96 protein-coding genes, 1 pseudogene and 1 riboswitch (1 of these 98 running past the window's edge) are annotated in these 115,343 nt (G+C 58.7%); of the genes and pseudogenes, 54 read left to right on the top strand and 43 right to left on the bottom strand.

Annotated elements, in window-relative coordinates:
* The 8 genes from F8N44_RS25380 to gspG form a co-directional block, all read right to left on the bottom strand.
* Positions 1-946 carry the 5' portion of a substrate-binding domain-containing protein gene (locus F8N44_RS25380; RefSeq protein ID WP_150652223.1) on the bottom strand. The gene continues 167 nt to the left of window position 1, outside the view, so the window shows 946 of its 1,113 coding nt (coding positions 1-946); the start codon lies at positions 944-946; its stop codon lies beyond the left edge, outside the window.
* Positions 947-1,444: 498 nt separating this feature from the next.
* The gene (gspF, locus tag F8N44_RS25375; protein WP_150652222.1) at positions 1,445-2,653 is read right to left on the bottom strand and encodes a type II secretion system inner membrane protein GspF; all 1,209 of its coding nucleotides are present in this window, start codon (positions 2,651-2,653) and stop codon (positions 1,445-1,447) included.
* A complete protein-coding gene (gene gspE / locus F8N44_RS25370; protein WP_150652221.1) occupies positions 2,653-4,059 on the bottom strand; it encodes a type II secretion system ATPase GspE in 1,407 nt (468 codons plus the stop codon). Before gspE ends, gspF begins: the two co-directional genes overlap by 1 nt.
* Before the next feature lie 151 nt (positions 4,060-4,210).
* Positions 4,211-6,580 (bottom strand): type II secretion system secretin GspD, encoded by a 2,370-nt coding sequence (gspD, locus tag F8N44_RS25365; RefSeq protein ID WP_150652220.1) that lies wholly within the window; start codon positions 6,578-6,580, stop codon positions 4,211-4,213.
* Positions 6,577-7,122, bottom strand: a complete 546-nt coding sequence (gspM, locus tag F8N44_RS25360) for a type II secretion system protein GspM (RefSeq protein ID WP_150652219.1) — start codon at positions 7,120-7,122, stop codon at positions 6,577-6,579. Before gspM ends, gspD begins: the two co-directional genes overlap by 4 nt.
* Positions 7,115-8,293, bottom strand: a complete 1,179-nt coding sequence (gene gspL, locus F8N44_RS25355) for a type II secretion system protein GspL (RefSeq protein ID WP_150652218.1) — start codon at positions 8,291-8,293, stop codon at positions 7,115-7,117. The genes gspM and gspL overlap by 8 nt, the downstream gene beginning before the upstream one ends.
* Positions 8,290-9,249: a type II secretion system minor pseudopilin GspK gene (gene gspK, locus F8N44_RS25350; protein ID WP_150652217.1), complete on the bottom strand. Its 960-nt coding sequence runs from the start codon at positions 9,247-9,249 to the stop codon at positions 8,290-8,292. The genes gspL and gspK overlap by 4 nt, the downstream gene beginning before the upstream one ends.
* A gap of 8 nt (positions 9,250-9,257) precedes the next feature.
* Positions 9,258-9,716, bottom strand: a complete 459-nt coding sequence (gspG, locus tag F8N44_RS25345; RefSeq protein ID WP_038368790.1) for a type II secretion system major pseudopilin GspG — start codon at positions 9,714-9,716, stop codon at positions 9,258-9,260.
* A 147-nt stretch (positions 9,717-9,863) separates the two neighbouring features.
* Here gspG and gspI point away from each other — a divergent pair, with 147 nt between their 5' ends.
* The 3 genes from gspI (at position 9,864) to F8N44_RS25330 (ending at position 11,861) form a co-directional block, all read left to right on the top strand.
* A complete protein-coding gene (gspI, locus tag F8N44_RS25340) occupies positions 9,864-10,250 on the top strand; it encodes a type II secretion system minor pseudopilin GspI (RefSeq protein WP_150652216.1) in 387 nt (128 codons plus the stop codon).
* A gap of 577 nt (positions 10,251-10,827) precedes the next feature.
* A complete protein-coding gene (locus tag F8N44_RS25335; RefSeq protein WP_150652215.1) occupies positions 10,828-11,301 on the top strand; it encodes a hypothetical protein in 474 nt (157 codons plus the stop codon).
* A gap of 170 nt (positions 11,302-11,471) precedes the next feature.
* Positions 11,472-11,861, top strand: a complete 390-nt coding sequence (locus F8N44_RS25330) for a hypothetical protein (RefSeq protein ID WP_150652214.1) — start codon at positions 11,472-11,474, stop codon at positions 11,859-11,861.
* Positions 11,862-12,018: 157 nt separating this feature from the next.
* Here F8N44_RS25330 and F8N44_RS25325 read toward each other — a convergent pair whose 3' ends face one another.
* Complete coding sequence (locus F8N44_RS25325; protein ID WP_150652213.1) at positions 12,019-12,378, bottom strand: DUF6124 family protein; 360 nt, start codon at positions 12,376-12,378, stop codon at positions 12,019-12,021.
* 682 nt (positions 12,379-13,060) lie between these two features.
* Between F8N44_RS25325 and F8N44_RS25315 the strand changes: the two genes are divergently transcribed.
* Genes F8N44_RS25315 through F8N44_RS25305 form a run of 3 tightly spaced genes read left to right on the top strand, consistent with a single transcriptional unit; the run spans position 13,061 to position 14,553 of the window.
* A complete protein-coding gene (locus F8N44_RS25315) occupies positions 13,061-13,558 on the top strand; it encodes a PAAR domain-containing protein (RefSeq protein ID WP_095125648.1) in 498 nt (165 codons plus the stop codon).
* A gap of 3 nt (positions 13,559-13,561) precedes the next feature.
* Positions 13,562-14,167, top strand: a complete 606-nt coding sequence (locus F8N44_RS25310) for a hypothetical protein (RefSeq protein ID WP_218233172.1) — start codon at positions 13,562-13,564, stop codon at positions 14,165-14,167.
* Positions 14,164-14,553, top strand: coding sequence for a hypothetical protein (locus tag F8N44_RS25305; RefSeq protein ID WP_150652211.1), 390 nt, complete (start codon positions 14,164-14,166; stop codon positions 14,551-14,553). The genes F8N44_RS25310 and F8N44_RS25305 overlap by 4 nt, the downstream gene beginning before the upstream one ends.
* Before the next feature lie 157 nt (positions 14,554-14,710).
* Here the strand turns inward: F8N44_RS25305 and F8N44_RS25300 are convergent, their stop codons facing one another.
* Positions 14,711-15,070, bottom strand: a complete 360-nt coding sequence (locus tag F8N44_RS25300) for a DUF6124 family protein (protein WP_150652210.1) — start codon at positions 15,068-15,070, stop codon at positions 14,711-14,713.
* A 610-nt stretch (positions 15,071-15,680) separates the two neighbouring features.
* Between F8N44_RS25300 and F8N44_RS25295 the strand changes: the two genes are divergently transcribed.
* Together F8N44_RS25295 and F8N44_RS25290 are read left to right on the top strand one after the other, a co-directional pair.
* Positions 15,681-16,376, top strand: a complete 696-nt coding sequence (locus F8N44_RS25295; protein ID WP_150652209.1) for a hypothetical protein — start codon at positions 15,681-15,683, stop codon at positions 16,374-16,376.
* A 126-nt stretch (positions 16,377-16,502) separates the two neighbouring features.
* Complete coding sequence (locus tag F8N44_RS25290; RefSeq protein ID WP_150652208.1) at positions 16,503-16,916, top strand: glycyl-tRNA synthetase subunit alpha; 414 nt, start codon at positions 16,503-16,505, stop codon at positions 16,914-16,916.
* 122 nt (positions 16,917-17,038) lie between these two features.
* Here the strand turns inward: F8N44_RS25290 and F8N44_RS25285 are convergent, their stop codons facing one another.
* Entirely contained in the window at positions 17,039-18,838 is a 1,800-nt protein-coding gene (locus tag F8N44_RS25285) for a hypothetical protein (RefSeq protein WP_150652207.1), read from the bottom strand.
* Between the two features lie 350 nt (positions 18,839-19,188).
* Positions 19,189-19,621 (bottom strand): annotated as a pseudogene (locus F8N44_RS25280) (type II secretion system protein N).
* A gap of 120 nt (positions 19,622-19,741) precedes the next feature.
* Between F8N44_RS25280 and gspH the strand changes: the two are divergent.
* Both gspH and F8N44_RS25270 read left to right on the top strand, forming a co-directional pair.
* Positions 19,742-20,188, top strand: coding sequence for a type II secretion system minor pseudopilin GspH (gene gspH / locus F8N44_RS25275; RefSeq protein WP_064392940.1), 447 nt, complete (start codon positions 19,742-19,744; stop codon positions 20,186-20,188).
* Entirely contained in the window at positions 20,185-20,793 is a 609-nt protein-coding gene (locus F8N44_RS25270) for a prepilin-type N-terminal cleavage/methylation domain-containing protein (protein WP_150652205.1), read from the top strand. The genes gspH and F8N44_RS25270 overlap by 4 nt, the downstream gene beginning before the upstream one ends.
* Before the next feature lie 563 nt (positions 20,794-21,356).
* Here F8N44_RS25270 and F8N44_RS25265 read toward each other — a convergent pair.
* From F8N44_RS25265 to F8N44_RS25255, 3 genes are read right to left on the bottom strand one after another with little or no spacing between them, the layout of a single operon-like run.
* Positions 21,357-22,295: a FecR family protein gene (locus F8N44_RS25265; RefSeq protein WP_150652204.1), complete on the bottom strand. Its 939-nt coding sequence runs from the start codon at positions 22,293-22,295 to the stop codon at positions 21,357-21,359.
* A gap of 31 nt (positions 22,296-22,326) precedes the next feature.
* Positions 22,327-22,878: an RNA polymerase sigma factor gene (locus tag F8N44_RS25260; protein ID WP_007913935.1), complete on the bottom strand. Its 552-nt coding sequence runs from the start codon at positions 22,876-22,878 to the stop codon at positions 22,327-22,329.
* Positions 22,875-23,540, bottom strand: coding sequence for a secretin and TonB N-terminal domain-containing protein (locus tag F8N44_RS25255; protein ID WP_095122850.1), 666 nt, complete (start codon positions 23,538-23,540; stop codon positions 22,875-22,877). The genes F8N44_RS25260 and F8N44_RS25255 overlap by 4 nt, the downstream gene beginning before the upstream one ends.
* A 207-nt stretch (positions 23,541-23,747) precedes the next feature.
* Between F8N44_RS25255 and F8N44_RS25250 the strand changes: the two genes are divergently transcribed.
* Positions 23,748-24,062 (top strand): hypothetical protein, encoded by a 315-nt coding sequence (locus tag F8N44_RS25250; protein WP_150652203.1) that lies wholly within the window; start codon positions 23,748-23,750, stop codon positions 24,060-24,062.
* Positions 24,063-24,162: 100 nt separating this feature from the next.
* On the opposite strand, the gene F8N44_RS25245 is transcribed toward F8N44_RS25250, so the two are convergent.
* Entirely contained in the window at positions 24,163-24,603 is a 441-nt protein-coding gene (locus F8N44_RS25245) for a carboxymuconolactone decarboxylase family protein (protein WP_150652202.1), read from the bottom strand.
* A 310-nt stretch (positions 24,604-24,913) separates the two neighbouring features.
* Here F8N44_RS25245 and F8N44_RS25240 point away from each other — a divergent pair, with 310 nt between their 5' ends.
* The 5 genes from F8N44_RS25240 (at position 24,914) to F8N44_RS25220 (ending at position 29,955) form a co-directional block, all read left to right on the top strand.
* A complete protein-coding gene (locus F8N44_RS25240) occupies positions 24,914-26,347 on the top strand; it encodes a PLP-dependent aminotransferase family protein (protein ID WP_150652201.1) in 1,434 nt (477 codons plus the stop codon).
* Positions 26,348-26,470: 123 nt separating this feature from the next.
* Positions 26,471-26,764: a putative quinol monooxygenase gene (locus tag F8N44_RS25235; RefSeq protein ID WP_016984406.1), complete on the top strand. Its 294-nt coding sequence runs from the start codon at positions 26,471-26,473 to the stop codon at positions 26,762-26,764.
* Positions 26,765-26,954: 190 nt separating this feature from the next.
* Positions 26,955-27,359 carry a cupin domain-containing protein gene (locus F8N44_RS25230; RefSeq protein WP_150652200.1) on the top strand — a complete coding sequence of 135 codons (405 nt, stop codon included), beginning with the start codon at positions 26,955-26,957 and terminating at the stop codon, positions 27,357-27,359.
* A gap of 217 nt (positions 27,360-27,576) precedes the next feature.
* Positions 27,577-28,290: an ATPase gene (locus tag F8N44_RS25225; RefSeq protein WP_150652199.1), complete on the top strand. Its 714-nt coding sequence runs from the start codon at positions 27,577-27,579 to the stop codon at positions 28,288-28,290.
* A gap of 366 nt (positions 28,291-28,656) precedes the next feature.
* On the top strand, positions 28,657-29,955 hold the full coding sequence (locus tag F8N44_RS25220) for a hypothetical protein (RefSeq protein ID WP_150652198.1): 1,299 nt from the start codon (positions 28,657-28,659) through the stop codon (positions 29,953-29,955).
* A gap of 61 nt (positions 29,956-30,016) precedes the next feature.
* Here the strand turns inward: F8N44_RS25220 and F8N44_RS25215 are convergent, their stop codons facing one another.
* Positions 30,017-34,912: an NAD-glutamate dehydrogenase gene (locus F8N44_RS25215; protein WP_150652197.1), complete on the bottom strand. Its 4,896-nt coding sequence runs from the start codon at positions 34,910-34,912 to the stop codon at positions 30,017-30,019.
* Positions 34,913-35,416: 504 nt separating this feature from the next.
* Here F8N44_RS25215 and F8N44_RS25210 point away from each other — a divergent pair.
* The 7 genes from F8N44_RS25210 to F8N44_RS25180 all read left to right on the top strand — a co-directional run bounded on the left by F8N44_RS25210 (position 35,417) and on the right by F8N44_RS25180 (position 42,888).
* Entirely contained in the window at positions 35,417-35,770 is a 354-nt protein-coding gene (locus tag F8N44_RS25210; protein WP_150652196.1) for a hypothetical protein, read from the top strand.
* A gap of 272 nt (positions 35,771-36,042) precedes the next feature.
* Positions 36,043-37,002 (top strand): AAA family ATPase, encoded by a 960-nt coding sequence (locus F8N44_RS25205; RefSeq protein WP_007913915.1) that lies wholly within the window; start codon positions 36,043-36,045, stop codon positions 37,000-37,002.
* Positions 37,003-37,007: 5 nt separating this feature from the next.
* On the top strand, positions 37,008-37,952 hold the full coding sequence (locus tag F8N44_RS25200; RefSeq protein WP_150652195.1) for a DUF58 domain-containing protein: 945 nt from the start codon (positions 37,008-37,010) through the stop codon (positions 37,950-37,952).
* Positions 37,949-38,446, top strand: coding sequence for a DUF4381 domain-containing protein (locus tag F8N44_RS25195; protein ID WP_150652194.1), 498 nt, complete (start codon positions 37,949-37,951; stop codon positions 38,444-38,446). Before F8N44_RS25200 ends, F8N44_RS25195 begins: the two co-directional genes overlap by 4 nt.
* Complete coding sequence (locus tag F8N44_RS25190; protein WP_150652193.1) at positions 38,439-39,518, top strand: vWA domain-containing protein; 1,080 nt, start codon at positions 38,439-38,441, stop codon at positions 39,516-39,518. Before F8N44_RS25195 ends, F8N44_RS25190 begins: the two co-directional genes overlap by 8 nt.
* The gene (locus tag F8N44_RS25185; RefSeq protein ID WP_150652192.1) at positions 39,515-41,254 is read left to right on the top strand and encodes a vWA domain-containing protein; all 1,740 of its coding nucleotides are present in this window, start codon (positions 39,515-39,517) and stop codon (positions 41,252-41,254) included. Before F8N44_RS25190 ends, F8N44_RS25185 begins: the two co-directional genes overlap by 4 nt.
* Entirely contained in the window at positions 41,251-42,888 is a 1,638-nt protein-coding gene (locus F8N44_RS25180) for a BatD family protein (protein WP_150652191.1), read from the top strand. Before F8N44_RS25185 ends, F8N44_RS25180 begins: the two co-directional genes overlap by 4 nt.
* A 215-nt stretch (positions 42,889-43,103) precedes the next feature.
* Here F8N44_RS25180 and F8N44_RS25175 read toward each other — a convergent pair whose 3' ends face one another.
* The 4 genes from F8N44_RS25175 to F8N44_RS25155 all read right to left on the bottom strand — a co-directional run bounded on the left by F8N44_RS25175 (position 43,104) and on the right by F8N44_RS25155 (position 57,967).
* Positions 43,104-43,406, bottom strand: coding sequence for a hypothetical protein (locus F8N44_RS25175; RefSeq protein ID WP_150652190.1), 303 nt, complete (start codon positions 43,404-43,406; stop codon positions 43,104-43,106).
* A 35-nt stretch (positions 43,407-43,441) separates the two neighbouring features.
* Positions 43,442-43,882 carry a hypothetical protein gene (locus F8N44_RS25170; protein ID WP_150652189.1) on the bottom strand — a complete coding sequence of 147 codons (441 nt, stop codon included), beginning with the start codon at positions 43,880-43,882 and terminating at the stop codon, positions 43,442-43,444.
* A 72-nt stretch (positions 43,883-43,954) separates the two neighbouring features.
* Complete coding sequence (locus tag F8N44_RS25165) at positions 43,955-44,428, bottom strand: hypothetical protein (protein ID WP_150652188.1); 474 nt, start codon at positions 44,426-44,428, stop codon at positions 43,955-43,957.
* A gap of 600 nt (positions 44,429-45,028) precedes the next feature.
* Positions 45,029-57,967, bottom strand: a complete 12,939-nt coding sequence (locus tag F8N44_RS25155; protein WP_150652187.1) for a hemagglutinin repeat-containing protein — start codon at positions 57,965-57,967, stop codon at positions 45,029-45,031.
* Positions 57,968-58,371: 404 nt separating this feature from the next.
* Here F8N44_RS25155 and F8N44_RS25150 point away from each other — a divergent pair, with 404 nt between their 5' ends.
* From F8N44_RS25150 to F8N44_RS25140, 3 genes are read left to right on the top strand one after another with little or no spacing between them, the layout of a single operon-like run.
* A complete protein-coding gene (locus F8N44_RS25150; protein WP_150652186.1) occupies positions 58,372-59,616 on the top strand; it encodes an exonuclease SbcCD subunit D C-terminal domain-containing protein in 1,245 nt (414 codons plus the stop codon).
* The gene (locus tag F8N44_RS25145) at positions 59,613-63,254 is read left to right on the top strand and encodes an AAA family ATPase (protein WP_150652185.1); all 3,642 of its coding nucleotides are present in this window, start codon (positions 59,613-59,615) and stop codon (positions 63,252-63,254) included. The genes F8N44_RS25150 and F8N44_RS25145 overlap by 4 nt, the downstream gene beginning before the upstream one ends.
* Positions 63,251-63,835 carry a glutathione S-transferase gene (locus F8N44_RS25140; protein ID WP_150652184.1) on the top strand — a complete coding sequence of 195 codons (585 nt, stop codon included), beginning with the start codon at positions 63,251-63,253 and terminating at the stop codon, positions 63,833-63,835. Before F8N44_RS25145 ends, F8N44_RS25140 begins: the two co-directional genes overlap by 4 nt.
* Before the next feature lie 88 nt (positions 63,836-63,923).
* Here the strand turns inward: F8N44_RS25140 and F8N44_RS25135 are convergent, their stop codons facing one another.
* The 8 genes from F8N44_RS25135 to F8N44_RS25100 all read right to left on the bottom strand — a co-directional run bounded on the left by F8N44_RS25135 (position 63,924) and on the right by F8N44_RS25100 (position 70,703).
* Positions 63,924-64,181, bottom strand: a complete 258-nt coding sequence (locus F8N44_RS25135) for a hypothetical protein (protein WP_150652183.1) — start codon at positions 64,179-64,181, stop codon at positions 63,924-63,926.
* Entirely contained in the window at positions 64,178-64,390 is a 213-nt protein-coding gene (locus F8N44_RS25130) for a hypothetical protein (RefSeq protein ID WP_150652182.1), read from the bottom strand. The genes F8N44_RS25135 and F8N44_RS25130 overlap by 4 nt, the downstream gene beginning before the upstream one ends.
* Before the next feature lie 264 nt (positions 64,391-64,654).
* On the bottom strand, positions 64,655-64,834 hold the full coding sequence (locus F8N44_RS25125; RefSeq protein WP_007917967.1) for a hypothetical protein: 180 nt from the start codon (positions 64,832-64,834) through the stop codon (positions 64,655-64,657).
* A gap of 156 nt (positions 64,835-64,990) precedes the next feature.
* The gene (locus F8N44_RS25120) at positions 64,991-66,166 is read right to left on the bottom strand and encodes a lactonase family protein (RefSeq protein ID WP_150652181.1); all 1,176 of its coding nucleotides are present in this window, start codon (positions 66,164-66,166) and stop codon (positions 64,991-64,993) included.
* Entirely contained in the window at positions 66,163-66,465 is a 303-nt protein-coding gene (locus tag F8N44_RS25115; protein ID WP_095050106.1) for a DUF5629 family protein, read from the bottom strand. Before F8N44_RS25115 ends, F8N44_RS25120 begins: the two co-directional genes overlap by 4 nt.
* Before the next feature lie 178 nt (positions 66,466-66,643).
* Positions 66,644-68,224, bottom strand: coding sequence for an aldehyde dehydrogenase (NADP(+)) (locus F8N44_RS25110; RefSeq protein WP_150652180.1), 1,581 nt, complete (start codon positions 68,222-68,224; stop codon positions 66,644-66,646).
* A 9-nt stretch (positions 68,225-68,233) separates the two neighbouring features.
* On the bottom strand, positions 68,234-69,226 hold the full coding sequence (araD1, locus tag F8N44_RS25105; RefSeq protein ID WP_150652179.1) for an AraD1 family protein: 993 nt from the start codon (positions 69,224-69,226) through the stop codon (positions 68,234-68,236).
* Between the two features lie 154 nt (positions 69,227-69,380).
* Complete coding sequence (locus tag F8N44_RS25100) at positions 69,381-70,703, bottom strand: MFS transporter (protein WP_150652178.1); 1,323 nt, start codon at positions 70,701-70,703, stop codon at positions 69,381-69,383.
* Positions 70,704-70,896: 193 nt separating this feature from the next.
* Between F8N44_RS25100 and F8N44_RS25095 the strand changes: the two genes are divergently transcribed.
* Both F8N44_RS25095 and F8N44_RS25090 read left to right on the top strand, forming a co-directional pair.
* Positions 70,897-72,633: an IlvD/Edd family dehydratase gene (locus F8N44_RS25095; protein WP_007917984.1), complete on the top strand. Its 1,737-nt coding sequence runs from the start codon at positions 70,897-70,899 to the stop codon at positions 72,631-72,633.
* 186 nt (positions 72,634-72,819) lie between these two features.
* Positions 72,820-73,539 carry a FadR/GntR family transcriptional regulator gene (locus tag F8N44_RS25090; RefSeq protein WP_134173689.1) on the top strand — a complete coding sequence of 240 codons (720 nt, stop codon included), beginning with the start codon at positions 72,820-72,822 and terminating at the stop codon, positions 73,537-73,539.
* Between the two features lie 392 nt (positions 73,540-73,931).
* Here the strand turns inward: F8N44_RS25090 and F8N44_RS25085 are convergent, their stop codons facing one another.
* Together F8N44_RS25085 and F8N44_RS25080 are read right to left on the bottom strand one after the other, a co-directional pair.
* Positions 73,932-76,316 (bottom strand): efflux RND transporter permease subunit, encoded by a 2,385-nt coding sequence (locus F8N44_RS25085; protein ID WP_150652177.1) that lies wholly within the window; start codon positions 76,314-76,316, stop codon positions 73,932-73,934.
* Positions 76,313-77,356: a WD40/YVTN/BNR-like repeat-containing protein gene (locus tag F8N44_RS25080; protein WP_150652176.1), complete on the bottom strand. Its 1,044-nt coding sequence runs from the start codon at positions 77,354-77,356 to the stop codon at positions 76,313-76,315. The genes F8N44_RS25085 and F8N44_RS25080 overlap by 4 nt, the downstream gene beginning before the upstream one ends.
* A gap of 450 nt (positions 77,357-77,806) precedes the next feature.
* Between F8N44_RS25080 and F8N44_RS25070 the strand changes: the two genes are divergently transcribed.
* From F8N44_RS25070 to F8N44_RS25040, 7 genes are all read left to right on the top strand, one after another.
* Positions 77,807-78,397: an amino acid synthesis family protein gene (locus F8N44_RS25070; RefSeq protein ID WP_007917992.1), complete on the top strand. Its 591-nt coding sequence runs from the start codon at positions 77,807-77,809 to the stop codon at positions 78,395-78,397.
* Between the two features lie 31 nt (positions 78,398-78,428).
* A complete protein-coding gene (locus F8N44_RS25065; protein ID WP_095122917.1) occupies positions 78,429-79,262 on the top strand; it encodes an alpha/beta fold hydrolase in 834 nt (277 codons plus the stop codon).
* Positions 79,259-80,740: an aldehyde dehydrogenase gene (locus F8N44_RS25060; RefSeq protein ID WP_150652175.1), complete on the top strand. Its 1,482-nt coding sequence runs from the start codon at positions 79,259-79,261 to the stop codon at positions 80,738-80,740. The genes F8N44_RS25065 and F8N44_RS25060 overlap by 4 nt, the downstream gene beginning before the upstream one ends.
* A 12-nt stretch (positions 80,741-80,752) precedes the next feature.
* On the top strand, positions 80,753-81,238 hold the full coding sequence (locus tag F8N44_RS25055) for a flavin reductase family protein (RefSeq protein ID WP_150652174.1): 486 nt from the start codon (positions 80,753-80,755) through the stop codon (positions 81,236-81,238).
* A 136-nt stretch (positions 81,239-81,374) separates the two neighbouring features.
* Positions 81,375-81,779, top strand: coding sequence for a carboxymuconolactone decarboxylase family protein (locus F8N44_RS25050; protein WP_008088075.1), 405 nt, complete (start codon positions 81,375-81,377; stop codon positions 81,777-81,779).
* A gap of 42 nt (positions 81,780-81,821) precedes the next feature.
* Positions 81,822-82,574, top strand: coding sequence for a GntR family transcriptional regulator (locus F8N44_RS25045; protein WP_122607262.1), 753 nt, complete (start codon positions 81,822-81,824; stop codon positions 82,572-82,574).
* Position 82,575: 1 nt separating this feature from the next.
* Positions 82,576-83,139 carry an NUDIX hydrolase gene (locus F8N44_RS25040; RefSeq protein WP_095111462.1) on the top strand — a complete coding sequence of 188 codons (564 nt, stop codon included), beginning with the start codon at positions 82,576-82,578 and terminating at the stop codon, positions 83,137-83,139.
* 125 nt (positions 83,140-83,264) lie between these two features.
* On the opposite strand, the gene F8N44_RS25035 is transcribed toward F8N44_RS25040, so the two are convergent.
* Entirely contained in the window at positions 83,265-83,561 is a 297-nt protein-coding gene (locus tag F8N44_RS25035) for a DUF1330 domain-containing protein (RefSeq protein WP_150652173.1), read from the bottom strand.
* A 68-nt stretch (positions 83,562-83,629) separates the two neighbouring features.
* Between F8N44_RS25035 and ribBA the strand changes: the two genes are divergently transcribed.
* The 5 genes from ribBA (at position 83,630) to F8N44_RS25010 (ending at position 89,127) form a co-directional block, all read left to right on the top strand.
* Positions 83,630-84,739: a bifunctional 3,4-dihydroxy-2-butanone-4-phosphate synthase/GTP cyclohydrolase II gene (ribBA, locus tag F8N44_RS25030; protein WP_123449002.1), complete on the top strand. Its 1,110-nt coding sequence runs from the start codon at positions 83,630-83,632 to the stop codon at positions 84,737-84,739.
* A gap of 431 nt (positions 84,740-85,170) precedes the next feature.
* On the top strand, positions 85,171-86,196 hold the full coding sequence (locus tag F8N44_RS25025; protein WP_007918009.1) for an ABC transporter substrate-binding protein: 1,026 nt from the start codon (positions 85,171-85,173) through the stop codon (positions 86,194-86,196).
* A complete protein-coding gene (locus F8N44_RS25020; protein WP_191630949.1) occupies positions 86,193-87,140 on the top strand; it encodes an ABC transporter permease in 948 nt (315 codons plus the stop codon). Before F8N44_RS25025 ends, F8N44_RS25020 begins: the two co-directional genes overlap by 4 nt.
* A gap of 6 nt (positions 87,141-87,146) precedes the next feature.
* Positions 87,147-87,956, top strand: coding sequence for an ABC transporter permease (locus F8N44_RS25015; RefSeq protein ID WP_007918021.1), 810 nt, complete (start codon positions 87,147-87,149; stop codon positions 87,954-87,956).
* Between the two features lie 16 nt (positions 87,957-87,972).
* Positions 87,973-89,127 carry an ABC transporter ATP-binding protein gene (locus F8N44_RS25010; protein WP_134173701.1) on the top strand — a complete coding sequence of 385 codons (1,155 nt, stop codon included), beginning with the start codon at positions 87,973-87,975 and terminating at the stop codon, positions 89,125-89,127.
* A 202-nt stretch (positions 89,128-89,329) separates the two neighbouring features.
* Here F8N44_RS25010 and map read toward each other — a convergent pair whose 3' ends face one another.
* Both map and F8N44_RS25000 read right to left on the bottom strand, forming a co-directional pair.
* Positions 89,330-90,121, bottom strand: a complete 792-nt coding sequence (gene map, locus F8N44_RS25005) for a type I methionyl aminopeptidase (protein WP_150652171.1) — start codon at positions 90,119-90,121, stop codon at positions 89,330-89,332.
* Positions 90,118-90,345 (bottom strand): ParD-like family protein, encoded by a 228-nt coding sequence (locus F8N44_RS25000; RefSeq protein WP_007918027.1) that lies wholly within the window; start codon positions 90,343-90,345, stop codon positions 90,118-90,120. Before F8N44_RS25000 ends, map begins: the two co-directional genes overlap by 4 nt.
* A 408-nt stretch (positions 90,346-90,753) precedes the next feature.
* Between F8N44_RS25000 and F8N44_RS24995 the strand changes: the two genes are divergently transcribed.
* The 4 genes from F8N44_RS24995 (at position 90,754) to F8N44_RS24980 (ending at position 94,856) form a co-directional block, all read left to right on the top strand.
* Complete coding sequence (locus tag F8N44_RS24995) at positions 90,754-91,689, top strand: Ppx/GppA family phosphatase (RefSeq protein ID WP_150652170.1); 936 nt, start codon at positions 90,754-90,756, stop codon at positions 91,687-91,689.
* Positions 91,690-91,731: 42 nt separating this feature from the next.
* Positions 91,732-91,925, top strand: a riboswitch (cobalamin riboswitch).
* 143 nt (positions 91,926-92,068) lie between these two features.
* Positions 92,069-93,082: an ABC transporter substrate-binding protein gene (locus tag F8N44_RS24990; RefSeq protein ID WP_150652169.1), complete on the top strand. Its 1,014-nt coding sequence runs from the start codon at positions 92,069-92,071 to the stop codon at positions 93,080-93,082.
* An 8-nt stretch (positions 93,083-93,090) separates the two neighbouring features.
* A complete protein-coding gene (locus F8N44_RS24985; RefSeq protein ID WP_191630948.1) occupies positions 93,091-94,095 on the top strand; it encodes a FecCD family ABC transporter permease in 1,005 nt (334 codons plus the stop codon).
* The gene (locus F8N44_RS24980) at positions 94,092-94,856 is read left to right on the top strand and encodes an ABC transporter ATP-binding protein (RefSeq protein ID WP_150652167.1); all 765 of its coding nucleotides are present in this window, start codon (positions 94,092-94,094) and stop codon (positions 94,854-94,856) included. The genes F8N44_RS24985 and F8N44_RS24980 overlap by 4 nt, the downstream gene beginning before the upstream one ends.
* Here the strand turns inward: F8N44_RS24980 and F8N44_RS24975 are convergent.
* Both F8N44_RS24975 and metE read right to left on the bottom strand, forming a co-directional pair.
* Positions 94,840-95,346 (bottom strand): GNAT family N-acetyltransferase, encoded by a 507-nt coding sequence (locus F8N44_RS24975; protein ID WP_191630947.1) that lies wholly within the window; start codon positions 95,344-95,346, stop codon positions 94,840-94,842. The genes F8N44_RS24980 and F8N44_RS24975 overlap by 17 nt on opposite strands.
* A gap of 214 nt (positions 95,347-95,560) precedes the next feature.
* On the bottom strand, positions 95,561-97,849 hold the full coding sequence (gene metE / locus F8N44_RS24970) for a 5-methyltetrahydropteroyltriglutamate--homocysteine S-methyltransferase (protein ID WP_150652228.1): 2,289 nt from the start codon (positions 97,847-97,849) through the stop codon (positions 95,561-95,563).
* A 423-nt stretch (positions 97,850-98,272) separates the two neighbouring features.
* Between metE and F8N44_RS24965 the strand changes: the two genes are divergently transcribed.
* The 5 genes from F8N44_RS24965 (at position 98,273) to yecR (ending at position 102,752) form a co-directional block, all read left to right on the top strand.
* On the top strand, positions 98,273-99,649 hold the full coding sequence (locus tag F8N44_RS24965) for a pyridoxal-phosphate dependent enzyme (protein ID WP_150652165.1): 1,377 nt from the start codon (positions 98,273-98,275) through the stop codon (positions 99,647-99,649).
* Complete coding sequence (locus F8N44_RS24960; protein WP_150652164.1) at positions 99,646-100,818, top strand: cystathionine gamma-synthase; 1,173 nt, start codon at positions 99,646-99,648, stop codon at positions 100,816-100,818. The genes F8N44_RS24965 and F8N44_RS24960 overlap by 4 nt, the downstream gene beginning before the upstream one ends.
* Positions 100,819-101,371: 553 nt before the next feature.
* On the top strand, positions 101,372-101,902 hold the full coding sequence (locus tag F8N44_RS24955) for a phage infection protein (protein ID WP_150652163.1): 531 nt from the start codon (positions 101,372-101,374) through the stop codon (positions 101,900-101,902).
* Positions 101,903-102,095: 193 nt separating this feature from the next.
* Positions 102,096-102,410 carry a hypothetical protein gene (locus tag F8N44_RS24950; RefSeq protein WP_150652162.1) on the top strand — a complete coding sequence of 105 codons (315 nt, stop codon included), beginning with the start codon at positions 102,096-102,098 and terminating at the stop codon, positions 102,408-102,410.
* A gap of 33 nt (positions 102,411-102,443) precedes the next feature.
* On the top strand, positions 102,444-102,752 hold the full coding sequence (gene yecR, locus F8N44_RS24945; protein ID WP_007918065.1) for a YecR family lipoprotein: 309 nt from the start codon (positions 102,444-102,446) through the stop codon (positions 102,750-102,752).
* A 116-nt stretch (positions 102,753-102,868) separates the two neighbouring features.
* On the opposite strand, the gene F8N44_RS24940 is transcribed toward yecR, so the two are convergent.
* On the bottom strand, positions 102,869-104,497 hold the full coding sequence (locus tag F8N44_RS24940; RefSeq protein WP_150652161.1) for a hybrid sensor histidine kinase/response regulator: 1,629 nt from the start codon (positions 104,495-104,497) through the stop codon (positions 102,869-102,871).
* Positions 104,498-104,612: 115 nt separating this feature from the next.
* On the opposite strand from F8N44_RS24940, the gene F8N44_RS24935 reads away from it, so the two are divergent.
* Positions 104,613-105,215 carry a response regulator transcription factor gene (locus F8N44_RS24935; RefSeq protein WP_150652160.1) on the top strand — a complete coding sequence of 201 codons (603 nt, stop codon included), beginning with the start codon at positions 104,613-104,615 and terminating at the stop codon, positions 105,213-105,215.
* A gap of 92 nt (positions 105,216-105,307) precedes the next feature.
* Here F8N44_RS24935 and F8N44_RS24930 read toward each other — a convergent pair whose 3' ends face one another.
* Positions 105,308-106,306, bottom strand: a complete 999-nt coding sequence (locus F8N44_RS24930; RefSeq protein WP_150652159.1) for a bile acid:sodium symporter family protein — start codon at positions 106,304-106,306, stop codon at positions 105,308-105,310.
* An 84-nt stretch (positions 106,307-106,390) separates the two neighbouring features.
* On the opposite strand from F8N44_RS24930, the gene F8N44_RS24925 reads away from it, so the two are divergent.
* Positions 106,391-107,179, top strand: a complete 789-nt coding sequence (locus F8N44_RS24925) for an AraC family transcriptional regulator (protein ID WP_150652158.1) — start codon at positions 106,391-106,393, stop codon at positions 107,177-107,179.
* Here the strand turns inward: F8N44_RS24925 and F8N44_RS24920 are convergent, their stop codons facing one another.
* Complete coding sequence (locus F8N44_RS24920; protein WP_150652157.1) at positions 107,180-108,124, bottom strand: Dyp-type peroxidase; 945 nt, start codon at positions 108,122-108,124, stop codon at positions 107,180-107,182.
* 164 nt (positions 108,125-108,288) lie between these two features.
* Here F8N44_RS24920 and F8N44_RS24915 point away from each other — a divergent pair, with 164 nt between their 5' ends.
* Entirely contained in the window at positions 108,289-109,263 is a 975-nt protein-coding gene (locus F8N44_RS24915) for a TerC family protein (protein WP_150652156.1), read from the top strand.
* 126 nt (positions 109,264-109,389) lie between these two features.
* On the opposite strand, the gene F8N44_RS24905 is transcribed toward F8N44_RS24915, so the two are convergent.
* Both F8N44_RS24905 and F8N44_RS24900 read right to left on the bottom strand, forming a co-directional pair.
* Positions 109,390-110,490 carry a polyamine ABC transporter substrate-binding protein gene (locus F8N44_RS24905; protein WP_150652155.1) on the bottom strand — a complete coding sequence of 367 codons (1,101 nt, stop codon included), beginning with the start codon at positions 110,488-110,490 and terminating at the stop codon, positions 109,390-109,392.
* A 249-nt stretch (positions 110,491-110,739) separates the two neighbouring features.
* Positions 110,740-112,146, bottom strand: coding sequence for a purine-cytosine permease family protein (locus F8N44_RS24900; protein WP_150652154.1), 1,407 nt, complete (start codon positions 112,144-112,146; stop codon positions 110,740-110,742).
* 324 nt (positions 112,147-112,470) lie between these two features.
* Here F8N44_RS24900 and F8N44_RS24895 point away from each other — a divergent pair, with 324 nt between their 5' ends.
* Both F8N44_RS24895 and F8N44_RS24890 read left to right on the top strand, forming a co-directional pair.
* Positions 112,471-112,956, top strand: coding sequence for a flavin reductase family protein (locus tag F8N44_RS24895; protein ID WP_150652153.1), 486 nt, complete (start codon positions 112,471-112,473; stop codon positions 112,954-112,956).
* 159 nt (positions 112,957-113,115) lie between these two features.
* On the top strand, positions 113,116-114,159 hold the full coding sequence (locus tag F8N44_RS24890) for an LLM class flavin-dependent oxidoreductase (RefSeq protein ID WP_150652152.1): 1,044 nt from the start codon (positions 113,116-113,118) through the stop codon (positions 114,157-114,159).
* Positions 114,160-114,248: 89 nt separating this feature from the next.
* Here the strand turns inward: F8N44_RS24890 and F8N44_RS24885 are convergent, their stop codons facing one another.
* Entirely contained in the window at positions 114,249-114,644 is a 396-nt protein-coding gene (locus tag F8N44_RS24885) for a DUF6911 family protein (protein ID WP_150652151.1), read from the bottom strand.
* Position 114,645: 1 nt separating this feature from the next.
* A partial coding sequence (locus F8N44_RS24880; protein WP_224794815.1) for a hypothetical protein occupies positions 114,646-115,343 on the bottom strand: 698 nt, incomplete at its 5' end.

Raw genomic sequence — 115,343 nt, 5'->3', positions numbered from 1 at the left:
GAGTGGTCAGGAAAGCTTTGACATCGGCGGCCACGGCTGCGTCCTTGTAGCACTGGCCGAAGATGAAGTTGGTGTAGGCGGCCAGTTTGTAACCCGAAGCCGGGTTAGCCACCACTGGCGACCAGTTGGCAGGGTTGGCAGCCTGGGCAGGAGTCGAAGGAGCCGACACCGACGACAGTGCCAGAGTTACGTTCAGCGAAGTTGGCTGTACGCCGTTGACGCGAGCAACAACAGCGTTGCTGGTAGCGTCAACACCATCCGGACCGACATAACCGATCGAGCCGTCAACCGCGTTCACGGTAGTGGCGACGTCGGAAGTGTTGGCGACGCCAACCCAGTTCGACGGCAGTGCCGAACCGGCTGGCAGACGAGCGTTGGTGAAGGTGGTGCTGGTGGCGAACTGGGTCGGGCAGACCGAGTTCAAGTGACGGCTGAGGATTTCCGAAGTGCCGCTGGAAACGTTGCGATAAACCACGCGGATCGGGGTGGTATCAGCAGTGCCGAGCAGAGCGCCCCAAGTGGTTTTAGCGCCGGAGAAGGCATCGCACAGCTGAGCGCTGGTCAGGTTCAGAGCGGTCTGACCGGCCTTTTTGTACGGAATGGCAACCGAAGTGGCTACCGAAGGCAGCTGGATCAACGGACCGAACGAAGCACCGTAAGTGGTGGTGTAGGTGTTGAGTTCCGCAGCGCTGAGGATCGAGTCGCTACCCGCGAAGTGCACAGTGCCGGTGGTGCTGAAGCCGGCCGGGTTGTTGGTCAGGAAAGCGGTTTTGCCACCGCCGCTACCGATGGCGGCGTAGGAGAAGTTGGCTGGCAGGATGCTGTCGGCAGAACCTTTGTACAGAGCGGCAGGCAGAGTTGCACCACCACCGGTAACAGCCATGGCTTGAGCGGAAGCCAGAGCGGCGACGGTCAGGGAAGCTGCGATCAGAGTGCGCTTGAACATGAAGAATCTCCTTTTCAACTAGGTTTGGGAACACAGGTTTTCGGGTGACTTGCATGACACTGGGAGGACTCACCGGGGCCCTCGCTAGCGTTGGCCTTGGTTAAGTCGCACTGAGAAATTCGCAGTTTCCGGTGACAGATAAAGGAAAAAACCTCGGGAGGTGCGCGGTGTTTCTGAAGGGATTTTCTCGGGTGTTTGCGGGGGCTGGCGAAGGGTCTGGATCAGGGGTTTGGCGGAATCGGGCTGGAGGCGTTGGCGGGTGGTTGCAGATGACAGAAAGGAGAACCCGAGGATGGGGGAAACATGGCTCGGGTGATGGAGAATCTTTTGCAAAAACTTTGAATTATCTATTGGCCTGACTGGCCTCTTCGCGAGCAGGCTCGCTCCCACAGGGACTAAGTTTGTTAATGCAATTGACTTCACAACACAGAACACTGTGGGAGCGAGCCTGCTCGCGAATGGGCCAGTCCAGCCACCACCAAGACATCAGACACACCACTACTGGACTAGCTGATTGATCTCAATGATCGGCAACAACACCGCCATCACAATCACCAGCACCACCCCGCCCATCACCACAATCATCAGCGGCTCCAGCAGCGCGGTCATGCCCATTGCCCGCCGCTCGATATCACGCGACAAGGTCTGCGCCGCACGCTCAAGCATCGGTGGCAACGACCCGGTTTTTTCGCCACTGGCGATCAAATGAATCAGCACCGGTGGAAACACGTTCTCCACCCGCAACGCTGCCGCCAGGTTCACGCCCTCGCGCACCTTGGCCGTGGCCTCAGTGACGCTCAAACTCAAGCGATCATTGGACAAGGTCTGCCGCGCCGCCTCCAGTGCGCGCAACAACGGCACCCCGGCGCCGCCGAGAATTGCCAACGTCGAGGCGAAACGCGCGGTGTTCAGACCGAGGATGAAGCGCCCGAACAGCGGCAATTTCAGCACCCGATGATGCCAACTCAAGCGTGCCGCCGGATTGCGCAGATACAGGCGCCAACTCCAGAACGCGCCTGCGATGATCGCCGCACACAACCAGCCCCACTCCCTTATGAAATCACTGGCGTTGAGCATCGCCAAGGTCAACCCCGGCAAATCCTGCCGCGCCTGAGAAAACGCGCTGACCACCTGCGGCACCACATAACTGAGCAGGAAAATCACGATACCGATCGACACCAGACCAACCACACCCGGATAAATAAACGCGGTGAGGATCTTGCCGCGCAGGTTGTTGCGTTCTTCGATGTAATCCGCCAGCCGTTCCATCACCTGCGCCAGATCACCAGACTCTTCCCCCGCCGCAATCAACGCGCGATAGATCTCGGGAAAATCCCGTGGCCGCGCCGCCAGCGATTCCGCCAGACGCATGCCACTGCGCACATCGGCACGCACCGCGCTGAGGGTGTGCGCGACGTGCTTTTTCTCGGCCTGTTCGACTGTGGCACTCAGCGCCGCCTCCAACGGCAGGCTGGCGCCGAGCAGACTCGCCAGTTGCCGTGTGGCCCAGGCCAGATCGTTGTCCGAGAGTTTGGCGCTGAACAACCCGCCGCCGTGCTGGGCAACGTTGCTTTCCTTATGCACTGACAACGCGGTCAAACCGCGCCCGCGTAACGTTGTGAACGCGGCAGCCTGGCTGTCCGCCTCAAGGTGCCCGGACTCGATCTTGCCGGTCGCGTCGGCGGCTTCAAAACGATAGCGATTCATCAGGCGTCCCGTGTCACGCGTAAGATTTCTTCTGGCGCGGTGGCGCCGCTGCGGATCCAGCGTTCACCGTCCTCACGCAGGCTGAACATCCCGGCTTTGGCAGCGGATGCGCGCAAGGCCTGCTCCCCTGCCCCTTGGTGAATCAGGGTGCGGATGTCGTCGTCGATGCAGAACAATTCGTGGATGCCGGTGCGGCCGCTGTAACCGGTTTGATTGCACGCCGGGCAGCCGACCGGGCGCCAGGTGCCCGGTGCCGTTGGGTCTTCCTGTTTGCACTGATTGCACAGGCGTCGCACCAAGCGTTGCGCGAGCACGCCGAGCATCGACGAGGCCAGCAGGAATGGCTCAACGCCCATGTCGATCAAGCGGTTGACCGCCGACACCGCGTCGTTGGTGTGCAAAGTCGCCAGCACCAGGTGACCGGTCAGCGAGGCTTGCACGGCGATTTGCGCGGTCTCCAGATCGCGGATTTCGCCGATCATGATGATGTCAGGGTCTTGCCGCAAAATCGCACGCAGCGCCAAGGCAAAGGTCATGTCGATCTTGGCGTTGACCTGAATCTGACTGATCCCCGGCAGGTCATATTCCACCGGGTCTTCCACGGTGAGGATATTGCTGGTACTCGCGTCGAGCCGGGCCAGTGCGGCGTAGAGGCTGGTGGTTTTGCCGCTGCCGGTTGGCCCGGTGACCAAAACGATGCCGTGGGGCTGGCGAATCAGGTGATCGAGTTTGGCCAACACCTGCGCGTCCATGCCGAGGGTTTCCAGATGCAGACGCCCGGCCTGTTTATCGAGCAGACGCATCACCACCCTTTCACCATGCCCGGTCGGCACTGTGGAAACACGAATGTCGATCGGCCGCCCGGCCACCCGTAAAGCGATGCGACCGTCCTGCGGCAGGCGTTTTTCGGCGATGTCGAGCTGCGCCATGATCTTGATCCGCGACACCAGCGCGCCATGTAAAGCCTTGCGCGGCGAGACCACATCGCGCAGGGTGCCGTCGACCCGGTAACGCACCACGGAATGGGTTTCGAACGGTTCGATGTGAATGTCGCTGGCCTCATCGCGTGCCGCTTGGGTGAGCAAGGCGTTGATCATGCGGATGACCGGCGCGCCGTCCTGGGTGTCGAGCAGGTCGGTGATTTCCGGCATGTCCTGCATCAGTCGGTCGAGATCGACTTCGTTTTCTGCTGCACCGACCACCGCCGCCGCGCTGCCGGTGTCGGCGTACGCGCTGGCGAGCAAGCCATCGAGTTCGTCATCGCGCACCCGCTGAATCGTGGTCGCGCCGAACTGCCGCCGCGCTTCACTGATCGACCAGCCCGGCGTCGACGGACACACCGTCAACACGCCATCGCACAACAGAATGCGCTGCGCCTTGGCCCAGGCGTAAGGCAGCGAACTCATCTCATGCCCTCCCCAATCCCTGTAGGAGCTGCCGAAGGCTGCGATCTTTTGATCTTTGGTCGTTTGGGTCCGTCGAAGAGCAGGATCAAAAGATCGCAGCCTTCGGCAGCTCCTACAGGTCGGTTTTCCAGATCAAGAGGCGATGGCGGAGTCATTGGATCGGCACCGCTTTGATAGTGGCGCGCGGACCCGATGCCGGTAAAACCGCCGGCACACCCTGCGCCGCCGTCGGCAACTGTGGCGCCTGCATGTCCGGCATCGCCCAGCTGCGTTCCGGCTGCAAACCGCCCTGCGCACGGCGCATGAAATCGTAGCGATTGAGGGTGATGCTGCGCCCCGCTTCGCTGTCACGGATGATGTAAGGGCGCAGGAACACCATCAGGTTGGTCTTGGTAATCGCCCGGCGTTCGTTGCGAAACAGCGCGCCGATTCCCGGCAGACTGCCCAGCCAAGGCACCGCGTCATTGCTCTGGCTGTAACCGTCCTGCAGCAACCCGCCCAGCACCATGATCTGCCCGTCATCCAGCAGAATGCTGGTGTCGATCGCACGTTTGTTGGTGACGATCCCCGCAGAATTGGCACTGGCCGAAGCCCGCTCATCAATGCTGCTGACTTCCTGATAGATATCGAGCTTGACCGTGCCGCCCTCGGAAATCTGCGGGCGCACGTTGAGCTTCAAGCCCACCTCTTCACGGGTCACGGTCTGGAACGGGTTATTGCTGGTGCCGCCACCGCCAGTGACGTAACTGCCGCTGACAAACGGAATGGTCTGGCCAACAAAAATACTCGCCGCCTCGTTGTCGAGGGTCAGCAGGTTCGGCGTCGACAACACGTTGGTGCCGCCCTTGCTCTTCAACGCGCGGGCCAGCACCTTCAGGTCAAGAATCTTGCCGATCCCGGGAATATCCACGGTGCCGTTGACGTAGCCCAGGTTCAAACCTTGCGGCAGCACGTCGATGCTGGTCTTGCCGTTGGTGTTGAGCCCCGAACCACCCAGATTCGCGCCACCGATCACGCCGTTGCCACCGAGATTACCGGTCTGCCACTGCACGCCGAACTCACTGGCATCGTCCTCGCCGACTTCGACGATCAGGCTTTCGATCACCACTTGCGCGCGGCGCTGGTCAAGCAGATCGATCACCTCGCGCAGGTTGCGGTACAACGGCTCCGGCGCGGAAATCAGCAAGGTGTTGGTGGTGGCGTCAGCCTGAATGGTCACGCCACCGGCGCTGAAGGCGACGTTCTGTTCGCTGCTTTGCGCACCGCCACTGCCAGTTGCGCTGCCACTGCTGCCCTGAGCGTAACTGCCGCCCGTGCTGCCGCTGCTATTAGTGGTTGTTGTGCCGCTGCTTTGCGTGCCGCTCTGACCGTTCTGCCCAGCACTACCGCCGGTACTTGCGCCCATCGCACTAAGCACCGAACGAGCGCTGTCACTGGTGCCGCTATCACTCTCGCCCGTGAGCAAACCACGCAGTGCCTGCGCCAGTTTCGCCGCTTGCGCGTTACGCAGATAAACCACATGCAGATTGCTCGGATTGCTCTGCGCGTTATCCAGTTTGTAGATCAGATTGCGCGCCAGCTCCGTACGCTCCGGACTGCCGGCGCGAATGATGATGGTATTGGAACGCGGATCACCAATCACGGCGATTTTCTGCGTCGGATCATTGCCCGGCGCATCGAGCAAATCCGCCACCATCGGCGCGATGTCAGCGGCGATGCCGTTCTGGATCTGCACCACATCGGTGTCGATCGCGCTCGGCGAATCAATGCTCGCGATCAACTGCGCAACGCGGGTCAGGTTCTCAGAGTAATCAGTGATGACGATGGTGTTGTTGCCGGGGTAGGCGTTGATCGGATTGTTCGGCGAAACGATCGGCCGCAGCACCGGAATCAGGTTCACCGCGTTTTCGTATTGCAGGCGAAACGTGCGCGTGAGCATGCCGTTACCGGCCGGTTTGTCGGCGCTGTAGATCGGCCCACCCAGCAACTTCGCATCCGCCTCCGGCACCACCTGCGCCACACCGCCTACATCAACCACGCTGAAACCCTGCATGCGCAACGCCGCCAGCAACATGTCGTAAGCCTGCCGCGCTGGCACCTGACCTTCCGACACCAGCGTCAACGTGCCCTTGACCCGAGGGTCGACCAGAAACTGCTGCCCTGTCGAACGCGCTAACGCCCGCACCACCGCTTGAATATCCGCATCGACAAAATTCAGCGTCACCGGTTGATCGCCCAACGGATTGCTCGGCAAGGCAATGCCCGACGCCGCCGCCCCACTGCGCGCACTCTTGCTGATGTTGTGCAATTGCTTCGGCACAGGTCGCGCCTGCGCCTGCGCACGTTCGCGGTCGAGCACCGCGTCGCCGCTGCGCTGGGTATTGGCCAACGGCCGGCCCAGTTCACTGTCGACCAGCAACGGCGGCTGGTTTTGCGGTGTAGTGGTGTTGCTGCACGCGCTCAACGCCATCAGCAGCATCGGCAACGCCAGACGTGCCGGTTTGGATCCTGACCCCTTCATGAAGCTTCCTTAGCGCCCAGCGCCTGATCCATGCGAACGGTGCCTGACAAAGTGCCGGCGGTGACTTCGGTCGAGGGGTTGTCTGCGCGTTGCAAACGGGCCTCGACCACTTGCAGAGAAAGTTGTGCCGGGTTGCTCAACAGCCAGTCGAGCACGGCGTCGGCCGGCGCGGCGTCGAAGGTCAATTGCCAGGCGCCCTGTGCCTCCTGTAATTGGTAATGCCCCGCCATGCCGCTAGCCTGCAGGGTTTGCTCCAGCGACTGCGCCACGCTTTGCCCGTCCGGGCGCACGCTGACTTCGCGCAACAGCACTTCCAGCGCTTCAGTCTGGGCGCGCAGCTTTGGCGTTTCGGTTTGCCAATAGGTGATTTTCTTCAGCGGTGGCTGGATCAGCGCGACCCACAGCAGCAGGCCGACCAGCGCGATGGCCATGCCGCCGACCATGCGTTTTTCGCGCAGCGCCAACGGCTGCCAACGGGCCTGCACCTGAGCGTTAAAGCGTTGCCACTTGGCGCGGTACAACGCGAGCGAGGCCTTATTCATCTTCTTCTGCTCCGCCGCTGTCATCGCTGTCGCTTTGGGTGGCTTCACTGGACGGACGCAAGGTCCAGCCTTCGTCGTCTGCGGTCACGCTGATACCGGCCTGGGCCAAGGTGCTTTGCCACTCCTGATCATTGCCGCCGCGACGGGCTTCAGTCAGCAAACTCAGTTGCAAGACACCGTCGACAAACGCCAAACGCTCGACACTGCCGGCCATCGACGGCATGCCGCTGCCGGCCTGCAACACCAGACGATTGAAAGTCTGCGCCGGATCATCCGCCGCGCCCTTCTGCCGCGCCGCCAATTGCTGACGCGCCTGTTGTAACGGGTTGAGAATCACCGGCAACTCAGGGAAAGCCTGCTTTACCCGCAGGTTCATCTGGGTTTTCAACTGCTGGCCCTGCCCGGCCTCGCGAGCGGCATACAGGTTCAATCCGATCACCCACACCGCCACGGCCAACGCTGATAAAGCGATCGCCCTGCCCCAGCCGCGATGCTCGGTTTGATGCTGTTGGACCGCGCCATGCAGTCCCCAACCCGGTAGCGGCCCGGTCCAGCGCTGCGCATCAATCATCGGCAACTCAGCGCCCGGCGGCGGTTGCTCACCGATCCAGTGCAAAGTGACGCCCGGTTCCCACACAACACCGTCGAGGCCGTCATCGAACAACGGCTGCACCCGCGCCGCTTGCACACTGTCGCGCAACAACAAATGCCCGTCCTGCACGCACGCCACGGTACCGGGCAACACTGGCAAACTGTAAGGCGCCGGATAGAGTCCGCGCAGGTTCAACCCAGCGCTTTTGAGCAACTGGCCAAAACGCAATAAGTGCTGCCGAGGCGCCCAGGCGATCTGCACTTGCCCAGCCTCATCCCGAGCACTGTGCGCGATGTGCATCTCACTGCTATCGCCAAGCATCAACGCCTGCGCCGCACACTGCACCGCCGCGACAATCTTGTTCGCGGGCAGCGGCGGCAAATCGAGACTCGCCAACAGGCTGTCGGCCGGGTGCAGAAAACACGCCAGCGGCGGCAGTTTCGGCAACTGACTCAACTGGCCCAGACTGTGGCGTTCTTCGCGCGTGACTTGGCCCTGTCGATCCAGCCAGGCGCAGTGCAATTGACTGTGCAGATCCAGTTCCGCCAAGGGCGGCAACGCCACCTTCAACTGGCTCATACGCCCACCCGCGACCAGATCACCTGCGGCAAGCGGTCCTGGCTGCGATGCAGCAACGCCTCAAGACTGACCCGCCGCTGATCGCGCCGCGCCTCACCGCGCAGACGAAACCAGTCACTGGTGATGCCGACCTTGACGCTGGTCAGCTCCAGTTGCGGCATGCGCAAACGGTTAACGAAATCACCCCGGTTGATAAACCAGCGCCCGGCATCGCGCTCGGCGATCAACGCATTGGCGCGCTCCAGCGACAGCCCGGGCACATACGCAGCCAAGACCGGCGCGGTGGCCGTGTTGCCATTGAGCCAAGTGGTCGCGGGGATCACCGTCAGGTACGGCGCCAGTTTGCTCATCACCGCCTCATTCACGCCGTCCAGGCTGCGCAAATCATCAAGGCTGCGCAGCATTGGCATTGTCGGGTTCTGCGGTTTGTGTGAAGCGTTGGGCGAGGTGGCGCGACCACTGTCAAAACCACTTTTCGGCGCCTCGGCCATCTGCAGATTCAGCAGTCGCGGGTACGAAGCTATCACCCGCTGACTGATACGCTGACTCAACCCGGCACTGACCCCGATCAACTCACACAAGCGCTGAAACGCCGCCACCTGCGCCTCATCAACCCGCTCGTTGGCCACCAGATTGCGCAGGTTGAACTTGCCCTGCTCATCCTCCAGTCGTCCTTCAAAACCTTGCGCGGAGAGACGCTGCGCCCACGGCTGATCAAGCCGGGTCAACGGATCGCGCTGACGTGCATCCCACAACAACTGACGGCTGATCTCCAACCCACCCAGCACCAGCCAACGCCCCTGCACACGCTGCTGATCCGCCTCCAGCGCACGGGTCGACACGCTCTGGCGCGTCAACATGCCCGCCGCAATCACCGCCACCACGGCCGCAATCAACAACGCGCTGATAATCGCCATGCCCTGTTGCTTCGCCCCCTCAGGCGAGCGGCTGTTCATGGCCGGCCTTACAACTGCCAGGAACCGATATCGGCATTCACGCCGTCGCCGTCAGGCTGACCATCGGCACCGAGGGAAAAGATGTCGATCTCGCCATTGGCGCCGGGGTTGAGGTACTGATAAGGACGCCCCCACGGATCGTTCGGCAAACGCTCCAGGTACGAGCGCCAATTGCTGTTCTTTGCATCCGCCGGCCGCTCAACCAGGACTTTCAAACCCTGATTCATCGACGGATAAGTACCGTGATCAAGGCGATACAACTTCAACGCCTGCATCAACCCACCAATATCCTGCTTCGCCGCCGTCGCCCGCGCCTGATCCGGCCGGTCGAGCACCTTGGGCACCACCATCGCCGCCAAAATCCCCAGAATGACCACGACCACCATGATCTCGATCAGGGTAAAACCCTGCTGCCCACGCGGCGTGCGCATCGGTTGCTGAAGCGATTTGAAAGGTGCGATATCCATCTCGACATTCCCTGGCTTGATTCGATTCGACGCGCAGTGTTGCAAGAAGATATGTCAGTGATGTTGAAAATCCTCGGGTGTTTTCGTCGTCAAGCGGTCAAGGACGCGGGTTAGCGTCGAGGGCTGGGTTTTGGTTTTGGGCGGTTTATGCGTGCGCGTTCGCGGGAAGCGGGTTTCACGTTGATTGAGGTGCTGGTGGCGCTGGCGATTATTGCCGTGGCGATGTCGGCGGCTGTGCGGGTGGCGGGGTTGATGACGCAGAGCAGCGGGGTTTTACGGGATCGGTCGGTGGCGATGATTGCGGCGCAGAGTCGGATGGCGGAGTTGCGGCTGGAAGGCAGGTTGCCGATGGGTATGAAAGCGCAGGAATGTGATCAGGGGCGGCTATTGCTGCGCTGCGAACAGGTGATCAGCGCAGCCGAAAACGGCCGCTTACTCAAGATTGGCATCCAGGTATTTGACCGCAACCAGGATGCGCCGCCGTTGGCCAGGCTTGAGACTTTAATGTCCCGAACCGAAAGCCCCTCACCCTAGCCCTCTCCCAAGGGAGAGGGAACCGATTCGGGAATATTCGAGAGCTACACCGACTTGAAAGCCATTCATTGAATCCAAAATGGCCAAGCTCACAAAGCAAATCGAAGGTCTTTCACCAAAGCCATAATCACCAAGGTCTTCCAGGTCGACGTACCCCGCAAGACATCTCGGTCGGCCCCCTCTCCCTCCGGGAGAGGGCTGGGGTGAGGGCCGCTTCTACTCGCGAAGTCCCAGAATCACCAAAACCATAATCGCCAAGCTCTTTAAGTTTAAACGTTGGTGTTTATCGAGACAGAACTCCGTCAGCCTTCCCAGGTAGATCCGTCCACTTATCCCCGCTTACCCCTAGCGAAATGCCCAACCTCCGCCGCTCGCCGAAAACCGCGCGCCTCTGTCTGGCCCTCTACCCTTCTGACGTCCAGCGACTGAGTTACCGGAAGTGGTCAGGATGACTATGCTGTTGACTTACATAGCTGAAAAAATAGTCAGGCAATGCCGATACCGAGGTTGATGCATAGAACGCAAAAAACCGATCTGACACGAAATCGACCTGGTAACTAAAGCAACGGAGTGCGAGATGAAAGTCATCGCTTTTTTAGCCGTTTATCTCGCAGGTGGGGTTGCTCTGTTTCCTTTCCTCGACCTCATGCGTCCCGTAGGTGTGTTTCTCGACCATTTCTATTCACAAATTTTCCTGAGCTCCGGCGCTGATGTAGCAGAACGCCTAAGCCTGAGCTTTATCTACGCAAGTCTGTTTCATCTGGTGTGGTCGGCTTTATTTTCTGAATCTGCAAAAAGCTGGGTACCCACGATCAACTTCAGAGACCTTTGCTATCTCGCCTTACGATGTCTGAGTTTTTTTGGCGTCAGCTTGATAAGTCTCGGGCTGGTTGGAATAACCAGCCAAAAAATGCCCCGTACGGACTTTCATCAATATTTCACTTTTTTGGTGATCTGCATGCTTCTGGGTCTTTGGGCGTGGTCGCTCAAGGATTTTCTGGTGGCAGCCTTTCATTGCACCGGAAGAAGAATCACAGGAACGACTAAATAAAAGCAGGCAATAACCCAGGTCACTTTCACTAGGCTCGGCGCTAGGCCGAAAGCAGCAACAAGGGAGGCAGCACGTCCCGAAGGGCTGGCACCAAGAATCACCATCCTCCGCAACCTCATACCGAGGATCCGGAGTTTTTGTCGAGCTAAAATCGGCTATAGGAACTGTAATTGAAGGCCTCGACCCTCGTATTTTTCGCACTTTATTACACGGGTATCAGCGCAGCGTTTGCCGATGACTCACAGGCGCCAAACGACAATCGCGGGCCAGCAGGCATCGTCGTCGGTGAGCGTTTGGCTGCGGCCAAATCCAAGCTAGTCAAACAAGGCTGGAAGCCGACGCAGATGCATACCAACGACGGCTATGAATACAGTGGCGTGGAGAAGGAGCTGGCTACACGCAAGTTCTTCGAACTGGATAGCTGCTCTTTCGATAGCTCGCGCTGCATCTTGTACTACACGAAGAAAGGAACTTGCCTACGCGTCGATATCATTGGAGAGCAATTCAATGACATGACGGTGACGCGATGGACCCGCGAATGTCCTGAAGCGCCTCAATAACCACACGAAAACGGCACGGTAATAATCAACTGCTCCCACAGGTGTCAGCGTCGTACACAACATCTGCCATCAGCATAAAACCCTGTGGGAGCGAGCCTGCTCGCGAAGGCGCCAGAATGAACATCCGATCAATCACCAGGTGATCCCGGCACCCGCATCACTCCGGCAATTGCAAATTATCCAACGCCCGATTCACCGCCAGCTCCCCGAGCATGATCAACTGCGCAATCCCCGCCAACGCATGGCGCTGCGATGCCGGCAACAGGCTGGAGACGTTCTGGGCGATGGTTTTGGCCGAAGCAAGTGTTGCACTGGCATCGACCAGCAGTTCTTCGGTTTTGTTGTCCGCCGTCACGGCGTACATCCCACGGTTTTTACGTGGGGGCGGCGTGGAACCGGGTGGACAGAGGTAATGGTCGAGCGCGCGGTCGGCGGCTTCGTGGAGTTTTTTGGAATCGATGGATTCGTAGGGGGAAACCGAGACGGTTTCGGGCGGGTTGGGTGTTGGTTTGATCATGGTGAAGCTCCAAATTTATACCTGGTGGAACCACCAACACCTGTCGCTAAACAAGTAAGGGTGGCAGCTGTACGCGGGTTAGCGAACCGAGAGGTATAAGACCCGGCAGACCCGAAGGTCTCCCACGCACAGCCACCATATCGTCGTCGCAAACGTCTGCGACAAACTGGAGCGTCGTTGTAATTATACCTGGTCAGGTCGCTAAACCCGGTCGCTGGGTTGCCAGCGACACGTAGACGATAAAGACCAGGTACAAATCGCACAAGCCGGCGGATTCTGGCGTAGCTGTAGGCAAAGGCGCAAGGGTGTGTAGCCTGAGAGAGTGTCTGGAGATGTCTTTTTAAACGTTGGTGTTTATCGAGCCTCATCGCATCCCGATTTCTAAAATCGATCCTGTCACGTGTTGCCAGAGATCACCCGAGCTTGCCCCCCGCGTTGCGACCGCACCCAACAGTCAACCAATAATTTGTAAGTAAATATTGAGCGCGCCGCCTGCCTCGGGCATGCTGCGCGCAGCACATTTACATGGACAGTAAAACTTTATGCGCCCCTCCCAGGACATGCCCATTCTTCTCGCGTACACGCTGGTCACCCCCGCATTATTTTGGCAGCCGATATCCCCCGCCCCCATATCGACTCCATTCCGGTCAAGGAAAACTGAAACTTTGAAAAGGAACATTTCATGAGTGGCAAACCTGCTGCGCGAGTGACAGATCCCACCAATTGCCCGCTCCCCGGGCATGGCACAAACCCTATTGTCAGCGGCTCGCCCAATGTGAATTTCGACGGCCTTGCCGCCGCTCGAATGACCGACAAGTCCGCCTGCGGTAGCCCAATCACGGGCGCCGTCAGCGCTACGGTTTTCATCAATGGGCTGAACGCTGCGACCAAAGACAGTACCGGTGGCCACGGCAACGTGGTTATCGGCGGATCCGGCACGGTCATCATTGGCGACACCGTCGTATCAGCGCCTTTCAGCGGTCTGCTGCCGATGCCGGTGCACTTCAGTGACAAGTTCAGACTGGTTGACCAGGAGTCGGGCAAACCGTTAGCCAATTTTGAATACGCCATTCAACGCGCCGACGGCAGCATGGAACACGGCGTAAGTGATCCAATGGGCTACACGCACGTAGTGAGTTCGCACCTACCTGAAACCATCAAGCTGTTTCTTGAGGATTAAGGCATGGCTGAAGTGATTAGCAAGAGTGGCAGGAAGATGTCTCCCGTCGCCACGCGAGAAGTGACGGCCGTCAAAGACACCACCCCAAAAACTGTAGCGCTGGACGCTAAAAAACAGATAAGACGGGCGGAGAATGAGGAGTATTTGAAGGATCCGAACGTGAAGGCCTTTTTGGCTGCCATTGCCAAAGCCGAAGGAGGTGACTACCACGCGAAATATGGATATGGCTGGGCAAAGGGCTTCCAGACCGGAAAATGGACGTTCACTGATGAGTCGACCCATCCGGGCGCCGGCTTCGGCGGATCTACAACGGCATCGGGCTTGTATCAAATAACCATTGCCACTTGGCGCGAGTATGGCGGAAAGATGGGGCTGACCGACTTTACGCCTCATACGCAAGACCTTATCGCGGTCGACATGCTGCGCACCCTGGGTGTGATCGACAAGATCAAGGCCGGCGACATTCCAGGCGCGATGCCGAAAGCAGCAACAAGGTGGGCGGCACTTCCCGAAGGGCCCGGCAAAAAGAATCACTATCCCCCGCAACATTACGTCGAGTATCCAGAATTTTTGTCGAGCTACAAATCGGCTGGAGGAACAACCAAATGAAGGCTTCAACCCTCGTACTTGTCGCACTTTATTGCACGGGTATCAGCGCAGCATTTGCCGATGGCTCACAGGCGCCGAACGACAAGCGCGGGCCAGCAGGCATAGTCGTCGGAGAGCGTTTGGCTGCGGCCAAGTCCAAGCTCGTCACACAAGGATGGAAGCCAACGCGGATGCACACCACCGACGGTTATGAATACAGCGGCGTGGAGAAGGAGCTGGCTGCACACAAGTTCTTCGAACTGGATACCTGCTCGTTTGATAGCTCGCGCTGCATCTTGTACTACGCGAAGAAAGGAACTTGCCTACGCGTCGATACCATTGGCGAGCAATTCAATGACATGACGGTGACGCGATGGACCCACGAATGTCCTGAAGCGCCTCAATAACCACACGAAGACGGCACGGTAATCATCAACTGCTCCCACAGGCTCCAGCGTCGTACACAACATCTGCAATCAGCATAAAACCCTGTGGGAGCGAGCCTGCTCGCGAAGGCGCCAGAATGAACACCTGATCAGTCACCAGATGATCCCGACACCCGCATCACTCCGGCAATTGCAAATTATCCAACGCCCGATTCACAGCCAACTCCCCGAGCATGATCAACTGCGAAATCCCCAACAACGCCCGACGCTGCGACGCCGGCAACAAACTGGCAACGTTCTGCGCAATGGTTTGAGCCGAAGCGAGTGTTTCACTGGCATCGATCAGCAGTTCTTCGTTTTTATTGTCCGCAGTCACGGCGTACATCCCACGGTTTTTACGTGGGGGCGGCGTGGAGCCGGGTGGACAGAGGTAATGGTCGAGCGCGCGGTCGGCGGCTTCGTGGAGTTTTTTTGAGTCGATGGATTCGTAGGGGGAAACCGAGTCGGTTTCGGGCGGGTTGGGTGTTGGTTTGATCATGAGTGAATCTCCAAATCATAGAAAAGGAGCCATCATCTTTCGCTACCAAACGAAGGGGTGGTGGCCATACGAAGGTTGGTAGACCGGTGACTTGGAGAACCGGCGCGCCCGAAGACGCCCTGCGCATGGCCACCATAAATACACAGCCCCAAAAAGGCTGTATCGGGTGACGCTATGCGCCAAGTCTAAGCCGGGCTACCAAACCCGATCGCTGATTCGTCAGCGACCGGACCACAATAGAATCCGACCCAAAAGCGCACAAGCCGGCGGATTCTGGCGTAGCTGTAGGCAAAGGCGCAAGGATGTGTAGCCTAGGAGAGTGTCGGGAGATGTCTTTTTAAACGTTGCTGTATATCGAGGGCTCATTCCGTCCTTTACTACTACCTATTTCTGTAGTTCCCTTTACCCGCTGACCATCGTGGGGTACAGGCGCAGTACCAGATTTCGAAGCTCAAAGTAGACCTTGTCGCTGATCTTCTACTTATGTCACGTTTCGAGTACCCTGCACATTGGCTCAGGGTGCTACACGTGAAAAACTGGTGCCAACAACTACAAAAGTTAAAAATAATAATTAATTTTTAACCTATTTTAATTTAATCAGGGTGAGGCCGTGATTTATCTAAAAGCTTTAGCAGTGTGTTCAGTACTTGGATCAATTGCTTGGGTCATTGTGGAGCCTGGATTTGAGCCAAGCCTTGCCGTTGCTGGGTCTATATCGACACTAGCTGGGCTATTTGTGATGAATAGAAATAAGCAGCAGAATTCGAGACAGAAACAGGATTTCTCAGTCAACTCGTCCGTTAACAACGCAGGAGGCAATATTAACTCGGCTTCCCAGTCAACCAGTGGGCCAAACAGCCCAAATTTCTCTAACATTCAAGGAGATGTTAGTGTAACTATAAATACTGGAAAGACAAAACTTGATATTCCGAGCTTCGACTTCTCTCTTCAGCCTTCTCCAGGTTGGAGAGGAGACCCAATGCTAGGTGAAAAATTCAACGATACAATGGCTGGCCAATTAAATAACACAGTCTATTTATCGATAACTCTACCTAAAGAAATGACGGAAGACGTAGGACGAGATAACGATGAATACGGCAGATTCATATTTACCGTAAGAAATAACGAGGACGATTTTAACTCTGGGGGCGCAGAATACCTAGTGCATCTATCGAAATCTGAAAAAACACCTCTTGAATTTAAAGGTGACGTAGCTCTGCTCTCAGGATACTTTAAAATTTACGACATCAATGGTCCCAGACAAGGCTACATGTCCGTAAATTTACGCTCAGTAAATATCGACTAGCATTCCAAGGGGACTTATATATTCCCAGAAAACAACTCAGCCTCCATTATCCGATAGAAAAGTCTCGGTATAAAAATCTCCAAACACGTCACATCACCTCCCCAAACTTAAGATCCGAGTAAAAAAATGACGACAAATTACTGGCTTGTAGGTGCTACATGGGGAGGATCAAAAGACGTCCTACCTAAATTTTTACAACGGGGATACTGGTATTGCTGGGATGCAAATAAATTCGAGAATGAGGAAACCGGAGTAGGAAACTCCATAAAAAATCAACAAGAACGATTTACGCAGGTAAAGACAGGTGATCGTATTGCAGTCAAACGCTTACTAGGGAAAGGATCATCAGAAATGGCAATCCTTGCAATAGGAAAAGTTAAAGACGTAGATATTTCCGAATGGAGAATCTATGTTGACTGGATTATTTCAGACATTAAAGATCGCAACGTTCCGCTAAGAGGTTGTGCGGCCTCAATTCATGGCCCTTTCTCAAAATCTGGAAAGGATGAAGAATGGATTCAAAAAATATTCTGCCTCTAAAAAGGACAACAAATTAAAAAATGTGCGAATTAATTTACAGCCGTTCACTTCTCGGCGAATAAATTGACTCCAACGCAAAAAGGGATGGATTTGCTTCCAGAGAGCAAATCCGCTCCAACCTTCTAATTTTCTTTTAATTTGCGTAATTCATTTTCTAAAGCATCGATTTGAGCGTGCAACTTTTCATTCTCTTTCATTAGGAAGCTTTTCGACGGACTCTCAGGGTTATGATAAGAAGGAATATCATACAACAGTTCCAACTCATCCTTATAAGGCATCAAAGGCTGATAAAGTTGATAAAAAGCACGTCCTACTGCCCCTCGAAACAGTTCAAGTATTGGCTTTTTTGCACCAACAGAAAGAATATGATCAGTAGCAATACCTGGATAGGGATCGATGTATATTATTTTAGTGACACCCAGTTGATATGCTTTTTTTGCACAAAGTTCACAGGGGCTAGCGGTAGTAAACAAAACACCCCCAATAAGTTTTTGCCCACCAAATTTTGCAATTTGCAAAAAAGCATTTTCTTCTGCATGAAGTGATCTCGTGTGAACTTGGTTCTTTTCACCCTCAATTTCATTTTGTAGCGCTTTGAAGCAAAACGGGATATTCCGTTTTTGAGTGGCGCCAGTTTTTATCAAATTAAAATATTTATCACTTAAAGCCTTGCGGAACACATTATCGTTTTTTTCATACTCACTATAATCGGCACCATTAATTCCGCTCAATAAGTCCTCAGCACTTCTTAACAAGCATGGAGTTTGTCCTTGGGGAGTACTGTTCCAGCCGACACTTTTTACACTGTAACCAGTATCTGTTACTACAGCCCCAACCTGTCGCGAAATACAGCCGGAGCTTTGCTTGACCGTATAAGCTATTTGCATACAGTTTTCAACTGACGTCGGCATCACTAACCCAGGATGCATCATAAGCGCTAGGTACCATGCTAGCTGACTCACCAAGTCATTTTGATTGAACTCGCTAGCTTTGGAGTTGTGAATATGAATATCAGCAATCTCGATACAAGCCTGAATATTTTGCGCGATAAATTTATTGGCCCCGGAAACTTTTCCAGGATACTCCTTATTATCGAGATCCGAAATCTCTTTCATTGAAAGCTTTCTATATTCATGCAAACTACTCAATCTTTTTGAATTAGGCGTATTTACGGATATCAGGTAGAAGTTTGCATATCTCCGCTTTAAAAAGAATGCCTCATACGGATTTCTAATCGCATCTATAACAACCCTGCACGGAATTCCTTTTGCTATTGTAGATTTTCGAACAAGCTTAATTAGAAAATTTAAATGCTTCGGAAAATTAAATATCTTGCCGGCGTCAAAGATATTACTATTTGCAAGGCCTGAGGATCTAATATTGTCACCAGAGTTTTGGTAAAGCTTGGTAAAACCAGCCCCACCTAAGCTTTCCCTCAAACTCTCAGCAACACGCGGCAAGGTTGAAAAATAAAGCTCTATCCATGACTCTAACTCGCTAGGATCAACCTTCCCATTAAACGAATGAAGCCGGAGAATTTCCTCTCGCACCTTATTCGAGTCATCATAAATCGCTGCTGCGGACTCTTGCCTAATGCCTGCACCCGAGATCCCTACTAAATACGATACAAACGGCTCTCTTTCTAGAAGCAATAGGTGATATGTAATTAATGATCGCACCTCAATCTTATAAAAAGAAGTCCATTCATTGCCCTTTAAGTACTTATGAATTATTTTATGTTTTTTTAACTCATTCTCCGTGAGCCCCTCATAGCCGTCCGCAGGAAATTCGAAACTTGTGCCGCCCAACTTGCTAGCGGCGGTAGAGCATCCTGAACCAGTACGCCCTGTCAGGCCAATTATCAGAAAGTTATTTGCCTCACTGTAAACCCCACTTATTGCTTCACCAGTCTTTATGGACATTCCCTCTCCCCTTAGCCCTGTAATCTACGAACGGAAAAATGAAAATACGTCTATCCCATTACAAATGTAGTCTGCTTTTTGGCGCACATTAAAGTTTTGCACTACGGGCTCCTCCAAACCTTCAAGGATGTTCTACTAAGAAAATGGCTGCTAAAACGTATGTAGGACTGCCTTCAAGGTCCCCTCAATGAGTAGATTGCTTTTCTGTGCGATAGCGGTATGTCGTGACATGATTGCTCTTTGCCGAAAGCAATCAAATGCTTTGCTTGTTCACCTTACTCTCTCGCCGAGCCGCTTGAACCGGCAGGCCAGAAGGGGCAACTACAAAATGGCTGATTCGATCTTTCAATTCAGGGCCTCACCAACCTCGGCAACACCACCCCCCTCCCCCAACCTCTCCACCCCTAACCGCACCGTCTCCCCACCCTGCTCAATCACCACCCCATCCCCCTCCACCGCCACCAACCTCACCCCAGGCCCAACCCTCTCCCCCTGCAAAAAACTCCTCGGCGGCCCATCGTTCAGGCTGAGTATCGCCACCGCCCCCCGACTCCCCGCCATCACCCCGCTCACCTTGATATCCATCGGCGCCGTTTGATTGGAAAACCACTGCAACGCCGGGCTATCACTGCGCGCCGCCAGCAACTGCGGGGCCGCTGCCGGGGTGTGTGATTCGGCGGAGGTCAGCAGCAGCGACGACCACGTCGCCACGCCGACCAGCGCCGCGAGCAGTGCGAGGGCCTGGACCATTTGGGGTGGGGTAAAGCGTGCGGTGAAGGTCATGGGTTGAATCTCCTTTTTATCCCTGCTGCCAGCCTACGCGGCAATTCTCTCCGTTTTATTTCACACGCCTTACATGTTGGCCGTGCACGATGGCGCAGGACGCAAAGGAGCGCGCGCGCGATGAACAGGCAAGAGGGTTTTACGCTGATCGAGTTGATGGTGGTGCTGGTGATCATCGGCATCGCCAGTGCGGCGATCAGCTTGAGTATCAAGCCCGATCCGTTGCAGTTGCTGCGCAAGGATGCCGAGCGTGTGGCGCAGTTGCTGCAGGTGGCGCAGGCGGAGGCGCGCGCGGATGGGCGGCCGATTGTGTGGGTGAGTGATGCCAAGGGGTTTCGGTTTAGTCGGCGCAGTGACAGTGGCAAGGGGTTTGATCATTTCGCGCAGGATCCGCAGTTGCGGCCGCGTGCCTGGCAGAGTCCGAAGATGGAGGTGCGGGTGGAGCCGAAACAGAGGGTCGTGCTGAACGCTGAGTGGATCAATCCGCCGCTGCAGTTGACGTTGTCGGATGGGTTGAATCGCTTGAGTGTGCTGCGTGATGGCAGCGGAAGGATCAGCCTGCAATGAAGCGCCAGCAAGGATTTACGTTGATTGAGGTGATGGTCGCGATTTTGCTGATGGCGGTGGTGAGTTTGATTGCCTGGCGGGGGCTGGACAGTGTGACGCGGGCGGACAGTCATTTGCAGGCGAGCAGTGAGCAGAGTGACGGTTTATTGCGAGCGCTGAATCAGTTGCAGCGGGATGTGGAGATGCGGGCGGGGATTGAGTTGACCGAGCCGAAGAAGGTTGGGGTGGATGATGAGCCGCCGACCGCCCCGCCCGCTTTGACTGTGCGCAGTAGCGACAGTAAGGGGTTTCGGCTGGACATTATTCGCACGGCGGCGGATCAGCCGGGGGCGTTGCAGCGGGTGCGGTGGTGGGTCAAGGGCGACACTTTGTATCGGGCGGTGGCTGAGGCGCGGAGTCGGTATCCGTTGCCGGCGCCTGGGAATGGGGTCGCTGTTTTGAGTGAGGTCAGTGATGTGCAGGTGCGGGTTTGGGAGGTGGATAAGGGGTGGCGGCAGTTGAGCGGGAATCGGCGGGAGGATCCGTTGGGGTTGGAGATTCGGTTGAGTCGGGGGACGGCGCAGGGGGTGGAGAAGTATCGGCAGGTGATTGGGCCGTTGGAGTGAAGCCGATCCCTGAATATCGGATATCCCTGTAGGAGCTGCCGAAGGCTGCGATCTTTTGACTTTGATTTTGCAGATCAAAAGATCGCAGCCTTCGGCAGCTCCTACATTGGGATTGGGATTGGGGGTGGGCAGTTGGGGATTGGTTGGCTGTTAGGCCGTCTTCGCGAGCAGGCTCGCTCCCACCGTTTTAATGTGCGTACAACCCAAGCGGCAAAGCCGCCCCACTCAACAGGATGAGCGTTAGCTCGGCTGCTGCTTTTGATCTTGATCTTGATCCACGGGCGACGTCGGAAGGCTGAGTGGAGGGATTCATCCGGGGGTGGGAGCGCAGCGACCGTTTGGCGCAGCCAAATGCATCGAGAGGAAGTGCAGCGAAGCAAACCGTAGGCGATGCGCCCGGATGGATCCCGGAGCGAAGGAACCCCGAGCTTTAGCGAGCGGGCCGCACGCAGGAGCAAGCCTTTTTGGTTACTTTTTCGGCGTCTGGAAAAAGTGACCCGCCGTAAGGGCGGAACCCTAAGCAGCCGTTACCGCAGCAACGGATATGTACCCAATCAAACCCACTAACTCAAAACAACGACGCCACCCGGCAGCTCAGTGCATTTAACGCCATAAGCATCCCGAATCAGCAATGCAACACCAGCAAGTTGATCAAGGCTAAAGCGCGCCTGCACCCGCCGCTGCCCAAGCTCACGATTAAGCAGCAACAACATCCCCGGCCGATACCGATTGATCTCATCAATCATCTGGCTCAACGTCGCGCCGTTAAACACCAACACTTGCTGACGCCAATTCATCACTGCCGCCGTGTCGACACTCTGCACACTGCCAACCTGCCGCGCGTCGTAAGTCACCTGCTGCCCCGGTTCAAGCCGCAGACTACGACCTTCAACATCCACTTCAACCGCGCCATCAAGGCAAGTCACACAGACTTGCTGATCAGTATTACGCAGGTTGAAACGCCCCTGACTAGCACGCAACCACCCTCCCCCAGCCTGCACCGCCAGCGGCAACCGCGCCGTCTGCACCTCAACTTCACCACTGACCAGCTCAAAACCCTGCACGCCCTCAGACACCGCACGCTGATTGATCCGAGTCTGAGTATTCAGCTCCAGGCTCACACCCTGCGCCGGTTCAAAACGACGCTGCTGGCCGACTTCAGTGATGTAGTCGGCACCCAATCCTTCGAAGCCACCAGGAATCGCCCCGCGCACCAGCAAAAACGCCGCCGACGCAGCAATCGCCCCGCCGAGAAAAGCACGTCGACCAAACCCGCGCGGTGCCTGCATTTGCTCCACGGCCGGTTGCAGTTGCTGCCACAACCGCTTGGCCTCTTCGAACGCGCGGGCATGCTCGGCGCTCTGCGCGCACCATTCGCGCAAGGCGCGGGCATCGGCCACGGTGGCGCGGCCGGAGGTCAGCAGGACCAGCCAGTCGCGGGCTTCGCTGTGCAGATGGTCGGCCGCCGATGGCTCGGCAGGTGTCAGTCGAAAGATGTTCAAACGCGCAGATTCTCAACGAATTGATCGGGCACTATTCAGAAGACGGTTTTCCGGCCCCGCGACCGAACCGCTGAAACACTTTTCTTTCCAGTTTCGCGGCGCAGAAGCCCAACGCGGCTTTGATTTCCTTCTCGACCATGCGCGTGGAAATGCCGAAGCGCTGAGAAATCTCCAGGTGCGGTGCCTCTTCCAGACGCGCCGCGATGAAGATCTTCCGGCGCCGTGCCGGCAGCTCGTACAACGCACTGAGCAGCGACTGGATTTCCTTTTGCCCGCCCACTACCCGCGCCGGGTCGAGGGCTTCGTCACCGATTTGCAGCAGCTCTTCGACTTCCTCGCCAGTGAGCAGGCGCGCATCGGCCTGGCGGCGGTCGGCGGCGATGTTCAGGGCCATGCGATAGAGGTAGGCATTGGGCCGCAGGACGTTCGGCGGCGTCTCCATGCGGTCGACCCGCAGGTAGGTTTCGTGCAGCACGTCGTTGGCCAGATCTTCCGAACCGAGACGCCTGCGCAGGCGCACCCGAAAGTCCTCGTAGGACGTCAGGAACAGTTGGACCATCGAACCTTGTCCGGTGTCTTTCATCCCCCGGAAACTCCTTCCCATTTGGTGCATTCCATGCGTTTCCCTGACGACTCCGGTAACAACAGCAACGTGACCGGCTGACGCAAGGCGCTGGGCGTCGGCCGGTCGATTTTGAGGTTGCGAAAACTTTCCACCAACGCGTTGTCGCGCCGTACATCACCGGTCGAAGTGACCAACCGGTTGTGCTGCACCAAGCCGTCGCGGCCGACCCAGACCTGCAACACCGCGCGATAACTGCCTGGCCGGGTCAGCGGCGAGCGGCACAGGTTGCGCTCGATCGCTGCTTGCACCGCCGTGGCGTAACTGCGGTTGACCGCGACGCTTTCCGGCGTCTGTTTTTGCGGCGGCGCCGGCACGTCTTCGACCTGCGCCACTTGCAAGGTAAACGCATCGTCGCGGGCATAACGCGCCATCAAACCACTGCCGCCGAGCAATCGACGCAAGGCATCGGCGGCGGTGTATTCACCGTCCACCGCCAACGAACGTCGACCGCGACTCAACTGACTGTCGACCAGCACCGCAACGCCGGTGGCGTGGCTGTACTGATCCAGCGCGTGTGCCAGATCCTGTGCCGGAATGTGCAGCGTCATGCGCAAGTCCGCCGGCACCGCGTCGGCCATGGCGTGGCCCGCCGCACAGCCAAGCAGCCACCCCAGACACATCCGGCGCACAAGCCTCGTTGAACGCTGAAAACCGTCCGTGGAATTGCCTCGCTGCACGGCTGACGAATCCTTGGAAATCGTCATCCTGAGGGCTGTTTATGAATCTGGTGTGACGGGCGGTGCAAAAAAACCATCACGGGAATTGCGCACGGCTTGCACTAGACTCACGCCATAGCGCGGCCCCTTTGGGCCGGCCAGGAGGCGAGCATGAAAACACTGTGGCGATTGAGCCTTGGCGGGCTGTTGTTGATGGCGCTGTCGAGCGCTTATGCCGAGGAACCGTTGGGCTGTGTCGAGGTGACGGTCGGCGGTTACAAGGCGCCGAATTACGACTGTTTGAGCCAGCAGATGGGCAACAACCCGGAAGGTGCAACGGCGGCGCAGAAGAATCAGGAGGCGCTGAATGTGCCGGTGAATAAGCGGCCGCCGAATCAGGTTGGGCTGGCGACGCCGGCGGCGACCAGTACGCGGATGGGCAATACCTTTGGCACCTCGGTGAAACCGCAACGACCGGCGAATTAAGGCAACGTCACAATCAAAAGATCGCAGCCTTCGGCAGCTCCTACATGGGATTTCGATCGTTTCCCTGTAGGAGCTGCCGAAGGCTGCGATCTTTTGATCTTCAATCGCTAGGCGTTTGGCGGAAGCTGACGGCGAGGCGATTCCAGCTGTTGATGGTGGTCACGGCCATGGTCAGATCGACCAGTTCGCCTTCGCTGAATTGCTCGCGCGCCTGCTCATAAACGTCATCAGGCACGCGGCTGTCCGCCAACAACGTCACCGCCTCCGCCCACGCCAGCGCCGCACGCTCGCGCGGGTTGAAGAAGTTGCTGTCGCGCCACACCGCAATCGCATACAAACGCCGATCACTCTCCCCGGCCCGTCGCGCGTCCACCGAATGCATGTCGGTGCAGAATGCGCAGCCATTAAGCTGCGAGGCGCGGATCCTGATCAGTTGCAGCAGCGGCTGCTCGATACTGAGGTTGGCGGTCAGCGCCTCCATGGCAATCATCGCTTTCATCGCCTTGGGCGAAGCGTTGTAGTAATCCAGGCGCGGGGACATGGCGGTTCTCGGTGGACGGAATGATGAGTTCACCGTAAACGTCGACAGCCATGCATGACAGCCCCAATTGCACGGAAAACCGCTACACCACTGAATCCTGCCCTGCGCAGATCCCCTGTGGGAGCGAGCCTGCTCGCGAAGGCGTCAGGTCAGTCAGCCCATTTTTGAATGACACACCGCATTCGCGAGCAGGCTCGCTCCCACAGGGGTTAGGGGCCAATTTCGGGTTTTTCGGGTAGGCAACTATTGCCCATCCCGCAACAGCGGTAATCTGGCGGGCACGCCTAATAGCCTCGGGAGCCTCGTCGGTATGGAACTTCACGTCGTGATCAACGGCCGCAAGGATCTTGCCGGTCAGTTGTATCAGCAGTTGCGCGGGGCCATCGAGTCCGGGCGCTTGGCCGCTGGCACGCAACTGCCGCCCAGCCGCCTGCTGGCCGAGCAACTGGGCATCTCGCGCAAGACCATTTCCGATACCTACGCGCAACTGACCTACGAAAACTTCCTCACCGGGGTGATCGGCAAAGGCACCTACGTCAACGCGCGCCCGGCGCAGGTCCAGCGCAAGCAAAGGCACAGCGAACTGGCCAGCGCCGAAGTGATCGAGAGCTGGCGCAATCTGCCGGTGTTCCTGCGCCACCCGACGCTGGAAGGCTCGCTGCGCTACGACTTCATCGGCGGCGCCACCAGCAAGGGCCAGTTTCCACAGGATGACTGGCGCCGCTGCGTCGCCCATGCGATGCGTCAGATGAGCCAGTCCAAGGGATTCTACAGTGTCGCCGAAGGCCTGCCGGCGCTGCGCAATGCGATTGCCCGGCACATCGCGTTTTCCCGGGGCATCAACTGTCAGGACGAAGACATCGTCGTGTGCAACGGCGCGCAACAGGCGCTGGACCTCATCACCCGTGTGCTGATCAGCCCCGGCAGTCTGGTGGCGATGGAAGATCCCGGTTATCCGCCGGCACGTCTGCTGTTCGGCACCCATGGCGCCGAGGTGGTCGGGATTCCGGTGGATGCCGAGGGCATTCAGGTCGAGCACATTCCCGATGGCACGCGCCTCATCTATGTCACTCCGTCGCACCAGTTCCCGCTGGGCATGCCGATGAGTCAGGCGCGCCGTGAAGCCTTGTTGGTTCGCGCTCATGAGTTGGGCGCGATCATCATCGAGGACGACTATGACAGCGAGTTTCGCTACGAAGGCCGGCCGACCGATTCGCTGTTCAGCCTCGACCAGCGCGGCATCGTCGCTTACGTCGGCACCTTCTCGAAGACCCTGCTGCCGGAGTTGCGACTGGGTTATGCGATTCTGCCGCCGGCGATTCTCGAAGCGGTGATCCGTGCCAAGCAACTGACCGATCTGCACGCCTCGACCCTGCCGCAATGGGCGTTGGCCAAGTTCATCGCCGAGGGCTGCCTGCTCAAGCATATCCGCCGTTGTCACGCGATCTACGCCCAACGCCGCGAACGGATTCTCGAGCGCATGGCAACCGATCTGGCGCCATGGCTGGAGGCGGTGCCGGCCAGCGCCGGGTTTCATATGGCGGTGTTCTGCAAGGTGCCGATCGACTTGCCGTTGGTGATCGAACTGGCGAAAAAGGTCGAAGTCGGGCTGTACTCGATCAACGGTTTCTATCATCAGCAACCGGCGAAGAACGGCCTGTATTTCGGCTTCGGCGCCATCGAAACGCTGGACATCGATATCGCTCTGGATCGCCTGCGTGACATCCTCGAACAGCTGTCATGAGCCTTTGGTATAACGCATTTACTGCCGATTGGTTATTGGTGATTCACGACGGCAGGCCTATCCTGCACAGGCGTTATCCCTCAATGAGCAGGATTCGTCCGGCCTGATTCAGGAGTGTGAGCAATGTCCAACGAAGTGATCAATACGGTCCAGGTGCAGGCTGCGGCCGGCCGCTCGGATGAGCTGGGCAGGCAACTGCAGAAGATCGTCGAAACCCTGCGCGAAACGCCGGGCTGCGATTCCTACTTGGTCGACCGCTGCCCCGAGGACAGCCACCGCTGGACGGTCAGTGCCCGCTGGCAGTCGGAAGCGGCAATGCAGGCGCATTTCAACCGGCCCGAGGCGCAGGGGTTTATTGACTTGATCGATAGTCGGTTGGCCAATAGCGTCGATTTCAATAGCTTTCCTATTGTTTAAAAGCAAGATCAAAAGATCGCAGCCTTCGGCAGCTCCTACACCGACCCCTGTAGGAGCTGCCGAAGGCTGCGATCTTTTGATTTTTGGGGCATCTGAATTGGTCACCTGATCTTCCCGAATATTGGCCGTTTGAATGCCCCACCCTGCGGACTACTGTGATTGCACCCCCGATCATCACAGGTAACCCGCCATGAAAGCCCTGCCCTTCTTCGCCGCCGCCCTCGCCCTGAGCCTTTGCACCTCTGCCGCCTTCGCCCACGATCCATCTGAAAAAGTCACCGTCCTCCAAGACCAGATGCTGAAAAACGCCCCCGGCAAAAAAGCCATGATGATTGAGGTCGACTACAAACCCGGCCAGTCCTCCATCGCCCATAAACACGACGGCACCGCCATGGCTTATGTGCTGGAAGGTGAAGTGATTTCCCAGGTCAAAGGTGAACAGCCGATCACCTACAAAAAGGGTCAGTTCTGGTACGAGCCCGCCGGCTCCGAACATCTCGTCTCGAAAAACGCCAGCAAAACCAAGCCTGCCAAGTTGTTGGTATTCATGGTGCTGGCCCCGGATGAACAAGTGTTGATCCCGCTGAAAAACTGATGGCTGTTTAACCAGCCATAAATAAACGGGCGCAAATCGACGATTGGCGCCTTTTTATTTCCCGGCGCAATTAGCGGTTACGGGTTAAAGCCAATAAAACTATTGCTCAGCTTTTATTACAGCAAATTGTCAGCTTGGCGGGTTTAGTCTGAATTAGCTGTCGTCGCCGACGGCATTGCAAACTTTCCGACTGATGTTGTTTCACGGGAGAAACACCATGAAACTTGCGTTCACCAGCGTACTGGCGATATCGGTTTTAGCTCTGTCAGCCTGTTCGGTACCCACCGCGCCTCAGGCCGTTTCCTCACTGGACACCCTGCTCCCCCATCCCACCGGCCGCAGCAACGCCACCCAGGTAAAAAGCGGTCCCGGCGTGTCCTTGGGCGTGATCTACAGCCCAAGCACCCAGACCAACCGCGAATACCTGCGCGACTATCAAGCCAACGCCGGCACCGGTTTCGGCCAGAGTTTGCTGGTGCAGCCGATCCACGACGCCTACGTCGCCAGCTCGAAACCGGACATGGCGGTGGAATGGGTCAACGCCTCGCTGCAACGCCAGTTCGGCTCGGTGACGGTGTATCCGGACATGCAAAGCCTGCGAGCAGCTAAACCGGATGTGGTGGCGATCGTCGACACCCACAGCCAGTTGATTACTTCACGCAGTTCCGACATCAAGGCCGATGTCAGTGCCGACTTTTATGATGCACGGTTGAACTATATCGGTACGGCGAAAGGTTCGGATGTCCGGGAATTGACGCCGGTGTGGGCGGACTTCAAGCGTTCGGAGGAGATAGTTGCGGATATTAATCAGCAGCAGGATGTGCAAGTTAGGGCGCTGCAGAAGTTTGACCAGTCGCTCAACAATTTAGTCGCCAGACCTGCAGATAAAGTGTCGATTCTTGATAGCAAACAGTCATCTAAGTTGTATTGATGACAAGGAACCCTTCGCGAGCAAGCTCGCTCCCACAGGGGAAATGCATTTCAAATGTGGGAGCGAGCTTGCTCGCGAAGGGACCAGACCAGACAACACAAAACCCTCAGACATAAAAAAGCCCCGGCATCTCACGACACCGGGGCTTTCTCGTTCAACCACTGCCCAAGCCGAGTAAAACTCGGCATTGGAAGCAAAGGCGAGATGCCACGCCCTCGAACTTCACACATATGCTCATCTGTCTACTGTCAACCCTGACAGTAGACCGTCTCGCCAAATAGGCTTCCAATAATCTGACTGTATTGATCTCTCGATCCCAGGTCGGTTATCGGCGTATGCAGAAACCACAGGTTTGAGGAGCAGGCAATGTCTAACATTATCAACAGCGCCAACGTGGAAGCTCTCGACCCAACTTTCGGATCTGATGAATCAGGCGTGAGTTGGTTAAAATATCCGGATGGCACCAATGGATTTGTGTGGGGCATCACCGTCGCGCCGGACAACAAACTGTTGATCGCAGGCAGAGCTGGAAAACGTTTCTCAATCGTGCGCCTGAAGACTGATGGTCGACAAGATCCCGATTTCGGTGATCAAGGAAGTGTCATTGGTGCGTTCGCAGTCGGCGATCTATCAACGGGTAGAAGTGTTCGCGTACTCAAAGACAAGACAATACTGCTTGAAGGGTGGTTCGACTATGATCCTTCGTCCCCATCGCTGCGTGGTTTGGCTCTTTTTGACGATAAAGGAATGCCCGTCAAGGCATTTGGAAACGATGGGGTACTGATCGTTGATCCCATCTCGACACCCGCCTACCGATTGTCCAAAGAAGAGATCGCCAATAAAGACGCATCGGCTTCCCGCGAAGGTGAACAATCTATTGAGCTGCCCGACGGCAAGCTGATGATTATCAGCAATCATCTATATAGCTTCAGCGACAATATCGGTTTATTAATCAGGCTGGAAAAGAACGGCTCGCTGGACATGGATTTTCATGGAAAAGGCTATGTCGCTGTCCAGTATCTTGCTAATTACACAACGGCTAACTCACTGATAAGGCTCCAGGACAGATCGTTTGCCGTTGGTGGAAGCACTGCCGTGAATGGCAAAACGATGCCGATGATTGCTCGCTTCAATGCACAGGGTGAGATCATTAGTGAGTTCGGAAACAAAGGCTTCGTGGTGATTGAAACTGATCAGCATCGTGGCGATACAAGTCAACTTATAGAATTACCTGACGGCAATATCCTGGGTATTGGTAGCACGTCGTCACACGGAATTCAAAGTGGCCTATTGTTTTGTATCGACAACAAAGGCGCATTGGTCTCTTCCTTTAATCAAGGCGAGCCATTGATTACCGCATATCCACGGGCGCCGATGGGTATTCAATGGCTTCAAGGCACCCTGCGACAGGGTAAGCACATAATGGTTATCGCCAACACCCTAGGAGAGGAAGACTCAAAAACGATCGTTGCCAAGTTCGACCTTGACGGTGTTCAAGACAGCAACTTTGCAGATAAAGGTTTTTTGACCATTAATCTAACGGATGTTCTAGATTTTGGCGTTTCCATAGCCATCCAAAACGATCAGATTATCGGGGCCGGCACTTCCTTGCCTCATGCCGATGGCGTACGCGGTTTCGCCTTTCGTTGTTCGGAACTGATTTAAACAAGAACAATGAAAAAGCCCCGCCTCTTCCGAGAGCGGGGCTTTTTCATTCAGCCACTACTTACGCCAATTCAAGCTCGGCATTCGCAGCAGCCGCAGGCACTACCGCTTGCCCGCTCAACGCCAGATCCAGCAGTTCACGGTTGGCCACTGCATACATGGCGTAGTCCGTGCCGCTCGCAGCGCGGATTTCCACCAGCATGGCGCGCCAGCGCGAGATCATGCTTTCGTGCTGTTCCATCCACAGCGCCAGACGTGCTTCCACATCCAGCGTGCCGTCGCCCTGTTGCAGGACGGAGATGGTGATCGCACGTTGCTGCCAGTCGACATCATCACGGAACGCTTCACGGGCCAGGGCTTGCCAGTTGTTTTCAACCGGCAGTGCGCTGATCTGTTGCAGGTACCATGTGATGTCCAGCGCACTGCCCACGGCGAAGTAGGCCTTGGCCACTTCGGCCGGGTTCTGGCCAGTCACGTCGGACGCTTCGATGATCGGCAGCAAGGTGTACAGGTGCGAGGTGCCCGCAACCATACGCGCCAGCAATTCCGGTACACCGGCTTCGACGTAAGCCTGATAACGCGCCTGCCAGTTTTCACGGATTTCGCCGCTCAGCAGTTCATCGAGCTTCAGACCCAGCTCTTTCAGGTGCGGACCGAAGTGCGCGACGTCACGGGCAGCGTTCTGCTCGTTGCGACGGGCACGCAGGAACCAGCGCGTAGCGCGACGGCCCAGGCGCATCAGTTCGTCCATCAGTTCCAGCTGTACGTCAGCGCTGACTTGGTAGTCCAGCGCTTCGATCTGACGGAACCAGTGCGGGAGGTGGAAGATGTCGCGCACGATCACGTAAGCACCGGCCACGTTCGCAGGGCTCATGCCGGTCGACTCTTTGAGTCGTTGAACGAAGGTGATGCCCATGTGATTGACCAGGTCGTTGGCGATCTGGGTGCTGACGATCTCGCGCTTCAGACGGTGACGACGCATGGCTTCGGAGAACTTGCTGACCAGGCTCGGCGGGAACGCCGTTTCCATGTCGCGGGTCAGGTAATCGTCGTCCGGCACCAGGGAGCCCAGCAGCTGCTCTTTGAGGTCGATCTTGCTGTACGAGATCAGTACCGACAACTCAGGACGGGTCAGGCCGTGGCCTTCGGCAACGCGCTCGGCCAGTTGCTCTTCGGTCGGCAGGAACTCGATGGCACGGTCCAGCTTGCCACGACCTTCCAGATCGCCCATCAGACGCTTGTACTCAGCGATGCGCGCGTAAGCACGACGCGCCGCCAAGGACAGCGCCTGAGTCTGCTTGTAGTTGTTGCCCAGCACCAGATTACCGACTTCGTCGGTCATGCTCGCCAGCAACTGGTTGCGTTGCTTGTCGGTCATGTCACCGGCCTGAACCACTTCGTTCAGCAGGATCTTGATGTTCACTTCGTGGTCGGAGCAGTCGACGCCACCGGCGTTGTCGATGAAGTCGGTGTTGGAACCGCCGCCATTCAGACCGAATTCCACACGACCCAGTTGGGTCATGCCGAGGTTACCGCCCTCGCCCACGACTTTGCAGCGCAGCTCGTTGCCGTTAACGCGCAGTGCATCGTTGGCCTTGTCGCCGACATCGGCGTGGCTTTCAGTGCTGGCCTTGACGTAAGTACCGATACCGCCGTTCCACAGCAGATCCACCGGCGCCTTGAGCAAGGCGTTGAGCAGTTCGGTCGGGGTCAGCTTGTCAGCCTTGATGTCGAAGCGTTCCTGCATCTGCGGGGAGATCGCGATGCTCTTCGCGCTGCGCGAGAAGATACCGCCACCTTCGGACATGATGCTGGTGTCGTAGTCGGTCCAGGCCGAACGCGGCAGGTCGAACATGCGCTGACGCTCGACGAAGCTGGTCGCCGGGTTCGGGTTCGGGTCGATGAAGATGTGCATGTGGTTGAACGCGGCAACCAATTGCAGCTTGTCGGACATCAACAGGCCGTTACCGAACACGTCACCGGCCATGTCGCCGACGCCGACAACAGTGATGCTGTCTTCCTGAACATTGATGCCGCGCTCGCGGAAGTGACGTTGTACGCCAACCCACGCGCCTTTGGCGGTAATGCCCATTTTCTTGTGGTCGTAACCGGCCGAACCACCGGACGCAAACGCGTCACCCAGCCAGAAGCCGTAGTCGATAGCGATGCCGTTGGCGATGTCGGAGAAGGTTGCAGTGCCCTTGTCCGCTGCGACCACCAAGTACGGGTCGTCATCGTCGTGGCGAACCACGTTCAATGGCGGCACCAGTGCGCCGTCTTTCAGGTTGTCGGTGATGTCCAGCAAGCCCGAAATGAAGATGCGGTAGCAGGCGATGCCCTCGGCCGCGATCTCGTCACGGCTGCCGCCCAGTGGCAGGCGACGCGGCAGGAAGCCGCCCTTCGCGCCGACTGGCACGATGACCGAGTTCTTCACTTGCTGAGCTTTTACCAGGCCGAGGACTTCGGTACGGAAGTCTTCTTCACGGTCGGACCAGCGCAGACCACCACGAGCGACGTTACCGAAGCGCAGGTGCACGCCTTCAACGCGTGGCGAGTAGACGAAGATTTCGAACTTCGGCACTGGTTTCGGCAGTTCAGGGATCGCGTGCGGGTTGAACTTGAAGCTGAAGTACGACTTGTTCTGGCCGTTGGCATCAGTCTGATAGAAGTTGGTGCGCAGGGTGGCTTTGATCAGGTCGAGGTAACGACGCAGGATGCGGTCTTCGTTGAGCACCTGGACGTCGTCCAGTGCGGTCAGAATCGCTTGTTCCAGACGCAGTTGCTTGTCTTCCAGATCGTCGTCGCTGAGTTTGCGCGCCAGATAGAAGCGGGTCTTGAACAACCGGGTCAGCTCGCGAGCGATGTCGGTGTGGTTGTTCAGGGTGCTGGCGATGTAACCCAGGTCGAAGCCCAGACGAATCTGCTTCAGATAACGCGCGTAAGCACGCAGCAGCGCGACGTCGCGCCATGGCAGGCCGGCGGTCAGTACCAGGCGGTTGAACGCATCGTTTTCGGCGTCGCCGCGAACGATGTGGACGAAGGCGTCCTGCAGGGTGTCGTTGAGTTGCTGGATGTCGAGATCCAGTCCTTCAGCGGCAGTGAACGCGAAGTCGTGAATCCAGAACTCGCGGCCATTGGTGTGACGCAGACGGTACGGGAATTCACCCAGTACGCGCAGGCCGAGGTTTTCCAGAATCGGCAACACGTCGGACAGCGCCAGCGGGGTGTCAGCGTGGTACAGCTTGCAATGCAGCTCGCGCTGGCCGGAGACCTGACCGAGCGGCTGATAGAAGCTCATCACCAGCGGATTTTTTTCGTTGAGGCTCAGCAGGTGCTGCATGTCGACCACGGCCGAATGCGCGGCAAAACGCTCGCGGTAGCCGGCTGGGAAGCCTTTCGGGAAGTCCGCCAGCACGTTGGTGCCGTGGGCTTCGCCGAAGCTCTCGACGGTCAGTGCGGCGTAATCGTCCTGCCAGCTGCGGCAGGCTTGCACGACTTCTTTTTCCAGCAGCACCGGGTCGATGTCGAGACGGTTTTTCGGGTCGACACGCAGGATCAACTGCACGCGCGCCAGAACCGACTCGGAGAAGAATGTCCAGAATTCGCAATCGGAAGCCTTCAGGCGCTCCATCAGCACTTGCTGGATCTTCTGGCGAACCTCGGTGGAGTAGATGTCGCGTGGCACGTAGGCCAGGCAGTAGCAGAAACGACCGTACGGGTCTTTGCGCAGGAATACGCGGATCTTGTTACGTTCCTGGATCTGCACGATCGACATCACGGTGGTGAACAGTTCGTCGACCGGGGTCTGGAACAGGTCATCACGCGGCAGCACTTCAAGCACCTGCGCCAGTTCCTTGCCCAGGTGAGCCTTGGACTGGAAGCCGGAGCGCGTTTCGATTTCTTCGACCTTGCGGCGGATGAACGGGATGACCCGCACGCTCTCGCCATACACCGAGGAGGTGTACAGGCCCATGAAGCGGTGCTCCTTGATGACTTTGCCGTCAGCGTCGATTTCACGGATCGACACGTAGTCCGGGTACGCCGGACGGTGTACACGGCTCGGGTGCGCAGCCTTGGCGAACGACAGCAGGGTCGGTTCGCGCAGGTAGGCAACGGCGTAGTCTTCGATGCGCAGGTCTTCGTAGGTCAGGCCGGTGCGCAGCAGTTTGGTCAAGCCGAGGAAGGAGTTCTGGTCGTACTCGATGTGGCCGCCATCGGCCTGATCGGTGACCACGAATTCTTCGTAGCCGAGGAAGGTGAAGTGGTTACCCACCAGCCATTCCAGGAAGCTTTTGACTTCGTTCTTCTCGTCGGCATCGATGGCGAACGCGCTGTTGTCGAGTTTGGTGAGGATTTCCTGCACCTTGGCTTTCATCGGCTCGAAATCGGCGACCGCGACGCGGACTTCACCGAGAACCTGTTCCAGCTCTTTGCTCAGCACATTCAGTTCGGCCGCGTTGGCGCAGCGGTCGATTTCCAGGTACATCAGCGACTCGTGCAGCACGCCTTCGCCGGTGCTGCCCTTCGGCAGGATTTCCAGCAATTCGCCCTTGCTGCCACGACGCACGCTGAGCACGGTGGTTTGCAGGGTGTGGATGCTGTAGCCGCGACGGTTCAGCTCGGTACGAACCGAGTCGACCAGAAATGGCAGGTCATGGTGCAGCACTTCGACCGCGGTGTGGGTCGACTGCCAGCCATGACGCTCGTAATCGGGGTTGTAGACGCGCACTTGCGGTTGCGCGTGATCGAAGCGCTCAAGCAGGCGCCACGCAGAGAGAGTACAGCCAGCGAGGTCGGAGAGGCGACGTTGAGTCAGCTCGTCCAGAGAAATGATGCCGAAGAATTGTTCAGCGAACAGCGCCACTTGTGGCAGTGCCTGTTCACTGATGTGCTGCGCCAGTGCCGCTTGCAGTTGGTGCTGGAAGTCGGCTTTGCTGGCTGCGGTGAAGAACGCCATCTGTGGTACTCCGCTTAAGCTTGTTATTGATGGAAAGCGTCGCGTGCAACACCCCTTTCGGGGCTTGTGTCGCCCTGTTCCTGATTCTCGGGCAGAGGAAACAGGGGGACAGGTGGGTGAAGCTGGACGGGACACTCAGGTCACATTCACCTTCCATAGAATGAGCATCTGCAAAAGCGACTGCCAGCGGTGCCGACAATGCCTTTACGGGTGCTCATCCGTTGCGCAGCTTAAAGGGTGCGACAATGTGTCTGCTTGCGGTGCTGCGACATATTCGGTCATTGGCACGTAAACCGAGGGTTTGGCACCGGTAAACACTAGCACTCGTGGCGAAAAACGCTGGTCTGAATGCCCGTTTTTACGGTACATGCGTGCCAGAAATGACCATTGATCCACGTCGCGTCCACGACACATCCTCTGACACTCTCACATGCAGAAATTCCCGAGGACTGGCAGAATCGCGCCCATTAGCGACCGACACGCCCCTTGAGGCAGGAATTGACCATGCAAATGACCACCGCCCTACTGATCGTCAACCCGTGCGATGACGAAGAAGACAACATGGCCATGCTTTGCTGCCACAGCGACAAGGGCGACATGTTTTTGATGAGTCGTTATCCGGATGAAGACGAGCTGGAGATCACTCTGGATGGCGAGCCTTCGACGCTCGACGGCGTGAAAGTCACGCTGACTTCGAATCTGCTGAAGATCGAGATCGCGGCGGCGGATGCAGATGCTTTGAACGGAGATGATGTGCTGGAGATCAGCTTTAACCCGGATATGGTGGATATGGATGAGGTTGTCGAGACCTTGAAGAATATTCTTGATGGGACGGGTACCTTCATTAACGAGGTTTGATGGTGTCGGATCCGGCCTCTTCGCGAGCAAGCTCGCTCCCACATTTAAACTGCGTGTACACCGTCAATGTGGGAGCGAGCTTGCTCGCGAAGGGGCCCTGAAGAACACTGCACCTCTCTCGCACTACAAAAATCCAACAAATCCCCCAGTCATTTCCCGCACTTTGCGCAAAATGCCGTTAGTCGCCACCCCCCGCGATGGATTAAAGTAACGCCCCCAGCCCCGGCGTTATCCGAACGCTTGTGGCCCCCCCTTTCCAGGAACAGTCACCGATGGAACATCGTGAAGCGCTGCTGGCGCTGCGAACCTTTCTTTCAACGCAGATTCTCGGCCAGGAAAAACTCATCGAGCGTTTGCTCATCGCCCTGCTCGCCGACGGCCACATGCTGGTCGAGGGCGCGCCGGGTCTGGCCAAGACCAAAGCGATCAAAGAACTCGCCGAGGGCATCGAAGCCCAGTTCCATCGCATCCAGTTCACCCCTGACCTGCTGCCGGCCGACATCACCGGCACCGAGATCTATCGCCCGGAAACCGGCAGTTTCGTGTTCCAGCAAGGGCCGATCTTCCACAACCTGGTGCTGGCGGACGAAATCAACCGCGCCCCGGCCAAGGTGCAATCGGCGCTGCTCGAAGCCATGGCCGAGCGTCAGGTCAGTGTCGGCCGCAGCACCTATGAGTTGTCGCCGCTGTTTCTGGTGATGGCCACGCAGAACCCGATCGAGCAGGAAGGCACTTACCCGCTACCGGAAGCCCAGCTCGACCGTTTCCTGATGCACGTGAAAATCGGTTTCCCGGACGCCGCCGTCGAGCGCCGCATCCTCCAGCAGGCCCGTGGCGAAGCGCTGAACGGCGAAACCAAGCCCGAGCGCCGCGTCAGCCAGCAGGCGATCTTCGCCGCGCGCAAGGAAATCCTCGGTCTGTACATGGCCGACGCCGTGGAGGAATACCTCGTGCAACTGGTCATGGCCACGCGCAACCCGGCCAAGTTCGACCCGGAGATGGCCGAGTGGATCGCCTACGGCGCCAGCCCGCGCGGCTCGATTGCCCTCGACCGTTGTGCCCGCGCCCACGCCTGGCTGGCAGGTCGCGATTTCGTCAGCCCGGAAGACATTCAGGCCGTGCTGTTCGATGTGTTGCGTCACCGCATCATTCTGTCGTTTGAAGCCGAAGCCGCCGGCATCGATCAGGATCGGGTGGTGCAGCGGATTCTCGACGTCGTAGCCGTCGCTTGACCCCCATGAACGCCCCCCTGCCGTCCGAACCGGGCATCCGCGTCAGCCTCGCCGAGCTGATCGAGATGCGTCACCGCGTGCGCGAGGTGCAGCTGTTTTCCACGCCGAGTCAGCGCAGCCCGCTGATTGGCCTGCATCACTCGAAATTCCGTGGTCGTGGCGTCGACTTCGATCAGGTGCGGGTCTATCAGGCCGGCGACGACGTGCGCACCATCGACTGGCGCGTAACGGCGCGCACGCAAGAGCCGCACACCAAGCTGTTCCATGAAGAACGCGAACGACCGATTTTCATCATGGTCGAGCAAAGCACACGGCTGTTTTTCGGCTCGGGGCTGATGTTCAAATCGGTGCTCGCGGCACAAGTCGCGGCACTGATCGGCTGGGCCGCGCTTGGTCACAATGACCGGGTTGGCGGACTGGTGTTCGGCGACAACGAGCATTACGAAATCAAACCTCGGCGCAGCAAGCAGAGCCTGCTGCAATTGCTCAACCGTTTGGTCAAGGTCAATCAATCGCTGCACAGCGAGCGTGAGCCGGATCGCGATGCGTTCGGCGTGGCCTTGCGCCGTGCCCGTGAAGTGTTGCGCCCGGGCAGTCTGGTGATCGTCATCTGCGACGAGCGTGCGTTGTCCGACAGCGCCGAACAACAGCTCAGCCTTTTATCACGTCATTGCGACCTGTTGATGTTGCCGATTTCCGATCCGCTGGATCACGCCCTCCCCGCTGCCGGCCTGCTTAGATTCGCCGAACGTGGCGCGCAACTCGAACTCGACACGCTGAACTTCGATCTGCGCCAAACCTATCGCGCCCAGGCCGAAGCACGCATCGCGCGCTGGGAATTGCTCGCGCAGAAGCTGCGGGTATTGCTGATGCCGCTAAGCACGCAAAGCGAAATGGTCGAGCAGATGCGCGAGTTCCTCAATCCGCAGCGTCCGGGGAAAGGTCGATGAACGGCCTCGAACAACTGCAACCGCTGATCTCGCCGCCACCGATTGCCTTTTGGCCGCCGGCGCCGGGCTGGTGGCTGCTGCTTCTGTTGTTGCCGCTGCTGGGTTTCGCCGTTTGGCGACTGCGCCGTTTCATCCCGATGAAGAAACACCCGATCGTCCGTGCCGAGCAACCGCTCGATCCTGTGCGCATCGCCGCCCTCGCCGAACTCGCACAAATGCCCAAACCCTACGACGGCGCCCCGGCCGGAGCCTGGCTGCAGCAACTCAACGGCCTGCTCAAACGTCTGTGCCGCAACCATTACCCGTACAGCCAAAGCCACACCCTTAACGGTCGAAAATGGCTGGCCTTCCTCGACAACCGTTGCCCGGCCGCTGGCCTGACGCGCTGGATGGTGCTGGTCGAAGGCGCCTACAAACCGGAGTGCAAACTCGACGACAAAGCCATCGCCGGCCTGACCCAAGCGGTCGACACGTGGATTCGCAAACATGTTTGAGTTCGCCTGGCTGTGGATCTTCGTGCTGGTGCCGCTGCCGTGGCTGATGCGCCTCGTGCTGCCAGTGGCCGACAGCGGCGAGCCAGCTTTGAAAGTGAGTTTCCTCGCTGATCTGGAAGGCCTCGCCCGCCGCCGCGCTCGCGCCAATCTGCCAGCGTGGCGGCAACAGGCGCCATTCATGTTGCTGTGGCTGTTGCTGCTGACCGCCGCCGCCCGTCCGCAATGGCTCGGCGAACCACTGCCGATCGCTGCCAGCGGACGGGATTTGCTGGTCGCGGTGGATGTGTCCGGCTCGATGGATTTCCCGGATATGCAGTGGCAGGACGAAGAAGTCAGTCGCCTGACGCTCGTGCAGCACCTGCTCGGTGACTTCCTTGAAAGTCGCGATGGCGACCGTGTCGGTCTGATCCTGTTTGGCAGTCAGGCCTATCTGCAAGCGCCGCTGACCTTTGATCGCCACACCGTGCGCGTCTGGCTTGACGAAGCGCGGATCGGCATTGCCGGCAAGAACACTGCGATCGGCGACGCCATCGGTCTGGCGCTGAAACGCCTGCGCCTGCGTCCGGCGCAAAGCCGTGTGCTGATTCTGGTCACGGACGGCGCCAACAACGGCGGCGAAATCGATCCGCTGACGGCGGCAAAACTGGCTGCCCGCGAAGGGGTAAAAATCTATCCGATCGGCATTGGCGCCAATCCCGAGGACAGCGGTTCGACTGGCCTGCTCGGCGTCAATCCAAGCCTGGACCTCGACGAGCCAGCGCTCAAAGCCATCGCCGAAGTCACCGGCGGGCAATATTTCCGCGCTCACGACGGCAAAGAGCTGCAAGCGATCAAAGACACACTCGACCAGCTCGAACCGGTAACCCAGCAACCAACCCAGGCCCGCCCCGCGCAAGCCTTGTATCACTGGCCTCTGGCGCTGGCGTTGTGGCTGAGCCTGTTGCTCGTCGCGCGCGAATTGTGGCCGGACAACCCGTTGCAACGCCTGTTTACCAAGGAGCTGTATCTGCAAAGTCCGTTGCCTGACTGGCGCGAGCGCCTCAAGCGCCTGCGTTTGCGGAGGCGCCGATGATCGCGCTCTGGCCGCACTGGCTCCGTCCGTGGTGGTTGCTGTTGCTACCGCTGCTGGGCTGGCTGATCTGGCAACTCTGGCACCGGCAGAAACGCGCCGGGCGCTGGCAGATGATTTTGCCGCCGGCGTTTCATGCCACTCTGCTCAGCGGCGGCAATGGTCGCGACAGCAAACTGCCGTGGATCGCCCTCGGCGTGGCATGGCTGCTTACCGTTCTGGCGCTACTCGGGCCGAGCTGGGAGCGCGTCGAACAGACCAGCCAGAAACCTGCCGATCCCTTGGTGGTGGTGCTGGAACTGACCCCGGAAATGCTCGCCACCGACTCGCCGCCGACGCGACTGGAACAGGCCCGGCGCAAGCTCTTCGATCTGTTGCAGGCGCGCAGCGATGCGCAGACCGCCATCGTCGTTTACGCCGGCAGCGCGCACACGCTGGTGCCGCTGTCGGATGACCTGGCGACCAGTCGCAACCTGCTCGATGCGCTCAAGCCTTCATTGATGCCGGAAAGCGGCCATCGGGCCGACCTGGCCGTGAGTAAAGCGCTGGCCCTGCTGAAACAGGGCGCGCTCGGTCAGGGACGGATTCTGCTGATTGGCTCGTCATTGAACGAAGAAGAACGCCAAGGCATTCGCCGCGCACTCAGCGGACAGTCGGCACAATTGTTGATGCTCGGCGTCGGCACTGCCGAAGGTGCGCCGATCGCTCAGGAGGACGGCAGTTTCCTCAAGGACGATCAAGGCGCGATTCGCGTACCGCAACTCGACAGTCCGGGCCTGAGTGCTTTCCTCAACAGCGTCGGCGGCGAATACCACCCTGTCCGCCTCGACGAAGCGGATCTTGGCGCGCTCGGCCTGCTCAACGGACCACGCAGCCTGCGCGACGATGGCCAGACCGTACGCCTCGATACCTGGGCCGATCAGGGTTACTGGCCGCTGTTGCCGCTGTTGTTGCTCGCCGCCTGCGCCGGGCGCCGCGGCTGGTTGTTCTGCCTGCCGTTGCTGTTTTGCTTGCCACAGCCGAGCTACGCTTTTGACTTTGAGGATTTGTGGCTGCGCCCCGACCAACAGGGCCTGCACCTGCTCAAACAGAAGCGCCCGGCCGAAGCCGCGCAGCATTTTGACGATCACCAATGGCAAGGGGTGGCGTTGTACGAAGCCGGCGACTACAGTGGCGCCGCTCAGCGTTTCGCCGAAGGCAGCGATGCCCGCGCCCACTACAATCGTGGCAACGCGCTGGCGAAAAGCGGTGAGCTGGAAGCGGCGATCGACGCCTATGAGCAGGCACTGGAACAGCAACCGGATTTGCGTCCGGCGCAGACTAACAAGACCCTGGTGGAAAATCTGCTCAAGCAGAAAAACGCCCCCCCGCCCGCCGAGCCGGACAACCAGCCAAGCGAGCAGCAAAGTCTGCCCGGCGACGAACCAGCGCCCGCGACCGCACCGCCACCGGCGGTAAAAAGTGAAACCCAGAGCGAAGCGCAACCGACCGAATCGGCCAGCGAACCGCCACCGACCACGCCGCCGCAGCCAGGTCCCAACGAAGTGCCGGGCAGCGACGAGGAAGAACAAACGGACACCGTGCCGACGCTGCGCCCGAGTGAAGACAACCTCGAAGGCGAGCAACGTCAGGCACTGGAACAATGGCTGGGCAAGATCCCGGATGATCCGGGCGAACTGCTACGACGCAAATTCTGGTACGAACAGCAACAACATCAGGATCAGGAAAACACTCGATGACCCGCTTCACCGCTCTCTTGCTGCCCCTGCTGATCTGCACGGCCACCGCCCAGGCGGCCGAGCTGACGGCCAGCGTGGATCGCAGTCGCCTGAACTCCGGCGAGACGGTCGAGCTCACCCTCGAAACCAGCGACGTCACGCAGTTCGGCAAACCCGACCTGACCGCGCTGGAAGCGTTGTTCGAAGTGCGCGGCACGCGGCAGGTCAACCAGCTCAACACCCTCAATGGCGACAACCGCGCGACCACGCGCTGGATCATCACCCTGCTGCCGAAAGAGAACGGCAGCGTAGTGATCCCGCCGCTGCAACTGGGCGACGCGCAGAGCCAGCCGATCACCGTACAAGTGGTCGAAAGCGACACCCGCGAGAACCAGAACAGCCTTGATCCGGTGTTCATCGAGGCCAGCCTCGACCAATCGAGCGTCTATGTGCAAGCGCAGGCGATCCTGACCCTGCGCATCTACCACTCGGTGTCGCTGTACGACGACAGCAGCCTGACGCCGCTGCAAATTGCCGATGCGCGCATCGAGCAACTGGGTGACACGCGCACCTACGAAAAAGACCTCAACGGTGTGCGCCATGGCGTGATCGAGATGCGCTATGCGATCTACCCGCAACACAGCGGTTTGCTGACCATCGCCCCGCAGACTTTCAGCGCGACACTGGTCGACACGCAGCCGTCTCAGGACGCCAATGCGCAGGGGCCGAAACCGGGCAAACTGATGCGCGTCAGTTCCGCCGAAATCCCCCTGACCGTGAAACCCAAACCCCTGACTTATCCGGTCGACGCACCATGGCTTCCCGCGCGCAGCCTAAGTCTCAGCGAAAGCTGGAACCCGGAACCGGAACACACTCAGGTCGGCGATTCGATGACGCGCAGCCTGACCCTGAAAGTCGAAGGCCTCGCCAGCTCGCAACTGCCAGCGCTGCCCGCCACCGACGTCAACGGCTTGCGCCGCTACCCCGACCAACCGGTGCTGGCCAACCAGAGCAGCGACCGTGGCCTGATCGGCAGCCGCGAAGAACGCGAAGCGCTGGTGCCGAGCCGCAGCGGCGCCATCGATTTACCGACGGTGGACGTGGTCTGGTGGAACACCTTCGAAGATCACCTGGAACACAGCAGCCTGCCCGCGCGCACGCTGCAAGTGGCCAACAACCCGAGCCTGCAGGTCGACACCCCGGCCGGCAATCTGCAAGTGAGCGTTGTCGATAACGACGTGTTGTGGTGGTGGAAACTCAGCACCCTGATCCTCGCCTGCACCACCCTACTCGGCTTCGGCCTGTGGTGGCGCGCACGCTGGCAACCGGCCGTGCACCGCGCCGCCCAAACCGGCCCGAGCCCACGCACCTTGATGGATGACATCAAACGGGCGAGTCAGGCCAATGACCCGCAGGCGACTCGGCAGGCACTGGATGCGTGGGCGCGGCAGCAGCCGGAGACACTGGCGGACATGGCGGCGCGGTTTGTGCCGTTGTCGGATGCGCTGGATGGGTTGAATGGTGCGCTGTACAGCGAGACGGGGCAGCACTGGCAGGGTGAGGATTTGTGGCGGGCGATCCGGACTATTCCGGCGGCGGAACGGGTTCAGGATCCGGTGGGTGATAGCGGGTTGCCGCCGCTTTATCCGAAGTAAACGCACGATCCCTCAACGAATACTTGAGGGATGTATCGGCAGGTCTGACTTGCAACAAGCTGACGCTCGCCTGCCGAAGGGCACTAAGAAACTCCCCCTTCGGACTGGATAGACAGGTATCACTCTGGGTCTGTCTTGCTGCGCTGGTTAGATAAACGACAGGTGGCCAGAGCCACCCGTTCGTTACCCGGAACGCGAAAATGCGGCCTCCCCGATCAATACTTGAATTTCGTTTTCACTTGTTCGCCTTCGCGATAAGAGAGAACAAACGCCTTCCAGGGTTCACCGCGTTTGACTGCGTTTGCCTGCAACTGATCGACCAGACGAAGAATTATCGCCCCGTTTATATCGGTTTCGGCGTTCCAGTCCTCAATTCCGTCTTTCTCGACGGCTAATTCCGTTTCTATATAGCCTTCTCCAAGTTCCACACCATATCGGAACGCGTCATAACCATGGATTATGCCGGCTTCAACCAGCTGGAAAATCTCCTCGAAAATTTTTATATCTTCAGTGATCACTAAATAACCTCCGGAATTTGGTGGGGTTGGATCCCTCAGTGATCGAACACAGAACGAACATGATCCGTCAGTCCAATTAAATCCTCGTATGCCACTGGACCAAGTAAAGGTTCATGAGTGGACAAATAGACCGCTGCCGTGATGTTTGCTTGCAAAGCACATCCACCCACCTCCCACAACCTTGACGGTGCAATCATCCAGTTAATCCCAGGTAACCCTTCGCGTGACCGGCCGACAAGCGCCCATGATAAAGCACCCTTGTAGCCTTCCACGGCGGACTTTAACTTGTCGATATCAACCTTGCTAATACACTCAAACCTGAAAGCGATGAAGGGTGGCAGTGCAGAATGATCCTCCCGCTGCATTTCATTCCCAACCCTTACTTTTGGAAAACGCTGTTGATACTTTTGCCACTCCAATACGCCAATTTCAGCAATAACAGTCAGGAGATGGCCTTCTTCATTTTCAACTGTCACAAATTAAAGACCTTTGATGCCTCGAGAAAGACCACGTTTATTTAAACGGGATCTGTCCTTTTTTTCCCAAGCTCAGTCGTTCTTCGTCTTTGAAGACTCTACTTCCATCTTCAACTTTTCCTTGAATCCGAGCACTTCCGACAGAGGCACGACCCATTCGGAAATCCTGTCGCCATCTTCGTTAACGACCTCGCGCACACCGACGTAAGTATTGACATCGTCCACATTAAACCCAGGAACAACGTCGTCAAGAAAAACGACACTATTCTGAATGTGAACACACTCTCCAACAAAATACAAAACCCAGACCATCCGGAAATTTGCGGACTCTGGATCAAGCATTGAAGTGACTAAAACTGAATGCTGTCTTCTTTCGAGACCGAGACAAAGCGATGAGTACCAGCTATTCAAGTATTCCTGCCTGCCCCAGAAAGAGATCGGAGCAAAGAAGCTTTCCTCTTCCTCACCCAGTCGTATCAATCCACGTAAAGCCTGGGTACCAAAGTGCTCGAAAGGCTCTTTTTCCAGCAATATTTCAAAGCTCATTATTTAATCCTTCACCCAATTCAAATCTTTATCGCATAAAAAGGGGACAGACCACGTTTTCGGAATATTTTCTAAACGTGGTCTGTGCCCATTTATCACAGGATCCGGTGGGTGACAGTGGGCTGCCGCCGCTTTATCCGAAGTGAAGATCAAAGGATCGCAGGCTTTGGCAACTTCTACACATATCTCTGTAGGAGCTGCCGAAGGCTGCGATTTTTTGATTCTGCTATCGATTAAACGTCACAACTGAAACCTCATCAGTCTCCAGCCCCCCAAATAATCGATAGCTATCCAATTCCCCGCGATGAGCCGTCAGCTGTTCATTCAACGCCTACCGCTGAACACTTTCCTCTTTAACGTATGAAGAGAAAACTCCACCGCCCTCATCTAAATGTAATCGACCACATTTCGAGCAGCGATATACAGTAGAAGCTCCATCATTTATCGCGTCATAAAATCCTTCCTCGGAGAGTCCACGAGTTGAAAGGATGCCACCTATAGCGTCTATCGTAGTCTCTGGAACCAGAGAATACTCGGATTCAGAAGTACCTTGGGACAGGTTAATCACATGACCGCAGATACAAGCGAATTTCGACATGACTATTTACCTCCTTGAGGTCGGTTAAAGCGAACAACAGAGCCATCGGCTTTCTGGAAAAATATCGTCTTGATGTTCTGAGCGTTCGACTTACCCCACATACGACCCGCTATCGAAGACATATCCGCTGCGGAAATATCTGCCTGAACAATCACACCACTGGCCTGACTCGCTTTCTTTTCGATATTTTTCAGGATGTTTGAAGGATTAAGATTTTGTGGGGTATACACGTCAATCGGGCCTAGTCCTTCAATCATCAAATCAGCAGTACGTTGCCCCTGAATTCCTTGGGATGACGCGGTTGCGAGGAACGTAACATCATAACCCAGACGAGACAGATCTTCCCCGGCCCGAACCTCGTTTGCGTCAGGTATAGCACCTGACTCTGTCGTTATCGTTCCAGGCGTGCTGTACATATTGCCTGGCGATGGGCCTGGATTTACGGCTGGGGACGTAGTGCTCCACCCTTCCCCGTTTTCAATTGTGCTTCCCCCTGTGCTGCTTGGCGAGGAAGGCTCAATGGTATATCCGCCGGCGCTGACAGGATGAAGAACGTCAGTATCGACCACAGGATTGATCAACGTCCCGAATTTGGGATCCAGCATGTGTATCGGGAATGCCGTGCCCAGTATGGTTTCCCACAACTCTGAGGCCAACTTAACACGCTCTTGTAGTTGCAACCCTGCATCTTTAGTGGCTTCCATCAACGCATTCACCGCCTCGCGCATCGCCTCCTGGTTCTGCGGCGAAGCTGCAACTGTCAACAGCGCGCCGGCAAGCACGGCCAATGCACCTCCGGCTGCCACGACAGGTAGAAAGTGCGATTGCCCGGTTGCGGGTGTTTGCAGGCGCTTGAAGGCATACAGCAGGCTCAACGCCAAGTCGGGATTGGTCTCTGCAATTTGGTTGATACGGTCAATCATGGCTTGTGCCTCGGGAGACGAGGCGCCGTTCATCATGCTCGCGATCACTATCTTGATCGTTTCCTTTCGAGTGGATTCATTACGCATGCGCTTGAGAATCACCCGAGTAGCGGCTCGATTGGCCAGAACGAGATTCGCGCTATTGAATCCATTGCCAACCACGAAAGCGTTTGTGGCGAAGACCAGATCTACCAGTTTGTTCAACGACTCGAGGCTGTTCTCACCGTACTTCTCTGCATTTTCCACCCACTGATTGAATGTCTTTTCGGGATTCATGACAGCGCTGATCGAGGAGCTGCTCACGTAAAGATCAGTTCGGTGCTCGTCATCACGAGTCACCTCATAGGCTTTACCGACATCACGATTGAGCCCTGCGGTCGAATCCTGGCCAGTCTGCTTATCGTGGCGAACGACAATTTCACCCGTGCCTACCGTCGCATTGAGGGTTTGTTCACGATCCTTGTCGTATTTATAACCCTCTACCGCCCAACTGCTTTTACCATCGCCTTCCATCCCCTTGTTGGGTTTGTCGGCTTGGGAACCACCGCCACTACCGTAACTACCGCTGACGTTGAGGTAGTAACCGTGCTCGTTATCCTTACCGGTGATATTGCGATAGCCGAGGGTGTCGGTGTCGAGTTTCAAATTGCCGTTGTCAGCGGTAATCACCGAGCCATCAAGTTGAGTATGTTTTTCGGTTCGGATATCAACGTTGCTTTTGCCACTGATGGTGGTCTGGTTTTCGACCCAATTGGTTTTCCCGGTTGTCTGCCCATAACCGAGCGAACCACTGACAGTCGCGCCGATACTCACCGCCACGGTAAGGCTAGCGTCAAGTTCCTTGCCTTCGACCTTACCGGTATTGGGCACCGAGGTCACAGTAAGGTTACGACCGACATCCCCTGTAACTTCATCCCCTCGTAAAGTGGCACCGGCGATGTTGGTATCACGGCCGCTCTCAAAATTCAGGCCTTTGCCTGCATATAGATAGGCTTCTTGCTGCTCAACCCCTTGACGTTTGAGATCCCCCAAACCGACGTTGACGGAGCCGTAAAAGCCGAAGCCGTCCTGCCCGGCGATCACCCCGCCCTCAGCGCCCCAGCTACGACGACTATGGTCACTGCTGTAGGCATTCTGCGTGGACAAGATGTTCAGATCGTTGGCCGCCTTGAGATTTATATCGCGCTCGGCAATTGCCCTTGTGCCAATCAGCGTCAGATCGTTTTTGGCATCCAGGTTGATACTGCCACCGGCATTGAGTTGTGTCGGCGTGGAATTACCCTGAGTGGAATCCTCTTCGCTCGCGGCGTTGCTGATTCCAACACCAAGCTTGAAGCCCCCCGTTGTGCCACCCTTGAGGCCACCTTTGCTTTGAGTCTGATTGCCTTCGCTACCGTCAGCACCATGAGCAACGTCAAGCGTGATATCGCGACCGGAAATGTTGATGTTACGTCCAGCGTCAAACTTGCTGCCGTGAACCACGACGTTGTTACCCGCGTCGAGCGTGATGTCATTGGCTGCCGACAGTGTCGAAGGACGATTGGTAACCGATGTTTGCGTTCGGGTCTGGCTGATGCTCGACGCCCCGGCATGGCCATCGAACGTCGCCCCGGCGAAAAACTGGCCCAGGGTATCGACCGACTTCAATACACTCGAGCCTTTGCTGACGCCATCCTGTCCTTTACCGGTGCCTTGGAGGGTGTCGAGTGTATTGCCAATGTTGTAGGCGACCGTGGTCGTAGTACCGTTGCGTTTAATGCTGTCCCACGTGGTGATCGCTTCGGCCTGCTCTGCCGCATTAATGTTGATGTCACGCTCGGCATTAATCTTCAGATCGATGCCCGACTGCATGTCCGACCCTTGCAGATTGACGTCACGACCGGCGTTGACGTTAAGGTTCTGCCCGGCAGAAATCGAACTGCCCGCAGCGGTGTGCCCGCTGCTATTGACTCCGTTCTTGATGGTTTCATTGCCGACAAAAGTGCTGAACGCGTTGCTATCAATGGTTTGTTTGATGCCATAGCTTTTGTTGGTTTCCCAACTGTTATCGCGGTGTTCATCGGTGCTTGCAACCACGTTTACATCGCGGCCGGCATCGAGATTCGCATCGTGATTGGCATTGATGCCGCTGCCGATGATGTTGATGTCCCGAGTCGCTTTCAGTATTGCATCGTGACCGGCATTGATTTCGCTGCCGACACTCGTGGAACTCACGACTTCACGTCCGCCCTTGTGCGAAGCATTCGCCGTGATATCGGCGCCAGCACCGGGGGTGCCCGCAAACAGGCCAACGGTGTCCTTCAGAGACAGACCCAGCTTTTTCTTGAACTCTTCAGCGCGGCTGTAGGCTTCGTTGTCGGCGGAGGAAAGATTGATGTCACCCGTCTTATCCAGGAGTCCGGCGTGCAACTCTGCATTATTGTCGGCGTTGATGACGCTGGCATTGAGATTGATATCGCGGCCGCCGATGATAACGGCGTCGTGACCGGCATTGAGCTCGCTGCCGACCTGAGTAACGGCTGTTTGCAAATGGCTGCTGCCACTTTTCGACAGACCGAACAGACCGGTCTTGGTCTTCTTGCTGTAGGACCCGGACTCTTCTGTGGCGGAAAGAACGGCCACGTCCTTTGTCGCGCCCACAACCAGGTCATTACCTGCATTCAATTGACTGCCAATAATGGTGACGTTGCGCCCGCCATCAAGACTGACGCTGCCGTCTCCGTCCTTGGACGAATTGACGGTGAGATCGCGTCCGGCGTCGATCACCGAAGCAACGTTTTCGCTCTCATAACTTTCCGCCTGAGTGGTTTTGCTCCGGCCGAACGAGCCCTTTTTCTTCTTGTAGTAATAAGAAGAACTTTCGTCTTTGGCCGAGGCAACGGTGATGTCCTGAGCCGCATCGAGGCTGACATCTTCCGTAGCCTTGATCCGACTGGCGATGATGCCCAGGTCGTTACCCGCGTTCAGCGCGATATCGCGACCGGCGTTCAATACCGACGACTGTTGCGTGATGCTGTGAGTTTCGTTCGCGCGCTTCTTGCTGCGCGAGACGTAGTCACTCTCGTCGGCGGCCGAAGTAATCACAATGTCATGGCCTGAATCGACGCTGAGATCGCGCTTGGCATCCAGTCGACTGGCCACAATCGCCACGTCACGATCTGCAGTGATCGTCAGATCCCGCCCGGACGTCACTTCAGCGCCGTGCTGCGTAATCGTCTGATTGAGGTAACTGCCGCCCCGTGCATCGGTACTGCGATTCTGCACCGAGGTGATGTTCACATCGCGATCAGCATCGAGCGTCATGTCCCGGCCGCTTTGCAGCACGCCGCCGATGTTGTTGATGTCTTTGCCGGACTTGATTGTCAGGTCGTTGGCTGCCTCGATCCGCGCAGCGTTATCGAGATAGTCGCGGTGGCTTGTATTACCGAACCGGCCGTAATCGACACTGGTCACATCACGCTGGTTGATCACGCTGCCGTTGGTGGCCGTCAGGCTGACGTCCTTGCCGGAGATGATGCCGCCGGACTTGTTGATGATGTCGTTGCCGGCCTTGAGCGTCAGGCGTTCGCCGGCTTCGATCAGTCCGGTGTTGGTGAGGTTGTTACCGGCTTCGGCCGACAGGTTGTTCGAGGCTCGCAGCGTGCCGGCGTTATCGAGGTTGCCGCCGGCGATAAGAGTGACGTCGCCGCCCTGAATCAACGCTCCGTTCGGCGCCAGTCGGTTATTCGCCTGGGCCAGATACAGCACCGGCACCAGCACTTTTTCACCATTCACTTCGTGCTCTTCAAGCCAGACGATGTCGTGGGTCAGTGCCGCCACTTGTTGCGCGGTCAGGGTGACGCCCACCGACAGGTTGAGCTGATCCTTGCTCGCGATGGCATTGTTCATCAGGTACTTGAACATGCCTTCGTCAGAGGTCTGGCCATCGATGAAGCGTTGGCCGGTGCGGGCCACCACGGCCTGCTGCACCATGCGCTGCTCGAACAGGCCATCGCCCAGACGCTTGGCGCTGGTGTCGGGGTCGTAGCCGAGCTTGCCCAACAGATAGTCCGAGCTCATGAACTGCTTGAGGTTGGTCAGTACCGGGTTGGTTTCAATCAGGTATTTGTGCGGGTTGGAGCGCACGCTGGTGTCGGGCAAACCTTGTACGCGCGGCACATCGAAGGTGCCGTTGCCACGCGCAGGCACCAGCACGCCGACCGGACCGTCAGCCGCAGTTGCACCCACGTTGAACTGAGCCGTTCTGTCGTTGAGATTCAGCGACGCAGCATCACTCAACGCCAGGTCGCGCTTTTTCATCGAGACCGGATCGTTCTTGTCGATCTGGAAATCGGTGGCATGTCTGACCGGCATTCCGGTGGTATGTCCAGAGGATGCAGCGGTGATCGAGCCGATTGCCCAGTCTTTGATCGGCGAGATCGCTTGTTCGCTGCCATCCTTGCGGCTGAGGCGGAACAGACCGTTATCGCCCGTTGGCAGGGTGAAGCCCGGCAAGGCCAGTGGGTTGACCTGTTGTTGGGCCAGGTCCGGAGGAAGCTGGGCGTTGATGCGAATGACCGGAATAGTCGCTCCGGCATTTACGCCGGTCTGCGGAGCATTCTTACCAACCGGGGCGAAGCTGGTGTAGGCCTGCAAAGTACCGTTTTTGATGGTCGTTTTAGCATTGACCTCCACTGCCTGACCGGCCTGGATGATCGCGGAGGCTCCGCCATTGCTTGTGTAGGTGATACCGCCACCGGGTACTAGCGTATATCCCAGCAGTTTCGCCGGAACTGGAACGTCCGGGCCTTGGCCGAAGAAAGGGTTGAGTGTTGTTTTTGTCTGATTGCCACGGGGAATGGTGCCTAGCCCGCAACCCTGCCAATCCTGCCCGCCGCACGAATAGAACGAATACTCATGCTCGTACTTGGAGTTTTTTTTCGCATAAGCCGTGACCAGACCGGTGACGTCATCAAATAGCAAATCGAAATCACGGTTTCTGGTTTCGTAGACTAGGGTCTTGGTATAGCTTCCGGATTCCAGCCCTGTGTTATCAAACGTGTCGACGTCGAGCTTGATATTTTTCCCCGCTGAGAACAGCGAAGCGAAGTTGGAAAAATTGCCGACGGTGGCGTTTACATTGCCGCCGACGGAGACAACAGCCTGCTCGCCACTGATGGTCGACTCTGACTCGTATTGTTCCTCGACGAAGAAATTCATCCACTTGCATTCGCCGCCGATGCACTGGTAGGTGATATCACCGGAAACAAGCTTGTCCTGCCCCAGGACACCTTCGGTCTTGTTACTGAAATTGCTGGCTGACAACGAAAAGTCACCGTCCACATTGATCGTGGCAGCCCGGTTGTTGACGGTGTTCGCTCGACCGCCGTCCATGCCGGTGATCGTCAGATTGCCAAGGCTGTACACATTGCCGTTCTGGTTGGTGAAGTCATTGAGCAGCAGATTCATGTTGCCGCCGCTGAAGAGCAGACCGCGCTCGTTCACCAGACTTGCAGTCCTGATCTTCAGGTTCTGCGCAGCACCCAACGTACCGGTATTGCTCACGCCACCTGCGTTGATCGTCATCGTATTGTTGGACGTCAGTCGTCCGCCGGCATTGTTCAGCAACCCGCCAATGGTGAACGTGCCCTGCCCGCCACTGCCAATGCTCGAAGCACTGGTCAGGCCCAGTTGCGCAGCATTGAAGGTCATATCGCCCAGACTGCTGACACGACCATTCCCGCCGTAACTGCCGCCCAGTTGAATGTCCATGCTGCCGTCACTGGCAATCAAGCCTTCGTTGCTCCAGTTACCACCACGTCCCACCAGTTGATTCGAAGCGAGCAACTGCCCGCTCGCAGTCTGCACAAAATTGCCGACATTCACCGTCAACCGCCCGGCCTGAATCACGCTGCTGTTGGTCCAGCTGTCCGCGTTCAGCGTCAGGCCGCCACGGGTCACCAGCGAGCCGCCGGCGTTCATCACGTTGGCGGTGGAGATGCCGAACTCGCCCAGACCGACATGCGTCACCGAGCCGCCGGCATTGAGGAAGCTCGGCGCGACCAATGTGAAATCGGTGTTGGCGGTTTCCACCAGACCGTTGCGGTTGTCGAACAGGCTGCCGATCTGGAAATCGGTTTTGCCGCTGGTGCCGAGTGCGCGCAGTTTGCCGCCCTGGTTGTCGAGATTGGCGGCGCGAATCGCCAGTGTGCCGGCGCTTTCGATCAGGCCGCTGCGGTTGCTCAGGTTGCCGTCGGCACCCAGCTCAATGCTGCTGCCGCTGATCTGGCCGTTGTCGTTGCTCATCAGGCCGGCGATGGTTTTCACCACGCCTTTGGCATAGATCCCGCCGCCGCTGTTATCGAGGGTATTGCCGCCGGCGTTGAGCAGGATGTTGCCGGTGTTGGCGGCGATTCGCCCACCGTCGTTGTAGATACCGCCGAGCGCTTGCAGGTCGAGGCGGCTGCCTTCGATCTTGCCGCCCTGGCCGTTGCGCAGCACGCCGCTCAGGCGCGTTTGCAGCTGACCTTTGAGGCTTGAGAGCACCCCGCCACGGCTGTCGAGGCTGGCAGCGTTGAGGGTCAGGTCGCCGTTCTGGGCGATGATCTTGCCGCCCTGGTTGTCGATCGCGCCGTTGCCGGTGTTCACACTCAGCGCGGTCATGCTTTGCACCGCGCCTTTGGAGTTGTTCAGTGCGGCGGCGGTGATGGACACGCCGGCATCGCGGCTGGACAGCAGGCCGTCGGCGTCGTTGCGCAACGTGCCGCCGGCGGTGAGGTCCAGTTGGCCGTTGGCCGAGACGGTGCCGCGCTGGCTGTTGTTCAGATCGCCGCTGGTGAGCAGGCTCAGCAGGGTCTGGCTGATCAACTGGCCGCCCTGGTTGTCGACGCTGGCGGCGCGTTTGATCAGCAGCGCGGCGCCGCTACCGAGTGCGCCATTGACGTTGGTCAGGGCGCCGAGCAAATCGAGAGTGACGCTGTCGTCACCGACCAGACTGCCCTTCGTATTGTTCAGCGGTCCGCCGGTGAAGGTCAGGGCTTTTTTCGCCATGACGTTGCCGGAGGTGTTGTTCAGGCTGGCCGCGCGGATATCGAGGGTGTCGCCGCTTTTGATCAGGCCACCCGAAGCGTTGCTGATCGCGCCGCCGGCCATGGTCAGGGTTTGTTTGCCGTCACTGCTGAGCGTGCCGGCGGTGTTGTCGAGACTGGCGGCCTTGATGGTTACTTCGCCGAGGCCGCCGATGCCGCCCTTGCTGTGGTTGAGCAAGGCGCCGCTGAGGTCGATGTTGACGTTGCCGAGCTGGCTGGAGATCGCGCCTTCCTGGCTGTTGTCGAGGGTGCCGCCGTTGAGGCTCACGCCTTTCCAGCCGGAGAGCAGGCCGTTCTGGTTGTTCAGATCGGCCGCTTTCACGGTCAGTTGATCGTTGCTGATCAGGTTGCCGCCACGGTTATCGAGGCGGTTGCCGGTGAGGCTGAAGCTGTTGACGCTGGAGATTTCGCCTTGCTGGTTATTCAGGTCACGCAGGGGGGCGATGCTCAGCACGCCTTTGCTGTTGATCACGCCGTTCTGGTTATTCAGGTCGCGCAGATGGGCAATGCTCAACCCACCTTTGCTGCTGATCACACCGTCCTGGTTATTCAGATCCTGCGCGGTGGCGCCCAGATCCATATTCAGCCCGGAAACGCCGACCAGCGTGCCGCCCTGATTGTTCAGGCCGGTGCTGTTGAGGGTCAGTTGTTGCGCGGCGCGGATGCTGCCCTTGTTGGTGTTTTTCAGCAGACCATCGACAGTGACCTCGATGTCGCTGTCACTGAGCAACACACCGCCGTCGCTGTTGTCCAGACTTTCCGCGCGAACCTGCAATGCCGCAGCGGCAATCGTGCCTTTGATCGAGGTCAGTGCCTTGGCGAGGGTCAGCGTGAGTTTCTGGTTGCTCAGCAATTGACCGCCGCTGTTGTCCAGCGACTTGGCGATCAGTTCAAAAGCCTTGTCGCTGGAAATCTCGCCGCCACGGTTGTTCACGTCGGTGAGGTTTTTCAGTAGTAACTGGTCCGGCGCGTTAATCACGCCGCCCTGGTTATTCAGCGCGCCGCCGTTCAGATCGACACTGACGGTGCCGCCGCTGAACAGTTTGCCGCCCTGCTGATCGAGGCCTTGAACATTGGCGTTAAGCGAGTTGCCGGCGCCGAGGCTGCCACCGGTATTGGTCACCTGAGCGGCACTGATTTCGACGTGGTCGTCAGCGTAAATGCTCGCTTGGCTATTGTTGAGTGCACCGGTGCTGATGTTCAGTTTGGTCTTGCTGCTGATCGCACCGTTTTGCTGGTTGTCGAGTGTGCTGCTGTTGAGCGTGAAATCGCTGTTGGTCAGCAGTTTGCCGCCCTGGTTGCTGACGGCGCCGCGCGTGTTGACGGTAAGCGCTTTGGCGCTGGAGACCGTGCCGCCATTGTTATTGAGACTTTGCGCGGTGATCGCCAAAGCGCCTTCGTTGACGAGGCTGCCCTGTGCGTTGTTCAGATCCCCAGAGAGATTGATCGTGAGGTCTTTCTGGCTGGTCAGGCGACCACTGTTTTCCAGTGTCTTGCCGCTCAGCGTCAGCCCGGTGTCGCCGGACAACAGGCCTTTGTTGCGGTTGATGACGTCATTGACCGTCAGCGCCAGATTGCCGCCGGCGAGCATGTAACCGCTGTCGCTGTTATCGAGCCACGCACCGATCAGGCTGACATCGCTCTTGCTCGACAGCTCGCCGCTGCGGTTGTCGACACGCTCGACGTTGAGTTTCAGCGCTTGGGTCGAACCGATCAGACCTTCCTGACGGTTATCCAGACTCGCGGCCGTAATCGTCAGGCCGTTGTCGGCGATAACCACGCCGTTGTGGTTATCGAACATGCCAGTTACGTTGAAATCGACATCGCCCCGCACACGGATATCACCGCTGCTGTTGTTCAAACTGTCGCTGCGACTGTCGAGGCTGGCGGAAGCGATTACACCTTTGACGTTGCTCAGCGCACGGTCGATGACCAGGGTGAGTTTTTCATTGCTGAGCAGTTTGCCGCCGTCGTTGTTCAGGCTTTGTGCGTTGACACTCCAGGCCTTGGCCGCAGAGATTTCGCCGGCGCTGTTGTTGACGTCCTTGAGGTTTTTCAGCAGCAACTGGCCCGGCGTATGGATGTTGCCGCGCTGGTTGTCGAGCAGACCGTTGTTCATGTCCAGGGTCAGATCGCCGTTGCTGAACAGTTCGCCGCCGTCCTGCTCCAGCGAAGTCACCGAGACTTCGAGTTTCTGCTGACTGCCGAGGCTGCCACCGGAGTTGTCCAGGTGCGCGGCGGTCAATAATAGTGAGCCATCGGTGGCGATACTGCCGCCCTGTCGGTTCTTCAACTCACCGGTAGTCAGGGTCGAATCAGCCTTGGCGCTGATGATGCCGTTGTCGCTGTTATCCAGACTGCCACTTTTAAAGGTCAGGCCTTTCTGCGAAACGATCAGGCCGCCCTGACTCAGCACGGATCCGGCGGCGGTCAGCGCCATCGCTTCAAGGCTCGACAGTTTGCCCAGCCGGTTGTCGAGGCTGCCGGCGCTGAGGGTCATCTGCCCTTCGCTGCTGATCAGGCCTTGCTGGTTGTCCATGGTCTCGCCAAAGGTCAGCCCGAGCGTGTTCTGGCTGACGATGCGCCCGCCGACGTTGCTCAGACCGATGCCGCTGAGGGTGCTCGCGCCCTTGCTGAAAATCAGGCCGTTGCTGGCATTGATGATCTGCGCGACTTTCAACGCCAGAGTGGTGTCGGACAGCACCTTGCCGCCGTCGCTGTTGTCCAGCCGTACGCCGTTGATGTGCAAATCCAGTTGGCTGGAAAGTGTGCTGGCGCGGTTGTCGATCTGCTCGACATTGACAGTCAGGCGCTTGAGCGAACCGACGAGGCTGTCCTGATGGCTGTTGAGGGTTTTGCCGGTCAGCAGCAGATTGCCTTCGGCGACCAGTTCACCGTGCTCTTGATTGAGGGTGTCGATGTTGGCGTCGATATCGCCCTTGGTGGAAATCCGTCCACCGTCGTTGGTCACGGCTTTGGCTTTGAGGCTCAACAGACCGGTTGCGGTGAGCAGGCCGCCATTGCTGTTATCCAGCGTGTTGCCGTCGAAGCTCAGCGCGGTCTTGCTTTCGAGGCGGCCCTTGTCGCGGTTGTCCAGGTCGTCGATCAGCAGTTTGGCGGCCTGATCGGCGCGAATCGTCCCGCCACGGTTGTCGGTGTTGGCGCTGCTGACGGTCAGGGTATCGAGGCTGGAAATCTTGCCCGCGCGGTTATCCAGGCGCGTGGCTTGCACGTCCATGGCGCCGTTGGCCTGGATCAGGCCCTTGCTCTGATTGTTCAGTTGCTCGCTGATCCGCGTGGTCAGCGTGCCTTCGCTGGTCAACTGGCCTTGCTGGCTGTTGTCGAGTTGCTGGGCTTTTACCAGCAAGGTCTGTTTGGCGCCGATCCTGCCGGTGCGGTTGTTGATCGCGTCGAGGGCGCTGATGTCGAGCAAACGGCCGGCGCTCATCAGGCCGGCAACGTTATCCAGCGAGGTGACGTTGAGAACCGCGTCGGTCTGGCTGCTGAGTTCGCCGTTGCTGTTGATCAACTGGCCGATGTTGGCGGTGAGGGCGGCGTTGCTGTTGATCACACCCTGACTGTTGAGCACCTGCGTGGCATTGAGGTTCAGGGTGCTGTTGCTCTGCACTTTGCCGGCGTTGCGGTTGTCGAGTGTGCCGGCAGTAATGGCCGCGGTTTGCCCGCTGAGCGTACCGCCCTGGTTGTTCAAGGTTTGCGCGGTGTTGACCGTCAGACTGCGGCTGGCGGTGAGGCTTTTGCCGGTGTTGTCGAGGTTCTGCGCGGCGATACTCAGATCGCCATTGGCATTGCGGTTGCCGTCGGCGTTGACGCCGGCTTCGATGGCACCGGCGTTGGTCAGTTGGCCGCTGGCGCTGAGGTTAATGCTGTCGCGGGCCGCGAGGGTCTGGCGGTTGGTCAGGTTGCCCTGGGTTTGCACGTTGGCGCTGGTGCCGGCGTAAACCGGACCGCGCGCCTCAAGGCTGGCGGCCTTGACGTTGACGGCGCCAGTGGCCGAGGTGTCAGCCAGACTTAACTGGCCGTTGGCGTCGAGCTGGATATCGCCGCCACTGGCAATCAGTTTGCCGTCGAGTTTCACCCCGACCCCGGCCTCGGTGCCGACCAGTTTGATCGCCCCGGCGTACATGCCGCCCAGCGCCGAGGAGTCGATGGCCAGTTGCGGTTTGGCGCTACCGTCATCGGCGCGGGCCGTGGCATTCAGGGTTTGTGCGTTGACGTCGTTGCGGCCGGCGACAATCGTCAGGTTCTGCGCCTGAATCTCGGCGTTGATCTTTGCGCTGCGGGTGATGATTTCGAAGCTGTCAACGTTGGTGGCGTTAAGCCCCGCACCTTCGATGGCCACCGAACCCTGATCCACCTGAAAGCGATCCAGCCGACCGTTGTCGAGTACCGGTTTACCGGTGGTCAACGTCACTCGTGGCGAGTTGATAAAGCCACAGCCGTTACAGGTAATGCCATAAGGGTTGGCAACGATCACCCGCGCCGACTGCCCCGCCACTTCCGTGTAGCCGCGCAACTGGCTCGGATTACCGCTGATGACTTCGTTGAGAATCGCCTGCGCCGAACCGCTGTTCTTCAGGTTCGGGTTGTCGATGATATGCCCGCCCAGCTGGGTGAGATTGTTCTGCGTCGAGCCGTTGTTGAGGATCAACCCCTGCGCACCGACGTTGTAGTCGTGGAACTGGTTGTGCGACAGACCACTGGCATTGGGCGTAGCGATGTTGATGATCGGCACGCCGTTGCCGGCGCGATCCAGCGAGGTATTGGGGTTGGCCACCACGATGCCGTCGGCCTGCGCCCACATCGGTTGCCAGAACATGACGTTCGCCAGCAAAAACGCCAGGCCGCGCTTGGGCATGCCGAGGAAAGACTCGCGGGTTTTCACGGCAGCGGCAGGCTGACGAGCGAGAAACGCGTACTGGCGAACGTCCATGTTGAAGATCTCTTTACAACGGGCAGTAATAGTTGGATTGACGGCAGGCGCACTACCGGCTGATGGCACCCACATGGATGCGATCAGAGCAAATGACGGGAATAGGGAGATGACGTAATGACGAAGTCGATCTCGGAGCAGGTGAAACGGCCTATTGCAACCGGTAGTAGCGCATTGATATCAAAATAGGAGCGCGATATTAGATGGCCACTATTTTGGCGTCAATTTTTGAATCACTTGAAGAGTCGATCCCGATGAGCGGCATGAGTCAAACCGGGCCTTGCTGAATAGTCGTTGGCCTGCACAACAAGCCCTCGCGCCGCAATAATCTGTAAACTCTCCCCTCTTTCGCCGCCATCATTTCACCTGCGGCCATCACCTATTTAAATGTTGCGGAGTCCACCTTGCGTCTGTTCCACACCTCCGACTGGCACCTTGGGCAAAACCTGCACGGCCAGGAGCGCGATTTCGAGCACGCCTGTTTTCTCGAATGGCTGCTGCGCCAACTGCAACTGGCGCAGCCGGATGTGCTGCTGATTGCCGGGGACATCTTCGACACGGTCAATCCGCCGGTCAAAGCCCAGGAACGCCTTTACGATTTCATCGTCAGCGCCCACGAGCAGCAACCGTTGCTGACCATCGTGATGATCGCCGGCAACCACGATTCCGGCTCGCGGATCGAACTGCCTGCACCGTTGATGCGCCGTTTGCGCACGCACGCGTTGGGCCGGGTGTTGTGGCTGGATGACGGACAGCTGGATGCCGAGCGCCTGCTGCTGCCGTTGCCCAATGCCCAAGGCGAAATTGCTGCGTGGTGTCTGGCGCTGCCGTTTCTGCGCCCGGCAGAAGTAACCGGCGCGCATCTGGGCGACAACTATTTGCGCGGCATCGGTCAGGTACATGAATGGCTGATCGAAGCCGCCAATGCCAAGCGCCAACCGGGTCAGGCGCTGATCGCCATCAGCCACGCGCACATGGCTGGCGGCTCGGTGTCGGAAGACTCCGAACGCAGCCTGATCATCGGCAACGCCGAAGCCCTGCCCGCCAGTCTGTTCGGGCCGAGCATCAGCTATGTCGCCCTCGGCCATTTGCACAAGCCGCAGAAGGTCAACGGTGAAGAGCGCATCCGCTACAGTGGTTCGCCGATTCCGTTGTCGTTCTCGGAAATCGGTTATCAACACCAGATTCTCGACGTCACTCTCGATGGCGAAACCCTGGTCAGCGTCGAGCCGAAACTTATCCCGCGCTCGGTCAATCTGCAACGCATCGGGCCGGCACCGCTGGCGGAGATTCTGCTGCAACTGGCCGATCTGCCGAACATCGATCTGCTCGCCGAAACTCAGCGGCAACCATGGCTGGAAGTGCGTGTAACCCTCGACGAGCCGCAACCGGATCTGCGCCATCAAATCGAAAGCGCCCTGCAAGGCAAGGCCGTGCGACTGGTGCGCATCGCCGCCGAATACGCTGGCAACCGTGGCGCTGACGGTTCGGAGGACGGCAGCGCGCTGATCGAACTCGACCAACTCACCCCGCAAGAACTGTTCAGCCGCGCCTGGCTCGATAACTACGGCAGTGAAGTCGATGAGCAGACGCTGAAGGACTTCGCCGAACTGCTGCAGGACGTACAACTGGAGGGCGAGCAGCCATGAAGATTCTCGCCATTCGCTTGAAGAACCTGGCCTCACTGGCCGGCCCGTTCGAGATCGATTTCACCGCTGAGCCGTTGGCCAGCGCTGGCCTGTTTGCGATTACCGGCCCGACCGGCGCCGGTAAAAGTACCCTGCTCGACGCGCTGTGTCTGGCGTTGTTCGGCGCGGTGCCGCGTCTGAACAACACTGGCCGCGACGCCAAAGTCCCGGATGCCGACGGTGAAATCGCCACCGGCGACCCGCGCACCTTGCTGCGTCGTGGCACCGGCGAAGGTTATGCCGAAGTGGATTTCGTCGGCGTCGATGGCCGTCGCTATCGAGCGCGCTGGGAAGCCAATCGAGCCCGCGAGAAGGCCGGCGGCAAGCTGCAAGCCAGTCGTCAGAGCCTGCGCGATATCGATCAGGATCAACTGCTCGCCAGCCAGAAAGGCGAATACAAAACCCAACTGGAAGCCGCGCTCGGCCTGAACTTCGAACAGTTCACCCGCGCCGTGCTGCTGGCGCAGAGCGAGTTCAGTGCATTCCTCAAGGCGGACGACAACGACCGCAGTGAACTGCTGGAAAAGCTCACCGACACCGCGCTATACACCCGCCTCGGCCGCCGCGCCTTCGACAAGACCAAAGAAGCCCGCGAAGCGCACAAGCTGTTGCAGGATCAAGCGACCGGTGTCACCCCGCTGGCTCCCGAAGCCCGGGCCGAGCTGGATGAGCGCTTCAATGCAGCGCAACAGCAAATGAAGTTGCAGCAGGCGCAGCTCAAACAACTTGAACAGCAGCACGGCTGGCTCAAGGATTTGCGGGTGTTGCAGGACGCGCAGCAAGCCGCCGCCGAGCAACTGCACAGTGCCCAGCAGCAATCGGAAAGTCTGGCCGGCGAACGGGTGAAACTGACGCGACTGGAGCAGCTCGGCCCGCAGCGGCACCAGTTCGCGCGTAAAACCGAACTCGATGCGCTGCTGACGCCACTGGCCGCGCAAATCGCCGCGCACACCCAGCAACATGCCGAACTGACTGAGCGGCAAACGCAACTGGAGCACAACCTCGAAGCAGCGAAAGTCGCCCTGAGCGAAGCGCAGCAACGGCAAAGCGAGAACGCGCCGCTGTTGCGTCAGGCCTTTGAAGAACAAAGTAGCCTCGCCCGTCTGGCCAAGGATGTCGCACAGAGCGCCGAAGCCCGAGCCAATGCGCTGCAAGCTTGTACCGAAGGCCAGAACGCCATTCAAGCCTTGCTGGAAAAACAGGCCCAGGTCGGCGAGCGCCTGCAACGTATCGCCGCCGAGCTTGAGCAGAGTGCTCATCTGGCGCCGTTGAGCGACGCCTGGAATGCCTATCGCGATCGTCTGCAACAGCTGATGTTGATCGGCAATCGTCTGAACAAGGGCCAGGCCGAACTGGCGAGTCTCGAAAAAAACGCCAGCCGTAGCGCCGAAACACTGGCTACGCAGAAACAGCAACTGGAAGTACTGTTCAAAGAGGCCGGCGCCGAACCGGATGCGGTCGCCGAACAGATCGGCCTCCTCGGCACGCTGCTGCAGGACAATCGCAAACAACTGCGCGCGTTCGAAGACCTGTCGCGTCTGTGGGCCACGCAACAGGATCTGGACAAGCGCAGCGCCGAGTTGCAACAGCGTCAGCTCAGCGCCCAGCAGGAGCGTGATCGCCTGACTCAGGACGGGGTGAAAAGCAAAGCCGAACTGACCGTCGCCGAACAAACCCTCAACGTCACCCGCGAGCTGCTTGAACGCCAGCGGCTGGCGCGCAGTGCCAGTGTCGAAGAGTTACGCGCGCAGTTGCAGGACGATCAGCCATGTCCGGTCTGCGGCAGCGACGAGCATCCGTATCATCAGCCCGAAGCGCTGCTGCAAAGTCTTGGTCGGCATGATGAAAGCGAGCAGGCCAACGCCCAGAAAGTCGTCGATCAGCTCAAGGAAAAACTCATCGAGCTGCGCGCTGAAGTCGGTGGCGTCATTGCTCAGCAGAAAGAACTGCTGCAGCAGCAGGAACAACTGGCCAACCAACAACAAGCGTTGGCGCCAAGCCTCGATGCGCATCCGCTGGCCGCGCAGTTGTTCAATCAGGACGCCGCCAAGCGCGATGCCTGGCTGAACCGGCAAAACGAGCAACTGAACCAGAGCATTACTCAGGACGAGCAACGCCAGAGCGCCCTGCTCACCCTGCAACAGGATGCTGCGCGCCTGACCCAGCAATTGCGTCAGGCCGAAACTGCGCATCAACAAGCGGCGCAGCACCTGAGCAATCAGCAGCGCGAGCTGAGCAGCGACCGTCAGCGCCTTGATGAGGAACTGACAGCGTTCGCCACGCTGCTCCCCGCCGATACCCTTGAAGCCTTGCGCCAGGAACCGGCGGCGACATTTATGCAGCTCGACCGGCAGATCGCCGAGCGTTTGGCGCAAGTCGACCAGCAGAAGGAAGAACTGACCGAGCAGCAACAGCGTCAGCAGACGCTGGAGAAAGAGCAGGATCGCCAGCAGACCCGCGTCCAGCAAGCGCAAACGGCTGAGCAACAGTTCAATGCGCTGGCCGAACAGCAGCAACTGTGCCAGGAGAAACTTGCGCAGTTGCTGGGTGAACACGCCAGCGCCGAGCAGTGGCAGCAGCAACTGGAACAGGCTGTGGAGCAAGCGCGCTCTGCCGAAACTGGCACCGCTCAAGACCTGCAAAACGTACGCACGCAGATTGTGCAGATCGCCGCTGAACTCAAGGCGCAGCAACAGAGTTTGCAGGCGCTGCAAAGCGAGGAACAGGATCTGGCGAGCAAGATTGCCGACTGGCGCGCTCGTCATCCCGAGCTGGATGACGGCGGCCTCGAAGACTTGTTGCGGGTCGATGATGAGCAAGTCGCGCAATTGCGCCAGCGCTTGCAGCTCAATGAAAAAGCCATCGAACAAGCCAGGGTCTTGCTGCAGGAGCGTGATCGGTTGTTGCTCGATCATCAGTCGCAACACAACGGCAATCTTGATGCCGAGCAACTGACCACCGCCCTGAGCGATTTGCAGAATCAGTTCAATGTCAGCGAGCAGCAATGCGCCGAACTGCGCGCCGAACAGGTTGAAGACCAGCGCCGGCAGAACGCCAATCAGGCACTGGCGCAGCAGATTGCCTCGGCATATGCGGAGTATCAACGCTGGGCGCGACTCAGTGCCTTGATCGGCTCGGCCACCGGCGACACCTTCCGCAAGATCGCCCAGGCCTACAACCTCGACTTGCTGGTGCACCACGCCAATGTGCAACTGCGCCAACTGGTCAAACGCTATCGCCTCAAGCGCGGCGGCAGCATGCTTGGCCTGCTGGTGATGGACACCGAAATGGGTGACGAACTGCGTTCGGTGCATTCGTTGTCTGGCGGCGAAACTTTCCTCGTGTCGTTGGCGCTGGCGTTGGGTCTGGCATCGATGGCGTCGAGTACGCTGAAAATCGAATCGCTGTTTATCGACGAAGGCTTCGGCAGCCTCGATCCAGAGTCGCTGCAACTGGCGATGGATGCACTCGATGGCTTGCAGGCGCAGGGCCGCAAGGTCGCGGTGATTTCCCACGTGCAGGAAATGCACGAACGAATTCCGGTGCAGATTCAGGTGCAGCGCCAAGGCAACGGTTTGAGCACGCTGGAGGTGAAATGAACACGCTGTATTCCTTCCGCCGCTGCCCTTACGCGATGCGGGCGCGGATGGCGCTGCGATATTCGGGTGTGCCGGTAAACATCATCGAAGTCAGCCTCAAGGCCAAGCCGGCCGAGATGCTGGCGATCTCGCCCAAGGGCACGGTGCCGGTGCTGGATGCCGGTGGGCAGGTGATAGACGAGAGTCTGGAGATCATGCGCTGGGCGTTGGCGCAGAATGATCCGCAGGGTTGGTTGCTTGATGGCGACTCGCGGATTGCTGAATTGATTGAGGCGAATGATCACGGGTTCAAGGTGTTGTTGAATCGCTACAAGTATGCCGAGCGTTACCCGGAGCAACCGATGGAGATTTATCGGGCTGAGGGGGCGCTGTACTTGCAGAGGCTGGAGGAGCTGCTGACCGATCGCGATTACTTGCTAGCTGATCATCCGAGCCTGGCCGATATCGCCCTGCTGCCCTTCGTTCGGCAGTTTGCCCATGTTGATCGCGAGTGGTTTGCACAGACGCCTTATGTTCGCTTACAGGCCTGGTTGCAGCGTTTCCTCGAATCAGACCTTTTCACTTCAATCATGAAGAAGTAACTCAATGTAGGAGCTGCCGAAGGCTGCGATCTTTTGATCTTATAAAGGCAAGATCAAAAGATCGCAGCCTTCGGCAGCTCCTACAGGGTCAAGCCAACGCATTGCACATGCCGAGTGCCATGCAATCCACCTCGAACGGCCCGAGAAAGTCTGCCGAGGCTTTCACCGGTGGATTGCCGGCCAGCAGCCCCAACGCATTCGCCCGTTCGATGTTGTGCGCGATATTGTGATTGGCCTCTATGGCCCGCGCCAATGCGCCAACCGAGCCTTGACCTATTCCCAGCAATGAAGCGCCGTTGGTGAAAAACGCTAAACCGGCGACCACCCAAAGTCTGTAGCCTTTCATGCTCCACCGACTCCTGCGAGTTCGGCCCGGTCGACCATCACGCTTTGCGAGCGGACTTCAAACTGGATGCCGGGATGGGCGACTTGAATCGGTGCGTCGAAGCTGTGTTCCATCTGCGAGGCGATGCTGACGACCAACACCACGGCCAGGTAAAGACCGATGGCCAGGTAGGCGCCGCGTTTGGCTGAATGAAGGATTGCGCTGGCCATGGTGTTCTCCCGTGGGCATGTTTCGATGCCCACAGAATCAATCAAAAAAGCCGCGCTAACCACTCAGGGTTTGCCATAGTAAACATCAGCTTCGTTGATTATTTAGCCAGTCTATTTACGGGTTTGAAGAAACCTATCGTGCTGCGAAAAACACACGGGTAGGAGCTGCCGAAGGCTGCGATCTTTTGATTTTGCTTTTAAAAACAAGATCAAAAGATCGCAGCCTTCGGCAGCTCCTACAGGGAGTTGTACGCAATGGGCATTTCAGTGTTGGGCTTTGTGATCCAGGGCGGCGTAGAAGTTGGCGCTCTGTTGCAGGTATTTCTGGGTGTAGCTCTGGGTGTGGGATTTTTTGCTGTTGATTTCGACGTTGGCACTGGCTGGCAGCACAACAGTGGCGGAGATGGCGGAAGCGGCAATGACGGAGAAGAGATTGAAGTTCATGGCGGTAACCCTCGTGTTCGGTTGGCTTGCTTGCCCGGTTGGGCCGTGAAGCAAACTTAACGCTCGAGGGTTGATCGCTTGAAATGCTTTGTAGCATTACCGGATATCAGCGCGATTAATACAACGAGACAGGCCCCGTAAACCGGGGCCTATGGCTTATTGTCGCACTAGAAACTTGAGATCGCTCGGCGCGTCCATCGGCAGTTTTTGCACGGTTTTGCCGAGCAGACCGGTCTTGCCATCGCGCTCGACGACGACAATTTCGTTGCTCTTCTGGTTGGCGATCAGCAGGAATTTGCCACTCGGATCGAGGCTGAACTCGCGCGGGTGATCACCTTCCACCGAACGCTTTTGCAGCTCTTTGAGCTGGCCGCTCGCCGGATCAATCGCGAACACCACCAGTTGATTGGCGGTGCCACGGTTGCTGACGTAGAGGAACTTGCCATCGGCCGAGGCATGCAGCGCGGCGCCGGCCTTGTCCGACGTTGGCTGACCAGCGGCCAGATCGACCAGTTGCGTCTGGGTCAGCACGCCATCGTGGTAATCGAACACCGCGACTTGCGCGCTCATTTCCATGGTGAGCCAAGCGTGTTTGCCGTCAGCGCTGAACAGCAGATGACGCGGGCCGCTGCCGGCCGGCAAGGGCACTGCGGCGGTCATCGCCGGCGTCAGCGGCAAGTCCGGATTGGCCTTCGGATCGAACAGGTAAACGAAGACTTTGTCCGCGCCCAGATCGATGGAGAACACGTAGCGGCCGTCCGGCGAAGAAACCGTCGAGTGCACGTGGTTGGAGGCCTGGCGCTCAAGATTGATCCGGCTGGCCGGGTGCGCGCTCATCTGCACGACGGGTTTGAGTTTGCCGTCGGCACCAACCGGCAATACCGCCAGCGTTCCACCCGGATCTTCCATCACCGAATAGTTGCTGACGAACAAGTGGCTGGCATCACCGCTGAGGCTCGAATGGGTCGGCTCGTTGCCCAGGCTTTGCACTTGATTGATCAGGGTCAGCGTGTGGGTTTTCGGATCAATCGAATAGCTGCTGACACGGCCGACCGGGTCTTTCTGGCCCGGGCCGTTTTCGTTGACCACGAACAGGCGACGCTGGTCTTTGGACAGGGTCAGCCATGACGGGTTTTCGCTCTTGACCACCTGTAGCGGTTTGGCGGCGATCTGGCCGGTGGCACTGTCGAAGTTCATTCGATAGAGACCCTGGCTGGTGTTGGCGGTGTAGGAACCGACCAGCAGCTGGAAGTTTTCGGCGGATGCGCTGGAAAGCCCCATGGCACCGACGCTGCCGGCCATCAGCAGCGGCCAGAATTTACGCATTTTCATTGATTGTCATCCTCGTCATCGCTGCTGCTGACTACGTCGCCATGACAAACCAAGCGGTGTTCGCCGATCGCTTTGGTTTCATTGAAATAACCGACGATCAACCAGCTCTGCAAAGAGTCGTCGAAAGTTGCAGCGGCAACCTGAACCGGGGTGAATTCCCAATGCTTGGCCGCTCGGCCGTCGATGCATTCGATGTGCAGATTGTCGTCTTCATCGAGGAAAAATTCGAAGGCGTGCAAGCCGTCGATTTCGACCATATCGGATTGTTCGAGGACGTCGAGAAGGGTTTGGGCAGTCATGGCAAACAGTCTTTCTAGGGGGGAAAAGGCCAATGATAGCTCAATGTGATCCAGAGGCCCCGCCGCAACCCCTGTGGGAGCGAGCTTGCTCGCGAATGCAGTGTGTCAGTCGACAAATATGTTTCTGATACACCGCTTTCGCGAGCAAGCTCGCTCCCACAGGGATATTGGCTAGCAGTTACAACGCGTCGCGTGAAGGCCTGCCATCAACCAGGCGCTGGATACGCAGCGGGTTAGCGTTTCTCAGCGGCTCCGGCAGCAAGCTGTCCGGGTAGTTCTGGAAGCACACCGGGCGCAGAAAGCGGTCGATGGCCAGCGTACCGACGGAGGTGCCGCGTGCGTCGGATGTCGCCGGATACGGCCCGCCGTGCACCATCGAATCACACACCTCGACACCGGTCGGATAACCGTTGAGCAGGATCCGCCCGACCTTCTGTTCCAGCAACGGCGTCAGCTCAGGGAAGCGTTCGAAGTCCGCCTGCTCGCCAATGATGGTCGCCGTCAGTTGCCCGTGCAGGCCGTGAAGTGCAGCGCTGAGTTGCGCTTTGTCTGCCACTTCGACAATCACCGTGGTCGGGCCGAACACTTCTTCCTGCAGCACTTCATCGCCATCGATCAGCAAGCTTGCATCGGCCTTGAACAATTGCGGTTGCGCCTGATTGCCCTGCTGTGGATTGCCGGCCAGATGCTCGATGCCGGAGTGTGCCAACAGTTTCTGCAAGCCTTTACCGTAGCTGCCGAGGGTGCCGGCGTTGAGCATGGTTTGCGCCGGTTGATCACCGATCAAACCCGCAACCTGCTGCACGAACGCGCTGAACTCTGGCGAGCGGATGCCGATGACCAGGCCCGGATTGGTACAGAACTGACCGCAGCCCTGCACCACCGAAGCGGTCAGGTCGCGGGCGACCGTTTCCGAACGCTCGGCAAGGGCCTGCGGCAGGATGATCACCGGGTTGATGCTCGACATCTCGGCAAACACCGGAATCGGTTGCGGGCGTGCCGCGGCCATGTCGCACAGCGCACGACCGCCCTTGAGCGAACCGGTGAAACCCACTGCCTGGATCGCCGGATGCTTGACCAGCCATTCGCCGACGCCACCACCGTAGATCATGTTGAACACACCGGCGGGCATGGCGGTTTTTTCGGCGGCGCGAATCAGCGCATCGGCAACCAGTTCCGCTGTCGCCATGTGGCCGCTGTGGGCTTTGAACACCACCGGGCAACCGGCGGCGAGTGCCGAAGCGGTGTCGCCGCCAGCCGTGGAAAAGGCCAGCGGAAAATTGCTCGCGCCAAACACCGCTACCGGACCGAGGCCGATGCGGTACTGGCGCAGATCCGGACGTGGCAGCGGTTGGCGATCCGGCAGTGGCAGATCAATCCGCGCACCGTAGAAATCACCGCGTCGCAGGACTTTGGCGAACAGACGCATTTGCCCGCTGGTACGCCCGCGCTCGCCTTGAATGCGTCCGGCCGGCAACGCCGTTTCGCGGCAGACCACGGCGACAAAATCATCACCGAGCGCATCCAGCTCATCGGCGATCGCGTCGAGAAACTGCGCGCGGCGTTCGGCGCTGAGGCTGCGGTATGCCGGATACGCGGCAGCGGCGGCTTTGGCGGCGGCGTCGACTTCTTCAGCCGTGGCCTGGATGAAATCGTGCGGCAGCTGTTCGCCCGTCGTGGCGTCGACCGATTGCAGTTTGACGTTGCCAGCGGCGCTGCGCTGACCGCCGATGTAGTTGTGACCGAGAATCTGAGTCATGGGATCTCCTTAAAGGGTGCCGATGCTGTCCGGTACAAAAGCCGCTGGAACCGGAACGATGCCATTGACCAGCGGTGCGCCGAATTCGGCCTGGCTGATTTCGAAGACGTCGCCCGGCTGGGTGCGGATGCCATCGGCGAACGACAGGGTCGCGGTGCCGAAGAAATGAATGTGCACGTCGCCGGGACGCAGGAACTGGCTGTACTTGAAATGGTGGTATTCGAGGTTGGCGAGGCTGTGGCACATGTTCGCTTCACCGCTGAGAAATTCGTTCTGCCAGAGCACTTCGCCGTCACGCAGAATGCGACTGGTGCCTGCCAGATGTTGAGGCAGTTCACCGGTGCGAAGTTCCGGGCCGTAGCTGCAACTGCGCAATTTGGAGTGGGCGAGGTACAGGTAATTCTTGCGTTCCATGATGTGATCGGAGAACTCGTTGCCGACCGCAAAGCCCAGGCGATAAGGCTTGCCGTCGTTGCCGATGATGTAAAGGCCAGCCATCTCTGGTTCTTCGCCGGCGTCTTCGGCAAACGGTGGCACCGGGAACGGTTGGCCCGGGCGGACGACGATGCTGCCGTCGCCTTTGTAAAACCATTCAGGTTGTACGCCAGCCTGCCCCGCCGCCGGTTTACCGCCCTCCACGCCCCATTTGAAGATGCGCATGGTGTCGGTCATCGTCGCTTCGTCACCGGCCTGCTGGTGCATTTTGTCCCGCGCCGAGGCGCTGCCCAGATGCGTCAGGCCGGTGCCGCTGATCAGCATGTGCGCCGGGTCCGGGTGGTCGAGTGGCGGCAGGATGCGCAACTGCGACAGCAACTCGGCGTAGTCATGGCTGATGCCGAGGCCCAGGGTTTGCACTTGCTGCTCAAGGGTGTTGCCGGCTTCGATGGCGGCCAGCGCCAGATCGCGCACGGTGCGGGCGTCCTGGACTTCGCGCACCAGACCGTTGTCGACCACGCCGACGCGGCGTTCGCGGTTGCTTAATTCGAATTGAACCAGATGCATGATTTTCTCCTATTCCCTCTAAAAAACACCGCAGATCCCCTGTGGGAGCGAGCTTGCTCGCGAAAGCGGTGTATCAGTCACCAACAATGTTGAATGTGATGGCCTCTTCGCGAGCAAGCTCGCTCCCACAAGGGATTTGCATTGCTTCCAGAATTCAGGTGCGGGTTGCGCCGCGTGCGCTTGCTGCGAATTGGTCAACCGGCAGAACGTGTTTACGTTCCAGCACGCGGTAAACCACGCCCGTCAAAATCAAGCCGAACACCATCACCCCCGAGAGGAAGTACAACCCCGAAGCCAAGTTGCCGGTGTACTCCTTCAACGCCCCAATCACAAACGGCCCGATGTACCCGCCCAGATTCCCCACCGAATTGATCAAGGCAATCCCCGCCGCCGCACTCGCGCCAGCAAAGAACCGCCCCGGTAAGGTCCAGAACACCGCCGTGCAGGAAAACAGCGCAAACGCCACCAGACACAGCGCCGCCAGTTGCGCCACCGGCAACGACAGCCACGCGCTCATGAACAGGCCAATCGCGCCCAGCACATACAGAACAGCGAGATGCCCGTAACGATCATTCAAGCGGTCAGAACTGCGCGGCACGATCAGCAAGCCGATGATCCCGAAGATGTACGGCACCGACGACACGAACCCGGTGACCAGATCGCTGCCGCCGAACTGTTTGATCAGCGTCGGTAACCATAGACCGAGACCATAAATGCTCAACGTCACCGGCAGGTAGAACAGCGCCAGCAACAACACGCGCTTGTCTTTCAGCGCATGCAGCGGATTACCGTGGCGAGTCTGGCCGTATTCCTGCAAATCCTTTTTCAGCTCACCGGTCAGCCAGTCCTTTTCAGCTTGATCCATCCACTTCACTTGCTGCGGGCCGTCCGGCAACCAGCGCAGCACCGGCCAGGTCAGCAGGATCGCCGGAGTGCCGATGACGATGAACAACCACTGCCAGCCATGCAGGCCAAGAACGCCGTCCATGCCAAGCAAACCACCGGACACCGGGCCAGTGATCATCATCGCGATCGGTTGCGAAAGGATGAACAGCCCGAGGATCTTGCCGCGATGGCGCACCGGGAACCACTGGGTGATGTAGTAGAGAACGCCGGGGAAGAACCCCGCTTCGGCCGCACCGAGCAGAAAGCGCATCACGTAGAAACTGTGCGGGCCCTGGACGAAGGCCATGCCGATGGTGATCGCGCCCCAGGTGATCATGATCCGTGCGAACCAGCGCCGTGCGCCGAAGCGTTCGAGCATCAGGTTGCTGGGGATTTCGAGGAGGAAGTAGCCAATGAAGAACAGCCCGGCACCGAGGCCGTAAGCCGCATCGCCAATGCCAATGTCGGCGCCCATGTGCAGCTTGGCGAAGCCGACGGCGGAGCGATCCACATAGGCGATCAGGTACAGCAGGATCAGGAAGGGAATCAGTTTCAGCGTAATGCGCCGTATCAGCCGCAGTTCCTGGCTCATGAGATCGGTCTCCGATTGTTGTTTTTATAGAACCTCGGGGGACGCCTCTCACGGCAAACCGTCAGGGCCATCCCTCCGTCGAAAACGACTATATAGTAATACTAATTCACCAACAACACTTCCAAACCGAGGATTTTGCGCTTAGATTAAGCCGTAGCTGGAACACTATAGTCATACAATAAGAGATTCGATCATGTCTGATAAGAAACCCACCCTGCGCTCCGCCCAATGGTTTGGCACGGCCGACAAGAACGGCTTCATGTACCGCAGCTGGATGAAGAATCAGGGCATCGCCGACCACCAGTTCCACGGCAAGCCGATCATCGGCATCTGCAACACCTGGTCGGAACTGACCCCGTGCAACGCGCACTTCCGCCAGATCGCGGAGCACGTTAAACGCGGGGTGATCGAGGCCGGTGGCTTCCCGGTGGAATTCCCGGTGTTCTCCAACGGCGAATCGAACCTGCGCCCGACCGCCATGCTCACCCGCAACCTGGCGAGCATGGACGTCGAAGAAGCGATTCGCGGCAACCCGATCGACGGCGTAGTGCTGCTGACCGGCTGCGACAAAACCACCCCGGCGCTGCTGATGGGCGCGGCCAGTTGCGACGTGCCGGCCATCGTTGTCACCGGCGGGCCGATGTTGAACGGCAAGCACAAGGGCAAGGACATCGGCTCCGGCACTGTGGTCTGGCAGCTCAGCGAACAGGTCAAGGCTGGCACCATCACGATTGACGATTTCCTTGCAGCCGAGGGCGGTATGTCGCGCTCGGCGGGCACCTGCAACACCATGGGCACCGCGTCGACCATGGCCTGCATGGCTGAAGCACTCGGCACTTCGCTGCCGCACAACGCAGCAATTCCAGCGGTGGACGCGCGGCGTTATGTGTTGGCGCACATGTCCGGCATGCGTGCGGTGGAGATGGTTCGCGAAGATCTGAAACTGTCGAAGATTCTGACCAAAGAAGCCTTTGAAAACGCTATCCGCGTGAACGCTGCCATCGGTGGCTCGACCAACGCGGTGATTCACTTGAAAGCCATCGCCGGGCGCATCGGTGTCGAACTGGATCTGGATGACTGGACCCGTATCGGGCGCGGCATGCCGACCATCGTTGACCTGCAACCATCAGGGCGTTTTCTGATGGAAGAGTTCTATTACGCCGGTGGTTTGCCAGCGGTGCTGCGCCGTCTCGGTGAGGCCAATCTGATCCCTAATCCGAATGCACTGACCGTCAACGGCAAATCCATCGGCGAGAACACCAAGGATGCGCCGATCTATGGCGAAGACGAGGTGATCCGCACGCTCGACAATCCTATCCGCGCCGACGGCGGCATCTGCGTATTGCGCGGCAACCTGGCGCCACTCGGTGCGGTGCTCAAGCCCTCCGCCGCTACGCCGGAATTGATGCAGCATCGCGGCCGCGCGGTGGTGTTCGAGAACTTCGACATGTACAAGGCGCGGATCAATGATCCGGAGCTGGATGTCGATAAGGATTCGATTCTGGTGATGAAAAACTGCGGGCCGAAGGGTTATCCGGGCATGGCTGAAGTCGGCAACATGGGCTTGCCGGCCAAACTGCTCGCGCAGGGTGTGACGGACATGGTGCGCATTTCTGATGCGCGGATGAGTGGCACGGCGTACGGCACCGTAGTTTTGCACGTAGCACCGGAAGCGGCGGCCGGCGGGCCTTTGGCGACGGTGAAGGAAGGCGACTGGATCGAGCTGGATTGCGCCACCGGGCGTTTGCACCTGGATATTCCGGACGCCGAACTGGCGGCGCGCATGGCGGATCTGCAGCCACCGCAGCAGTTGCTGGTGGGCGGCTATCGTCAGCTGTACATCGACCATGTACTGCAGGCGGATCAGGGTTGTGACTTTGACTTCCTCGTCGGCTGCCGAGGCGCTGAAGTCCCCCGCCACTCTCACTAACAGCGCAATTCCCCTGTGGGAGCGAGCCTGCTCGCGAAGAGGGAGTGTCAGTCGACATCTATTTGACTGATATACCGCCTTCGCGAGCAGGCTCGCTCCCACATTTGGTTTTGTGTCTGCCTCAAGATTGTCTGGTGCCTGCTATGATGCGCGGCATCTCCATCGCTCAGGATCGCGCCGTTCCCCATGGATTACCGCAAACCCTCCGACCGCAAAAGCATGCACTCGCGCATCGTCCAGGAACTGGGCATGCAGATCGTCTCCGGACGCTTCAAGCCCGACGACAAACTGCCCGCCGAAGCCCTGCTCTGCGAGGAGTACGCGGTCAGCCGTCCGGTGTTGCGCGAAGCCACGCGGGTGTTGGTGGCCAAAGGTCTGGTGTATTCCAAGCCGCGTGTGGGAACAGTGGTCAAGGCCCGCCGCGAATGGCACATGCTCGACCCGGACGTGCTGCACTGGCTGATGCAAAGCAGCCCGCAGAATGAATTTTTCAATGTGCTGACCAGTGTGCGCAGCATCATCGAACCGGCCGCCGCCGCCCTCGCCGCTCAACATGCCACCGATGCCGAAATCGCCGGTATCGGTGAGGCTTACCAGCGCATGGAAGCAGCGCCGACACCGGAAGCGTTGTTGCAACCGGATCTGGATTTTCATAGCCGGATTGCCGATGCGACGCACAATGATTTGCTGGCGAACCTGTGCAACATGTTGTCGGTGGCGATTGCCGAGGCGTTGAAGCATTCGAATCAGCGGCCGAATTTGCATGAATTGGCGTTGCCTCGGCATAAGGCGATTTTGACTGCCATTGAAAATCGCGATGCCCTGGGGGCTCGGCATGCGACGTTGGTGCAGCTGGATGATGCGCGTAGTGCACTCAGCGTCGTGCTCGGCACTGAGCTTTCCTGAATCTTGAGACTGCTTGCCCTCACCCTAGCCCTCTCCCAGAGGTAGAGGGGACCGATTGGGGGATATTCAAGATCTACGCCGACCTGAACGATCTGCTGTGAATCCATAACCGACTCGACATCTCCAGTCGAACGATTTGCTGTGAATCCATAATCGACTGACATCTCAAGTCGAACGATTTGCTGTGAATCCATAATCGACTGACATCTCAAGTCGAACGATTTGCTGTGAATCCATAATCGACACGGTATTTCAGGTCGATGTATCAAGCCGCACACCTCGGTCAGTCCCCTCTCCCTCTGGGAGAGGGTTAGGGTGAGGGGCTCTTGATCTTCAGCCACAAAAAAAGCCGCAACCCTAAGGTTGCGGCTTTGTCGTTTCAGCCTTTCAGATCAATGCGCAAACAGCGAATTGCCCTTCTGCCCCGCCAGTTTCTCCGGCTTGATCAGGAACTTCGCCAGTGCCGGCAGCAGCCACAGCGCACCAAACATGTTCCACAGCAGCATAAAGGTCAGCATCAGGCCCATGTCAGCCTGGAACTTGATCGCCGAGAAGATCCACGTGCACACACCAATCGCCAGGCACAGACCAGTAAACAACACGGCCTTACCGGTGGATTTCAGCGTCTGGTAATAGGCCTCCTGCAACGGCAACCCGGCACGCAGGAAACTTTCCAGACGGCTGTAGATATAGATGCCGTAGTCGACACCAATCCCCACACCCAACGCCACCACCGGCAAGGTCGCAACCTTCACGCCGATGCCCATGAACGCCATCAGCGCGTTGCCGAGTACCGAGGTCAGCACCAGCGGCAGCACGATGCACAGGGTCGCCGCCCACGAGCGGAAGGTGATCATGCACATCACCGCCACGCAGATGTACACCAGAATCAGAATGGTCAGCTCAGCCTGTTTGATGACTTCGTTGGTGGCCGCTTCGATCCCGGCGTTACCGGCCGCGAGGATGAATTCCAGGCCGTCCTTGTTGTTGTCCTTGGCGAATTCCTGCACCGCGTGCACCGCACGATCCAGGGTTTCGGCCTTGTGATCGTTGAGGAACACCAGCACCGGCGCCAGCGAGCAGCTGTTGTTGTACAAGCCATCGGCGCGGGCAATCGAGTTGTTCAGCACGTCCGGGTTGCGTGACAGGGTTTCCCATTTCAGGTTGCCCTCGTTCATGCCCTTGATCATTTGCTTGGACACGGTCACCAGTGAGATCGCCGACTGCACGCCCTCGGTGTTCTGCATCTTCCACATCAACTGATCGATCGGCGCCATGGCTTCGTAGCGTGAGCAGCCTTCAGCCTTGGTCTTGACCATCACCACCAATACGTCAGAGCTGGTGGAGTAATTGCTGATGATGAAGTTGTTGTCCTTGTTGTAGCGCGAGTCCGGACGCAGCTCCGGCGCACCTTGATCGAGGTCGCCGATTTTCAGGTTCTGGCTGTACCAGAGGCCGCCGCCGAAAGCGATCAGCGCCAGCAGCACCGAGATGCGTGCGACTTTCGGATTGGCGAAGTTCGACAGCAGGCGCCAGAACGGGTGTTCGCGGTTGGCGTCCTTCTTGCTCTTGGCGATCGCCCGTTTACTGATGCCGACATAGGAAATCGCCACCGGCAGCAGGATCAGGTTGGTGAACACGATCACCGCCACGCCGATGGAGGCGCCGATCGCCAATTCGCGGATCACACCGATGTCGATGATCAGCAGTGTGATGAAACCCACCGCATCCGCCAGAATCGCGATCATCCCCGGCAGAAACAGCTGCCGGAAGGTGCGCCGCGCTGCGGTCAGGGCGTTGTCGGCCTCGCTGGATTGCAGGGCGATACCGTTGATCTTCTGCACGCCGTGGGAAATACCGATGGCGAAGATCAGGAACGGCACCAGCATCGAATACGGATCGAGCCCGAAACCGAAGAAGTGCATCAATCCGAGCTGCCAGACCACCGCCACCAGCGTCGTACTCAACACCGCAATGGTGCTGCGCACGCAGTTGGTGAACCACAGCAGCAGGATCAGGGTGATGACGAACGCGATGCCGAAGAACAGCACCACCATCACCAGACCGTCGATCAGGTCGCCGACCTTCTTGGCGAAACCGACGATGTGGATTTTGACGTTGGGGTTCTGTGCTTCGAACTTGTTGCGGATCTTGTCTTCGAGTTCATGGGAGAACTTGCGGTAGTCCAGCGCGAGCAGCTTGCCTTGGTCTTCCGGATCCGGGTAGGACTCCAGCAGCGGGATGTCGACGATGCTCGACTTGAAGTCGTTGGCCACCAGACGCCCGACCTGACCGGACTTGAGCACGTTGTTGCGCAGCAGATCGAGGCTGTCCTGCGAGCCGTTGTAGCTCTGCGGGATCACTTCACCACCGGCGAAACCCTCTTCGGTCACTTCGGTCCAGCGTACGCTCGGACTCCACAGCGACTTGAGGCCGGAGCGGTCGACGCCGGAGATGTAGAACACCTCGTCGTTGATCTGGCGCAGGGTCTCCATGTATTCCTTGGAGAAGATGTCGCCGTCGGTGGCTTCGACCGAAATGCGCACGGTGTTGCCGAGGTTCGCCAGATCGTTGCGGTGCTCCATCATCTTCTCGATGAACGGATGCTTGAGCGGGATCATTTTTTCGAAACTGGTCGACGGCCGGATCAGCGTGGCCTGCCAGAACAGGAAAACGCTCACCACCAGACAGATCAGGATCACTGCCGGGCGGTTGTTGAAGATCAGACGCTCAAGTACCGTCGCCTTTTCCTGCTGAGGAGTGATCAAGGAAGTCATAGCCCCGCCTTCTTGTTATTGATCTCGGCACCGTTTGGCTGCGTGGTGTGAACGCCACCCTGCCCGCTCAGAATCAGGTTGCCGTCGCCAGCAGCGGTGACCGATGACAGCGAGATGCGGTCCGGACGGTTGAACACGCTGAAGGTCTCGCCGTTGTCGCTGCTGCTGATCACCGAACCGCCGTTGCCGACGATGACGATAGAACCGTCTTCGAGCAGGGTCGCGCCAGACAAGCCGAACTCCAGCGCACCGCGCGCGGCTTTCAATTCGACCTGTTGCCAGGTGCTGCCGAAATCCGTTGAGCGGTAGAGATTGCCGCGCAAGCCGTAAGCCAGCAGGGTTTGCGGTTGTGCCGTGCCGATCACGCCGAACAGCGAACCTTCGTACGGGCCTTCGAGTTTTTCCCAGGTCTGGCCGTCGTCGGCGGAGCGGAACATGCTGCCCGACTCGCCGACGATGAACAGCCCGGCGTCCTTCACCGCCGCGATGGCGTTGAGGTGGAACTGGTCTTCGTTGTCGAGGCGGTCGCTGACGTCTTCCCAGTTTTTACCGCCGTCAGTGGTTTCCAGCAGCGCGCCGTAAGCGCCCACGGCAAGGCCGCTGTTGGCGTCCTTGAACCAGACGTCGAGCAGCGGCGATTCACGTTTGAGGTCTTCGAATTGTTTGGTCCAGGTCAGACCGCCGTCTGCGCTGGCGAGGATTTGTGCGTCGTGACCGACCGCCCAGCCGTGCTTGTCGTCGACAAAATACACAGCGGTCAGCAGTTGTCGGCTCGGCACCTTGGCCTGTTTCCAGGTTTTGCCCTGGTCATCGGAATAAAGGATGTGCCCGCGATCGCCGACCGCGACCAGTCGCGCACCGGCGTGGACGACGTCGAGAATCAGGCTTTTCGCGGCTTTGGCGGATTCGGTGGCATAGACCACATCGGCCGGGGCCTCGGCGGCAATCACCGGTGCCGATAACGTGGCAAAGCCCAGCAGCGAGAGTGCTGTGGCCAGCAACGCGGTGTTGCGTAACGCCGGCGGGCGGCAACGACTCATAGACCTTCCCCTATTTATTATTGTTAGGCCATCTGGCCTTCAAGGGCGCCGCAAGTGTGCTCCGCTGATGGCTGCTCAGGAGCATAGTCCTGAAACCCGCAATCCAGAGCCACTTCGGAAGCTGGCTCATCCTATCGGGCTTTCGAAACGTCTGACAATCGGCGCCACGTTATCTTTTGTTAACCGAAAGCCGCTCTCTGTAACAGATGAATTCCCTTGTGGGAGCGAGCTTGCTCGCGAAAGCGGTGGGTCAGGCAATGAACATGTCGACTGGAAGGGCCTCTTCGCGAGCAAGCTCGCTCCCACAGGGGTCGGTGGGGGCTTTGGGAGTTGAATACCTGACCATTCGCCGGGGTGATGCGGCAAAAGTCATCGAGGGGACTTGCACGATCGGTATTATGGTATACCATCAGACGCACAGACACTCTCAATCCCCCAACGGAGCAGCTCATGAGTTTCGAAATTCGCAAGATCGTCAGCTATGTCGAAGAAACCTTCATCGAAGGCGGCAAAGCCACTGACAAGCCGGTGACCATGGTTGGCCTCGCCGTGGTGATGAAAAACCCTTGGGTGGGCAACGGTTTCGTTGAAGACCTCAAGCCGCAGATCCGCGCCAATTGCTCTGACCTCGGTGCACTGATGGTCGAGCGTCTGGTCGGCATCATCGGCGGTGCCGAGAAGATCGAGGCCTACGGCAAAGCCGCTGTGGTCGGTGCCGATGGCGAGATCGAACACGCCTCCGCCGTGATCCACACCCTGCGCTTCGGCAACCACTACCGCGAAGCCGTCAACGCCAAGAGCTACCTGAGCTTCACCAACAAGCGCGGCGGCCCGGGCACTTCGATTCAGATCCCGATGATGCACAAGGACGACGAAGGTCAGCGTTCGCACTACATCACCCTGGAAATGCAGATCGAAGACGCACCGCGCGCCGACGAAATCGTCGTCGTGCTGGGTTGCGCCGACGGTGGTCGCCTGCACCCGCGCATCGGTAACCGCTACATCGATCTGGAAGAACTGGCCGCCGAAAAAGCCCAGTAATCACAATAAAAAGGCATTGCAGGAGCGCTCCATGATTCGGCTCACCGCTGAACTCACCCCGGCTGGCACCAGTTACCTGGCGACCGGCCAAGGCCAGCCCGTGGTTTTGATCCACGGCGTGGGCCTGAACAAAGAAATGTGGGGCGGGCAGATCGTCGGCCTGTCCAGCCAATACCGGGTGATCGCCTACGACATGCTCGGCCATGGCGCCAGCCCGCGACCGGCCAGCGGCACCGCCCTGCTCGGTTACGCCGATCAGTTGCTGGAGTTGCTCGATCACCTGAATCTGCCGCAGGCAGCGGTGATCGGTTTCTCCATGGGCGGTCTGGTCGCGCGGGCTTTTGCCCTGCATTACCCGGAGCGCCTGCAAAGCCTGGTGGTGCTGAACAGTGTGTTCAACCGCAGCGAAGAACAGCGTGCCGGCGTCATCGCTCGCACCGCGCAAGCGGCCGAACACGGCCCGGACGCCAATGCCGAAGCGGCGTTGTCACGCTGGTTCAGTCGCGAATATCAGGCAGCCAACCCGGCGCAGATCGCCGCATTGCGCCAGACCCTCGCCAATAATGATCCGCAGGGTTACCTGACCACTTATGAATTGTTCGCCACCCAAGACATGTACCGCGCCGACGACCTGGGCAGCATTCAGGCGCCGACGCTGATCGCCACCGGTGAACTCGATCCGGGTTCGACCCCGGAAATGGCCGAGCAACTGGCCCGACGTATCCCCGGTGCGAAGGTTGCCGTGCTGCCCGAGCAACGGCATATGATGCCCGTAGAGTCGCCGCGTCTGGTCAACCAGACGCTGCTGGAATTTCTGCAATTCGCACACTCCCGACAAAACCATATAAAGGGGATCGTTGCATGACACTCGCACGCTTCCAGATGTGCATCGGCGGAGAATGGGTCGACGCCCTCTCCGGCAAAACCTTCGAAAGCCTCAATCCGGCCACCGCTCAAGCCTGGGCGCAACTACCCGACGCTGATGAGGCCGACGTCGAACGTGCCGTGCAGTCCGCACAGAGCGCTTTCGACAGCCCGGCATGGCGAGGTCTGACCGCCACCGCGCGCGGCAAACTGCTGCGCCGTCTCGGTGACTTGATCGCCGAAAATAAAGAACAACTGGCGCAACTGGAAAGCCGCGACAACGGCAAGCTGATCCGCGAAACCCGTGGCCAGGTCAGTTATCTGCCGGAGTTCTTCCACTACACCGCCGGCCTTGCCGACAAGCTCGAAGGCGGCACGCTGCCGCTGGATAAGCCGGATCTGTTCGCCTACACGGTTCACGAAGCCATGGGCGTGGTCGCGGCGATCATTCCGTGGAACAGCCCGCTCTATCTGACCGCAATCAAACTCGCCCCGGCCCTCGCCGCTGGCAACACGATTGTGATCAAGCCGTCCGAGCACGCCTCGGCAACGATTCTTGAGCTGGCGCGTCTGGCCCTCGAAGCCGGGATTCCGCCGGGCGTGGTCAACGTCGTCACCGGTTACGGCCCAAGCACCGGCGCCGCCCTCACCCGCCATCCGCTGATCCGCAAGATCGCCTTCACTGGCGGCGCGGCGACGGCACGGCATGTGGTGCGCAGCAGCGCCGAGAACTTCGCCAAGTTGTCGCTGGAACTGGGTGGCAAGTCGCCGAATATCATCTTCGCCGACGCCGATCTGGACAGCGCGATCAACGGCGCGATTGCCGGGATCTACGCCGCCTCCGGTCAGAGTTGCGTGTCGGGTTCACGGTTGTTGGTACAGGACGAGATCTACGACGAATTCGTTAATCGTCTGGTCGAACGCGCCCAGCGCATTCGCATCGGCAACCCGCAGGAAGACCACAGTGAGATGGGCCCGATGGCGACCGCGCAGCAACTGGCGGTGGTTGAAGGCCTGGTCGCGGATGCCATCGCCGAGGGCGCGCGTTTGCGTACCGGCGGCAAGCGCCCGACCGATCTCGGCGAAGGCTGGTTCTATGAGCCGACGCTGTTCGAATGCGACCGCAATTCGATGAAGATCATGCAGGAAGAAGTCTTCGGCCCGGTGGCTTCGGTGATTCGCTTTAAAGATGAAGCCGAAGCGCTAGCGATCGCCAACGACTCGCAGTTTGGCCTCGCGGCGGGCATCTGGACGCGTGATCTCGGCCGTGCTCACCGCCTCGCTCGCGATGTTCGCTCCGGGATCATCTGGGTCAACACCTACCGCGCGGTGTCGGCCATGGCGCCGATCGGCGGTTTCAAGAACAGTGGCTATGGACGCGAAAGCGGCATCGATTCGGTGCTGGCCTACACCGAACTGAAAACGGTGTGGATCAACCTCTCCCAGGCACCGATGCCTGATCCGTTTGTGATGCGCTAGGAGTCCTGCGAAATGATCGAACCCGGCATTTACAAAGACGTCATGAGCTCGTTCCCGTCCGGCGTCACGGTGGTCACCACCGTTGACCCCGAAGGCGGGATCGTCGGCATCACCGCCAGCGCCTTCAGTGCGCTGTCGATTGACCCGGCGCTGGTGCTGTTCTGTCCCAACTATGCTTCCGACACCTACCCGGTGTTGCGTGATAGCAAGAAATTCGCGATCCATTTGCTGTCCGCTGACCAGACGGCTGAGGCCTATGCGTTTGCCGGTAAGGGCAAGGACAAGGCCAAGGACATCGAGTGGCATTTAAGCGAACTGGGTAACCCGATTCTGGCCAAAGCCACGGCGATCATCGAGTGCGAGTTGTGGCGGGAATATGACGGTGGCGATCACGCGATCATTGTCGGCGCGGTGAAGAACCTGATCCTGCCGGCGCAACCGGTGACACCGATGATCTACCACAAAGGCAAGCTCGGCCCGTTGCCGAACCTGGCCTGACAGCCTGACACGCTTGCCAATGTGGGAGCGAGCCTGCTCGCGAAAGCGGTCGATCATTCAACATTTGCATCGACTGACACGACGCCTTCGCGAGCAGGCTCGCTCCCACAGGGAACACCTGTGGATTGGAGGAATGATGAGTAACGAAAAGTACGAAAAAGGCCTGAAAATCCGCACTCAGGTATTGGGCGAAGCGTATGTGCAGCGTTCGATAGAGAACGCCGACGACTTCACCCGCCCGCTGCAGGAAATGGTCACCGAATACTGCTGGGGCCATGTCTGGGGACGCGAAGGTTTGTCGCTCAAGGAGCGCAGCATGATCAACCTGGCGATGATCTCGGCGCTCAACCGTCCGCACGAACTCAAGCTGCATGTGCGTGGCGCCTTGCGTAACGGCCTGAGTCGTGAGCAAATACGCGAAATTCTGCTTCAGGTCGGCATTTATTGCGGCGTTCCGGCAGCCGTGGACAGTTTCCGGCTGGCCCGTGAAGCCTTTGCCGAAGCCGACGCCGAGGCCCCAGTCAACCCCTCGGCTGTTTAGATGCCCGTCTGGCATGGACAGCCAACTTAAAGAGCGGACCCCATGAAACGCCAGCCACTCGACGACAGCTTCAAGGTCAATCGCAACCCCGTTACCCTGCGCGAAATCGTGCTGGATAAACTGCGTAGCGCGATCATGAATTTCCAGCTCATGCCCGGTGATCGTCTGGTCGAGCGCGATTTGTGCGATCGTCTGGGCGTCAGCCGTACTTCTGTACGTGAAGCCTTGCGTCACCTGGAATCCGAAGGTCTGGTCGAGTTTGCCGATGCCAAAGGCCCGCGCGTAGCGATCATCACCCTCGCCGATGCCGTCGATATCTACGAGTTGCGTTGCGTGCTGGAAGGTTTGATCGTGCAGCTGTTCACCCTGCGCGCCAAGGCCAAGGACATCAAAGCCCTGGAAAAAGCCCTCGACGAGAACCGCAAGGCGCTCAAGGACGGCGAGCTGCAGCAGGTGATCGACTCGGTGCAAGGCTTCTACGATGTGCTGCTCGAAGGCTCGGGCAACCATGTCGCGGCGACTCAGTTGCGTCAGTTGCAGGCGCGCATCAGCTACCTGCGCGCGACCTCGGTTTCCCAGGAAAACCGTCGTGGCGCGAGTAACCACGAAATGGAAAAAATGGTCGAAGCGATCAAAAGCGGCGATCCGCTGGCGGCGCATCAGGCCTGTGTTGATCACGTTCGCGCCGCTGCTGCCGTGGCGCTCGACTATCTCAAGCGCAAACAGGAAGAGACTGGGGCTACCCCACCAATCACCCTGCCGATCGCCTTGAAAGAACCCCGTATAGGTCACTGATATGTTCAGCCCGAGCTATTGCCCGAAATGCGGTGGCCCTGACCTCGGTCAGCAGATACCGGCGGGCGATACGCACGAGCGCCTGATGTGTCGCGGCTGCGGCTACATCCACTACGTCAATCCGAAGATCATCGCCGGCTGCATCATCGAGCAGGACGGCAAATACCTGTTGTGCCAACGCGCGATCCCACCGCGCCCGGGCACCTGGACGCTGCCGGCCGGTTTCATGGAAAGCGGCGAGACCACTGAGCAAGCGGCCATCCGCGAAGTCTGGGAAGAAAGCGGCGTGCGCGCGGAAATCGTCTCGCCGTATTCGATTTTCAGCGTGCCGAAGATCAGCGAGGTGTACATCATCTTTCGCGCGATCGCGCTGGAGATTACCGGGCAGTACGGGCCTGAGACCATGGATTACAAATTCTTCGCGCCTGAAGACATTCCGTGGGAGCAGATCTATTACCCGGCGATCCGGCAGATTCTTGAGCGCTATATCGAAGAGCGTCAGGCTGGGGTGTATGGGATCTACATGGGCAATGATGATAGCGGCAAGATCCACTTTATCCGCTGATCACCACCTATCCCCCCTGTGGGAGCGAGCCTGCTCGCGAAGGCGTCGTGTCAGTCGGTACACATGTTGAATGTTCGACCGCATTCGCGAGCAGGCTCGCTTCCACAGGGGTGAAGTGGTGTGGCTTAAACTGACGGCATACCTTCGACGATGATGATGTCTGCCTTCGCCCATTCTTCGCGATAACTTTTCGCTTCCTGATACGCCGCCGAGTGGTAGCACGCCACAGCCTTCTCATAGCTCTCAAACTCGATCACCACGCTGCGCTGCGGGGTTTCACGCCCTTCCATCGCCTCGCTGCGCCCGCCCCTCGCCAGAAACTTCGCGCCGAACGCAGCGAAGGCCGCCGGCGCGCGCTGGGTGTATTGGCTGTAGTGATCGGCATCGGCTATATCCACATGAGCAATCCAGTACGCCTTCATAGTGACCTCTTTGTTGATTTTGTATTATGGTATACCAATATATTTCCAACGAACCCTGAGAGTCCAGCATGGCCTTCAACAGCATCGAAGAAATCATCGAAGATTATCGTCTCGGCAAAATGGTCTTGCTGGTCGATGACGAAGATCGCGAAAACGAAGGCGACCTGCTGCTGGCCGCCGACTGTTGCACACCTGAAGCGATCAGCTTCATGGCCCGTGAAGCGCGCGGGTTGATCTGCCTGACGTTGACTGACGAACATTGCCAGCGTTTGGGCCTGGAGCAAATGGTCCCGGCCAATGGCAGCGTGTTCAGTACCGCGTTTACCGTGTCGATCGAAGCGGCGGTTGGCGTGACTACCGGTATTTCCGCGGCGGATCGCGCCTGCACGGTGGCCGCCGCCGTCGCCCCGAATGCTCGCGCTGAAGACCTGGTGCAGCCGGGCCATATCTTCCCGCTGCGCGCCAAGGAAGGTGGCGTGCTGACCCGCGCCGGTCATACCGAAGCGGGCTGCGATCTGGCCCGCCTCGCCGGCTTCACCCCGGCCTCGGTGATCGTCGAGGTGATGAACGACGACGGCACCATGGCCCGTCGACCGGATCTGGAGGTGTTTGCGCGCAAGCACGGGATCAAGATCGGCACCATCGCCGACCTGATCCACTATCGCCTGAGCACCGAACACACCATCGAACGGATTGGCGAACGTGAATTGCCGACGGTGCATGGCACCTTCCGTTTGATCACCTTTGAGGATCGTATCGAGGGCGGTGTGCACATGGCGATGGTCATGGGTGATTTGCGCCGTGAAGAGCCGACGCTGGTGCGTGTGCATGTGATCGATCCGCTGCGTGACCTGGTCGGCGCCGAGTACAGCGGGCCGACCAATTGGACGCTGTGGGCGGCGTTGCAACGGGTGGCGGCTGAGGGGCATGGGGTTGTGGTGGTGTTGGCTAATCATGAATCGTCGCAGGCGTTGCTCGAGCGCGTGCCGCAACTGACCCAGCCGCCGCGGCAGTTCAGCCGTTCGCAATCGCGGATTTATTCGGAGGTGGGGACTGGGGCGCAGATTCTGCAGAATCTGGGGGTGGGCAAGCTGCGGCACCTGGGCCCTCCTCTGAAATACGCTGGCCTGACCGGCTATGACCTGGAAGTGGTCGAGAGCATTCCGTTCACCGAGTAAAGCTGCCCTCACCCCAGCCCTCTCCCGGAGGGAGAGGGAGCCGACCGAGTTGTTTAGTCGCTATACGCCGACCTGAGATTCCGAGTCGAACTCAGGCCTTGAACAGCATGAAGATCTGCTCCCTTTCCAATACCGAGTCGAGCTCAGGTTTGAATAGCATGAAGATCTGCTCCCTTTCCCCCTCTCCCACTGGGAGAGGGCTGGGCGGGCGGCGTTCCGATGAGGGGCTGGATCTAAAATTTCTCCACATCTCTCAAGTGAAAAACCATCAGCCGCCAGATAACCGGTAAGGCAAAGTGCTTGCACAAAGTTTGGAATACCATAATATGATATTCCATAGACCGGACACTCCAACGAACGTCCGGCTACTGCTCCCGATAGGCGGGCAACAACGCAAGCCCGCTCAAAAACACAACAATGAGGGCGTGAAAATGGTGTTGAACAAAGCTGCAACCGCGATCTTTTTTGCGGGACTGCTCAGCGTCACCGGCCAGGCTGCAATGGCTGCCGAAAGCGTGAACTTCGTCAGCTGGGGCGGAAGCACCCAGGATGCGCAGAAACAGGCCTGGGCCGATCCGTTCAGCAAGGCCAGCGGCATCACCGTCGTGCAGGATGGCCCGACCGACTACGGCAAACTCAAAGCCATGGTCGAGAGCGGCAACGTGCAGTGGGACGTGGTCGATGTCGAAGCCGATTTCGCCCTGCGCGCCGCCGCTGAAGGCCTGCTCGAACCCCTCGATTTCAAAGTGATTCAGCGCGACAAGATCGACCCGCGTTTCGTCAGCGATCACGGCGTCGGCTCGTTCTTCTTCTCCTTTGTCCTCGGCTACAACGAGGGCAAACTCGGCGCCAACAAGCCGCAGGACTGGAGCGCCCTGTTCGACACCAAAACCTACCCCGGCAAACGCGCGCTCTATAAATGGCCAAGCCCCGGCGTGCTCGAACTGGCGCTGCTGGCCGACGGCGTAGCGGCTGACAAGCTCTACCCGCTGGATCTGGATCGCGCCTTCAAGAAACTCGACACCATCAAGAAGGACATCGTCTGGTGGGGCGGCGGCGCGCAGTCGCAGCAACTGCTGGCGTCCGGCGAAGCGAGCATGGGCCAGTTCTGGAACGGTCGCATTCACGCCCTGCAAGAAGACGGCGCGCCGGTCGGCGTGAGCTGGAAACAGAACCTGGTCATGGCCGACATTCTGGTCATCCCGAAAGGCTCGAAAAACAAGGACGCGGCGATGAAGTTCCTGGCCGCCGCCAGCAGCGCCAAGGGCCAGGCCGACTTCTCCAACCTGACCGCCTACGCCCCGGTCAACCTCGACAGTGTGGAGCGTCTGGATTCGACGCTGGCCCCCAACCTGCCGACTGCCTACGCTAAGGATCAGATCACTCTTGATTTCGCGTACTGGGCCAAAAACGGCCAGGCCATCGCGACACGGTGGAACGAATGGCTGGTCAAATGAAAATGGCGGCCACCGCGTCCCGTCCCTCCACTGCCACCGGGAGCGCCGCCAGCGCTGCCGGTTCGGCCCACGGAACACAGGCGGTTGCGATGCAGCAAACCCCGTCCCTCAGACAACGTTGGCGTGGCGCCGGCAACCTCGCCCCGGCGCTGCTGTTCATCGGCCTGTTCTTTCTCGCGCCGTTGATTGGCCTGCTGTTGCGCGGCGTGCTCGAACCGACGCCAGGCCTTGGCAACTACGAACAACTGTTCGCCAACTCGGCGTACGCCCGGGTGCTGCTCAACACCTTTTCGGTGGCCGGGCTGGTAACACTGTTCAGCCTGCTGCTGGGCTTTCCACTGGCCTGGGCGATCACCCTGGTGCCGCGTGGCTGGGGTCGCTGGATTCTCAACATCGTACTGCTGTCGATGTGGACCAGCCTGCTCGCCCGCACCTATTCGTGGCTGGTGCTGCTGCAAGCGTCCGGTGTGATCAACAAGGCTCTGATGGCGATGGGCATCATCGATCAGCCGCTGGAAATGGTCCACAACCTGACCGGTGTGGTGATCGGCATGAGCTACATCATGATCCCGTTCATCGTGCTGCCGTTGCAGGCAACCATGCAGGCCATCGACCCGATGATCCTGCAGGCCGGCTCGATCTGCGGCGCGAGTCCGTGGACCAACTTCTGGCGAGTGTTCCTGCCACTGTGCCGGCCGGGTCTGGCCTCCGGCGGTTTGATGGTATTCGTCATGTCGCTCGGTTACTACGTCACCCCGGCACTGCTCGGCGGTGCGCAGAACATGATGCTGCCGGAGTTCATCATTCAGCAGGTGCAATCGTTCCTCAACTGGGGCCTGGCCAGTGCCGGCGCCGCGTTGCTGATCGCGATCACTTTGGTGCTGTTCTACTTCTACCTGAAGCTCCAGCCGGAATCCCCGGTTGGCGCCAGTAACGCGAGGTAAGCCGACATGCTCCTGACCCCCAATGCGATGAGCCGGCGCATGCGCTTCGGCTTGTATGCCACCACCGGGCTGATTGGTCTGTTCCTGCTGTTGCCGATCGTGTTTATCGTGCTGCTGTCGTTCGGCTCTTCACAGTGGCTGGTGTTTCCACCACCGGGCTGGACGCTGAAATGGTACGGCCAGTTCTTCTCCAACCCTGACTGGATGAACGCTGCTGCGGCCAGCCTCAAGGTCGCTGTACTGACCACGATCTGCGCCGTGGCCCTCGGTTTGCCGACTGCGTTTGCGCTGGTGCGCGGACGTTTTCCCGGTCGGGAAATGCTCTACGGTCTGTTCACCCTGCCGATGATCGTGCCGCTGGTGATCATCGCCGTGGCGGTGTACGCGCTGTTTCTCAAGCTCGGTTATACCGGGACGATGTTCGCCTTCGTCGTCAGTCATGTGATCGTCGCGCTGCCGTTCACCATCATCTCGATCATCAACTCGCTGAAGCTGTTCGATCAGTCGATTGAAGACGCGGCGGTGATCTGCGGCGCCTCACGGTTGCAAGCGGTGTTCAAGGTGACCTTCCCGGCGATTCGTCCGGGCATGGTCGCCGGCGCCCTCTTCGCCTTCCTCGTTTCGTGGGACGAAGTGGTGCTCAGCGTGATGATGGCCAGCCCGACCCTGCAAACCCTTCCCGTGAAAATGTGGACCACCTTGCGCCAGGACCTGACGCCAGTGATCGCCGTCGCTTCGACGCTGCTGATCGGCTTGTCTGTTTTGGTCATGGTCATCGCCGCCGCGCTGCGCCGGCGCAACGAAATCAGCGCTTGAGCGCCAGGAGTACGACATGAGTGCCGTGATCAAAGACGCCTCCCAGCAGAACGACAAACCTCTCGTCAGCCTGCGCAATCTGAACAAGCACTACGGTGACTTTGCCGCCGTCGACAACATCTCGCTGGACATCAAGGACGGCGAATTCCTCACCTTCCTCGGCTCCAGCGGCTCGGGCAAAAGCACCACGCTGTCGATGCTTGCCGGGTTTGAAACACCGAGCAGTGGAGAGATCCTCGTCAACGGTCAGTCGTTGGTGAATGTGCCGCCGCACAAGCGTGACATCGGCATGGTGTTCCAGCGTTATTCGCTGTTCCCGCATTTGTCGGTGCGCGACAACATCGCCTTCCCCTTGGCGATTCGCAAACTGGCGGCGGCGGAACGCGACAAGCGTGTCGATGCGATGTTGAAACTGGTGCAGCTTGAGCAGTTCGCGCATCGCCGCCCTTCGCAATTGTCTGGCGGCCAGCAACAGCGTGTCGCCATTGCCCGGGCGCTGGTTTACGAACCGCGCATCCTGCTGATGGACGAACCGCTCGGTGCGCTGGATAAAAAGCTGCGGGAAGATTTGCAGGATGAATTGCGCCAATTGCATCGTCGCTTGGGCATCACTATTGTTTACGTGACCCACGACCAGGAAGAAGCCATGCGTTTGTCGCAACGCATTGCGATTTTCAGTCACGGCAAGATTGTTGGATTGGGCAGCGGTTATGACCTTTATCAGAATCCGCCGAATGCGTTTGTGGCGTCGTTTCTGGGCAACTCGAACTTCCTCAAACTCAAGGCTCAGGGTAATGCGGCGGCTTCGTTTGAAGGACAGTCATTATCGATTCGACTGACCGCTGGGTTGCACACCGATCAGGATGTTTTGCTGATGGTGCGGCCGGAAAAGGCACTGGCGTTGAGCGTGGCGCAGGCGATCAGCGAACCGTTGCCGTCGGGCTGGAATGAGGTTTCAGCGAAGGTTGTGGAAGTGCTGTTTCTGGGTGAGAGCCAGACGTGCAGCGTAGTTACTTCGGGCGGGACTTCGATGACGGTGAAAGCCTTGTCCGCCGCTGGCATGCCGCTCAAGGCTGGCGACCCGGTGCAAGTGCGCTGGGCCACCGCTGATGCCTGCGTCTACACCGAATGGACCGAAAGCGACCTGAACAAAGCTGCCGGCTCCCACTGAAATCGTGTTTCCTGCGGGATTTACCCCCTCACCCCAGCCCTCTCCCCCAAGGGGGGCGAGGGGGAAAGGGAGCAGATCGGGGGCTTTTCAGGACCTGAGTTCGACTCAGGACTTTCAAGTCGATGTATAACGCCAAAACAACCCGGTCAGTCCCCTCTCCCTCTGGGAGAGGGCTAGGGTGAGGGAAACAGTCGACGCGGTATCAGACAATAGCGCGGTAGCCTTCGATTTCGTCCGGCCACGCCGTGAGGATTTCGAAGCCCGTCTCCGTCACCGCCACCATATGCTCCCACTGCGCCGACAACGAGCCATCCTTGGTCAGCACGGTCCAGCCGTCCGGCATGTTCTTCACATGACGCTTACCGGCATTGAGCATCGGCTCCACGGTAAAAATCATCCCGGCCTTGAGCTTCATGCCTTGATTGGGAAAGCCGTAATGCAGAATCTGCGGCTCATCGTGGTAGACCTTGCCAATCCCGTGCCCGCAGTACTCGCGCACGACGCTGAAACCTTCGTTCTCCGCAAGCGTCTGGATCGCATGGCCGATGTCGCCCAGCGTGGCGCCCGGTTTCACCACACGAATACCCGCGCACATCGCGTCATAGGTGGTCTTGATCAGGTGCTGCGCTTCAGGCGTCGCCTCGCCGACCACGTACATTCGGCTGGTATCACCAAACCAGCCATCCTTGATCACCGCGATGTCGAGATTGACGATATCGCCATCCTTCAGCGGTGTGCCAGACGGAATGCCGTGGCAAACCACGTCATTGACCGAAGCGCAGACGGTTTTCGGAAAGCCGTGATAGCCAACGTTGGCCGGCACTGCTTTCTGCACGTTGACGATGTAGTCGTTGCACAGCTGATCGAGCTGATCAGTGGTGACGCCCGCCTTGACGTGCGGCACCAGCATCGCCAGCACTTCAGCGGCGAGCTTGCCGGCAGCGCGCGATTGGGCGATGTCGGCCGGGGTGTTGATCTTGATCTGGTTTCTCATGCGCTGACGGCTTCCTGAGTCAGTTGTTGCAGATCCAGCCCGCCGTTCTGTTCGGCGCGGATCAGCAAGCGGCAAATGGCGCTGTGGTCGAGGTTGGGGTGCAGTTCGGCGAGCATGCCGATGCGCATCCAGTGCTCGGCCTGCGCGTTGATCGAGCGGCTGAGGGCGTTGCTGGAGATACGCAGGTTCTCGTGCATGTCTTCTGAAATCTTTACGATGCCCATATATGAATCCGATACGATGTGTATATGGAACGTATATTAGCCAAGCCCCCACCAAAATTGCAAACACACAGGCTGATCGTTCCCACGCTCCGCGTAGGAATGCAGCCCGTGACGCTCCGCGTCACTGGACGCGGAGCGTCCCTAGAGGCATTACCACGCGGAGCATGGGAACGATCAGTTCGCGGCATTGCCAAATCGCGGGCAAAAAAAAGCTGCCAAAACTGGCAGCAAAAACTTTAAGAACACGCGATGTATTGGCCTCAGCATAGACGCCGTATAATGACAGTGTCATGACAGCACCAAATTCATTGAACCGCCCCCACCCCGTCATCAGGATGTCATCAAGATCACGGCAGAATCCTCGCAAACCGTCTTGAGCCTCGCGACGGACGCTCTGCAAGGATTCCCATGAAAGACGAAGCCTCGCTATTTGCCGCCATCGACCTGGGTTCGAATGCCTTTCGCCTGATGATCGGCCAGTCAGTGCGCAGTCGAAAGGGCTTGCAGATTCAGGAAGTGAAAACCCTGCGTGAACCGGTGCGCCTCGCTGAAGGTTTTGACGGTGGCGCGCTGGATGCGTTGGCACTGGATCGCGGCTGGCAGGCATTGGCGCGGTTCGGCAAGAAGCTGCGCGGTTTCGAGGCCGGCCGAGTCCGTGCGGTGGCGACCAGTGCGGTGCGTGAGGCGGACAACGCGCAGCTGTTTCTCGCCAGTGCCGAACGGCATCTGGGCTTTCCCATCGACGTCATTTGCGGCCATGAAGAGGCGCGGCTGGTCTACGCCGTCGTGACCCATGCTTTGCCCAGCGCCGAAGACATGCGCCTGGTGGTCGATATCGGCGGCGGTTCCACCGAGCTGATCCTCGGCCAAGGCTCACAACCATTGCTCACCGAAAGCATCGCCATCGGCAGCGGCACCTTGAGCACGCGCTTCTTTCGCGGCGGCGATCTGTCCGCCGGTACCCTACAGGAGGCCGAACGCTTCGCCATTCTGCAGTTTGAAAAGGTTGCCCGGCGCTATCGTGCGCAGGGCTGGCAGCAGACCATCGGTTCTTCCGGCACCGCGCGCATGCTGGCCAAAGTGCTCAAGGCCAATCGCCTCAACGACTACGGTCAGGACGGCATCACCTACGGCGGCCTGCTGCGCCTGTCGTTACTTCTGCTGAAAGTGAACAACGTGCAACAGCTCAAGCTCGCCGGGCTGCAGCCGCACCGCCAGAGCATTCTGCCCGGCGGTCTGGTGTTGATGCTGGCCGCCTTCAAAGTGTTCGGCATCGCGCAAATGCTGCCGTCGGAACCGGGCCTGCGTTTAGGCGTGTTGCACGGTTTGATGAGTCAGCACTAATCCGCGCCACGACAGATTCGTCTCCCCTTCAGCGGCGCGATCGACTACCATGCCGCCGCCGGTCCCAAACGGGATTAATAGGGAATCCGAGGTGCTTGCACAGCATTGATCGGAACTGCCCCCGCAACTGTAGGTGCCGAGCCTGCTCCACGACTGCCACTGGGTGAATCCCGGGAAGGCCGGAGCCAGGCGATGACGCATCAGTCAGGAGACCTGCCGGCACAGTGACTACTAACCGGCGGGGTGTCCGGGAAGGACATCGTGCCGTGTACTTCTTCTTTTGATGACCGGCCTTGCGCTGTTTTCCTGACCGCGTTCGATGGTGTGTTTCCAATCCGTACTCCCCCGCTCCGCGTACGGATTCCCCGGAGACTGCCCCATGCTGCTGCCCCGCATTGTCACCCTCATCACCGGCCTGAGCCTTGGCGCCATAGCACAAGCGGCACCGACGGTGTATCCGCTGACGGTGGAAAACTGCGGCAGCACCCTGACCTTCAAGCACGCACCGACGCGCACCGTGACCATCGGCCAGGCCGGCACGGAAATGCTCTACGCCATGGGCCTGGGCGACAAAGTCGTCGGCACCTCGTTGTGGTTCAACAATGTGCTGGCCAAATACAAAGCCCAGGACGACAATATCGAGCGTTTGGCTGACAACGAGCCAAGTTTCGAATCGGTGATCGGCAAGCGCCCGGAACTGGTCGCCGTGGAGCTGGAATGGATGGTCGGCCCGCAAGGTGCGGTGGGCACTCGCGAGCAGTTTCATGAGCTGAAGATTCCGACGTACCTGCTGCCCTCCGATTGCGAAGCCAAGGACAACCTCGTCGGCGCCGACGGCACGCGGCTGGCACCGTTTCGCATCGACACGATCTACAAAAGCGTGAACCAACTGGCGCAGATCTTCGATGTGCAGGAACGTGGTCAGCAACTCAATGATCAACTCAAGGCCAGCCTCGCCAAGTCGGTTGCCACCGCCCAAGGTAAACAACTGAAGGACGCCAGCGCGCTGGTGTGGTTCTCCAGCGCCGAAATGGATATCGAGCCATTCGTGGCCGGGCACAAAGGCATTCCCGATTTCATGCTCGACACCCTCGGCGTGCGCAACGTCGTGCAGTCCGATGAAGAGTGGCCAACAGTCGGTTGGGAAACCATCGCCAAAGCCAATCCGACCTTCCTCGTCATCGCGCGTATGGATCGCCGACGCTTCCCCGCTGACGACTATGAAAAGAAACTCGCCTTCCTGCGCAGTGACCCGGTGACGCGCAACATGGACGCGGTGAAACACAACCGCATCATCATTCTCGACGCCATGGCCATGCAGGCCAGCCTGCGCATGTTCGATGGCATCGAGCAACTGGCCACGGCCATCAACGGCTATGACCTGTCGCAATGAGAGCCAGCCTGATCCGTACGTTGCTGGCCCTGGCGATGCTGTTGATTGCAGTGGTTGCTGGCGTGGCCATCGGCGAAACCTCGATAGAACCGGGCGTGGTGTTGCAAGTGCTGGCCAACAAGCTTTGGGGCGCCGGGCATGTGCTCGATCCTATCGATGAAGGTATCGTCTGGAATTACCGTTTGACCCGCGCACTGGTCGCGGCCGCATGCGGTGCCGGTCTGGCGACGTGCGGGGTGATTTTGCAGTCGCTGTTGCGCAACCCGTTGGCCGATCCGTATCTGCTGGGGATTTCTGCCGGCGCCTCGACCGGGGCGGTGATGGTGGCGTTGCTCGGGGTTGGCGCCGGGCTCATCTCGTTGTCAGTCGGGGCATTTGCCGGAGCAGTTACCGCGTTTGTGCTGGTGATTCTGTTGGCACGGGTCAGCGGCTCGGCGAGCGGCACCGGGCAGATCATTCTTGCCGGGATCGCCGGTTCGCAGCTGTTCAATGCGCTGACGGCGTTTCTGATTACTCGCTCGGCCAGCTCCGAACAGGCACGCGGAATCATGTTCTGGCTGTTGGGAAATCTGGGCGGCGTGCGTTGGCCGTCGGTGTGGCTGGCGGTGCCGGTAGCCCTGGTTGGACTGGTCGTGTGCCTGTGGCATCGGCGGGCGCTGGATGCGTTTACCTTTGGCGCGGATTCGGCGGCGTCTCTCGGCATTCCGGTGCGACGTGTGCAGATTCTGCTGATTGGCTGCGCGGCGCTGGTGACGGCGGTGATGGTGTCGATTGTCGGTTCGATCGGTTTTGTCGGGCTGGTGATTCCTCACGCCGCTCGTCTGTTACTTGGCACCGGTCATGCACGTTTGTTGCCAGCCAGTGCGTTGGGCGGCGCGGTGTTTTTGATTGCTGCTGATGTGTTGTCGCGAACCTTGATCAAGGGTCAGGTGATTCCGGTCGGGGTGATTACCGCGCTGGTCGGCGCGCCGGTGTTTGCCTTGATTCTGGTGGGTCGGAGATCAGCGCGATGAGCAGTGTTCTGAGTTGTTCCGGGTTGACGTTCAAGGTGCGCGGTGCCGAGTTGCTCAACGGTGTCAGCCTTGAAGTTCGGCGCGGCGAAACCCTGGGCATCGTCGGGCCGAATGGCTCGGGGAAATCCACCCTGCTCAAACTGCTGGCCGGGTTGCGCGAACCCAGCGCTGGCGAGGTGCTGCTGGAAGGTCAGCACCTCGGCAAAATGGCCCGGCGCAGCATTGCGCAAAAACTCGCGGTGGTTGAACAACAGGCCGACACTGATGACGGCATTCGCGTGTTCGACGCGGTGGCGCTGGGGCGCACGCCTTGGCTGTCGGCGCTGCAACCGTGGTCGCAGGCAGACGACGCCATCGTCCAGCAGGCGCTCACCGATGTAGACGCCATGCACCTGCGCACGCGTCTTTGGCGCAGCCTGTCGGGTGGTGAGCGGCAGCGAGTGCATATCGCTCGGGCACTGGCGCAGCGTCCGCAGATTCTGTTGCTGGACGAGCCGGCCAACCACCTCGATATTCAACATCAGTTGACCATTCTCAATGTGGTGCAGGCGTTGCCGGTGACCACGCTGATCGCGCTGCATGATCTTAATCAGGCGTTGAAATGCGATCGTCTGGCGGTGCTGGAGCGCGGGCGGCTGGTGGCGTTGGGCGCGCCGCTGGAAGTGCTGACACCGCAGCGGTTACAGGATACGTTCGGGGTCAGGGCGCATTACCTGACGGACCCATTTGATGGGGCGCAGATTCTCAGATTTCACTCATGACGTTGTGCATGTGGGTTGTTTGCCAGACCGGATCAGCGTCGACATCGATGATCTCGAAACCCTGCCGCTGCCAGAACTCGATGGCCCCCGGCAGAAACGGGTGGGTGTGCAGGTAGATCACCTCGACTCCGTCAGCGAGTGCCAGGTCTTTGAGTGATCGATATATCGCACCGGCCAGCCCTGAGCGGCGCTGCGATGGCAGGACAAACAGACGGACGATTTCCACCACTTCAAGGTCCGGATAGGGCAAGTGCGGGAAGCGTCGGTCGTACGGAAGATAGCCGATTGAGGCGACAATCTGCCCTTCGTGGCGAGCGATCAGAAAGCGCCCTTCTCCACGCAGATAAACCTCGGCAAAACGCGCTAGATCGTCGGGCATGCCCGTCGCGCTGAGCTTGGGAAAAAGCTCGGCGCGGGCCTTTAGGACAAAATCGAGAACTTCAGGAATGTCGGCGTCAGACACGGCCTGGATAACGGGTTGATCACTCATGTAACGGCAAACACCTGGGATGCGGCTGGGCACATTAACAACTCGCTACCGGTCGACGCCATCAGAAATCCCCAATCCGAATGCCATGCACAAAACCCTGTGGGAGCGAGCCTGCTCGCGAATGCGGTACATCAGACAATCAGGTTGTGACTGACTGATTGCTTTCGCGAGCAGGCTCGCTCCCACAGGTTTTGTGTTTCATGCAGCCAGAGCGTTACGCCAATTCTTTGCGCAGCTGCCGGGCGGCGGTGACCATGTGCACCAGCGCCGCTTCCGTCTCCGGCCAGCCACGGGTTTTCAAACCGCAATCCGGGTTGACCCACAACCGCTCAGCCGGAATCCGCTTGGCCGCTTTGCGCAACAGATTAGCCATCTCCGAAGCATCCGGCACCCGTGGCGAATGGATATCGTAAACGCCCGGGCCAATTTCGTTCGGGTAAGCGAATGCTTCGAACGCATCCAGCAATTCCATGTCCGAACGCGAGGTTTCGATGGTGATCACGTCGGCATCCATCGCCGCAATCGATTCGATCACATCGTTGAACTCGCTGTAGCACATGTGCGTGTGGATCTGCGTTTCGTCGCGCACACCGGAGGCGCACAAGCGGAATACTTCAGTCGCCCAGTCCAGATAATGCTGCCACTGCGCCTGACGCAACGGCAGACCTTCACGGAACGCCGCTTCGTCGATCTGCACGATCTTGATGCCGGCGGCTTCCAGATCCACCACTTCATCACGAATCGCCAGCGCCAGTTGCCGCGCCTGCACTTCGCGGCTGACGTCTTCCCGCGGGAACGACCACATCAGCATGGTCACCGGCCCGGTCAGCATGCCTTTCATGACTTTGTCGGTCAGGCCCTGGGCGTAGCGGATCCACTCCACGGTCATGGCTTTCGGGCGGCTGAGGTCGCCGAAGATCACCGCCGGTTTCACGCAGCGCGAACCGTAACTCTGCACCCAGCCAAAACGGGTGAATACGTAGCCGTCGAGCTGCTCGGCAAAGTACTCGACCATGTCGTTGCGCTCGGCTTCACCGTGCACCAGCACATCGAGGCCCAGACGTTCCTGGATTTCTACCGCGTGGCGAATTTCGCTGTGCATGGCTTCGGTGTATTCGGCTTCGGTCAGCTTGCCTTGTTTGAACGACTGGCGAGCGAGGCGGATCGACGCGGTTTGCGGAAACGAACCGATCGTCGTGGTCGGGAACAGCGGCAGATCGAGTCCGGCGCGCTGCTTGGCGATACGTTGAGCAAACGGCGACGGACGCTGACTGTCCTTGGCCGTGATAGCGGCAACCCGGGCTTGAACCGTAGGTTTGTGAATGCGTGGCGAAGCGGCACGCGCAGCCTGAACAGAACGGCTTTCGGTCAGGGCACGTAGCACTTTCGGCGCTTCGGGCTCATTGACGGCTTGCGCCAGAACCGCGACTTCTTCGCACTTCTGCACAGCGAAGGCCAGCCAGCTTTTCAACTCGGCGTCGAGTTTGTCTTCACGGCCCAGATCCACCGGGCTGTGCAGCAACGAGCAGGACGGCGCGACCCACAGGCGCTCACCCAGACGCTCATGGGCATGCTGCAACGTCGCCAAGGCATTTTCCAGATCACAGCGCCAGACATTACGGCCATTGACCACACCCAGGGACAACACTTTGTAGGCCGGCAGACGATCGAGAATGGTCGGGTACTGTTCCGGTGCGCGCACCAGATCAATGTGCAAACCGTCGACCGGCAGGTTGGCCGCCAGACCGAGGTTTTCTTCCAGGCCACCGAAGTAAGTGGCGAGCAGTTTCTTCAACGGATCACGCTGAATCTGGTTGTAGGCACGCTCGAAAGCGTTCTTCCACTCCTGCGGCAGATCGAGCACCAGAATCGGCTCGTCGATCTGCACCCACTCGACGCCTTGGGCCGCAAGGCGAGAGAAAATCTGCCCGTACAGCGGCAGCAAACGATCAAGCAATTCCAGCTTGTCGAATTCGGCGCCTTTGGCTTTGCCCAACCACAGATACGTCAGCGGGCCGATGATCACCGGTTTGACGTTGTGGCCCAGTGCGTGAGCTTCTTCGACTTCTTCGAACAACTGCTCCCAGCCCAGCTGAAACTGCTGATCGGCGCTGAATTCCGGGACCAGGTAGTGATAGTTGGTGTCGAACCACTTGGTCATTTCCTGGGCGTGCGCCCCGCCGCAGCAACTGTCGCTGACGCCACGGGCCATGGCGAACAGGGTCTGCAGACTGGCTTTGCCGTCATGCGGACGGAAGCGCTCGGGGATGACGCCGAACATTAGCGAGTGCGTCAGGACCTGGTCGTACCAAGCGAAATCGCCGACCGGGAGCAATTCGATACCGGCGTTTTTCTGCAGGTCCCAGTGGGCCTTGCGCAGCTCACGGCCAACATCACGCAGGCCGGCCTCGTTCAGTTCTCCTTTCCAGAACGCCTCTTGCGCTTTCTTCAGTTCGCGGTCGCGACCGATGCGCGGAAATCCAAGGGAATGGGCCAGTGCCATAACAAACAACTCCAATGTCTTGTTGATGGCGGCCATTGTCGGCATCGGTCGCTAGTGAGACAAACTCAATTTAATCTTGATCAACACAAGTTTCCCTCATGATCAAACGATCACAGCTTCTCACCTGAAAACACTCCAGAGCTGATAGCGCACGAGAAGGCTGAGCGGTTTTTGCGGCAGGAAATTTCTCGGCAATTCAAGCTGTTCGTCGCTCTGAAGACGCCCTTTGAAAACTCCATGACGCCTCCGTATAAACGCACCCGAAAGCACCCCGACAGGTCTGTGATTTCGATCTATCGTTAGATCGAAATGGCTGAATTCGCGACCGACTAATGGTTGCGACAGCCGATGTCTGAGCCTATGTTGCACGCGAGTCTTTTCCCCGCGATTGGAACGCGATCAACACCACCAAGAGGTGAAGAAATGTCTAAGGAATCACGCCCTGCCGTACTTGGGCTGATCGGCAATACTCCGCTTGTGCAAGTCACCCGCTTCGACACCGGGCCTTGCACGCTGTTTCTCAAACTTGAATCACAGAACCCTGGCGGTTCGATCAAGGACCGCATCGGTCTGGCCATGATCGACGCCGCCGAACGTGATGGTCGCCTGCAACCCAGTGGCACCATCGTCGAAGCCACCGCCGGTAACACCGGTCTGGGCCTGGCACTGGTTGGCCGCGCCAAAGGCTATCGTGTGGTGCTGGTGGTGCCGGACAAAATGTCCACCGAGAAAGTCCTGCACTTGAAGGCCATGGGCGCCGAGGTACACATCACCCGCTCCGACGTCGGCAAGGGCCATCCCGAGTATTACCAGGACGTCGCCGCCCGTTTGGCGAAAGACATTCCCGGCGCATTCTTCGCCGACCAATTCAACAACCCGGCCAACCCGCTGGCCCATGAATGCAGCACCGCGCCGGAAATCTGGGCACAGACCGAGCATGACCTGGACGCCATCGTCGTCGGTGTCGGCTCGGCCGGTACGCTGACCGGCCTGAGCCGTTTCTTCAAACGCGTGCAACCAGATCTGGAAATGGTTTTGGCCGATCCGGTCGGCTCGGTGATGGCGCAATACAGCCGCGACGGTACGATGCCGACGCCCGGCTCATGGGCGGTGGAAGGCATTGGTGAAGACTTCATTCCGTCGATCACCGACCTCTCCAGCGTGCGCCACGCCTATTCGATCAGCGATGAAGAAAGCTTCGATCACGCGCGGCAGTTACTCAAGGCCGAAGGCATTCTCGGCGGCTCGTCGACCGGCACCCTGCTCGCGGCGGCGCTGCGTTATTGCCGTGAACAGACCGAGCCGAAACGCGTGGTCAGCTTTGTCTGCGACACCGGTACGCGCTATCTGTCGAAGGTCTACAACGACCAATGGATGACCGATCAAGGTCTGTTGCAGCGCAAAGGCTATGGCGACCTGCGTGACCTGATCGCCCGCCGCTTCGAGGATGGCCGCGTGATCAGCGTCGGCCCTGACGACACGTTGCTGACCGCATTCCAGCGCATGCGTCTGGCGGATGTTTCGCAATTGCCAGTGCTGGTTGAAGGCAAGCAACTGGTCGGTGTAATCGACGAATCGGACATCCTCCTGCCGGTGCACGAAGACGCCGCCCGCTTCAGCCAATCGGTATCCAGCGTGATGACCGACAAGCTGCAAACCCTTGCCCCCGGTGCCAGCCTTGCCGAGCTGGAAGCGGTACTCAGCCGTGGCCTCGTCGCCATCATCGCCGATGCATCGGGCTTCCATGGCCTGATCACCCGCACCGACATGCTCAACCAATTACGGAGATCCCTCGCATGAGTCAGCACGACGACAATTCCCAAGGCTTCGCGACCCGGGTGATCCACGCCGGGCAGACGCCGGATCCGACCACCGGCGCGCTGATGCCGCCGATCTACGCCAACTCCACCTACCTGCAAGACAGCCCCGGCGTGCACAAGGGTTTCGATTACGGGCGCTCGCACAACCCGACGCGTTTTGCCCTGGAACGTTGCGTGGCGGATCTGGAAGGCGGCACCCAGGCGTTTGCTTTTGCTTCCGGGCTGGCAACGATTTCCACGGTGCTCGAACTCATCGATGCCGGTTCGCACGTCATCTCCGGCAATGACTTGTACGGTGGCACGTTCCGCCTGTTCGACAAGGTCCGTCAGCGCAGTGCCGGACACCGTTTCAGCTACGTCGATCTGACTGACCTGGCGGCGTTCGAAGCGGCGCTGCAGGACGACACACGCCTGGTGATTGTCGAGTCACCGACCAACCCGCTGCTGAGCCTGTCGGACCTCGCCGCTATCGCCCGTATCTGCCGTGCACGCGGGATCATCAGCGTGGCCGACAACACCTTTGCCAGCCCGTATATCCAGCGGCCGCTGGAGTTGGGTTTCGACATCGTGCTGCACTCGACCACCAAGTATTTGAACGGCCACTCCGATGTGATCGGTGGGATCGCCGTGGTCGGCCAGAACCAAGAACTGGCCGAAAAACTGGGTTTCTTGCAGAACGCAGTCGGTGCGATTGCCGGGCCGTTCGATGCGTTTCTGACCCTGCGCGGGGTGAAAACCCTGGCATTGCGCATGGAGCGACATTGCAGCAACGCACTGGATCTGGCGCAGTGGCTGGAACAGCAGCCGCAGGTTAAACGCGTCTACTATCCGGGCCTGGAGTCGCATCCGCAGCATGAATTGGCCAAGCGTCAGATGCGCGGTTTCGGCGGGATGATTTCCGTGGACCTGAACAGTGATCTGGACGGTGCGCGGCGTTTCCTCGAGAACGTCAAGATCTTCGCACTGGCGGAGAGTCTCGGCGGCGTGGAAAGCCTGATCGAGCACCCGGCGATCATGACTCACGCGACCATTCCGGCGGATACTCGGGCAAAACTGGGGATCGGTGATGGTCTGGTGCGACTGTCGGTTGGCGTTGAAGACGTCGAAGACTTGCGCGCCGACCTGGCGCAGGCGCTGCAATCGATCTGACCTGGCAAGAACGACAAAGCCCGCACGACGCGGGCTTTGGTGTTCGAGCAGGCGGCCAGTGCTGGTCTCTGGCTTACAAGGTTTATCGGGCTTCCCACAGTACCGGGCCAAATTGAAAAGGTACGGCCTCGGCTGCTTCACACGGCATAAGGGCTGGATCTCAGCGCGGAGATCTTTCTAACCGTGTACCTTTCGGAGCGCGCCCCACGCCCCCTTGCTATCCGATTGCGCATCAGTCTGCGTCTTCGCCTACATCTTTGAGCCTAGCAAAGGCTCACCGAACCGCTACGGCGTTTTTAGATTGATTTCAACTGTGCCTGTCCGGTACAGGAAGAGAAGCGCCTAACAGCCGTCGATCCCCCCGCCACGCCGCCTCGCTATCGCGATCTATACTCAATCAGTTCGATCATGATTATGTCGACACCCGCGCGCCTGACGGTGTGCCCGTGCCTTTCGCCCACCAGACTGACCTAGGCCAATGAGTCATAACGCCAGCGAACAAGCGGCGGACGATGCCTTATCGCTTTGTGGCTGCCGGGTCATGGAGAAAACTATGAAACACAAGCTGTTGTCAGGCGTGCTTCTGGCGGTCGCGGCGACCGTGGTGGTGCCCAATGTCTGGGCAGCACAGCCGCAAGCGTTGGCGTCCGATGGATCGGATCATGTCGGCGCCGGAGCGGTTGCTTCGGATGGTGCTGATCATGTGGGTGCAGGCGCGGTGGCTTCTGATGGCGCCGATCATGTGGGTGCGGGCGCCGTAGCTTCTGATGGCGCTGATCATGTCGGTGCTGGTGCGGTCGCTTCTGATGGCGCTGATCATGTCGGTGCAGGCGCAGTCGCTTCTGATGGCGCCGATCATGTTGGTGCAGGCGCAGTCGCCTCTGATGGTGCCGATCATGTCGGCGCGGGTGCCGTCGCTTCTGACGGCGCTGACCATGTCGGCGTAGGCGCACTGGCTTCAGATGGCGCCGACCGCACCGGCGTCAACCGGGTTGCCTATTCGCGTGTCGGCGTTGGCTCTGATCGCGTCGCCTCCGCGTTGATGACCGGCAGTTATTCCGATCAATTCAACAGCCCTCAGTAATCCTCCCTCGGCGCGACAGGCGGTTCCAGCAAACCGCCTGTCGAGCGCCGCACTAGCACATTTGTGCTAATCGACCGCCCTGTCCGCTGGCGTTATATTCCCCCGCACCCCCCGATGTTCCCCAACGTTGCCTGTTCGCAGCGTGCGGGATCGTTGTGCCTGGAAATCAGAACAACACCAAGGAAGACACACCATGAAACTCCATACAAACCTCTGCAAGATTGCCGTGGTCAGCGCCGTGCTGCTCGGCGTGGCCGGCTGCCAGACCGTCAAACCCACTGAAGCGAGCATGAAAGAACGCGCGCAAACGGTGATTGGTAAACCGGTGTCGAAAATCGACAACATCCGCAACGACAGCACCCTCACCTACTACACGGCGTACACCCCGGCCGGGGAATACAACTGTGAATTGCCCAGTGGCGTAATCATCGCCGTGGCGAGCATGGGCATCATGTCGCCACCGCTGTCGTGCCTGCCGAAAGGCGCTTCGCCGATTCCATTCCAGTAATTCCATCACGTCGGTAAAGGACACCGTTTGCCCATGAAAACCCTGATCGCAACACTCACTCTCAGCGCCCTGTTCCTCACTGGCTGCGCCACGCCGAAACAGTGGGAAGCCACCGGCGGCAGCAAAAACGATGGCGTCGTCCAGGTCTCTTATGAGCTGGGCCAGTTCGAAAGCGGCCAGACCAGCGCGGAACAAGGCCTGACCGTCGCCGCCCAACGCTGCAAGACTTGGGGCTATAAAAACGCCGAGGTCACCGGCTCCGAGAAAAACATCTGCCGGACCATGGGCCAATACAACTGCCTGCAGACCACTATCACGCAGGATTACCTGTGCAAACGCTGAACACGCACTAATCCTGTAGGAGATGTCGAGTGCAACGAGGCTGCGATCTTTTGATCTTGCTCTTTTCAACGTCAAAAGATCGCAGCGTGCCGCAGCTCCTACAGACCCATGGACACCTACAAAGCATTTTCGGTGGGTTCGGGCTGGCGATCGCGCAGGGCTCGCAAGGTCGCGCGCAGTTCAGCCGGCCGTACCGGTTTGGACAGGATGGCGATGTCGCGGTCGTGCAGGGCTGCCTGGATTTTTTCGACGTCATGCCCGGTGATGATCATTGCTGGCACCGCCCAACCGCGCTGCCTGCGCACATCGTCGATACATTCGATGCCAGTGGCGTGGGTGCCGAGGTCGTAATCAGCGACGATGATGTCGCAGTCGGTGACCAGGTCCTGAGCCGTCAACTCGGCCTGAACCACACAGCCCCAACGCTCCAGCAACGCTGAAGTCGCCAGCAGCACGTTACGATCATCCTCCACCAGACACACCTTCAACCCGGTCAGCAGACCGACCTGACGTGCTTCACCCCGATTGACCGTTACCTGCGGCGGCGCGGTGATCGGCAAGCCGTACAAAGTCACCGCCGTTCCCCGCCCGAGCCGCGAGCGCAGGGCAACGCCGACACCGATCAACTCACCCAATCGCTTGACGATCGACAGCCCCAACCCCACGCCTTCGACGTCTTTGTCGCGCACTTGCCGCACGCGATAGAACTCCTCGAACACCTTGGCCAGATGCTCTTCGGCGATACCGTTGCCGCGGTCATAAATCACGATGGCCAGCCCCGCTCCGCGCCGGCGCACGCCGATCAACACCGGCCGATGCGCGCCATATTTGAAACAGTTGGAAAGCACGTTCTGCACCATGGTCGCGAGCAACGCCGGATCGGTTTGCACCCAATACTCACAGGGGCGCAAACGCAGCTCCACCCCTGCCCAACGTGCTGCTTCAGCGTTCTGACGAATCAGATCTGCGAGCCATTCACCCAAATGGAAGGTTTGCAGTTTGGGCAGAACCCGGCCGTTATCGAGGGTGTACAGATCAAGAATCGAGCGAAACAACTGCGAAACGTTGAGCAGCGAACGGTCGATATTATCAACCAGTCGCCGCTCCTCCTCGCCCAACCGCGACTCCCGCAGACACGCAGTAAACAGACCGATGGAATGAATCGGCTGGCGCAGATCATGGCTGGCCTGGGCGAGAAACCGCGATTTTTCCAGATTCGCTGCGACCGCTTCTTCGGAGGCTTCACGTGTGCGCTCCAACAGCAAATGCGCATAGAACGGAATCACCGTGCTGGTGATCATCAGCATCAACACCATAAACGGTTGTGCCTGCCACACCGGGGTCAGGCGATACACACACAGCAACGCCACTAATGCCAGCGCCGTAGCAATCGCCAGATAACGCGAGCCATAGCGCATGCCATTGCCAAGGTTGACCCAGATGATCACCGCATACAGCGGCAACGCCGCCTCGCCACCGACCACCAGCCCGAAGCAGGTGCCGGTGTAATCGTGGACCATGGCGAAAATCCGCCGCGCCGGGTAATGCCCCGGCCAGCGCGCAATCGCCTGACGCAAGCAGATCGAGGCCAGCAAAAACACGATGATGTAGGTGATCACCGGCAGATAGGTATCGAAGCGCTGGCCCGGCAAAAAACCCAGTATGAGCATGTAAACCACGGCAATACTGGCGATGATGATGCGCAGATTGGCCTGGTCCAGTTCGGTGTTTTTCTCGAACTTCATGGTTAAACGTCCTTGTGCGGCAATCGTCAAAATCAGAAGGAACCTACAGGCAACCCTTGCGCTCGGTGCTAATGTGCAGGCCTTGAGCAACGCCTGACCCAGGGAGGGTCACGCCATGACCTGCCGAATTATCATAGCCGACGATCACCCGCTGTTTCGCGAGGCGATGCTGCGCACAGTACAGCGTTTGCTGCCCGAAGGCGTTATCGAAGAAGCCGGTGACCTCGACGCCGTACTGGCGCTGCTGCCCTTGGGCGACGAGCCGGACACGCTGATTCTTGATCTCAGATTCCCCGGACTGACCTGCGTCAGCCAACTCGCCGAACTGCGTCGGCGCCTGCCGCGCACCACGTTGATCGTGGTGTCGATGGTCGATGATCAAGCGTTGATCAACGAAGTCATGGCCGCCGGTATCGACGGTTTTATCGGCAAAAACATCGCTCCGGATGAAATCGGTCAGGCAATTCTGGCGATTCGCGAAGGAGAGGTGCTGGTGAAGTTCGCGCCGTCCGGGCTGTTGCCGCTGGAAACCGGCGCCGCCCTCACGCCCCGTCAGCAGGACGTGCTGCGCTTGATCGCCCAAGGCAAGACCAACAAGGAAATCGCCCGCGAACTGGATATTTCACCGTTCACGGTGCGCATTCATGTGTCCTCGCTGTTGCGCACGCTGAACGTGCCCTCACGGGCGGCTGCCGTGAAATACGCAGGAACTCTGTAGGAGCTGCCGCAGGCTGCGATCTTTTGACTTTGTTTTTAAAGACAAGATCAAAAGATCGCAGCCTTCGGCAGCTCCTACACGTAGACGGTGTGTTATGGGTCGACTTGGGCCATCAACTCCGGCACCGATTCCGAGCGCTTGGCGTAGCGCTGGGCCAGTACCGCACAGACCATCAACTGAATCTGATGGAACAGCATCAACGGCAGAATCAACACGCCAATGGTGCTGCCAGCAAACAACACCTGCGCCATCGGCACGCCGGTGGCCAGGCTCTTTTTCGAACCGCAGAACAGAATGGTGATGCGGTCTTCCTGGCTGAAGCCGAACGCCTTGCCCAACAACGTCGAGGCCAACAGCACCAGCGCCAGCAAGATGCAGCAAACCACCACCAGCCCCAGTAGCTCGATGAGCGGAATCTGATGCCAGATGCCTTCGTTGACCGCCTCACTGAATGCGCCGTAGACGACCAGCAAAATCGAACCCTGATCGACAAACTTCAGCCAGTTCTTGTTGCGCCCGACCCACGCACCGATCCAGCGACGGGCGATCTGCCCGGCAATGAACGGAAGCAACAATTGCACGCTGATTTTCAGAATCGCATCCAGCGTCGAACCGCCATCACCGTGAACGTCGAGCAGCAGCGTCACCAACAACGGCGTGAGGAAAATCCCGAACAGGCTCGACGCCGCCGCGCTGCAGATCGCCGCCGGTATATTGCCCCGAGCCAACGAAGTGAAAGCAATCGCCGACTGCACCGTGGCCGGCAATGCGCACAGGTAAAGCATGCCCATGTACAGCTTGTCGCCGATCAGCGGTGACAGCAGCGGTTTCAGCGCCAGGCCCAATAACGGGAAAAGGACAAACGTCAAACCGAACACCAGCAAATGCAGGCGCCAGTGGCCGGCGCCGGCAATGATTGACTCGCGGGAAAGCTTGGCGCCGTGCAGGAAAAACAGCAGCGCGATGGCGATGTTGGTCAGCCAGCCGAAGCCGACGGCGACCTGGCCGCTGGCCGGCAGGAAGCTGGCCAGCAACACGACGCCAATCAGCGTCAGGGTGAAGTTATCGGGCAAAAAACGTGGGCGAGTCATGGTCGGTTCATCCGGGGGTTGCCAGTGCGTGCCGACGACTCTAACGTGACTGCCGATTACCGACTAACGCCGAAGAGCCACAAGATGCCGCCTAAAGGACATGACAAAAGCGTGCGCCGCAGCATTCCCGGGCTGCCCAGCCTGCCGCGCCCACTCTATGGCCGCACCGAATCACTGCCCAATCGCGCCCTGACCCGTCGGCATAGTCACCCATGGGTGCAGTTGTCCTACGCGATTCAAGGTGTGCTGGAAATCCAGACCAGCGTCGGCCGATTCGTCGCTCCGCCGGAGCGCGCCGTGTGGATCCCGGCGGGCGTGCCGCATCGGGTATTCAGCTCGCCGCACACGGAAATGCGCAGCCTGTACATCGATTGCAGCGTTGCCGGGTGGGCGCTTGAGCGCTGTCATGTGCTCGGTGTCAGCGACCTGCTCAGGGAGCTGATCCGGGCGTTCAGTCAGGTTCCGGTGGAATACGACCAGAGCGGCCCGCATGGACGCCTCGCTCAAGTGATCCTCGATCAACTGGCCGAAGCGCCGCAGATCGACCTGATGTTGCCGTTGCCGCAAGACGCCCGCTTAAAACAGATCTATCAGAGCCTGGAACAACATCCGGAACAGCAGACCACGCTGAGCCACTGGAGCGAAAAGTTCGGCGTCACCGAAAAAACCCTCACGCGCCTGTTCCTGCGCGACACCGGCCTGACCTTCCGCGCCTGGCGCCAGCGCTTGCGCCTGCTCGGCGCGCTGACGCCGCTGGAAAAAGGTGAGCGCGTCACCGATGTTGCACTGGTCTGTGGTTACGACTCGACGTCGGCGTTTATCGCGGCGTTTCGTCAGCAGTTTGGCGAAACGCCGGGTGAGTTTTTTCGCTGATCAGCGATCCGCCAGCTCTTCCAGCAAATCCGCCGAGGGTACGAAATACAGGCTGCCGGTGACGGCGGTGCTGAAATCCAGCAACTTGTCGTAATTGCCCGGCGGCTTGCCGACGAACATGTTTTCCAGCATCTGCTCCATCGGTTCCGGCGAGCGCGCGTAGCCGATGAAGAAGGTGCCGAACTCCCCTGCTCCCGGACGGCCGAACGGCATGTTGTCACGGAGGATCTTCACTTCCTCGCCGTCAGCGTTGGTGATGGTCGTCAGCGCGCTGTGCGAGTTGCTCGGTTTGACCGCGTCATCCAGTTCGATATCGGAGAGCTTGGTGCGACCAATGACGCGCTCCTGAGCCTCAACGCTCAAGCCGTTCCACGCGGTCATGTTGTGCAGGTATTTCTGCACCAGTACGTAACTGCCACCGCTGAAACCCGGATCTTCGTCACCGACGATGGTGAAGTTGACCGCTTTGCGCCCGACCGGGTTTTCCGTGCCGTCGACAAAACCGATGATGCTGCGCATATCGAAATAGCGGAAACCCTGTACTTCGTCGACCACGGTCACCGCATCGCCGAGCACCGCCATGATTTGCGTGGCCAGTTCAAAACACAGGTCCATTTGATCGGCGCGAATGTGCAGCAAGAGATCGCCCGGGGTTGCCGGCGCGTGTCGCCCTTCCCCGCCAAACTCGCGAAAACCGTGCAGCGACGCCGGGCGCGGACTGCCAAACAGGCGATCCCAGGCATTCGAAGAAAACCCGCAGATGCACGTCAGATTGCCGGTCGGTACACGCTTGCCCACCGAGCGCACCAGCCCGGCGACGTCACCGCACCAGTCTTTGACGGTTTGCGCGGCATCAGCCCCCGGGTTCAACGTCGCGACGATGAAAATTGCGCTGCTGGTGATCGGACTGCACACCGCTTGAGGTTCGAGAATGTCGGTATTCATCGTTGAAAACATTGCTCCGTAAAAAGTGCCCGAGCTGTTAACGAGGGCAGATAGTTCGTTTTTAACGAACTGTTGCGCAGAAATAAACGATTTTTCTTTGCGGCAAGCCCCTCGCTAGCATGGCCTCGTCTGACCCCAATCCAAGAATAGACAGGGAGCGTGACATGCCAGCCACAAACATCAACATCGGCGAACCGTGGATGTGGGCCGCCTTCATCGTCTTCGTGCTTGCCATGCTGGCATTGGACCTGTTTGTCTTCGGTGGGCGCAAGGCGCATCGGGTGTCAGTGCGCGAAGCCTTGTCCTGGGTCATCGCCTGGTGCTTGTTGGCACTGAGTTTCGCGGCCCTGCTCTGGTGGTATCTGCACGGCGCGTTCGGCGCTGACATCGCGCGGGAGAAGACCCTCGAATTCCTGACTGGATATTTGATCGAGCAGTCGCTGTCGATCGACAACATGTTCGTCTTCGTGATGATCTTCAGCTACTTCGCCGTACCGCCCGAATTGCAGCGGCGGGTGCTGCTGTACGGCGTGCTCGGGGCGATCGTGATGCGCGCGGTGATGATTTTTGCCGGGGTGTGGCTGGTGTCGCAGTTCGAATGGCTGCTGTATGCGTTCGGCGTGTTCCTGATCTTCACCGGGATCAAGATGCTGGTGTTTGCCGACCACCAGCCGGATCTGGACAAGAATCCGTTGCTGCGCTGGGTGCGCGGGCATATGCGCATCACCAGCGGGTTTCATGGCGAACGGTTTTTCGTCCTGCAAAACGGCGTGCGCTGGGCAACCCCGATGTTTTTGGTGCTGGTGTTGATCGAGGCCAGTGACCTGATGTTCGCGGTCGACAGCATCCCGGCGATCTTCGCCGTGACGACGGACCCGTTCATTGTGTTCACTTCGAACATCTTCGCGATCATGGGATTGCGCGCGCTGTACTTCCTGCTGGCGGACATGGCGGATCGCTTTCATTTGCTCAAGTATGGGCTGGCGATTGTGCTGGTGTTTATCGGCGGCAAGATGGTGTTGATGCCGTGGTTGCACATGCCGGTGGAGTGGTCGTTGGCGGTCGTGGGTGGGGTGATCCTGAGTTCGGTTTTGCTGAGCCTGGTGATGACCAGAGAAACCGAACGCAGCACTGAATGACACACCACAAAACCCTGTGGGAGCGAGCTTGCTCGCGAAAGCGGTGTGTCATTCAACGATGATGCTGGATGATCCGACGCCTTCGCGAGCAAGCTCGCTCCCACAGGGATTTCGTTCAGCCCATATCTATTTGTCCGACTTGATGTTGGTCCACACGCGGGTGCGCACACGCTCAAGTTTCTGCGGCAACGGCTGCACAACGTAGAGGTTTTTCAGCGCTTCCGGGGTCGGCGTCAGGTTCGGGTTGCCGGTGATTTCCTTGTTGATCAGCGGCATCGAATCCTTGTTCGCATTCGGGTAACCGAGGAAGTCGCTGATCGGCGCGATCACTTTCGGGTCGAGCAAGGTGTTGAGGAATTCGTGGGCCTCGCTGACGTTTTTCGCGCTCTTCGGAATCGCGAAAGTGTCGAACCAGATCGGCGCGCCTTCCTTCGGCAAGCGCCAATCGACCACCACACCGTTGCCGGCTTCTTTGGCGCGGTTGCCGAACTGGTAGAAGCTGCCGGAGTAACCGATGGCCACGCAGATGTCGCCGTTGGCGATGTCAGTCATGTACTTGGCCGAGTTGAAATAGGTCACGTACGGACGAACCTTGAGCATCAACTCCTTGGCCTTTTCATAATCGGCGGGGTTCTGGCTGTTCGGATCGAGGCCCAGGTAATGCAGGGCCAGCGGCAGGATTTCCGTCGGCGAATCAAGCATTGCCACGCCGCAGGATTTCAGTTTTTCCATGTTCTCCGGTTTGAACACCAGATCCCAGCTGTCCACCGGCGCGTTGTCACCCAGTGCCGCTTTGACCTTTGCCGGGTTGAAGCCGATCAGCACAGTGCCGACCATGTAAGGCACGCCGTACTGGTTGCCCGGATCGTTCTTGCCCAGCAGTTTTAACAGTTCCGGATCCTGGTGGCTCCAGTTCGGCAGCTTCGATTTATCCAGTTTCTGAAACACGCCAGCCTTGATTTGCGTTTCGAGGAACTGGTTCGACGGCACCACCAGGTCGTAACCGGAGTTGCCGGTCAGCAGTTTGGCTTCCAGGGATTCGTTGGTGTCGAAGGTGTCCCAAATCACTTTGATGCCGCTTTTTGCGGCGAAATCCTTGGGCACGGACGGCAGGATGTAGTCCGCCCAGTTGTACACGCGCAGTTCGCGTTGCTCAGCCTGGACGGCGCTGGCCAACAGCGTCAGCCCACACACAGTGGCACCCAGAATGCGTTTCATCGTGACCATGGTTGTTCCCCAAAAGGCAGCGTGAGTTCGATGGTTTTTATGTTCTGTACACGGCAGCGGCTGAAAAGGTAGCCAAGGGTAAAAAAGGTTCAGCGTCTGGTTATGGTTTTGATTCTTGCTGACAGCGTAGCTGGAGCACAGTGGGGGATGGGCCAAAAGGGGATCGATGTGGCCAATTTGATTGACCGCCGGGATGCGGAAACAACAATGCCCGGCGAATGGCCGGGCATTGTCGTGAAGCGGATCAGCTCAGTCGGTGTAACCCAACCTGGCCGCCCTGCTCTGCTCAGTCTGGCCGCGTGTCGCCAGGCAGTAATACAACGGAACGGTGACCACCAGGCCGACCAGCCAGGACAGGTCCGCACCCTCAACCAGATTGGCGTAAGGCCCGACGTACAGCGAAGTATTGGCAAACGGCAACTGCACGAGGATGCCGATGAAATAAGCGATGATCGCGTGCAGGTTGAAGCGCCCGTAAACCCCGCCATCGGCGCGGAAGATCGAGCTGATGTCGTAGCAGCCGCGCTTGATCAGGTAAAAGTCGATCAGGTTGATCGACGCCCACGGCACCAGTACCAGCAGCAACGCCAGAATCAAACCGATGAACTCGGAAATGAAATCCGCCGACGCACCCAGCGCAACCACGCAGCAACCCGCGAGCACCACGCTCGACAACACCACGCGCACCTTGATGCTCGGCGTCCATTGGCTAGCGAAGGTCTGGATCGAGGTGATGATCGAGAGCACCGCGCCATACAGATTCAGCGCGTTGTGACTGATGATATTGAGCAGAAACAGCACCATCAAAATCGGCCCCAGCCAACCGGTCGATTGCTTGACCGCGATCATCGCTTCGGTGCCTTCCGGGGTCGCCAGCACCGCCACGGCTCCAAAGCTGAACGACAGAATCGTCCCCAGCGTCGCGCCCAGATAAGTCGCCCAGAACGGCTTGGCAATGCCGATATCCGCAGGCAGGTAACGCGAGTAATCGGACACGTACGGCGAGAAACTGATCTGCCAGATGATCCCCAGCGACACCGTCGCCAGCCAACCGGACAAGTTGAAACTGCCGCGAGTGAGAAAGTCCGCCGGCAAGTCATGGGCAAAGATATAGATGAACCCGGCCAGCAACGCACTGCCCATCACCCAGGTGCCGATGCGGTTCAGCGTGTGAATGAAGTTGTAGCCGATCACGCCGATCGCCGTGGCCGCCAATGCACCGATCAGAATGCTCAGCGGCGCCGGCACCGACGGCGCAATGCCGACGATGGATTTACCCGCCAGGACGATGTTGGAAATAAAGAAACCGATGTAGATCAGCGCGGCGAAGAACACGATCAGCAGCGCGCCATAACGACCGAACTGACCACGGCTCTGGACCATTTGCGGAATGCCCATGCGCGGGCCTTGCGCCGACGCCAGCGCGATCACCACACCGCCGATCAGGTGCCCCAGCGCAATCGCCAGCAGCCCCCATAACAAATCAAGATGGAACACCTGAACCACCATGGCGCCGGTGACGATGGGCAGGGGCGCAATGTTGGTGCTGAACCAAAGAGTGAATAGGTCGCGGGCCTTCCCGTGGCGTTCCGCGAGTGGGACGTAGTCGACCGTATGATTCTCGATCAACGGATCTTGCCGGGACATCTGGGACATATGCATGAACTCGAGTTTGTCTGTTCTTATCGTTGTATGAAGCCAAACCGGGGGGACTCTCTGGCCGCCCCTCAGATGCAGACCATATTATGGTATTCCAAACAATTCACAAGACTGATCCGTAGTTTGCGGTGCCAACTGATACGCCATCCTCGCTGAAACCGTGGCCTGCAGACCAGCCGCAAGCCCCGTAAATACTGAGTTTCCGACGAACGCAGCACGTTTATCGGTTCAGCTTAAAAGGCCTTGCAAAGATCGAATACTGGTATACCATCAGACCAACAAACACATAAAAACAGCAGCACCACACCCGAGGACCGACCAATGATCGATGCCGCCATCTACAAACAAGTCATGGGCTCGTTCCCGTCCGGCGTAACCGTTATCACCACCCTGGACGATGACGGTCAGATCATCGGCCTGACTGCCAGCGCATTCAGCTCGCTGTCGATGGACCCGGCGCTGGTGCTGTTCTGCCCCAACTACAGCTCCGATTCCTACCCGGTGCTGATCAAGAACAAGCGCTTTGCCATCCACGTTCTGTCCGGCGGCCAGCAAAGCGAAGCCTACGCCTTCGCCCGCAAAGGCAAGGACAAGGCGCAAGGCATCGAGTGGACCTTGAGCGAACTGGGTAACCCGATACTGGCCAACGCGACAGCTATCATCGAGTGTGAGTTGTGGCGCGAATACGAAGGCGGCGACCACGCCATCATGGTCGGCGCGGTGAAGAACCTGATCGTCCCCGAACAAATCGCCGGGCCGCTGGTGTACTGCCACGGCAAGATGGGCGCCCTGCCCGTCCTGGCCTGATCAAAACCTCCAGCCCTACGCAAATCAAATGTGGGAGCGAGCCTGCTCGCGAAAGCAGTGTTAAAAGCGACGCAGCAAGCGACTGACACAGCACGATCGCGAACCGCTCACTCCCACCGATTTTTGTAGCCTCAACAACAAAAGATCCGAGGAAGCGTCATGAAATTTTCCCTGTTCATCCACATGGAACGCTGGGACGAAAGCGTCAGCCACCGCCAACTGTTCGAAGACCTCACCGAACTGACCCTGATGGCCGAGGCCGGCGGTTTCAGCACCGTGTGGATCGGCGAACACCACGCGATGGAATACACCATCTCGCCCAGCCCGATGCCGCTGCTCGCCTACCTCGCGGCCAAAACCACCACCATCCACCTCGGCGCCGGCACCATCATCGCGCCGTTCTGGCATCCGCTACGCGTCGCCGGTGAATGCGCGTTGCTCGACGTCATCAGCAACGGCCGCATGGAAGTCGGCCTCGCCCGTGGCGCCTATCAGGTTGAATTCGATCGCATGGCCGGCGGCATGCCTGCCTCCAGCGGCGGCCAGGCATTGCGCGAAATGGTCCCGGTGGTCCGCGCCCTGTGGCAAGGCGACTACGCCCACGACGGCGACATCTGGAAATTCCCCACCTCGACCAGCGTACCGAAGCCGATCCAGAAACCGAACCCGCCAATGTGGATCGCCGCCCGCGACCCGGACTCGCACAACTTCGCCGTGGCCAACGGCTGCAACGTGATGGTCACGCCGCTGATGAAGGGCGACGAGGAAGTTCTGGACCTGAAGAACAAGTTCCAGACCGCACTCGACAACAACCCCGGCGTACCGCGTCCGCAACTGATGGTGCTGCGCCACACCCACGTGCACACCGCTGATGACCCGGACGGCTGGAAAGTCGGGGCGAAAGCGATCTCACGTTTCTATCGCACGTTCGATGCGTGGTTTGGCAACAAGGAAACGCCGGCCAATGGTTTCCTCGCGCCAAGCCCGGAAGAGAAATTTGCCGGGCGTCCGGAGTTTGAGCTGGAGAGTTTGCACAAGACGGCGATGATCGGGACGCCGGAAGAGATCATTCCGCGGATCAAGTACTACCAGGAACTGGGGGTGGATGAGTTCAGTTTCTGGTGTGACAACAGCTTGCCGCATGAGGAGAAGAAGAAATCGCTGGAGCTGTTTATCAAGCATGTGGTGCCGGCGTTTCGGTGAGCGTCCGAAATTTAGTGTTCGATAAATGAAAAACGCCCCGGGTGATTTGGGGCGTTTTTTGTTTTGGCCGGAGTCGCTCGAGTTAAACGTCAGTTCATGAGCGCGGGCGACACTCGGCCACTGTCGAAGAGCTGCTTGAATATCTCCACGACAATCTCAAAATTTGAGCAGATGGCTGAACCAGCAACGGCGTCGCCTTGGATATGCATGATTCCGCCACGATTTTTATCACCGCAAAATACTTTGACATCGTAGTCATCGCCATCATCAACGCCGAGAGTCAGTGCGTACTTGCCTGTCTCTGCAACAACCTGCAATGTCAAGAGTTCGAAGCCTGCTAATTCTTCAATATCCAGGGTTACACTCCCCAAATTTCGGCAGGACTCTTCAAGGTGCGCAACGACATCATTCCAAGATGGATCTCTTTGCGTGCCACCTTCACAGGTTCTGCCAAAACCGACCGTCCAGGAGAGAGAGCGCTTCATATTATTTCACCTCTTTTACTGATTTCATTCCAGGGCGCCAATAAAGCGTTTTACCTGTCGCAAGCTCTTTGATGGTAAGTGAGGACAGGCCAGACTCGTTAGCCATTGCAGCAATGTCTCCACGGCAGAACCCACATACTGCCTTTCCAGATACCCTGAGCTCCATGCTCGCCCCGACCGTTTTCCCTGCAGTGAACGCCTGCTGGATCACACCAATTTCTGCATGTGCATCAGCCATATTGCCATTTGGGAGAACTTTCTTGGTGGACGTCGCTTTGGTCGTGACTCGATTAGAAATTAGCGTCGGTTCATTGGCATTTGCTAATGATGGTGGACGAGCAGTCTGATTTGTATCCTTGAATATCTCCCCGCCGATCCTCCCTTCAGCAGTTACGGCTGGGGCGAGCTTCAACACATAGCCACCAAGTGCCAGCGCCATATTCAGCGTAAGGTCAGCCCAATAGCTTGGCTCACCCAGCATGTAGCCATAATGATCCATTGCACCCGAGAAATCACCGGTTTGCACTCGTTGTATTGATGACGCAACGTCTAGGCTCCAAGAAGGTTGCGAGAGGTAGTTTTCCTTCCAAGCCGGGGGTAGCTTGCTGAAAATCGCATACTCAGCAGGTTCCATAATCACCCTGGGCTGATTGTCCGGCCCGAGGATCGTATACCCCACCGCCACGCCGGAAGCGTCGA

The sequence above is a fragment of the Pseudomonas fluorescens genome (genome assembly GCF_902497745.1).
GTDB classification, from domain to species: Bacteria; Pseudomonadota; Gammaproteobacteria; order Pseudomonadales; family Pseudomonadaceae; genus Aquipseudomonas; species Aquipseudomonas fluorescens_BM.
Note: the sequence above shows the minus strand (reverse complement) of the source record. Positions and strands in the feature narration are given on the sequence as shown.

Coding starts and splice junctions, on each gene's coding strand:
- F8N44_RS25225 (WP_150652199.1), top strand. CDS start 27,577: ATGAAACTTGCGTTCACCAGCGTACTGGCGATATCGGTTTTAGCTCTG.
- F8N44_RS25035 (WP_150652173.1), bottom strand. CDS start 83,561: ATGAAGGCGTACTGGATTGCTCATGTGGATATAGCCGATGCCGATCAC.
- metE (WP_150652228.1), bottom strand. CDS start 97,849: ATGGCACTGGCCCATTCCCTTGGATTTCCGCGCATCGGTCGCGACCGC.
- F8N44_RS25255 (WP_095122850.1), bottom strand. CDS start 23,540: ATGTGTCTGGGGTGGCTGCTTGGCTGTGCGGCGGGCCACGCCATGGCC.
- F8N44_RS25060 (WP_150652175.1), top strand. CDS start 79,259: ATGACACTCGCACGCTTCCAGATGTGCATCGGCGGAGAATGGGTCGAC.
- F8N44_RS25015 (WP_007918021.1), top strand. CDS start 87,147: ATGCTCCTGACCCCCAATGCGATGAGCCGGCGCATGCGCTTCGGCTTG.
- F8N44_RS25285 (WP_150652207.1), bottom strand. CDS start 18,838: ATGTCCATAAAGACTGGTGAAGCAATAAGTGGGGTTTACAGTGAGGCA.
- map (WP_150652171.1), bottom strand. CDS start 90,121: ATGAGAAACCAGATCAAGATCAACACCCCGGCCGACATCGCCCAATCG.
- F8N44_RS25305 (WP_150652211.1), top strand. CDS start 14,164: ATGAAGGCTTCAACCCTCGTACTTGTCGCACTTTATTGCACGGGTATC.
- F8N44_RS25195 (WP_150652194.1), top strand. CDS start 37,949: ATGAACGGCCTCGAACAACTGCAACCGCTGATCTCGCCGCCACCGATT.
- F8N44_RS25260 (WP_007913935.1), bottom strand. CDS start 22,878: ATGAAAGACACCGGACAAGGTTCGATGGTCCAACTGTTCCTGACGTCC.
- F8N44_RS25135 (WP_150652183.1), bottom strand. CDS start 64,181: ATGAAAGGCTACAGACTTTGGGTGGTCGCCGGTTTAGCGTTTTTCACC.
- gspH (WP_064392940.1), top strand. CDS start 19,742: ATGAACAGGCAAGAGGGTTTTACGCTGATCGAGTTGATGGTGGTGCTG.
- F8N44_RS25315 (WP_095125648.1), top strand. CDS start 13,061: ATGAGTGGCAAACCTGCTGCGCGAGTGACAGATCCCACCAATTGCCCG.
- F8N44_RS25110 (WP_150652180.1), bottom strand. CDS start 68,224: ATGACTCAGATTCTCGGTCACAACTACATCGGCGGTCAGCGCAGCGCC.
- F8N44_RS25085 (WP_150652177.1), bottom strand. CDS start 76,316: ATGACTTCCTTGATCACTCCTCAGCAGGAAAAGGCGACGGTACTTGAG.
- F8N44_RS25200 (WP_150652195.1), top strand. CDS start 37,008: ATGAACGCCCCCCTGCCGTCCGAACCGGGCATCCGCGTCAGCCTCGCC.
- F8N44_RS25065 (WP_095122917.1), top strand. CDS start 78,429: ATGATTCGGCTCACCGCTGAACTCACCCCGGCTGGCACCAGTTACCTG.
- F8N44_RS25010 (WP_134173701.1), top strand. CDS start 87,973: ATGAGTGCCGTGATCAAAGACGCCTCCCAGCAGAACGACAAACCTCTC.
- F8N44_RS24990 (WP_150652169.1), top strand. CDS start 92,069: ATGCTGCTGCCCCGCATTGTCACCCTCATCACCGGCCTGAGCCTTGGC.
- F8N44_RS25220 (WP_150652198.1), top strand. CDS start 28,657: ATGTCTAACATTATCAACAGCGCCAACGTGGAAGCTCTCGACCCAACT.
- F8N44_RS24935 (WP_150652160.1), top strand. CDS start 104,613: ATGACCTGCCGAATTATCATAGCCGACGATCACCCGCTGTTTCGCGAG.
- F8N44_RS25335 (WP_150652215.1), top strand. CDS start 10,828: ATGAAAGTCATCGCTTTTTTAGCCGTTTATCTCGCAGGTGGGGTTGCT.
- F8N44_RS25070 (WP_007917992.1), top strand. CDS start 77,807: ATGAGTTTCGAAATTCGCAAGATCGTCAGCTATGTCGAAGAAACCTTC.
- F8N44_RS25190 (WP_150652193.1), top strand. CDS start 38,439: ATGTTTGAGTTCGCCTGGCTGTGGATCTTCGTGCTGGTGCCGCTGCCG.
- F8N44_RS25235 (WP_016984406.1), top strand. CDS start 26,471: ATGTCCAACGAAGTGATCAATACGGTCCAGGTGCAGGCTGCGGCCGGC.
- ribBA (WP_123449002.1), top strand. CDS start 83,630: ATGGCCTTCAACAGCATCGAAGAAATCATCGAAGATTATCGTCTCGGC.
- F8N44_RS25165 (WP_150652188.1), bottom strand. CDS start 44,428: ATGAGCTTTGAAATATTGCTGGAAAAAGAGCCTTTCGAGCACTTTGGT.
- F8N44_RS25180 (WP_150652191.1), top strand. CDS start 41,251: ATGACCCGCTTCACCGCTCTCTTGCTGCCCCTGCTGATCTGCACGGCC.
- araD1 (WP_150652179.1), bottom strand. CDS start 69,226: ATGCATCTGGTTCAATTCGAATTAAGCAACCGCGAACGCCGCGTCGGC.
- F8N44_RS25245 (WP_150652202.1), bottom strand. CDS start 24,603: ATGTCCCCGCGCCTGGATTACTACAACGCTTCGCCCAAGGCGATGAAA.
- F8N44_RS25025 (WP_007918009.1), top strand. CDS start 85,171: ATGGTGTTGAACAAAGCTGCAACCGCGATCTTTTTTGCGGGACTGCTC.
- F8N44_RS25290 (WP_150652208.1), top strand. CDS start 16,503: ATGACGACAAATTACTGGCTTGTAGGTGCTACATGGGGAGGATCAAAA.
- F8N44_RS25000 (WP_007918027.1), bottom strand. CDS start 90,345: ATGGGCATCGTAAAGATTTCAGAAGACATGCACGAGAACCTGCGTATC.
- F8N44_RS25130 (WP_150652182.1), bottom strand. CDS start 64,390: ATGGCCAGCGCAATCCTTCATTCAGCCAAACGCGGCGCCTACCTGGCC.
- F8N44_RS24895 (WP_150652153.1), top strand. CDS start 112,471: ATGATCGATGCCGCCATCTACAAACAAGTCATGGGCTCGTTCCCGTCC.
- F8N44_RS24890 (WP_150652152.1), top strand. CDS start 113,116: ATGAAATTTTCCCTGTTCATCCACATGGAACGCTGGGACGAAAGCGTC.
- gspE (WP_150652221.1), bottom strand. CDS start 4,059: ATGAGTTCGCTGCCTTACGCCTGGGCCAAGGCGCAGCGCATTCTGTTG.
- F8N44_RS25050 (WP_008088075.1), top strand. CDS start 81,375: ATGAGTAACGAAAAGTACGAAAAAGGCCTGAAAATCCGCACTCAGGTA.
- F8N44_RS25240 (WP_150652201.1), top strand. CDS start 24,914: ATGGAACTTCACGTCGTGATCAACGGCCGCAAGGATCTTGCCGGTCAG.
- F8N44_RS24950 (WP_150652162.1), top strand. CDS start 102,096: ATGAAACTCCATACAAACCTCTGCAAGATTGCCGTGGTCAGCGCCGTG.
- F8N44_RS25100 (WP_150652178.1), bottom strand. CDS start 70,703: ATGAGCCAGGAACTGCGGCTGATACGGCGCATTACGCTGAAACTGATT.
- F8N44_RS25040 (WP_095111462.1), top strand. CDS start 82,576: ATGTTCAGCCCGAGCTATTGCCCGAAATGCGGTGGCCCTGACCTCGGT.
- F8N44_RS25205 (WP_007913915.1), top strand. CDS start 36,043: ATGGAACATCGTGAAGCGCTGCTGGCGCTGCGAACCTTTCTTTCAACG.
- gspL (WP_150652218.1), bottom strand. CDS start 8,293: ATGAGCCAGTTGAAGGTGGCGTTGCCGCCCTTGGCGGAACTGGATCTG.
- F8N44_RS24915 (WP_150652156.1), top strand. CDS start 108,289: ATGCCAGCCACAAACATCAACATCGGCGAACCGTGGATGTGGGCCGCC.
- gspG (WP_038368790.1), bottom strand. CDS start 9,716: ATGGATATCGCACCTTTCAAATCGCTTCAGCAACCGATGCGCACGCCG.
- F8N44_RS25055 (WP_150652174.1), top strand. CDS start 80,753: ATGATCGAACCCGGCATTTACAAAGACGTCATGAGCTCGTTCCCGTCC.
- F8N44_RS25270 (WP_150652205.1), top strand. CDS start 20,185: ATGAAGCGCCAGCAAGGATTTACGTTGATTGAGGTGATGGTCGCGATT.
- F8N44_RS24960 (WP_150652164.1), top strand. CDS start 99,646: ATGAGTCAGCACGACGACAATTCCCAAGGCTTCGCGACCCGGGTGATC.
- F8N44_RS24930 (WP_150652159.1), bottom strand. CDS start 106,306: ATGACTCGCCCACGTTTTTTGCCCGATAACTTCACCCTGACGCTGATT.
- F8N44_RS25310 (WP_218233172.1), top strand. CDS start 13,562: ATGGCTGAAGTGATTAGCAAGAGTGGCAGGAAGATGTCTCCCGTCGCC.
- F8N44_RS24955 (WP_150652163.1), top strand. CDS start 101,372: ATGAAACACAAGCTGTTGTCAGGCGTGCTTCTGGCGGTCGCGGCGACC.
- F8N44_RS25300 (WP_150652210.1), bottom strand. CDS start 15,070: ATGATCAAACCAACACCCAACCCGCCCGAAACCGACTCGGTTTCCCCC.
- gspM (WP_150652219.1), bottom strand. CDS start 7,122: ATGAATAAGGCCTCGCTCGCGTTGTACCGCGCCAAGTGGCAACGCTTT.
- F8N44_RS25080 (WP_150652176.1), bottom strand. CDS start 77,356: ATGAGTCGTTGCCGCCCGCCGGCGTTACGCAACACCGCGTTGCTGGCC.
- F8N44_RS24980 (WP_150652167.1), top strand. CDS start 94,092: ATGAGCAGTGTTCTGAGTTGTTCCGGGTTGACGTTCAAGGTGCGCGGT.
- F8N44_RS24920 (WP_150652157.1), bottom strand. CDS start 108,124: ATGAATACCGACATTCTCGAACCTCAAGCGGTGTGCAGTCCGATCACC.
- gspF (WP_150652222.1), bottom strand. CDS start 2,653: ATGAATCGCTATCGTTTTGAAGCCGCCGACGCGACCGGCAAGATCGAG.
- F8N44_RS24995 (WP_150652170.1), top strand. CDS start 90,754: ATGAAAGACGAAGCCTCGCTATTTGCCGCCATCGACCTGGGTTCGAAT.
- gspK (WP_150652217.1), bottom strand. CDS start 9,249: ATGAACAGCCGCTCGCCTGAGGGGGCGAAGCAACAGGGCATGGCGATT.
- F8N44_RS25090 (WP_134173689.1), top strand. CDS start 72,820: ATGGATTACCGCAAACCCTCCGACCGCAAAAGCATGCACTCGCGCATC.
- F8N44_RS25325 (WP_150652213.1), bottom strand. CDS start 12,378: ATGATCAAACCAACACCCAACCCGCCCGAAACCGTCTCGGTTTCCCCC.
- F8N44_RS25045 (WP_122607262.1), top strand. CDS start 81,822: ATGAAACGCCAGCCACTCGACGACAGCTTCAAGGTCAATCGCAACCCC.
- F8N44_RS25215 (WP_150652197.1), bottom strand. CDS start 34,912: ATGGCGTTCTTCACCGCAGCCAGCAAAGCCGACTTCCAGCACCAACTG.
- F8N44_RS24965 (WP_150652165.1), top strand. CDS start 98,273: ATGTCTAAGGAATCACGCCCTGCCGTACTTGGGCTGATCGGCAATACT.
- F8N44_RS24885 (WP_150652151.1), bottom strand. CDS start 114,644: ATGAAGCGCTCTCTCTCCTGGACGGTCGGTTTTGGCAGAACCTGTGAA.
- gspI (WP_150652216.1), top strand. CDS start 9,864: ATGCGTGCGCGTTCGCGGGAAGCGGGTTTCACGTTGATTGAGGTGCTG.
- F8N44_RS25125 (WP_007917967.1), bottom strand. CDS start 64,834: ATGAACTTCAATCTCTTCTCCGTCATTGCCGCTTCCGCCATCTCCGCC.
- gspD (WP_150652220.1), bottom strand. CDS start 6,580: ATGAAGGGGTCAGGATCCAAACCGGCACGTCTGGCGTTGCCGATGCTG.
- F8N44_RS25185 (WP_150652192.1), top strand. CDS start 39,515: ATGATCGCGCTCTGGCCGCACTGGCTCCGTCCGTGGTGGTTGCTGTTG.
- F8N44_RS25250 (WP_150652203.1), top strand. CDS start 23,748: ATGAAAACACTGTGGCGATTGAGCCTTGGCGGGCTGTTGTTGATGGCG.
- F8N44_RS25210 (WP_150652196.1), top strand. CDS start 35,417: ATGCAAATGACCACCGCCCTACTGATCGTCAACCCGTGCGATGACGAA.
- F8N44_RS24940 (WP_150652161.1), bottom strand. CDS start 104,497: ATGAAGTTCGAGAAAAACACCGAACTGGACCAGGCCAATCTGCGCATC.
- yecR (WP_007918065.1), top strand. CDS start 102,444: ATGAAAACCCTGATCGCAACACTCACTCTCAGCGCCCTGTTCCTCACT.
- F8N44_RS25230 (WP_150652200.1), top strand. CDS start 26,955: ATGAAAGCCCTGCCCTTCTTCGCCGCCGCCCTCGCCCTGAGCCTTTGC.
- F8N44_RS24975 (WP_191630947.1), bottom strand. CDS start 95,346: ATGAGTGATCAACCCGTTATCCAGGCCGTGTCTGACGCCGACATTCCT.
- F8N44_RS25115 (WP_095050106.1), bottom strand. CDS start 66,465: ATGACTGCCCAAACCCTTCTCGACGTCCTCGAACAATCCGATATGGTC.
- F8N44_RS24905 (WP_150652155.1), bottom strand. CDS start 110,490: ATGGTCACGATGAAACGCATTCTGGGTGCCACTGTGTGTGGGCTGACG.
- F8N44_RS25120 (WP_150652181.1), bottom strand. CDS start 66,166: ATGAAAATGCGTAAATTCTGGCCGCTGCTGATGGCCGGCAGCGTCGGT.
- F8N44_RS25155 (WP_150652187.1), bottom strand. CDS start 57,967: ATGGACGTTCGCCAGTACGCGTTTCTCGCTCGTCAGCCTGCCGCTGCC.
- F8N44_RS24900 (WP_150652154.1), bottom strand. CDS start 112,146: ATGTCCCAGATGTCCCGGCAAGATCCGTTGATCGAGAATCATACGGTC.
- F8N44_RS25145 (WP_150652185.1), top strand. CDS start 59,613: ATGAAGATTCTCGCCATTCGCTTGAAGAACCTGGCCTCACTGGCCGGC.
- F8N44_RS24925 (WP_150652158.1), top strand. CDS start 106,391: ATGCCGCCTAAAGGACATGACAAAAGCGTGCGCCGCAGCATTCCCGGG.
- F8N44_RS25140 (WP_150652184.1), top strand. CDS start 63,251: ATGAACACGCTGTATTCCTTCCGCCGCTGCCCTTACGCGATGCGGGCG.
- F8N44_RS25020 (WP_191630949.1), top strand. CDS start 86,193: ATGAAAATGGCGGCCACCGCGTCCCGTCCCTCCACTGCCACCGGGAGC.
- F8N44_RS25095 (WP_007917984.1), top strand. CDS start 70,897: ATGTCTGATAAGAAACCCACCCTGCGCTCCGCCCAATGGTTTGGCACG.